General features: G+C 57.0%; 90 protein-coding genes, 1 tRNA gene, 1 pseudogene and 1 riboswitch. Of the genes and pseudogenes, 44 read left to right on the top strand and 48 right to left on the bottom strand.

The features are described from left to right. Positions 1-86 precede the first annotated feature (86 nt). A complete protein-coding gene (locus F3I21_RS17570; protein WP_150059431.1) occupies positions 87-869 on the bottom strand; it encodes an SDR family oxidoreductase in 783 nt (260 codons plus the stop codon). A 136-nt stretch (positions 870-1,005) separates the two neighbouring features. Here F3I21_RS17570 and F3I21_RS17565 point away from each other — a divergent pair, with 136 nt between their 5' ends. The 3 genes from F3I21_RS17565 to F3I21_RS17555 all read left to right on the top strand — a co-directional run bounded on the left by F3I21_RS17565 (position 1,006) and on the right by F3I21_RS17555 (position 2,955). Further along, positions 1,006-1,593, top strand: a complete 588-nt coding sequence (locus F3I21_RS17565; protein WP_150059430.1) for a TetR/AcrR family transcriptional regulator — start codon at positions 1,006-1,008, stop codon at positions 1,591-1,593. Further along, positions 1,590-2,105 (top strand): G/U mismatch-specific DNA glycosylase, encoded by a 516-nt coding sequence (mug, locus tag F3I21_RS17560; protein ID WP_150059429.1) that lies wholly within the window; start codon positions 1,590-1,592, stop codon positions 2,103-2,105. Before F3I21_RS17565 ends, mug begins: the two co-directional genes overlap by 4 nt. 88 nt (positions 2,106-2,193) lie before the next feature. Further along, positions 2,194-2,955: a substrate-binding domain-containing protein gene (locus tag F3I21_RS17555; RefSeq protein ID WP_190286108.1), complete on the top strand. Its 762-nt coding sequence runs from the start codon at positions 2,194-2,196 to the stop codon at positions 2,953-2,955. A gap of 48 nt (positions 2,956-3,003) precedes the next feature. Here F3I21_RS17555 and rpoD read toward each other — a convergent pair whose 3' ends face one another. The 3 genes from rpoD to rpsU all read right to left on the bottom strand — a co-directional run bounded on the left by rpoD (position 3,004) and on the right by rpsU (position 7,307). Further along, the gene (gene rpoD / locus F3I21_RS17550) at positions 3,004-4,848 is read right to left on the bottom strand and encodes an RNA polymerase sigma factor RpoD (protein ID WP_058759769.1); all 1,845 of its coding nucleotides are present in this window, start codon (positions 4,846-4,848) and stop codon (positions 3,004-3,006) included. Positions 4,849-5,226: 378 nt separating this feature from the next. Beyond that, a complete protein-coding gene (gene dnaG / locus F3I21_RS17545; protein WP_021509629.1) occupies positions 5,227-6,972 on the bottom strand; it encodes a DNA primase in 1,746 nt (581 codons plus the stop codon). Positions 6,973-7,091: 119 nt separating this feature from the next. Further along, a complete protein-coding gene (rpsU, locus tag F3I21_RS17540) occupies positions 7,092-7,307 on the bottom strand; it encodes a 30S ribosomal protein S21 (RefSeq protein WP_001144069.1) in 216 nt (71 codons plus the stop codon). 281 nt (positions 7,308-7,588) lie between these two features. Here rpsU and tsaD point away from each other — a divergent pair, with 281 nt between their 5' ends. Beyond that, positions 7,589-8,602, top strand: coding sequence for a tRNA (adenosine(37)-N6)-threonylcarbamoyltransferase complex transferase subunit TsaD (tsaD, locus tag F3I21_RS17535; RefSeq protein WP_031280133.1), 1,014 nt, complete (start codon positions 7,589-7,591; stop codon positions 8,600-8,602). A 30-nt stretch (positions 8,603-8,632) separates the two neighbouring features. Here tsaD and plsY read toward each other — a convergent pair whose 3' ends face one another. Next, on the bottom strand, positions 8,633-9,232 hold the full coding sequence (plsY, locus tag F3I21_RS17530; RefSeq protein ID WP_021509626.1) for a glycerol-3-phosphate 1-O-acyltransferase PlsY: 600 nt from the start codon (positions 9,230-9,232) through the stop codon (positions 8,633-8,635). Between the two features lie 107 nt (positions 9,233-9,339). On the opposite strand from plsY, the gene folB reads away from it, so the two are divergent. Both folB and bacA read left to right on the top strand, forming a co-directional pair. Beyond that, a complete protein-coding gene (gene folB / locus F3I21_RS17525; protein WP_150059427.1) occupies positions 9,340-9,699 on the top strand; it encodes a bifunctional dihydroneopterin aldolase/7,8-dihydroneopterin epimerase in 360 nt (119 codons plus the stop codon). Between the two features lie 191 nt (positions 9,700-9,890). Continuing rightward, positions 9,891-10,709, top strand: a complete 819-nt coding sequence (gene bacA / locus F3I21_RS17515) for an undecaprenyl-diphosphate phosphatase (protein WP_031280132.1) — start codon at positions 9,891-9,893, stop codon at positions 10,707-10,709. Between the two features lie 18 nt (positions 10,710-10,727). Here the strand turns inward: bacA and F3I21_RS17510 are convergent, their stop codons facing one another. Together F3I21_RS17510 and F3I21_RS17505 are read right to left on the bottom strand one after the other, a co-directional pair. After that, on the bottom strand, positions 10,728-11,960 hold the full coding sequence (locus F3I21_RS17510) for a multifunctional CCA addition/repair protein (protein WP_150059426.1): 1,233 nt from the start codon (positions 11,958-11,960) through the stop codon (positions 10,728-10,730). A gap of 141 nt (positions 11,961-12,101) precedes the next feature. Next, positions 12,102-12,725 (bottom strand): TIGR04211 family SH3 domain-containing protein, encoded by a 624-nt coding sequence (locus F3I21_RS17505; RefSeq protein WP_010618709.1) that lies wholly within the window; start codon positions 12,723-12,725, stop codon positions 12,102-12,104. Positions 12,726-12,930: 205 nt separating this feature from the next. Between F3I21_RS17505 and F3I21_RS17500 the strand changes: the two genes are divergently transcribed. The 3 genes from F3I21_RS17500 to hldE all read left to right on the top strand — a co-directional run bounded on the left by F3I21_RS17500 (position 12,931) and on the right by hldE (position 18,625). Next, complete coding sequence (locus F3I21_RS17500; RefSeq protein WP_141496446.1) at positions 12,931-14,241, top strand: inorganic triphosphatase; 1,311 nt, start codon at positions 12,931-12,933, stop codon at positions 14,239-14,241. Positions 14,242-14,274: 33 nt separating this feature from the next. Next, positions 14,275-17,133, top strand: a complete 2,859-nt coding sequence (gene glnE / locus F3I21_RS17495) for a bifunctional [glutamate--ammonia ligase]-adenylyl-L-tyrosine phosphorylase/[glutamate--ammonia-ligase] adenylyltransferase (RefSeq protein WP_150059425.1) — start codon at positions 14,275-14,277, stop codon at positions 17,131-17,133. A 67-nt stretch (positions 17,134-17,200) separates the two neighbouring features. Beyond that, on the top strand, positions 17,201-18,625 hold the full coding sequence (gene hldE, locus F3I21_RS17490) for a bifunctional D-glycero-beta-D-manno-heptose-7-phosphate kinase/D-glycero-beta-D-manno-heptose 1-phosphate adenylyltransferase HldE (protein ID WP_021509620.1): 1,425 nt from the start codon (positions 17,201-17,203) through the stop codon (positions 18,623-18,625). A gap of 39 nt (positions 18,626-18,664) precedes the next feature. On the opposite strand, the gene F3I21_RS17485 is transcribed toward hldE, so the two are convergent. Continuing rightward, positions 18,665-18,970, bottom strand: coding sequence for an accessory factor UbiK family protein (locus tag F3I21_RS17485; RefSeq protein WP_010618705.1), 306 nt, complete (start codon positions 18,968-18,970; stop codon positions 18,665-18,667). Between the two features lie 171 nt (positions 18,971-19,141). Next, positions 19,142-19,290: riboswitch (FMN riboswitch) on the top strand. A gap of 108 nt (positions 19,291-19,398) precedes the next feature. Here F3I21_RS17485 and ribB point away from each other — a divergent pair. Next, entirely contained in the window at positions 19,399-20,055 is a 657-nt protein-coding gene (gene ribB, locus F3I21_RS17480; protein ID WP_010618704.1) for a 3,4-dihydroxy-2-butanone-4-phosphate synthase, read from the top strand. A 53-nt stretch (positions 20,056-20,108) separates the two neighbouring features. Here the strand turns inward: ribB and F3I21_RS17475 are convergent, their stop codons facing one another. Both F3I21_RS17475 and zupT read right to left on the bottom strand, forming a co-directional pair. Continuing rightward, positions 20,109-20,492, bottom strand: a complete 384-nt coding sequence (locus tag F3I21_RS17475; RefSeq protein ID WP_150059424.1) for a cell wall hydrolase — start codon at positions 20,490-20,492, stop codon at positions 20,109-20,111. A 143-nt stretch (positions 20,493-20,635) separates the two neighbouring features. Next, the gene (gene zupT / locus F3I21_RS17470; RefSeq protein WP_021509618.1) at positions 20,636-21,403 is read right to left on the bottom strand and encodes a zinc transporter ZupT; all 768 of its coding nucleotides are present in this window, start codon (positions 21,401-21,403) and stop codon (positions 20,636-20,638) included. Between the two features lie 210 nt (positions 21,404-21,613). Here zupT and ygiD point away from each other — a divergent pair, with 210 nt between their 5' ends. After that, on the top strand, positions 21,614-22,384 hold the full coding sequence (ygiD, locus tag F3I21_RS17465) for a 4,5-DOPA dioxygenase extradiol (RefSeq protein ID WP_370515584.1): 771 nt from the start codon (positions 21,614-21,616) through the stop codon (positions 22,382-22,384). A 35-nt stretch (positions 22,385-22,419) separates the two neighbouring features. Here the strand turns inward: ygiD and F3I21_RS17460 are convergent, their stop codons facing one another. From F3I21_RS17460 to tolC, 3 genes are all read right to left on the bottom strand, one after another. Further along, positions 22,420-23,583: a glutathionylspermidine synthase family protein gene (locus tag F3I21_RS17460; RefSeq protein ID WP_150059422.1), complete on the bottom strand. Its 1,164-nt coding sequence runs from the start codon at positions 23,581-23,583 to the stop codon at positions 22,420-22,422. Positions 23,584-23,591: 8 nt separating this feature from the next. Beyond that, on the bottom strand, positions 23,592-24,266 hold the full coding sequence (locus F3I21_RS17455) for a DUF1190 family protein (RefSeq protein WP_021509614.1): 675 nt from the start codon (positions 24,264-24,266) through the stop codon (positions 23,592-23,594). 141 nt (positions 24,267-24,407) lie between these two features. Beyond that, on the bottom strand, positions 24,408-25,880 hold the full coding sequence (gene tolC, locus F3I21_RS17450; RefSeq protein ID WP_021509613.1) for an outer membrane channel protein TolC: 1,473 nt from the start codon (positions 25,878-25,880) through the stop codon (positions 24,408-24,410). A 213-nt stretch (positions 25,881-26,093) separates the two neighbouring features. Between tolC and nudF the strand changes: the two genes are divergently transcribed. The 9 genes from nudF to F3I21_RS17400 all read left to right on the top strand — a co-directional run bounded on the left by nudF (position 26,094) and on the right by F3I21_RS17400 (position 38,384). Beyond that, entirely contained in the window at positions 26,094-26,729 is a 636-nt protein-coding gene (nudF, locus tag F3I21_RS17440) for an ADP-ribose diphosphatase (protein ID WP_021509612.1), read from the top strand. Then, the gene (locus F3I21_RS17435) at positions 26,726-27,151 is read left to right on the top strand and encodes a DUF1249 family protein (protein WP_021509611.1); all 426 of its coding nucleotides are present in this window, start codon (positions 26,726-26,728) and stop codon (positions 27,149-27,151) included. The genes nudF and F3I21_RS17435 overlap by 4 nt, the downstream gene beginning before the upstream one ends. Positions 27,152-27,215: 64 nt before the next feature. Beyond that, on the top strand, positions 27,216-28,043 hold the full coding sequence (cpdA, locus tag F3I21_RS17430; protein ID WP_031280131.1) for a 3',5'-cyclic-AMP phosphodiesterase: 828 nt from the start codon (positions 27,216-27,218) through the stop codon (positions 28,041-28,043). Positions 28,044-28,046: 3 nt separating this feature from the next. Next, on the top strand, positions 28,047-28,628 hold the full coding sequence (gene yqiA / locus F3I21_RS17425; RefSeq protein WP_058771368.1) for an esterase YqiA: 582 nt from the start codon (positions 28,047-28,049) through the stop codon (positions 28,626-28,628). A 46-nt stretch (positions 28,629-28,674) separates the two neighbouring features. Then, positions 28,675-30,570, top strand: a complete 1,896-nt coding sequence (gene parE, locus F3I21_RS17420) for a DNA topoisomerase IV subunit B (protein WP_021509608.1) — start codon at positions 28,675-28,677, stop codon at positions 30,568-30,570. 272 nt (positions 30,571-30,842) lie between these two features. Further along, a complete protein-coding gene (locus F3I21_RS17415) occupies positions 30,843-31,742 on the top strand; it encodes a LysR substrate-binding domain-containing protein (protein WP_058776526.1) in 900 nt (299 codons plus the stop codon). A gap of 258 nt (positions 31,743-32,000) precedes the next feature. Beyond that, a complete protein-coding gene (locus F3I21_RS17410) occupies positions 32,001-34,124 on the top strand; it encodes an Ig-like domain-containing protein (protein ID WP_150059421.1) in 2,124 nt (707 codons plus the stop codon). A 47-nt stretch (positions 34,125-34,171) separates the two neighbouring features. Beyond that, positions 34,172-35,050: an OmpA family protein gene (locus F3I21_RS17405; RefSeq protein WP_150059420.1), complete on the top strand. Its 879-nt coding sequence runs from the start codon at positions 34,172-34,174 to the stop codon at positions 35,048-35,050. 205 nt (positions 35,051-35,255) lie between these two features. Next, positions 35,256-38,384 (top strand): Ig-like domain-containing protein, encoded by a 3,129-nt coding sequence (locus F3I21_RS17400; protein WP_150059419.1) that lies wholly within the window; start codon positions 35,256-35,258, stop codon positions 38,382-38,384. A 71-nt stretch (positions 38,385-38,455) separates the two neighbouring features. Here F3I21_RS17400 and F3I21_RS17395 read toward each other — a convergent pair whose 3' ends face one another. After that, positions 38,456-38,764, bottom strand: coding sequence for a putative quinol monooxygenase (locus F3I21_RS17395; RefSeq protein WP_058759782.1), 309 nt, complete (start codon positions 38,762-38,764; stop codon positions 38,456-38,458). Between the two features lie 36 nt (positions 38,765-38,800). Next, the gene (locus tag F3I21_RS17390) at positions 38,801-39,382 is read right to left on the bottom strand and encodes an NAD(P)H-dependent oxidoreductase (protein ID WP_150059418.1); all 582 of its coding nucleotides are present in this window, start codon (positions 39,380-39,382) and stop codon (positions 38,801-38,803) included. Positions 39,383-39,544: 162 nt separating this feature from the next. On the opposite strand from F3I21_RS17390, the gene F3I21_RS17385 reads away from it, so the two are divergent. Further along, a complete protein-coding gene (locus F3I21_RS17385) occupies positions 39,545-40,309 on the top strand; it encodes a transporter substrate-binding domain-containing protein (RefSeq protein ID WP_150059417.1) in 765 nt (254 codons plus the stop codon). 155 nt (positions 40,310-40,464) lie between these two features. On the opposite strand, the gene F3I21_RS17380 is transcribed toward F3I21_RS17385, so the two are convergent. From F3I21_RS17380 to F3I21_RS17355, 6 genes are all read right to left on the bottom strand, one after another. Next, positions 40,465-41,328: a ketose-bisphosphate aldolase gene (locus F3I21_RS17380; RefSeq protein WP_021509600.1), complete on the bottom strand. Its 864-nt coding sequence runs from the start codon at positions 41,326-41,328 to the stop codon at positions 40,465-40,467. A gap of 100 nt (positions 41,329-41,428) precedes the next feature. Next, complete coding sequence (locus tag F3I21_RS17375) at positions 41,429-42,280, bottom strand: class II fructose-bisphosphate aldolase (protein ID WP_021509599.1); 852 nt, start codon at positions 42,278-42,280, stop codon at positions 41,429-41,431. A 9-nt stretch (positions 42,281-42,289) separates the two neighbouring features. Continuing rightward, entirely contained in the window at positions 42,290-43,381 is a 1,092-nt protein-coding gene (locus F3I21_RS17370) for a PTS fructose transporter subunit IIC (RefSeq protein ID WP_058759786.1), read from the bottom strand. Positions 43,382-43,392: 11 nt separating this feature from the next. Next, positions 43,393-43,707 carry a PTS fructose transporter subunit IIB gene (locus F3I21_RS17365; RefSeq protein WP_021313325.1) on the bottom strand — a complete coding sequence of 105 codons (315 nt, stop codon included), beginning with the start codon at positions 43,705-43,707 and terminating at the stop codon, positions 43,393-43,395. A gap of 23 nt (positions 43,708-43,730) precedes the next feature. Beyond that, positions 43,731-44,201 (bottom strand): PTS sugar transporter subunit IIA, encoded by a 471-nt coding sequence (locus tag F3I21_RS17360; protein ID WP_010618474.1) that lies wholly within the window; start codon positions 44,199-44,201, stop codon positions 43,731-43,733. Positions 44,202-44,218: 17 nt separating this feature from the next. After that, positions 44,219-45,778: a transcription antiterminator gene (locus F3I21_RS17355; RefSeq protein WP_150059416.1), complete on the bottom strand. Its 1,560-nt coding sequence runs from the start codon at positions 45,776-45,778 to the stop codon at positions 44,219-44,221. A 408-nt stretch (positions 45,779-46,186) separates the two neighbouring features. Here F3I21_RS17355 and parC point away from each other — a divergent pair, with 408 nt between their 5' ends. From parC to ftsP, 3 genes are all read left to right on the top strand, one after another. Further along, positions 46,187-48,460, top strand: a complete 2,274-nt coding sequence (gene parC / locus F3I21_RS17350) for a DNA topoisomerase IV subunit A (RefSeq protein ID WP_021509596.1) — start codon at positions 46,187-46,189, stop codon at positions 48,458-48,460. 38 nt (positions 48,461-48,498) lie between these two features. After that, positions 48,499-49,236 (top strand): 1-acylglycerol-3-phosphate O-acyltransferase, encoded by a 738-nt coding sequence (locus F3I21_RS17345; RefSeq protein ID WP_058759788.1) that lies wholly within the window; start codon positions 48,499-48,501, stop codon positions 49,234-49,236. Positions 49,237-49,467: 231 nt separating this feature from the next. Next, the gene (gene ftsP, locus F3I21_RS17340) at positions 49,468-50,895 is read left to right on the top strand and encodes a cell division protein FtsP (protein WP_031280127.1); all 1,428 of its coding nucleotides are present in this window, start codon (positions 49,468-49,470) and stop codon (positions 50,893-50,895) included. A gap of 181 nt (positions 50,896-51,076) precedes the next feature. Here the strand turns inward: ftsP and dkgA are convergent, their stop codons facing one another. Continuing rightward, positions 51,077-51,904: a 2,5-didehydrogluconate reductase DkgA gene (dkgA, locus tag F3I21_RS17335; protein WP_021509593.1), complete on the bottom strand. Its 828-nt coding sequence runs from the start codon at positions 51,902-51,904 to the stop codon at positions 51,077-51,079. A gap of 205 nt (positions 51,905-52,109) precedes the next feature. Here dkgA and F3I21_RS17330 point away from each other — a divergent pair, with 205 nt between their 5' ends. Further along, positions 52,110-53,027, top strand: coding sequence for an AraC family transcriptional regulator (locus F3I21_RS17330; RefSeq protein ID WP_058771382.1), 918 nt, complete (start codon positions 52,110-52,112; stop codon positions 53,025-53,027). Positions 53,028-53,048: 21 nt separating this feature from the next. Here F3I21_RS17330 and F3I21_RS17325 read toward each other — a convergent pair whose 3' ends face one another. Together F3I21_RS17325 and metC are read right to left on the bottom strand one after the other, a co-directional pair. Then, positions 53,049-53,708 (bottom strand): DedA family protein, encoded by a 660-nt coding sequence (locus F3I21_RS17325; RefSeq protein ID WP_021509591.1) that lies wholly within the window; start codon positions 53,706-53,708, stop codon positions 53,049-53,051. A gap of 105 nt (positions 53,709-53,813) precedes the next feature. After that, positions 53,814-55,004, bottom strand: a complete 1,191-nt coding sequence (gene metC, locus F3I21_RS17320; protein ID WP_150059415.1) for a cystathionine beta-lyase — start codon at positions 55,002-55,004, stop codon at positions 53,814-53,816. A gap of 590 nt (positions 55,005-55,594) precedes the next feature. Here metC and exbB point away from each other — a divergent pair. Together exbB and exbD are read left to right on the top strand one after the other, a co-directional pair. Continuing rightward, entirely contained in the window at positions 55,595-56,323 is a 729-nt protein-coding gene (gene exbB / locus F3I21_RS17315; RefSeq protein ID WP_031280126.1) for a tol-pal system-associated acyl-CoA thioesterase, read from the top strand. A gap of 5 nt (positions 56,324-56,328) precedes the next feature. Continuing rightward, positions 56,329-56,751 (top strand): TonB system transport protein ExbD, encoded by a 423-nt coding sequence (exbD, locus tag F3I21_RS17310; RefSeq protein ID WP_021509588.1) that lies wholly within the window; start codon positions 56,329-56,331, stop codon positions 56,749-56,751. Between the two features lie 113 nt (positions 56,752-56,864). On the opposite strand, the gene F3I21_RS17305 is transcribed toward exbD, so the two are convergent. The 4 genes from F3I21_RS17305 to F3I21_RS17290 form a co-directional block, all read right to left on the bottom strand. Continuing rightward, positions 56,865-59,198 (bottom strand): Ig-like domain-containing protein, encoded by a 2,334-nt coding sequence (locus F3I21_RS17305; protein ID WP_150059414.1) that lies wholly within the window; start codon positions 59,196-59,198, stop codon positions 56,865-56,867. 191 nt (positions 59,199-59,389) lie between these two features. Then, a complete protein-coding gene (locus tag F3I21_RS17300; protein ID WP_150059413.1) occupies positions 59,390-61,195 on the bottom strand; it encodes an Ig-like domain-containing protein in 1,806 nt (601 codons plus the stop codon). 12 nt (positions 61,196-61,207) lie between these two features. After that, the gene (locus tag F3I21_RS17295; protein ID WP_150059412.1) at positions 61,208-63,568 is read right to left on the bottom strand and encodes an Ig-like domain-containing protein; all 2,361 of its coding nucleotides are present in this window, start codon (positions 63,566-63,568) and stop codon (positions 61,208-61,210) included. A gap of 194 nt (positions 63,569-63,762) precedes the next feature. Then, the gene (locus tag F3I21_RS17290; protein WP_223815715.1) at positions 63,763-65,607 is read right to left on the bottom strand and encodes an Ig-like domain-containing protein; all 1,845 of its coding nucleotides are present in this window, start codon (positions 65,605-65,607) and stop codon (positions 63,763-63,765) included. A 400-nt stretch (positions 65,608-66,007) separates the two neighbouring features. Here F3I21_RS17290 and F3I21_RS17285 point away from each other — a divergent pair, with 400 nt between their 5' ends. Next, positions 66,008-67,330: an MFS transporter gene (locus F3I21_RS17285; RefSeq protein WP_150059411.1), complete on the top strand. Its 1,323-nt coding sequence runs from the start codon at positions 66,008-66,010 to the stop codon at positions 67,328-67,330. A gap of 877 nt (positions 67,331-68,207) precedes the next feature. Here the strand turns inward: F3I21_RS17285 and F3I21_RS17280 are convergent. From F3I21_RS17280 to F3I21_RS17260, 5 genes are read right to left on the bottom strand one after another with little or no spacing between them, the layout of a single operon-like run. Beyond that, positions 68,208-69,170, bottom strand: a complete 963-nt coding sequence (locus F3I21_RS17280; RefSeq protein WP_150059410.1) for a spore coat U domain-containing protein — start codon at positions 69,168-69,170, stop codon at positions 68,208-68,210. Continuing rightward, positions 69,167-71,599 carry a fimbria/pilus outer membrane usher protein gene (locus F3I21_RS17275; protein ID WP_150059409.1) on the bottom strand — a complete coding sequence of 811 codons (2,433 nt, stop codon included), beginning with the start codon at positions 71,597-71,599 and terminating at the stop codon, positions 69,167-69,169. Before F3I21_RS17275 ends, F3I21_RS17280 begins: the two co-directional genes overlap by 4 nt. Beyond that, complete coding sequence (locus F3I21_RS17270; RefSeq protein ID WP_370445701.1) at positions 71,599-72,297, bottom strand: molecular chaperone; 699 nt, start codon at positions 72,295-72,297, stop codon at positions 71,599-71,601. The genes F3I21_RS17275 and F3I21_RS17270 overlap by 1 nt, the downstream gene beginning before the upstream one ends. A gap of 23 nt (positions 72,298-72,320) precedes the next feature. Then, positions 72,321-72,824, bottom strand: coding sequence for a spore coat U domain-containing protein (locus F3I21_RS17265; protein WP_088518017.1), 504 nt, complete (start codon positions 72,822-72,824; stop codon positions 72,321-72,323). A gap of 22 nt (positions 72,825-72,846) precedes the next feature. Then, positions 72,847-73,416: a spore coat protein U domain-containing protein gene (locus tag F3I21_RS17260; protein WP_021509578.1), complete on the bottom strand. Its 570-nt coding sequence runs from the start codon at positions 73,414-73,416 to the stop codon at positions 72,847-72,849. Between the two features lie 547 nt (positions 73,417-73,963). Between F3I21_RS17260 and F3I21_RS17255 the strand changes: the two genes are divergently transcribed. Both F3I21_RS17255 and F3I21_RS17250 read left to right on the top strand, forming a co-directional pair. Then, the gene (locus F3I21_RS17255; protein WP_150059408.1) at positions 73,964-76,063 is read left to right on the top strand and encodes a bifunctional diguanylate cyclase/phosphodiesterase; all 2,100 of its coding nucleotides are present in this window, start codon (positions 73,964-73,966) and stop codon (positions 76,061-76,063) included. 162 nt (positions 76,064-76,225) lie between these two features. Further along, on the top strand, positions 76,226-78,316 hold the full coding sequence (locus F3I21_RS17250) for a bifunctional diguanylate cyclase/phosphodiesterase (RefSeq protein ID WP_150059407.1): 2,091 nt from the start codon (positions 76,226-76,228) through the stop codon (positions 78,314-78,316). Between the two features lie 348 nt (positions 78,317-78,664). Here F3I21_RS17250 and F3I21_RS17245 read toward each other — a convergent pair whose 3' ends face one another. Continuing rightward, positions 78,665-81,034 (bottom strand): Ig-like domain-containing protein, encoded by a 2,370-nt coding sequence (locus tag F3I21_RS17245; RefSeq protein WP_150059406.1) that lies wholly within the window; start codon positions 81,032-81,034, stop codon positions 78,665-78,667. 210 nt (positions 81,035-81,244) lie between these two features. Here F3I21_RS17245 and F3I21_RS17240 point away from each other — a divergent pair, with 210 nt between their 5' ends. After that, on the top strand, positions 81,245-82,675 hold the full coding sequence (locus F3I21_RS17240) for a PLP-dependent aminotransferase family protein (RefSeq protein ID WP_058757217.1): 1,431 nt from the start codon (positions 81,245-81,247) through the stop codon (positions 82,673-82,675). Positions 82,676-82,687: 12 nt separating this feature from the next. Here the strand turns inward: F3I21_RS17240 and F3I21_RS17235 are convergent, their stop codons facing one another. The 4 genes from F3I21_RS17235 to pepA all read right to left on the bottom strand — a co-directional run bounded on the left by F3I21_RS17235 (position 82,688) and on the right by pepA (position 88,350). Beyond that, entirely contained in the window at positions 82,688-83,194 is a 507-nt protein-coding gene (locus tag F3I21_RS17235; RefSeq protein WP_370515634.1) for a GNAT family N-acetyltransferase, read from the bottom strand. A 63-nt stretch (positions 83,195-83,257) separates the two neighbouring features. Next, a complete protein-coding gene (locus F3I21_RS17230) occupies positions 83,258-86,113 on the bottom strand; it encodes a valine--tRNA ligase (RefSeq protein ID WP_150059405.1) in 2,856 nt (951 codons plus the stop codon). 5 nt (positions 86,114-86,118) lie between these two features. Beyond that, positions 86,119-86,577, bottom strand: a complete 459-nt coding sequence (locus F3I21_RS17225; protein WP_021506718.1) for a DNA polymerase III subunit chi — start codon at positions 86,575-86,577, stop codon at positions 86,119-86,121. Between the two features lie 261 nt (positions 86,578-86,838). Further along, positions 86,839-88,350 (bottom strand): leucyl aminopeptidase, encoded by a 1,512-nt coding sequence (gene pepA / locus F3I21_RS17220; RefSeq protein ID WP_127834592.1) that lies wholly within the window; start codon positions 88,348-88,350, stop codon positions 86,839-86,841. Between the two features lie 267 nt (positions 88,351-88,617). On the opposite strand from pepA, the gene lptF reads away from it, so the two are divergent. Together lptF and lptG are read left to right on the top strand one after the other, a co-directional pair. Further along, a complete protein-coding gene (gene lptF, locus F3I21_RS17215) occupies positions 88,618-89,718 on the top strand; it encodes an LPS export ABC transporter permease LptF (RefSeq protein WP_150059404.1) in 1,101 nt (366 codons plus the stop codon). Beyond that, positions 89,718-90,794: an LPS export ABC transporter permease LptG gene (gene lptG, locus F3I21_RS17210; protein WP_021506721.1), complete on the top strand. Its 1,077-nt coding sequence runs from the start codon at positions 89,718-89,720 to the stop codon at positions 90,792-90,794. The genes lptF and lptG overlap by 1 nt, the downstream gene beginning before the upstream one ends. A gap of 115 nt (positions 90,795-90,909) precedes the next feature. Here lptG and F3I21_RS17205 read toward each other — a convergent pair whose 3' ends face one another. From F3I21_RS17205 to F3I21_RS17195, 3 genes are all read right to left on the bottom strand, one after another. Beyond that, complete coding sequence (locus F3I21_RS17205; RefSeq protein ID WP_150059403.1) at positions 90,910-92,187, bottom strand: DUF445 domain-containing protein; 1,278 nt, start codon at positions 92,185-92,187, stop codon at positions 90,910-90,912. A 23-nt stretch (positions 92,188-92,210) separates the two neighbouring features. Then, a complete protein-coding gene (locus tag F3I21_RS17200) occupies positions 92,211-93,713 on the bottom strand; it encodes a helicase HerA-like C-terminal domain-containing protein (RefSeq protein ID WP_150059402.1) in 1,503 nt (500 codons plus the stop codon). 170 nt (positions 93,714-93,883) lie between these two features. Beyond that, positions 93,884-95,458, bottom strand: a complete 1,575-nt coding sequence (locus F3I21_RS17195) for an ABC transporter substrate-binding protein (protein WP_370515633.1) — start codon at positions 95,456-95,458, stop codon at positions 93,884-93,886. Between the two features lie 525 nt (positions 95,459-95,983). Between F3I21_RS17195 and F3I21_RS17190 the strand changes: the two genes are divergently transcribed. From F3I21_RS17190 to F3I21_RS17180, 3 genes are read left to right on the top strand one after another with little or no spacing between them, the layout of a single operon-like run. After that, complete coding sequence (locus tag F3I21_RS17190) at positions 95,984-96,715, top strand: gluconate 2-dehydrogenase subunit 3 family protein (protein WP_150059401.1); 732 nt, start codon at positions 95,984-95,986, stop codon at positions 96,713-96,715. A 32-nt stretch (positions 96,716-96,747) separates the two neighbouring features. Further along, positions 96,748-98,517, top strand: a complete 1,770-nt coding sequence (locus F3I21_RS17185; protein WP_021506726.1) for a GMC family oxidoreductase — start codon at positions 96,748-96,750, stop codon at positions 98,515-98,517. 4 nt (positions 98,518-98,521) lie between these two features. Next, entirely contained in the window at positions 98,522-99,772 is a 1,251-nt protein-coding gene (locus F3I21_RS17180; protein WP_150059400.1) for a cytochrome c, read from the top strand. A 112-nt stretch (positions 99,773-99,884) separates the two neighbouring features. Here F3I21_RS17180 and F3I21_RS17175 read toward each other — a convergent pair whose 3' ends face one another. The 5 genes from F3I21_RS17175 to F3I21_RS17155 all read right to left on the bottom strand — a co-directional run bounded on the left by F3I21_RS17175 (position 99,885) and on the right by F3I21_RS17155 (position 103,040). Beyond that, the gene (locus F3I21_RS17175) at positions 99,885-100,562 is read right to left on the bottom strand and encodes a MarC family NAAT transporter (RefSeq protein ID WP_021506728.1); all 678 of its coding nucleotides are present in this window, start codon (positions 100,560-100,562) and stop codon (positions 99,885-99,887) included. Between the two features lie 212 nt (positions 100,563-100,774). Continuing rightward, positions 100,775-101,410 carry a hypothetical protein gene (locus tag F3I21_RS17170; protein ID WP_021506729.1) on the bottom strand — a complete coding sequence of 212 codons (636 nt, stop codon included), beginning with the start codon at positions 101,408-101,410 and terminating at the stop codon, positions 100,775-100,777. Between the two features lie 95 nt (positions 101,411-101,505). Continuing rightward, entirely contained in the window at positions 101,506-101,985 is a 480-nt protein-coding gene (locus F3I21_RS17165; protein ID WP_021506730.1) for a carboxymuconolactone decarboxylase family protein, read from the bottom strand. Between the two features lie 12 nt (positions 101,986-101,997). Beyond that, positions 101,998-102,603, bottom strand: a complete 606-nt coding sequence (locus F3I21_RS17160; protein ID WP_150059399.1) for an FMN-dependent NADH-azoreductase — start codon at positions 102,601-102,603, stop codon at positions 101,998-102,000. Positions 102,604-102,614: 11 nt separating this feature from the next. Then, entirely contained in the window at positions 102,615-103,040 is a 426-nt protein-coding gene (locus F3I21_RS17155; protein ID WP_150059398.1) for a GNAT family N-acetyltransferase, read from the bottom strand. A gap of 120 nt (positions 103,041-103,160) precedes the next feature. Here F3I21_RS17155 and F3I21_RS17150 point away from each other — a divergent pair, with 120 nt between their 5' ends. Then, complete coding sequence (locus F3I21_RS17150) at positions 103,161-104,540, top strand: PLP-dependent aminotransferase family protein (protein ID WP_150059397.1); 1,380 nt, start codon at positions 103,161-103,163, stop codon at positions 104,538-104,540. A gap of 107 nt (positions 104,541-104,647) precedes the next feature. Here the strand turns inward: F3I21_RS17150 and F3I21_RS17145 are convergent, their stop codons facing one another. Beyond that, positions 104,648-105,163, bottom strand: coding sequence for a DUF2501 domain-containing protein (locus F3I21_RS17145; RefSeq protein WP_150059396.1), 516 nt, complete (start codon positions 105,161-105,163; stop codon positions 104,648-104,650). Between the two features lie 249 nt (positions 105,164-105,412). On the opposite strand from F3I21_RS17145, the gene F3I21_RS17140 reads away from it, so the two are divergent. The 7 genes and pseudogenes from F3I21_RS17140 to F3I21_RS17110 all read left to right on the top strand — a co-directional run bounded on the left by F3I21_RS17140 (position 105,413) and on the right by F3I21_RS17110 (position 114,887). Next, a tRNA-Leu gene (locus F3I21_RS17140) sits at positions 105,413-105,497 on the top strand. 198 nt (positions 105,498-105,695) lie between these two features. Beyond that, positions 105,696-106,960 (top strand): annotated as a pseudogene (locus F3I21_RS17135) (tyrosine-type recombinase/integrase). Between the two features lie 168 nt (positions 106,961-107,128). Continuing rightward, positions 107,129-107,425: a hypothetical protein gene (locus F3I21_RS23440; protein ID WP_223815714.1), complete on the top strand. Its 297-nt coding sequence runs from the start codon at positions 107,129-107,131 to the stop codon at positions 107,423-107,425. Positions 107,426-107,509: 84 nt separating this feature from the next. Continuing rightward, the gene (locus F3I21_RS17125; RefSeq protein WP_150059395.1) at positions 107,510-110,482 is read left to right on the top strand and encodes a type I restriction endonuclease subunit R; all 2,973 of its coding nucleotides are present in this window, start codon (positions 107,510-107,512) and stop codon (positions 110,480-110,482) included. A gap of 25 nt (positions 110,483-110,507) precedes the next feature. Further along, positions 110,508-111,713, top strand: a complete 1,206-nt coding sequence (locus tag F3I21_RS17120; protein ID WP_190286106.1) for a restriction endonuclease subunit S — start codon at positions 110,508-110,510, stop codon at positions 111,711-111,713. Between the two features lie 388 nt (positions 111,714-112,101). Further along, positions 112,102-113,256 carry an AAA family ATPase gene (locus tag F3I21_RS17115; RefSeq protein WP_223815713.1) on the top strand — a complete coding sequence of 385 codons (1,155 nt, stop codon included), beginning with the start codon at positions 112,102-112,104 and terminating at the stop codon, positions 113,254-113,256. Next, positions 113,253-114,887 carry a type I restriction-modification system subunit M gene (locus F3I21_RS17110; RefSeq protein WP_150059393.1) on the top strand — a complete coding sequence of 545 codons (1,635 nt, stop codon included), beginning with the start codon at positions 113,253-113,255 and terminating at the stop codon, positions 114,885-114,887. The genes F3I21_RS17115 and F3I21_RS17110 overlap by 4 nt, the downstream gene beginning before the upstream one ends. A 347-nt stretch (positions 114,888-115,234) precedes the next feature. On the opposite strand, the gene F3I21_RS17105 is transcribed toward F3I21_RS17110, so the two are convergent. Continuing rightward, the coding region (locus F3I21_RS17105) for an IS3 family transposase (RefSeq protein ID WP_146068640.1) at positions 115,235-115,343 on the bottom strand (109 nt) is incomplete at its 5' end.

The following is a 115,343-nucleotide window of genomic DNA, read 5'->3' as shown; positions in this document are numbered from 1 at the left end:
CCCTGACAGATGCGCGCAATAAGCGCCCACTGCTGTCGCGTTTTTGAGACAAGGCTTGCTGCTGCCTTGTCTCAGGATGCGCAGGTTCAGCGATAGCGCGTGGCGGGCTTATTCAGCGAGATAAACGGCAGGATGGCGCCGCGCGCCTGCTCAAAGCTTTGCCACAGGCCCATATCTTCCACCGAAGGGATAGTGATCGCTTCGCCGTCATCCAGACCGCGCAGCGCGGCGGCGACTAAATCGTCTACCTCCATCACCATCTCTGCCGGCAGGTCATCCACCGAGCGCCCGGTGCGCTGAAAGATTTCGGTGCGCGTCAGGCCCGGCAGCAGCGCCTGCACGCGTACGTTGTGGCCCGCCAGCTCACGCTGCATATTCCGCGTCAGCGAGAGCACAAAAGCTTTCGTCGCATTGTAGGCCCCGTTTGCCTGTTCGTTGACCAGCGCCAGTACCGACGCCACGTTCACGATAGTGCCCGCGTTGCGGCTGCGGAAAACCTGTGCGGCCGTGTGAGAGAGCTGCGTCAGCGCCACCACGTTCAGTGTCAGCATGGTTTGTGTCTGGTCGATGCTGGCGTCGATAAACTCGCCTTCCACCGTCATGCCCGCATTGTTGATCAGAGTGGTAATACGCGTATTGTTTCGCAGCTCGCTATCAATACGCGCCAGATCCTCATGGCGCGTCAGATCCGCAGCCAGCACGCTGACTTCCACGCCGTGCGCTTCGTGCAGCGACTGCGCCAGCGCGCTCAGACGTGCAGCATCGCGCGCCACCAGAATCAGGTCGTTGCCGCGTGCGGCCAGCTGTTTAGCGTAAGTTGCGCCGATACCGCTGGAAGCGCCGGTGATTAAAGCCAGTTGGTGTGACATGGAAAAGCCCTCTGTATGATGGTCGTCATATTGGCGTGCTGATAATATGACGACCATCATATCTATCGTCAAGCTGGAATATGACGATCGTAATAATTACACTGATTGCCATTAACGATGAGCAGGGTAACAACCGATGGAAAAGCTAAGCCATAAGGCGCGCACGCGGCAGCGCATTCTGGAGGAAGCGGCGGTGGTGATGCGCGAATGCGGCACCGAAGGTATTGGCGTGGCAGCGCTGATGAAGCGCGTCGGCCTGACGCACGGTGGATTTTATGCGCACTTTGCCTCGCGTGAAGCGCTGGTCGAAGCGGTGATTAATGAGATGTTTGCCGACTCGGCGCAGCGTTTTGCCGCCGTGCTGGCGATTGAGGATCCGGCTGAACGGCTGAACCAGTGGATCGATCGCTATCTGTCGGACCAGCACTGTGGCGCGCCGGGCGAGGGCTGTCCGATACCGGCGCTGGTCAGCGAAGTGGCGCATTTACCGCCGGATGCGCGGGCGCTGTTTTCGGCGAAGCGCGAAGCGGTGCGGCGTCAGCTGGTACAGGCGCTGCAGCAGCTGGGACATGCGCAGGCGGAGAGCATCGCCAGCAGCATGCAGGCCGAAATGGTCGGTGCGCTGGCGCTGGCGCGCGCCTGCACCGATGAAGCGGAAGCGCGCCAGATGCTGGAGGTGACGCGTCAGGCAGTCAAACTGCGCGCCGGGCTGGTGACAGCATGAGCGATCACGACATCCGCGACATCATCGCACCCGATTTGCAGGTGCTGTTTTGCGGCATCAATCCGGGCAAATCCTCGGCGCATACCGGCTTTCACTTTGCGCATCCCGGCAACCGCTTCTGGAAGGTGATTCATCAGGCCGGATTTACCCGCGAACAGCTGCTGCCGGAGCAGGAACAGCGGCTGCTGGAGACCGGCTGCGGCATCACCATGCTGGTAGAGCGCCCCACCATGCTGGCCAGCGAGCTGGCGGGCGCGGAGCTGCGCGACGGCGGTGCGCGTCTGCAGGAAAAGGTGCTGCGCTTTCAGCCGCGCGCGCTGGCCGTGCTGGGTAAGGATGCGTTTCAGAAGGCGTTTCGTCAGCGCAACGTGGCATGGGGCGAGCAGCCGCAGTTGCTGGGCGAAACCCGCTTATGGGTGCTGCCCAATCCCAGCGGATTAAACCGCGCTTCGCTGGAGGAGATGGTCGCTGCTTATCGCCAGCTTCATGATTGGTTACAGAATAAGGCGTGAGCTGGCTCTGTTTCATCAGGTAATAACGTTGTTCATCGTTTTGTTTCTGGCTACACCGGATGCTCCACGCAAAAAAAGGAGCAGGGAGATGAAGCAACGCACCATGGTTCTGGCGGCACTGCTGCTGGCGGCGCAACCGGGCGTCCAGGCCGCAACGCTGAAGGTATTCAGTTCCGGCGGTATGTACCCGGTAATTGAAAGCCTGAAGCAGGATTATCAGCAGCAGAGCGGTGACAGCATTGAGCTGGAAGCGGCGCCGTCGATGGGTGACACGCCGCAGGCGATTCCTAATCGCCTCAAACGCCATGAAAGCGCCGATGTGCTGGTGATGGTGGATTACGCCATCAAGCCGCTGGAGCAGGCGAAATGGGTGGATAGCGCCAGCCATCAGGTGCTGGCGCACTCGTACATCGCCATGGCGGTGAAGCAGGGCACTACGCCGCCGGATATCAGTACCGTCGCGAAGTTCAAACAGGTACTGACCGCCGCCTCAAGCATCGCCGTGTCTGACAGCGCCAGCGGCAAATATATTCAGAGCAAGATGCTGGATAAGCTGCAGCTGGGGCCGAAAACGGCGGCGAAGATCACCGTAATTCCGGCCACGCCGGTGGGTGAGGCGGTCGCGCAGGGCAAAGCCGAGCTGGGCTTCCAGCAGAACAGCGAGCTGAAGGCGGTGAAAGGCATCACCATTGTGGGATTGATTCCGCCGGCGGCACAGCAGGATACGCTGTACGGTGCGGTAATCACGCGCAGCAGCCAGCAGCAGCAGGCCGCGGCGAAGTTCGTGAAATACCTGCAGAGCGACAAGGCGCGCAGCGTGATGCAGGAGAAAGGGCTGACGCCATACTGAAGACAATAAAAAACCCCGGCTAGCCGGGGTTTTTACTGACCAGGACGATTAATCGTCGAGGAAGCTACGCAACACTTCCGAGCGGCTCGGATGGCGCAGTTTACGCAGCGCTTTGGCTTCAATCTGACGGATACGCTCACGCGTTACGTCAAACTGTTTGCCCACCTCTTCCAGCGTGTGGTCGGTATTCATATCGATACCGAAACGCATACGCAGGACTTTGGCTTCACGCGCGGTCAGGCCAGCCAGCACATCGTGAGTGGCAGAACGCAGGCTTTCCGAAGTCGCGGAATCCAGCGGCAGCTCCAGCGTGGTGTCTTCGATAAAGTCGCCCAGATGCGAATCTTCATCATCACCAATCGGCGTCTCCATGGAGATCGGCTCTTTAGCGATTTTCAGCACCTTACGGATTTTATCTTCCGGCATCAGCATACGCTCAGCCAGCTCTTCCGGCGTTGGCTCGCGGCCCATCTCCTGCAGCATCTGGCGCGAAATACGGTTGAGTTTGTTAATGGTCTCAATCATATGTACCGGAATACGGATGGTACGCGCCTGGTCGGCGATGGAACGGGTGATAGCCTGACGGATCCACCAGGTGGCGTAAGTTGAGAACTTATAGCCACGGCGATATTCAAACTTATCCACCGCTTTCATCAGACCGATGTTGCCTTCCTGAATCAGGTCGAGGAACTGCAGGCCACGGTTGGTGTACTTCTTGGCGATGGAGATCACCAGACGCAGGTTAGCCTCAACCATCTCTTTCTTCGCACGACGCGCTTTGGCTTCGCCGATCGACATACGACGGTTGATGTCTTTCACCTGCTCAATGGTCAGGCCGGTCTCTTCTTCAATCTGCAGCAGTTTCTGCAGCGAACGCATGACGTCTTCTTCCACTTCCTGCAGTTTTTCCGACCACGGTTTGTTCATGGCCAGTGCCGCTTTGAACCAGCTCTCACTGGTTTCATTACCGGTAAACAGGGTGATGAAGTTTTTCTTCGGCATTTTGCACAGTTCAACACACAGCTTCATGATCAGGCGCTCTTGCGTGCGCACGCGCTCCATCATTTCACGCATGTTGTTCACCAGGTAGTCGAACTGCTTCGGTACCAGGCGGAACTGTTTAAACACTTCAGAGAGATTATTAATCTCGGCCACGGCGTCCGCATGGCTGCGGCCTTTGGCTTTGATCACGTTGCGCGTGGTTTCGTACTGCGTACGCAGGTCGTTAAACTTCTCGCGCGCCAGTTCCGGATCGATAGAGTTATCGTCGTCGGAGCTGTCGTCGTCGCTCTCTTCGTCTTCCTCTTCGTCGTCGTCGCGGTCTTCTTCTGACAGCTCAGAACCAACGTGGGTCGCGGTTGGCGCCAGATCTTCCTCGGCGTTCGGATCGACGAAACCGGTGATCAGGTCAGACAGGCGTGACTCGCCCGCTTCAACGCGATCGTACTGATCGAGCAGGTAGGTGATTGCTTCCGGGTATTCGGCGACAGAGCATTGCACCTGGTTGATACCGTCTTCGATACGCTTGGCGATGTCGATTTCGCCTTCGCGCGTCAGCAGTTCAACGGTACCCATTTCACGCATGTACATGCGTACCGGGTCGGTGGTACGGCCAATTTCAGATTCAACGCTGGATAATACCTGAGCGGCAGCTTCCGCGGCATCTTCGTCAGTATCGGTGCTGTTTTCATTCAGCATCAGATCATCGGCATCCGGGGCTTCTTCCACCACCTGAATACCCATATCGTTGATCATTTGGATGATGTCTTCGATCTGATCGGAGTCGACGATATCTTCCGGCAGATGGTCATTGACCTCAGCATAGGTCAGATAGCCCTGCTCCTTACCACGGGTGACAAGCAGCTTAAGCTGTGACTGCGGGTTTTGCTCCATAAGACGGTATCCACACTTCTGTTAATTAGATTGGTGTCGGTCGGCAGCGAGCCAACTATAACAGTGAAGGCGTTGTATTTTTGCCGCTGCCTTCAACGCGGCCAGGGCTTTGGCCCATCGTAAATCGGCACTTAAGCCGCTTAATATTCTGTCCGGCGCTAACTCACTTGCCATTTTCAATGCTGGCAGTGCCTGCAATCCTTACGTACGCCAGTACGCTCCGGTTGCTGCGCGCTGGCAGCCTTGAAACTGACAGCGACGTTAACGCCTCTGGTACGTATGCATTGCTTCCGGTTTCGCTTACAGCGTCCATAAACCAGAAACATCAGGCAAGAACGGTGGCGTTATCAGCCTTCATCATTCTGACCCGGTAAAATCTTATTTTTTGGCTAGTGCCTGGCTTAATGCCCAGAATTCACGGCGTTCGGCGGCGCTCAGGCCTTCAGTCCGGTCGCGCGCAATCAGTGCTTCGAGGCGCTGCTCCAGCGCAGCATCATAGATGCTTGCCAGCGAGTCCTGGAACACTTCTTCCGCTTCGTCATCTACGATCATGTGGTTCCAGGTGGCCAGTGTTTCAAGGGGCTGGCTAAATTCTGTCCCGCGATATAACTCTAGTAGCTGTCCGGTGGTCAGGCCAGGATTCTCAGTACAACGGCGGACTAACTCCACAAACAGTGGCAATCCCGCTAATTTAGACTGCTCCAGCCCGTCTAGGGCAGGCACGATGGCGGCAAATTGCGGATTCTGCACCAGCAACGCAATCAGCACGCGCATGGTGGTGCGTTTCATCGGCGGCGCCACCGGCGCGGTACCGCTTTCCGCCTGCTTCGGCATCAGCTTGTCTAACTGGTTATCGTCCAGAATGCCGAGTTTATTACCCAGCGTCTGACGCATATAAATCCGCAGCGTTTCACCCGGAATCTGGCTAATCAGCGGCAGCGCCAGCGTCGCCAGCTTGGTACGGCCGTCGCGCGTACTCAGATCCACCTGCGGCATCAGGCTGTCGAACAGAAACGTGGAGAGCGGCATGGCCTGCTCCATCCGCGCTTCGAACGCTGCTTTGCCCTCTTTACGCACCAGGGTATCCGGGTCTTCGCCGTCGGGCAAAAACATAAAGCGTAGCTGACGACCGTCATTCATGTAAGGCAATGCGGTTTCCAGCGCACGCCATGCAGCTTCACGACCGGCGCGGTCGCCGTCGTAGCAGCAGATCACGTTATCGGTCGAGCGGAACAAAAGCTGGATATGTTCCGCTGTGGTCGAGGTGCCCAGCGAGGCGACAGCATAATCAATGCCGAACTGCGCCAGCGCAACCACGTCCATATAGCCTTCCACCACCAGCAGACGCGCCGGTTGCGGATGATTTTTTTGCGCTTCATACAGGCCGTACAGCTGGCGGCCTTTATGGAAAATCGGCGTTTCCGGTGAGTTCAGGTACTTGGGCGTATCGTTGCCCAGCACGCGGCCACCAAAACCAATCACGCGTCCGCGTTTGTCGCGAATCGGAAACATCACGCGATCGCGGAAACGATCGTAGGTGCGGCCGCTGTCATTACTGACCAGCATGCCCGCTTCCATCAGCGATTCACGATCTTCTTTCTGCTGACCGAAACGCTTCAGCACGTTGTCCCAGCCGGCTGGCGCATAGCCAATGGCAAAGTGATCGATCACCTGCTGGCTCAGCCCGCGTGTGGCAAGATACTGTTGTGCTGATTTCGCCTGCGGATTGCGCAGGCTCTGCTGATAAAAGCTGTCTAAACCTTCCAGCAGCTGATACAGGCTCTGGCGCTGGTGGCGCTCCATCGGGCTCGGACCGTTGCCCGCTTCGTACGGCACTTCTAAGCCGTGCTGCGTGGCAAGTTCCTCTACGCTCTCGACGAAATCCAGACGATCGTGATTCATCAGGAAGTCGATGGCGTTGCCTTTGGCACCACAGCCAAAGCAGTAGTAGAACTGCTTCTCACCACTTACGGTGAAAGAGGGGGTTTTTTCGTTATGGAAAGGACAGCACGCGTGATAGTTCTTACCCTGCTTTTTCAGCTTAACGCGGGCATCGATAAGATCCACGATGTCCGTGCGGGCAAGTAAATCATTGATAAATACGCGTGGAATTCGTCCAGCCATAAGCCCCGGTTTTTCAGCTCATAAACGGCAACAAGCCGCGCTTCCTTTCGGAAAGCACGGCCTCTTACTTGACTCTGTCTGCGTTTAACACGCGGCGGAAGCGAACTTCCGAAAAGAAATTAGTACAGACGAGTGCGGCGTGCGTTTTCGCGAGCCAGTTTCTTGGCGTGACGCTTAACAGCAGACGCTTTAGCGCGCTTACGTTCAGTCGTTGGTTTTTCATAGAACTCACGACGACGAACTTCAGCCAGAACGCCTGCTTTCTCGCAGGAACGCTTGAAGCGACGCAGTGCTACGTCGAATGGCTCGTTTTCACGTACTTTAATTACCGGCATGTAACTCTCACCTCGATAAAATTCGGTTTTTGCTGCTGACTGCGGCGCCAGCACTTTTCAAAATGGTGCAGCATTTTACTCCAGGCGCGGCTGGCTTGTAAAGCACCATGGACAATTTAGAACCAACAGGAGCGTTTGCCTGTGCGGCTGCCGGTTTTTTCAGGCCGTGGAGTATAGCGCACTCTTTGCGCGACAGAAAAACACTTTTTCGCGTGCGGAAGGGGGCAGGCGTCAGCCGGCCTGTGCTACACTGCGCGCCGCAAGAAGAGGGTGATAAAGCTATGCGAGTTCTGGGTATTGAAACGTCCTGCGATGAAACCGGCATCGCGATTTATGACGATGCGTCCGGTCTGCTGGCGAATCAATTATATAGCCAGGTAAAATTACATGCCGATTACGGCGGCGTGGTGCCGGAACTGGCCTCGCGCGATCACGTGCGGAAAACCGTGCCGCTGATCCAGGCCGCGCTGAAACAGGCGGGCTTACAGGCCGGAGAGATTGACGCCGTGGCGTATACCGCCGGTCCCGGCCTGGTCGGTGCACTGCTGGTTGGCGCCACCATTGGCCGTGCGCTGGCGTTCGCCTGGAACGTGCCGGCGGTGCCGGTGCATCACATGGAAGGCCATCTGCTGGCGCCGATGCTGGAAGACAACCCACCGGCATTCCCGTTCGTGGCACTGCTGGTCTCCGGCGGCCACACGCAGCTGATCAGCGTCACCGGCATTGGTGAATATACGCTGCTGGGTGAATCGATTGACGATGCCGCCGGGGAAGCGTTCGATAAAACCGCCAAGCTGCTGGGGCTGGATTATCCGGGCGGTCCGATGCTGTCGCGCATGGCGCAGCAAGGCACGCCGGATCGCTTTAAGTTCCCGCGTCCGATGACCGATCGTCCGGGGCTGGACTTCAGCTTCTCCGGCCTGAAAACCTTCGCGGCGAATACCATTCGCGAACATGACGGTGACGAACAGGCGCGCGCCGATATCGCCCGCGCCTTTGAAGATGCGGTAGTAGACACGCTGATGATCAAATGCAAGCGTGCGCTGGAGCAGACCGGCTTCAAACGCCTGGTGATTGCCGGCGGCGTGAGCGCCAACCGCACGCTGCGTGAACGCATGGCAACCATGATGAGCGCGCGCGGCGGCGAGGTATTTTATGCCCGTCCGGAGTTCTGCACCGACAACGGCGCAATGATTGCCTATGCCGGCATGGTGCGGCTGAAAGGCGGCACGCGCGGTGAGCTGGGCGTCAGCGTACGGCCACGCTGGCCGCTGGCGGAATTACCGGCCATCTGATGATAAAAAACCGGCTGCGCGCCGGTTTTTTTATTTCTTCTTTTTACGCTTCCACACGCGGTTTTCCTGACCGCGCCACAGGCGCTGAATATTGTCGTGATGGCGCAGCAAAATCAGGCATGACAGCATCGACACCGGAAAGGTGAACTGCGGCTTAAACCACCAGACATAAAACGGGGCAATCAACGCGCTGACGATCGCGCCCAGCGATGAGTAGCCGCTGAGCAGCACCGTCAGCAGCCAGGTGCCGGTCATCAGGCCGGTCAGGTCCCAGCCAATCGGCGCGATGGCCCCAAACGCGGTGGCCACACCTTTGCCGCCGCGAAAGCGGAAAAACACCGGATAGATATGGCCGAGGCAGGCGGCGATGGCCGTGAGGCCAAGATACATCGGCGTGACGTGCAGCCACCAGGCGATCCATACCGGCACCATTCCCTTCGCCACGTCGAAAATCAGTACCGCGGCAGCAGCGGCTTTACCGCCAATACGTAACACGTTGGTGGCGCCTGGATTGCCAGAGCCTGCGCTGCGGGGATCGGGTAAACCAGCGAGTTTACAAACCAGGATCGCACTGGAAATCGAGCCGCAAAGATACGCGAAAATAATCATACCAAGCGCGATAGCACTCATAGCTTCGTACCGTTCCTTTTGGGTCGTTTTGTTCTCGATAAGCGTGGATAATACGCATAATCCGCCGGAAGTGGTATCCGGCTAAGCCAAAAACAGAGAGTGACATCATGGATATCGTATTTATAGAACAACTCACCGTGTTCACCACCATTGGCGTTTACGACTGGGAACAGGGCATGCAGCAGAAGCTGGTGCTCGATGTCGAAATGGCGTGGGACAACCGGCAGGCGGCGGTGAGCGACGATGTGAACCACTGTCTGAGCTACGCCGATGTCACCGAAGCGATCCTCCGTCATCTGCAGGGGCAGCGTTTTGCGCTGGTCGAACGGGTGGCAGAAGAAATCGCCGATCTGTTGATGAATCGTTTCAAAACGCCCGGAGTACGCGTGAAGGTAGGTAAACCGGGGGCTGTCGCCCAGGCGGCGAGCGTGGGCGTGAGAATTGAGCGCGGGACTATTCCTAAATAAATCCTGCGTGATTGCCATCACAATGAAACCAAACCAAATTATGGTGTGTCTCAGTGGAGGCCGCTGCGCTGATGAAGGGGAAGTGACCGAAATCCTTAAGGTTTCCTTCAGCAAGGTGCAGGCATAATTTCAGGCGGTAGCGGTGCGCGACCGCCTTTTTACTGTTTAAAACGGATAGAGGGTAAAATTTGATGGCAGACATTCATCAGCTATGGGTAGCTGCAATCCTGGGGGTTGTGGAAGGCCTGACGGAGTTCCTGCCGGTCTCATCCACAGGCCACATGATTATTGTTGGCCATTTGCTGGGGTTCGAGGGTGAGAAGGCGGAAACCTTTGAAGTGGTGATCCAGCTGGGCTCCATCCTCGCCGTAGTCGTGATGTTCTGGCGCCGGCTGTTTGGCCTGATCGGCATTCACTTCGGCCAGGAGCGCCACGAAGGCGTCGGCAGCGGAAAACTGACGCTGATTCACATTCTGCTGGGTATGGTGCCGGCGGTGGTGATTGGCCTGGTGCTGCATGACCAGATTAAAACCCTGTTTAACCCGATCAACGTGATGTACGCGCTGGTGGTGGGCGGTGTGCTGCTGCTGGCGGCGGAATATCTCAAGCCAAAGCAGCCGAAAGCGGTGGGTATCGATGACATCACCTATCGCCAGGCGTTTATGATTGGCTGCTTCCAGTGTCTGGCGCTGTGGCCGGGCTTCTCGCGTTCCGGCGCCACCATCTCCGGCGGTATGCTGATGGGCGTCAGCCGCTATGCGGCGTCCGAGTTTTCCTTCATCCTCGCGGTACCGATGATGATCGGTGCTACCGGACTCGATCTCTACAAGAGCATGGGCTTCCTGACGATGCAGGATTTCCCGATGTTTGCCGTAGGCTTTGTGACCGCCTTTATTGTCGCGCTGCTGGCGATCAAAGTATTTCTTGAGCTGATCAAACGTATCTCGTTTGTGTCGTTTGCCATCTACCGCTTTATCGTCGCGGCAGCGGTTTACGCCATCTTTATGTGATGCGCGAGGCGCGGCCGGTTACGCTGGCCGCGCCTCGATTAACCCTTCCTGCAACGCCAGCACGCGCCGACGCGTCAGCTCTTCCCGCACCGCCGCGCCTGTGAAACCGGCCTCGACCACCGCTTTGGTGGGCACCGCCTGCGCCAGCGCAAACGCGCGCCGCAGATAATCGCCCTGCGGATAAGCCATGCTCTCCAGCGTCGTGCGCCCGCGAGCGTCGGCTTCGCTGGTCAGTGCCATCTTTTCCACGCGATCGGGCTTGCGCCAGGCGTCGATGCGGTCAAACAGCGCCACCAGCGCGTCAGCCGGCTGGCGTTCAATGGTGTGCACCACATCGTGAAACTCCGTCACCACCAGGGCCAAATCGCGCACCTGGTTCGGCACGCGCAGTCGCTGGCACAGCGCTTCAACAATCGGTACACCGGCCGGGCCGTGGCCATGATGGCTCGGCCACTTCTCTGGTGGCGTCAGCGCTTTACCCACATCGTGGAACAGCGTGGCGAAACGCACGTCAAGCTGGTCGGAGAGCGCTGCGGCCATGGTCAGCGTCATCAGCGCGTGGACGCCGGTATCGATCTCCGGATGCCACTTAACGGGGGCCGGAATGCCGTACAGGTTGTCGATTTCCGGGAACAGCACCTGCAATGCATCGCAGTCGCGCAGCAGCTGGAAATAGACCTGTGGATTGCGCGTCAGCAGCGCTTTTTCCGTCTCTTTCCACACCCGCTCTGCGGTGAGGTGCGCCAGTTCGCCGCTGTGCGCCATCTCGCGCATCAGCGCCTGGGTTTCAGGTGCCACGCGGAAATTGAGGTGGGCGAAACGGGCAGCAAAACGCGCCACGCGCAGCACGCGCAGCGGATCTTCATTAAAAGCTGCCGACACGTGACGCAGGGTGCGCTGCTGCAAATCCTGCTGGCCGTGATAAGGGTCGATCAACGTGCCGTCAGCGGCCTGCGCGATGGCATTGATGGTCAGATCGCGACGCTGTAAATCCTGCTCCAGCGTCACGTCCGGCGCGAACTGGGTCACGAAGCCGGTATAACCGTTGCCGCTTTTGCGCTCGGTGCGCGCCAGCGCATACTCTTCGCGGCTTTCAGGGTGTAAAAAAACCGGAAAATCCCGGCCCACCTGCTGATAGCCCTGCGCCAGCATGCTGTCGGGCGTTGCGCCCACCACCACCCAATCTCTATCTTTTACCGGCAAACGCAGTAAGGCATCACGCACTGCGCCACCGACCAGAAACGTCTTCACTCAACCACTCCAGAGGCAATCCACTTTTGCGTGCCGCGCACGCTTGTTACGTTATTGTTGCATACTTTGGCGAAAAAGCGGGCATGCCAAAAGGGGCATCTTACGATCCCCTCCAGGCAAACCACAAATGGTGTGGCGGCTTTAATTCATCCAGCGATCGTTTTTCTTGCGGCGCGGCACCATGTGCGGCAGCAGCAGACCGAGCAGCAGACCGACGCCGAGCACGCCGCCGCCATACATAAACCACTGCATGATGATGGTGCGCTGTTTGTCATCCAGCTGAACGTTAGCGGCGCTGACCTTCTTCTGCGCCACAATCAGCTCGTTGCGCAGCTTCTGATTCTCTTCTTTCAGGCCGTTGATGGTGCCGTCACTGTTGGCCACCTTGTTCTGCATCTCTGACGTACGCTGATTCCAGCTGTTATCAATGTTCGCCAGTTTGTCGGTCAGCTCTTTGACCTGCTGCTCCAGCTGCGGCACACGGGTGCGCAGGCTGGGAGAGGCGCTGAGCTGCGACAGCGGAATCCAGTTAGTTTTGCCTTCTGCATCGCGGATTTGCGCGTACTGCGAGTCATTATTGGTTTGCAGCAGCGTGACTTCCTCCCCGGCATTCAGCTTGCCAACCAGGCGATACTGATCGCCAGGGCCGCTGCGTACCCAGGTGGATAATTCGTCGGAGATGTAACGTTTTTCATCGGCCGCGTGGGCCGGTGCGATGGCGCTGAAAGCCAGCAAAGAGAGGGCGGCAAGTGTGATTTTTTTCATTCGATATCGTTTTTTCATGATAGGCGTAAATTTACCGGCACAGTCTGGAGTCGCTTCGCATAAATCTGAATGAGAACTATCCTGGTCTCAATGCGGTGCGAAAAGGGTCGTAAAAGCACAAGAAAGCAGAGACAGCAGGCTTGCGGTGCATTACTCTTCGCCAGATTAAACTCGTAAGTGCCAGCAGCGTATTGAATAAAAAATTATGACCATCGAAATCGAATTAAAGTTCATTGCCACCCCGCAAGCCGCCGAAAAACTGGCGCAGACGCTTGCCGCCTGGCCACATCAGCACCACGCCGCGCGTGAGCTGACCAACATCTATTACGAAACCGATGACAACCAGCTGCGCCGCTGGGATATGGGTCTGCGGATTCGCGGCGTGGATCAGCGCTATGAAATGACGCTGAAAACCGCCGGCAAAACGCTGGGCGGTCTGCATCAGCGTCCGGAATACAACGTCGACCTCAGCGAGCCGCAGCTGGACATTGCCCGCCTGCCGGCAGAGATCTGGCCGCAGGGGACCGATGTCGCCGCGCTGCAGCCGCGTTTGCAGCCGCTGTTCAGCACCCATTTCCAGCGTGAAACCTGGCTGGTGAGCGTTGGCGACAGCGAAATTGAAGTGGCTTTCGATTGCGGCAGCGTTGCCGCAGGGGAGCTGAGCGAGCCGCTGTATGAAGTGGAGCTGGAGCTTAAGCGCGGAGCGCGCAGCGATATGCTGACCTTCGCCAGCGCGCTGATCGCTACGGACGGCCTGCGCCTCGGCAGCCTGAGCAAAGCGGCACGCGGTTATCAGCTGGCGCAGGGCAACGCGCCGCGACCATTGCGCGCGCTGCCGCTGCAGAAAATTGCCCCTAAAGCCACGGTGGAGCAGGGCATGGTTCACGCCATGAGCGCGGCGCTCGGCCACTGGCAGTACCATGAAGAAGTCTGGCTGCGCGGTAACGAAGACGCCCGGGCACGGGTAATTGAAGCGCTGGAAACGCTGCGTCAGGCGTTTTCCCTGTTTGGCACGCTGGTGCCGCGCAAGGCCAATAGCGAACTGCGTCAGAAGCTGACCCGGCTGGAAGAGCTGCTGGCGGACAGCGAGGCCAGCGCAGAAACCGTCTGCTTCTCACCGACCTCGGTCGAAGCTCAGTTAGCACTTACTCACTGGCTGGTGGAGTCGCAGTGGCAGCCGTGGCTGGACGAGAAGAACAAAAGCAAGCTACAGGGCTCGTTTAAACGCTTCAGCGACATCATGCTGGGGCGCATCGGCGCGGATCTGCGTGAAACCTTCGTCGACGTGCAGCTGTTCAATGAATTTCAGGACAAAGCTACGCGCCTGAACCGCCAGTTGCTGGCGGTGCATCTGCTGGCGGGGGCGTATCCGGCTGAAGAAGTCAGCCAGTGGCTGGCGGGCTGGCAGGAGTTGCAGCACGCCATTCGTGAAAAACAGGAGCGCGGTCTGATTCAGCTGGTCAATCTGGCGATCCGTCAACCGCCGTTCTGGCTGAATAACGGTGTGAAACGCTAAGGCTACGGCACCATCAATTATCAGGGAGGGAAGATGTCGTTACCGTTACCGACGCTGATGCAGGCGCAGCTCGCCAGCGTGGCAGAACGTCTGGGCCTGCCGCTGACGGCGATCACGCCGCAGCAGGCTGGCGCACTGACCTTTAGTGACTTTATCGTGGACAACCTGCAGCAGCATCCAGCGTGGTGGCAACAGCTACAGCAGCAACCGCCGCAGCCCGAAGAGTGGCAGCACTATGCGGCCTGGCTGGCAGCGGCATTGCAGCCGGTGGATAACGAAGCCTCCCTGATGCGCGAACTGCGCCTGTTTCGCCGCCATATGCTGGTGCGCATCGCGTGGATGCAGGCGCTTGAGCAGGCCAGCACCGGGCAGAGCCTGACGCAGCTCAGCACGCTGGCGGAAGTGCTGATTACCGCCGCGCGCGACTGGGTGTGGCAGGATTGCTGCCGCGATTTCGGCACGCCGTGCAACGCCGCCGGCGAAGCGCAGCCGATGCTGATTCTGGGTATGGGCAAGCTGGGCGGCGGTGAACTTAACTTCTCTTCCGATATTGACCTGATCTTTGCCTGGCCGGAAAACGGCGTCACCCACGGCGGCCGGCGCGAACTCGACAACGCGCAGTTCTTTACCCGCATGGGGCAGCGGCTGATTAAGGTGCTGGATCAACCCACCGTCGATGGCTTTGTTTATCGCGTGGATATGCGCCTGCGCCCGTTCGGCGACAGCGGTCCGCTGGTGCTGAGCTTTGCCGCGCTGGAGGATTACTACCAGGAGCAGGGCCGCGACTGGGAGCGCTACGCGATGGTGAAAGCGCGCCTGATGGGCGACGATGGCGGCCACTGGAGCCAGGAGCTGCAGCAGATGTTGCGCCCGTTCGTCTATCGCCGCTACATCGATTTCAGCGTGATCCAGTCGCTGCGTAACATGAAAGGCATGATTGCCCGCGAAGTACGGCGGCGCGGCCTGAAGGACAACATCAAACTCGGCGCTGGCGGCATTCGCGAAACCGAATTCATCGTTCAGGTGTTCCAGCTGATTCGAGGTGGACGTGAGCGCTCACTTCAGCTGCGTTCGCTGCTGCCCACGCTGCAGGCCATCGGTGAGCTGGCACTGTTAACGCCGGAGCAGGTTGATCATCTGCGCGCCGCCTACCTGTTTTTACGCCGGGTGGAGAATCTGCTGCAGAGCATCAACGATGAACAGACGCAGACGCTGCCGGAAAATCCGCTCGACCGCCAGCGCCTGGCCTGGGCGATGGGCATGGCGGACTGGGCGATGCTGCTGGCACAGCTGGAACAGCACATGGCCGGCGTGCGCCATATTTTCGACGAGCTGATAGGCGATGATGCGCCGGATGTCGACGATCAGCCGCAGCTGGCGGAGTTTGCCAGCCTGTGGCAGGACGCGCTGGAAGAGAGCGATTTGCTGCCGGTGGTACCGCAGCTGCAGGCGGAACAGCGCCATGCGCTGTATCGGGCGCTGAATGATTTCCGTCAGGATGTCAGTCGCCGCACCATCGGTCCGCGCGGCCGGCTGGCGCTCGATCAATTAATGCCGCGCCTGCTAAGCGAAGTGTGCGCGCGTGACGACGCCGATGTGGTGCTGGCACGCCTGACGCCGCTGCTGCTCGGCGTATTAACGCGCAGCACCTATCTCGAGTTGCTGACTGAGTACCACGGCGCGCTGCGCCATCTGATTCGCCTGTGTGGCGCTTCGCCGATGATTGCCAGCCAGCTGGCGCGCTATCCGCTGCTGCTGGATGAACTGCTTGATCCGGCCACGCTGTATCAGCCCACCGCCACCGACGCCTATCGTGACGAACTGCGCCAGTATCTGCTGCGCATTCCCACCGATGATGAAGAGCAGCAACTGGAAGCGCTGCGCCAGTTCAAGCAGGCACAGCATCTGCGTATCGCCGCCGCCGACATCGCCGGAACCCTGCCGGTGATGAAAGTGAGCGATCACTTAACGTGGCTGGCGGAAGCGATCATTGAATCGGTGGTGCAGCAGGCGTGGCAGATGATGGTGCAACGCTATGGTCGCCCTTCGCATCTCACCAGCGACAGCGAGCGCGGCTTTGCCGTGGTCGGCTACGGCAAACTGGGCGGCTGGGAACTGGGTTACAGCTCGGATCTCGATCTGGTGTTTCTGCATGACTGTCCGGACGATGCCGAAACTGACGGTGAACGCGTTATCGACGGGCGTCAGTTTTACCTGCGTCTCGCCCAGCGCGTCATGCATCTGTTCAGCACCCGCACCTCGTCCGGCATTTTGTATGAGGTGGACGCGCGCCTGCGCCCCTCTGGCGCGGCCGGCATGCTGGTCAGCACCTTTGCTGCCTTTGACGACTATCAGCGCCATGAAGCCTGGACGTGGGAACATCAGGCGCTGGTGCGCGCGCGCATCGTGTTTGGCGAACCCGCGCTGTGTGAGCGCTTCGATGCGATCCGGCGCGGTATTCTGTGCCTGCCGCGTGAAGGCGCGAAGCTGCAAACCGAAGTGCGGGAGATGCGTGAGAAAATGCGCGCGCACCTCAGTAATAAGCACAAAGGCCGCTGGGAGATTAAAACCGATGAGGGCGGTATCACCGATATTGAATTCATCGCGCAGTATCTGGTCTTAGGTTACGCCGCCAGCCAGCCGGCGCTGACGCGCTGGTCGGATAACGTGCGCATTTTCGAACTGATGGCGCGCCACGGCATCATGGCTGATGAGGAAGCGCAGGCGCTGACGCACGCTTACGTCACGCTGCGCGATGCGCTGCACCATCTGGCGCTGCAGGAACTGCCGGGTCATGTCGATCCGGCATCGTTCGCTGACGAACGCGCCGTGGTGCACGCCAGCTGGCAGCGCTGGCTGGCCGCGAGCGACGCGGATGACACGGAGCAGTGAGCCTGGCGGCTTCTATGCTATTATCCGCGCATTATTTTGACTGAACGTTGAAGTCTGGAGTCTCTGCATGAAAGTAACACTGCCCGCGTTTGGCAAGGCCGCTGTGCTGGTTGTCGGCGATGTGATGTTAGACCGCTACTGGTACGGCCCGACCAGCCGGATCTCACCGGAAGCCCCGGTGCCGGTGGTTAAAGTGGATACCATTGAAGAGCGTCCGGGCGGCGCGGCCAACGTGGCGATGAATATCGCTGCACTCGGTGCGGACTCGCGCCTTATCGGCCTGACCGGTGCAGATGACGCTGCGCGCGTGCTGCGCGAAACGCTGGCGCAGGTGAAGGTTGAGTGCGATTTCGTCGCCCTCGATAGCCATCCGACCATCACCAAACTGCGCGTGCTGTCGCGCAACCAGCAGCTGATTCGCCTCGACTTTGAAGAGGGCTTTGAGCAGGTTGATCCGCAGCCGATTCACGATCGCCTGCGTCAGTCGCTGGCACAGGCGGGCGCGCTGGTGCTGTCTGATTATGCCAAAGGCGCGCTGAGCAGCGTGCAGACCATGATTCAGCTGGCGCGTGCGGCGCAGGTGCCGGTACTGATCGACCCGAAAGGTACCGATTTTGAACGCTATCGCGGCGCGACGCTGCTGACGCCCAATCTGTCCGAGTTCGAAGCGGTGGTCGGCAAGTGCAAAAGCGAAGAGGAGATTGTCAGCCGCGGTATGCAGCTGATCGCTGATTACGATCTCTCCGCGCTGCTGGTGACGCGTTCGGAAAACGGGATGACCCTGCTGCAGCCGGGCAAAGCGCCGCTGCATCTGCCCACTCAGGCGCAGGAAGTGTATGACGTCACCGGTGCCGGCGATACGGTGATCGGCGTGCTGGCCGCAGTGCTGGCTGCCGGTGAAAGTCTGGAAGATGCCTGCTTCCTCGCCAACGCTGCGGCTGGCGTGGTGGTCGGCAAGCTCGGGACTTCAACCGTCAGTACCGTGGAGCTGGAGAATGCGATTCACGCGCGGCCGGACAGCGGCTTTGGCGTGATGACCGAAGCCGAGCTGAAAGTGGCGGTGGCGCAGGCGCGCCAGCGCGGTGAGAAAGTGGTGATGACCAACGGCGTGTTCGACATTCTGCACGCCGGCCATGTCTCTTATCTGGCCAACGCGCGCAAACTGGGCGATCGCCTGATCGTGGCGGTCAACAGCGATGCTTCCACCAAACGTCTTAAGGGCGAAACCCGCCCGGTGAACCCGCAGGAAAACCGCATGATCGTGCTGGGTGCGCTGGAAGCCGTAGACTGGGTGGTGCTGTTTGAAGAGGATACGCCACAGCGGCTGATTGCCGAAGTGCTGCCGGATCTGCTGGTGAAAGGCGGTGATTATAAGCCGGAAGATATCGCGGGCAGTAAAGAGGTGTGGGCCAACGGCGGTGACGTGCGCGTGCTCAACTTTGAAGACGGTATCTCCACCACCAACATCATCAAAACCATTCGCAATCAGTAAACACGTAGCCGGCGGGAGCGAACTCCCGCCGCGTAAACCTTACTGAGGCGTATCGATTTTGCCTGCCGGATCTGGCGTGATCACCGCCGGAGCCGGGGCCGCCGGACTTTCACTCTCCAGCTTCGCCAGACGCTGCTCCAGCGCCGCCAGTTTTTCACGCGTGCGCAGCAGCACCTGGGTCTGCACGTCAAACTCTTCACGATTAACCAGATCCATGCGGGTTAACTGCGCCTGCAATACCTGACGAATTTTCTTTTCCACATCGTCGCCAAAGTCGCGAATACCTTTTGGCATCGCTTCGTGCACCTGGCGCGCCAGTTGTTCAATTTTTTTCGTGTCGATCATGGTTGTTTCCTGGTTACGGTGGCTGATAACAGCGCGTGTTCCGACTCATCAAACATTAAGTGTAATGCCAGAAACGAAAAGGTTAAACCCGAAATCCGCAACGCATGAAGTGCAAAAGCATTTGCACTTTTGTTGATTGCCCGACCAGGTGATTGGCGCTATAGTAATTTCGCTTATTCTCAGGGCGGGGCGAAATTCCCCACCGGCGGTAAATCAGCTTCGGCTGAAAGCCCGCGAGCGCTTTCGCTTACAGTGAAAGGTCAGCAGATCCGGTGTAATTCCGGGGCCGACGGTTAAAGTCCGGATGGGAGAGGGTAACGACATCAGCCGGGCTGCGCCCGCGTCACGTTATTGCCATGTGTTTTCTACGCACTCCTAAGCTCGCCCTGGTTCTGGTAACTCATATTTTATTAATAAGGTTTTTTACCATGAATCAGACGCTTCTTTCTGAATTTGGCACGCCGGAACAGCGTGTAGAACGCGCCATCGATGCGCTGCGCAACGGGCGCGGCGTGATGGTGCTGGACGATGAAAATCGCGAAAACGAAGGCGATATGATCTTCGCTGCCGAAACCATGACCGTTGAACAGATGGCGCTGAGCATTCGTCACGGCAGCGGCATTGTCTGCCTGTGCATTAACGAAGCGCGCCGCCAGCAGCTGGATCTGCCAATGATGGTAGAGAACAACACCAGCTCTTACGGCACCGGTTTTACCGTGACTATTGAAGCGGCCAGCGGCGTGACGACCGGCGTATCGGCCTCCGACCGTATTACCACCATCCGCGCGGCGATTGCCGATGACGCTAAACCGTCCGATCTGAATCGTCCCGGCCACGTATTCCCGCTGCGCGCGCGCGACGGCGGCGTACTGGCGCGCGGCGGCCACACCGAAGCGACGCTCGATCTGGTGACGCTGGCGGGCTTCAAACCTGCGGGTGTGCTGTGCGAACTGACCAATGATGACGGCAGCATGGCGCACGCGCCGGAAGTGATTGCGTTTGCGAAGCAGCACGCCATGCCGGTGGTGACCATTGAAGACCTGGTGGCCTGGCGCCGCCAGCATGAAACCCGTCAGGCCAGCTAAGCCGACGTGAATTAAATAAGGCCGGATGTAATGCATCCGGCCTTTTTTTATGATTAACGGCTGGCGTAAAAAACGTGATTGCCTATCACCACGGTACGCTGGAAGGCGTGGCGCCACGCGGGTCTGGCGCTGTGTGCATGAAAGAAGGTCGCGCCCTTTGTCACATCCGCCAGCTTACCCTCGACATTCCGCTGGGCCAGGCGCTGCGCGCGCTGCCAGCTTTTGTCATGCTGTGGCGGATGGCGATGGGGATGTTTGTGCAGAGACGTCCAGGAGAACTGTTTGGGTGCGTACACCACCGGACAGATCTCTTTGACGTCCCAGTTAGCCCGGTTCATGGTGACAGTGCCGACGGCAATCTGTCCCTTTACCGGTTCGCCGCGCGCTTCATGATAGATATTCATCGCCAGGCATAAAATGGCTCCCTGAATTAACATAACACTCCACTGCTTTCTAAGAGTCGCGTGGAGTGTAATGAGCCCGCCGCCGGGTGTTAACAAGACCCGTCTCGACTACGCCTTAACAAGCATAAGGCATTGATAAACAGCCTTAAGCTGTTGTGAATGAGACAAATCCCGCGTCAGCCTACCCCGCTGGTTTGCAGCAACGTCAGGCTCAGGCCCATCACCGTCATGCCGCACAGCACGCCGTAGCTGGGGTTGTTATGCGGGTCGATTTCGCGCGCCAGCGGCATCAGTTCATCCACGGACAGCGCCACCATAATGCCCGCCACCGCCGCCATGATGGCCGCAATCATCACCGGTGAGACCGCCGGCCCCAGCAGCAGAAAGGCGATGATGCCACCAAGAATCTCCGCCATACCGGACAAGCAGGCCCAGAACAGCGCTTTGGCTTTCGAGCCGGTGGCGGCGTACATCGGTCCGGCCACCGCCAGCCCTTCCGGAATATTGTGGATCGCGACGGCCAGTGCGATGCCCAGCCCCAGCTCCATATCGCTGCTGGCGGTGACAAAGGTGGCAATGCCTTCGGGAAAGTTATGCAGGCTGATACCGAGCGTCAGCAGGATCGCGGTACGTTTCAGGTTGGTGGGGCGGCGATTGACCGCCATCAGATCCTGCGGATGCTGGTGCGGCAGCAGGCGATCCATGGCGAAATAACCCAGTAAGCCGAGCATGAACATGCCGTAGCCAAGCACCGGCGACATCCCTTCCGCATGCAGCGCGGCAGGCAGCATTTCCATCAGGGAAATCAGCAGCATGATGCCGGCGGCAAAGCCGAGCGCAAAGGCCAGTACGCGGTTCGACGGCTTCTGACCGAGCACGCCAAAAATCGCGCCGACGAAGGTGGCACCGCCAGCCAGGATGGTTAGCAGCAAAGGTACTGACATGATGGGCTCCTTAATGATAATGATTACCAGTTACAATATAGTTAACCCCATAAAATATCGAGTTATTTAGCGTAAAGTTATGTCGGCAAAATCTTGTTCAAATTTGCTGATAAACATCATCACGCTTATCAGCGTTTTTCCCCTGGCGAAAGCGCGTATCGTGACAGTCATTAACGCGATCCCGACGCCAGAGGATAAATAATGACCCGCATGCCCGCTCTGTTTCTCGGCCACGGCAGCCCGATGAACGTATTAGAAGACAACCGTTATACCCGCGTATGGCAGCAGCTGGGTGAAACCCTGCCGCGTCCGCGCGCTATTCTCGCCATCTCGGCGCACTGGTACACGCGCGGCACGGCGGTGACGGCGATGAGCAATCCGCGCACCATCCATGATTTTGGTGGCTTCCCGCAGGCGCTGTTCGACGTGCGCTATCCGGCGCCAGGTTCGCCTGCGCTGGCGCAGCGCGTTATCGATCTGCTGGCACCGGTGGCGGTGCAGGCCGATCAGCAGTGGGGCTTTGATCACGGCTCGTGGGGCGTGCTGGCGAAGATGTATCCACAGGCGGACATTCCGCTGATTCAGCTCAGTATTGATGGCATCCAGCCGGCGGCGTGGCATTTTGCGCTGGGACGTAAACTGGCGGCGCTGCGTGACGAAGGCGTGATGCTGGTAGCCAGCGGCAACGTGGTGCATAACCTGCGCATGATTCGCTGGCAGGGCGCGGAAAGTGCTTATCCGTGGGCGGAGAGCTTCAACCAGTTCGTGCGCGATAATCTGGGCTACGAGGGCGAGGCGGCGCAGCATCCGCTGGTGAATTATCAGCAGCATGAAGGCGCGCAGCTGGCTAACCCGACGCCGGAGCACTATCTGCCGCTGCTGTATATTCTCGGCGCGCGAGCTGAAGGTGAGGCGGTGAGCATCCCGGTGGAAGGCATGGCGATGGGTTCAATCAGTATGCTGTCAGTGCAGGTTGGCTGACACCTGTGCCGCCCGCAGACCGGGCGGCACGTGCATTACTCAATAAATGTGTGCGGATAGAAACGTGACAGATCCTGGGTGATCAGCGCACGATCCTCCCGCAGACCGATACCGGCAGGCTGATCGTCAATCAGCCAGCTGCCAATCAGCGTGTAGCTGTCGCCAAATTTCGGCAGCGGCCAGAACTGCTGGACGATCATGCCCTCTTCGCCATAGGGGCCGTCGGCGCGCGCGATTTCCTGACCGTTTTCCACGATGGTGATATTGGCACCTTCGCGGGAAAACAGCGGTTTCACCACATATTTGTCCATCTGCGGCGCGCTGGCATCGTCGGCAAACCAGGCGGGCAGCAGGTTAGGATGGTTGGGGAACATCTCCCACAGCAGCGGCAGCAGCGCTTTGTTGGAGAGAATGCTTTTCCACGCCGGCTCCAGCCAGCGCACGCCGGCATCGGCCAGCTTGGTCGAGAACATCTCGCGCAGCATGAATTCCCACGGATAGAGCTTGAACAGGTTGCTGATCACCTGATCGTGCTGATCGGTAAACTGACCTTTTTCGCCCAGCCCGATCTCATCAATGTAGAGAAATTCACTCGGCAGACCGGCTTCAGTGGCGCAATCCTGCAGATACTGTACCGTGGCGCGATCCTCTTCCGTATCGCGACAGCAGGCAAAGTGCAGCCAGTTAAAACCGTGCTGCTGGTGCAGCGTGGCGAAGCGCTCAATCAACTGCTCCTGCAGGCTGTTGAATTGATCGCTGCCCTGCGGCAGGTTGCCGGCGTTGAGCTGATCCTCCAGCCAGATCCACTGGAAAAACGCCGCTTCGTACAGCGAGGTTGGCGTATCGGCGTTGTTCTCCAGCAGCTTGATCTCGCCTGTGCCATCCCACGCCAGATCGAGGCGTGAATAGAGCGACGGCTGACGCTGCTGCCAGGATTCGCGCACAAAATCCCAGGTGTGTTTCGGAATGCAGAAACGGGTGAGCAGCGCTTCGCTGTTCACCACTTTTTCTACCGCCTGCAGGCACATCTGGTGCAGTTCAGCGGTGGCCGCTTCCAGCTGTTCAATTTGCGCCAGCGTAAACTGGTAATAAGCGTCTTCGCACCAGTAGGGTTCGCCATACATGGTGTGAAACTGAAAGCCGTACTCGGTCGCCTTTTCGCGCCAGTTCGGACGTTCGCTGATAGCAATTCGTTGCATGCGCGGGCTTAGCCTCCCAGCGAGCGGCTGCCGGTGCTGGTGGCACTGCTGCGCTGCATGGTGTTCTGTTTGGCTACCGTCTCACCAAAGCCGCCACGGGTGATGGTGGACGTAGTGGCCGGTTTTGGCGCCAGCGCGGTTTTCGGCACGTTTACCGTCCGGCCCGAGGTGGCCGCACCGTAGTTCTTACCGGAAGCATCAACAAACTGGCCGTTAGCCGGGCTATTAGGGGTTTTTGGCGAGAACAGCGGTTGCTGCGCAAAGCCGGCACCGCCGCCCATCAGACGACCCATCATGTAGCCGGCCATCAGAGGCATCCAGAAGCTGCCGCTCTGCTGCGCTTCAGCGTTGTTCGCCGTGGTACCGACGCCCGCCTGTGCCGGGGTTTGCTGACACTGGTTTTCGCCGAATTCCGCGACGCAATCTTCACGCGTGGCGTATTTTGGCGCGGTGCGCTCAGCCTCTTTCAGCGCGTTGTTGTAAGCGGTGGTGCACTGAGCGCTCTGGCCCGGATTGGCTTTCGCACAATCATCGGCGTTCTGGTACATCGAAACCGTTTCATCGCTCTGTTCGCAGCCTGCCAGCATAAACACGGCGGTGACCGCCAGTGCGACCGGCGTTAAATGGCGTGCCTGCCAGCTTTTACGGAAAGCGGCATGACGAATATTTTTTGTCCGTTTCATTATCTTCATCCTGTGCCCAAAGGTGGGGCTTAGGATAGGTGATGAGTGGTGGAAAATGAAGCGGGAAGCCGGGTGGCAAGGGGATCTTTACGTTGTTATACGTTTGAATGCGAAAGGGGCCGCAAGCGGCCCCTTGAAGGCTTAATTAGCGAAAGGATTGGCACTGTTACGTGCCGCGGCCGGACGGGCCTGAGCGGCGGCGGAAGCGGAGGTCGCTTTCGGACCGTTATCCACGCGCGCGGCCTGCTGGCTGTTTTCCGGCGCGACCACTTCTGGCGAGGTCGTCACTTCTTTGCCCAGCGTACTGTTCAGCTGCTGCAGATCCTGCTCGTTCAGCGTGCCCAGCGCATATTTGATGTTCAGCTGGTTGATCAGGTAGCTGTAACGCGCATTCGACAGCTGCTGTTTAGCGTTAAACAGCGTGGTAGTCGCGTCTAACACATCAACGATGGTACGCGTACCCACCTGATAACCGGCTTCCGAGGCATCTAATGAGCTCTGCGCTGAGATTACCGACTGTTTGTAAGCGTCGATGCTGCTGATCGAAGCGTTCACGTTATTGAACGAAGAACGGACGGTCTGAATCGCGCTACGATGCGCGCCTTCCAGCTGCTCGCTGGCGGCGACAAAGTTGTACTGCGCCTGTTTCACCTGCGAGGTCACTGAACCGCCGCTGTACAGAGGCAGTGAGAAGCTCAGGCCAACCTGGTTGGAGCCGGTGATCGAGTCGGTGGTACCGGCGCTCTGATTAGCGCGGCTGCCGCCATATTTGCTGTTCGACAGACCGGTAGAAGCGGTCAGATCCAGCGTCGGCATGTGGCCGGACTCGGCGGAGCGAATCTGCTCACGCGCCAGATCCTGGCTCAGGCGGGCAGACAGCAGGTTGAGGTTACGGCTCTCAGCCTGTTTCAGCAAATTGGACACCGCTTCCGGACGCGCCGTTTTGAAACGATCGATATTCAGTGACGCCAGCGACAGATAATCCATACCGGTGATCTGACGCAGCGATTCTACCGCGTTATCCAGGTCGTTACGCGCGGTCACTTCGTTGGCCAGCACGCTGTCGTATTGAGCACGGGCGTTCTGCACATCGGTGATGGCCACCAGACCGACGTTAAAACGCTGAGTGGTCTGATCCAGCTCGCGGTAGATCGACTGTTTCTGCGCTTCAGTGTAAGAAAGCGTATCAATGGCCTTCAGCACGTTGAAATAGGCGGTTGCGGTGTTCAGGATCAGATCCTGCTGCGCTACCTGATAAGTAACGTCCTGAATGCCGGCCGTTTTTTCCTGCAGCGTCAGCGCACGCCATTTCGACATGTCGAAAATCGTCTGCGTTAATTGCAGCGAGGCGCTGGTCGTGTTGGAATGGAGACCGCTGTTGTCGCGATAGCCGCTGTTATAGGTATAATCTGCACCCAGACCCAGCTGCGGCAGCAACGGGCTACGCGCTTCGTTAATTTTCTCAAAAGCAGCGTCGCGATCGGCGGCTGAAGCACGCAGATCCGGGTTGCTGAGGCGCGCCTGCTGGTAGACCTGCAACAGGTTTTCTGCCTGGCTGGCAAGGCTGAAACCGCCCAGGCTCAGTCCAATAAAAAGTGGGAGCAGTTTTTTCATTTGCATTCCTTGTGTTGCAGCAAATGCACAGAGAGTGTGCTGCAGGTAAGCCAAAAAATAATCGCCGATTCTACAGAGGCGGCGTCAGAGATAAGTTGGCTGAACGTGCCTTCTCCCCCTAATTTACGTAAATAATTCAGAAAGAACCACTCGGACGGAGCACAAGGGTTGGCTTTTCTTCGCTCCATCCCAATCTGCATAAGGAACCAGATGATGGCGGGTGAAAAAAAATCCCCTGTGACTTTCACAAAAAACGATGTAGAAATTATTGCACGCGATACTCGCTACGACGGTTTTTTTTCCATCGTCAGTTACCGCTTCCGCCACCGCCGTTTCAATGGCGACATGAGCGGTGAAGTGGTGCGCGAAGTTTTTGAGCGCGGACACGCTGCCGTGCTGCTACCCTATGATCCCCTGCGCGACGAAGTAGTGCTGATCGAACAGATCCGCATTCCGGCCTATGATTCCAGCGCCACGCCCTGGCTGTTGGAGATGGTGGCCGGCATTATTGAACCGGGCGAAACGCCGGAAGATGTGGTGCGTCGTGAAGCGGTCGAAGAGGCTGGCCTCAAGGTTGGCCGCGTCAAACCGATAGTGAATTACTTAGCCAGCCCCGGCGGAACCTCTGAGCGTTTGTCGGTGCTGGTGGGCGAAGTGGATGCCAGCCAGGCAGAGGGAAATCACGGGCTGGAGGAAGAGAATGAGGATATTCTTGTGCATGTGGTAAGCCGCGAACAGGCTTACCGCTGGGTGGAAGAGGGGATTATTGATAACGCGGCATCTGTCATCGCTCTGCAATGGCTGGCGTTGCACCATGAGAAACTAAGAGAAGAGTGGAAGCCAACATGAAACAGCGCTATACCCCTGATTTCCCCGAAATGATGCGTCTGTGCGAAACCAATTTCGCTCAGCTGCGCCGCCTGCTGCCGCGCAGTGACGAGGCAGGTGCGTCGGTGATGTATCAGGTGAACGGCGCCAGTTATCAGCTGACTATTGAAGAGTCGACGCGCTACACCACGCTGGTGGAGATCCGCCAGGTGGCACCCGCAGTGAGCTACTGGAGCCTGCCATCCATGTCGGTGCGGCTCTACCATGATGCGATGGTGGCTGAAGTGTGTTCCACTCAGCAGATCTATCGCTTCAAAGCGCGCTATGATTATCCTAATAAAAAATTGCATCAGCGCGATGAAAAACATCAGATTAACCAGTTCCTTGCCGACTGGTTGCGGTACTGCCTGGCGCACGGCGCGATGGCCGTGCCGGTGTGCTGATAGCGATACCCTGAATCCGCACGGGTATATAACGCAACGATAGCGTGGAGAGAAAGGAAACGCTTTGGATAGCCTGCTAACTCTTCCTGCGGCAAATGGGTCCGATATCAGGATTTTACAAATTACGGATACCCATCTTTTCGCGGGAAAACATCAATCGCTGCTTGGAGTGAATACCTGGTCGAGTTTTGATGCGGTGCTGGACGCCATCGCGGCGCAACAGCGCGATTACGATCTGATTATCGCCACCGGCGATCTCGCCCAGGATCACACCGTCGAAGCTTATCAGCATTTTGTTGCGGGCATTGCACGTCTGCCGAAGCCGTGCGTCTGGCTGCCGGGCAATCACGATTTTCAGCCGGCGATGGTGGATACGCTGGCGCAGGCCGGCATCGCTGCGGACAAGCATGTGCTGCTCGGCGAGCACTGGCAGCTGGTGCTGCTGGACAGCCAGGTTTTTGGCGTGCCGCACGGCATGCTGAGCGACTATCAGCTGGAGTGGCTGGACCGCACGCTGCGTCAGTTCCCCGATCGCTACACGCTGGTGCTGCTGCACCATCATCCGCTGGCCTCCGGCTGTACCTGGCTTGACCAGCACAGCCTGCGCAATCCGCATCAGCTGGATGCGGTGCTGCAAAACTTCCCGCTGGCGCGCCACCTGGTGTGCGGCCACATTCATCAGGAGCTGGATCTCGACTGGCACGGCCGCCGCGTACTGGCGTCGCCTTCGACCTGCGTCCAGTTCAAACCGCACTGCACCAACTTCACCATTGATACCGTAGCGCCCGGCTGGCGCTGGCTGACGCTGCAGGCGGATGGCACGCTGCACACCGAAGTGAATCGTCTGCAGAGCGATCTGTTCCGTCCGGATCTGGATTCCGAGGGCTACTAAACCATGGCGGCGCTGATTTATCTGCACGGATTCAACAGCTCACCGCAGTCGGCTAAAGCGACGCAGTTACAGCAGTGGTGTCAGGCGCAGCATCCGCACATTGAGGTGCTGGTGCCGCAGCTGCCGACTTTTCCCGCTGAGGCTGCCGCGCTGCTGGAAGAGTTGGTGATGCAGTATGCCGGTGAACCGCTCGGGCTGGTGGGGTCATCGCTCGGTGGCTATTTTGCCACCTGGCTGTCGCAGTGTTTCATGCTGCCGGCGGTGGTGGTGAATCCGGCGGTGCGGCCGTTTGAACTGCTGGTGGATTATCTGGGTGAAAACCGGAATCCCTACACCGGCCAGCAATATGTGTTAGAGTCTCGCCACATTTACGATCTGAAAGTGATGCAGATTGACCCTCTGGAAGCGCCCGATCTACTCTGGCTGCTGCAACAAACCGGCGATGAAGTGCTCGACTATCGCCAGGCGCTGGATTACTACAGCGCGTGCCGTCAGACGGTAGAAGAGGGCGGCAATCATGCCTATATCGGATTCGAACGCCATTTTGCGCAGATGATTGATTTTCTGGGACTGAATACTCCCTGATGCTGCGGGATGGGCCCATTTTCCTATTGCTAATCAGACTGTTACGATGAGCCAATCTAGCTATAATGCTGACGCCATTGAGGTTTTAACCGGCCTCGAACCGGTACGTCGCCGTCCGGGCATGTACACCGATACCACACGCCCTAACCATCTGGGCCAGGAAGTGATCGATAACAGCGTCGATGAGGCGCTGGCTGGTCACGCCAAACGCGTGGAAGTCATCCTGCACGCCGATCAGTCGCTGGAAGTGATTGATGATGGCCGTGGTATGCCCGTCGATATCCACCCGGAAGAGGGCGTGCCAGCGGTCGAACTGATTCTCTGTCGCCTGCACGCCGGCGGTAAATTCTCCAACAAAAACTACCAGTTCTCCGGCGGCCTGCACGGCGTGGGGATTTCGGTGGTGAACGCCCTGTCGAAGCGTGTGGAAGTCACGGTGCGCCGCAACGGTGAGATTTACCAGATCGCCTTCGAAAACGGCGATAAAGTGCAGGATCTGGCGGTGATTGGTACGGTAGGCAAACGTAACACCGGCACCAGCGTTCACTTCTGGCCAGACGAAAGCTTCTTTGACAGCCCGCGCTTCTCGGTCTCCCGCCTAAAGCATCTGCTGAAAGCCAAAGCGGTGCTGTGCCCGGGCGTTGAAATTGTCTTTAAAGACAAGGTGAACGATACCGAGCAAACCTGGCTGTATCAGGATGGCCTGACGGATTACCTGAGCGAAGCGGTGAACGGCCTGCCAACGCTGCCGGAAAAACCGTTTGTCGGCAGCTTTGCCGGTGATGTGGAGGCAGTCGACTGGGCGCTGCTGTGGCTGCCGGAGGGCGGCGAGCTGCTGACCGAAAGCTACGTCAACCTGATCCCGACCATGCAGGGCGGAACGCACGTTAACGGCCTGCGTCAGGGCTTGCTCGACGCGATGCGCGAATTCTGTGAATACCGCAATATTCTGCCGCGCGGCGTGAAGCTGTCGGCGGAGGATATCTGGGATCGCTGCGCCTACGTGCTGTCGGTCAAAATGCAGGATCCGCAGTTTGCCGGACAGACTAAAGAGCGTCTCTCCTCACGCCAGTGCGCGGCGTTTGTCTCGGCGGTAGTGAAAGATGCCTTCAGCCTGTGGCTCAACCAGAACGTGCAGGCCGCCGAAATGCTGGCCGAGCTGGCGATCTCCAGCGCACAGCGCCGTATGCGCGCGGCGAAAAAGGTGGTGCGTAAAAAGCTGACCAGCGGACCGGCGCTGCCGGGCAAGCTGGCCGACTGTACCGCGCAGGATCTGAATAAAACCGAACTGTTCCTGGTGGAAGGGGATTCTGCGGGCGGCTCCGCCAAGCAGGCGCGCGACCGTGAATATCAGGCGATAATGCCGCTGAAAGGCAAGATCCTCAACACCTGGGAAGTGTCGTCGGACGAAGTGCTGGCGTCGCAGGAAGTGCATGATATTTCGGTGGCGATCGGTATCGATCCGGACAGTGAAGATCTCAGCCAGCTGCGCTACGGCAAAATCTGTATCCTCGCGGATGCGGACTCCGACGGCCTGCACATTGCCACGCTGCTGTGCGCGCTGTTTGTGAGGCACTTCCGCTCGCTGGTGCAGCAGGGCCACGTCTATGTGGCGATGCCGCCGCTGTACCGCATCGACCTCGGTAAAGAGGTGTATTACGCGCTCGATGAAGACGAAAAAGAGGGCGTGCTGGAGCAGCTGAAGCGGAAAAAAGGCAAGCCGAACGTGCAGCGCTTTAAAGGTCTGGGTGAGATGAACCCGCTGCAGCTGCGCGAAACCACGCTCGATCCCAACACCCGTCGTCTGGTGCAACTGACGGTCGACGAAGAAGACGTCGAGCAGACGTTACGGATGATGGACATGCTGCTGGCGAAGAAACGCTCGGAAGACCGTCGCAACTGGCTACAGGAAAAAGGTGACCTCGCCGACCTCGAAGTGTGATGCAAACGGGACGCTGCGGCGTCCCTTTTTTATGCCTGCAAGGCGTGCCATCGCTGCCCGTCCCAATCTGTCCCATCGCCACATGTCCGTTAATGAAAACCGCGCTGTGCGCGGCACCCATATGCCGCCTGCTGCCCCGGGTCAGCGATAATCCCTGCGTTTTGCTGCATTGTGGTATCCTGCCGCTGCTGAACGTGGAGCAATCTACCTCAGCAGCCGTGAGAACGAGGCTAAGACCGGTCTCGAAGTAGCAATGCGCTGAGGTAGGAAGAGTGAAAATCACACTGGAAGAGTTACGCGCCTGGGTCGCGGTGGTGGACACCGGTTCGATTACCGCCGCCGCGGAACAGCTGGATCAAACCAGCTCCGGCATCAGCCGGGCGCTGAGCCGCCTCGAAAGCAAACTGCAAACCACGCTGCTGCACCGCACCACGCGTCGCCTGGCGCTGACCGAAGAGGGGCTGATTTTTCTCGATCACGCGCGGCAAATCCTTGCGTCGGTGGAGCAGGCCGAAGAGCATATTGCGCAGCGGCGCGACATTCCCTCCGGACGGCTGCGCGTCAACGCCAATACACCGTTTACCCTGCATGTTATCGTGCCGCTGGTTGCCGAATTTTGCGCGCGCTATCCGCAAATTCAGCTGGAGCTGAACACCGATGACATTGTCATCGACCTGCTTGAGCAGCAAACCGATATCGCTATTCGCATTGGCGAACTGCGCGACTCCACGCTGCGCGCCCGCGTGCTGGGCAGCAGCGCGATTCGCCTGCTGGCCAGTCCGGCCTATCTGGAAAAAGCCGGCGCGCCGCAGAGCGTGGAAGATCTGCTGACGCACCAGCTGCTGGGATTCAGCCAGCTGGACGCGCACAATGTCTGGCCGGTGTGGCAGCGCGAAGGCGAGTTTTTGCGCATCAAACCCACGCTTTGCGCGTCGAGCGGTGAAACCCTGCGCCAGCTGGCGCTGGCCGGCCAGGGCATTGTGCGGCTATCGGATTTTGTCAGCCGCGAGGATCGCGCCAGCGGCCGGCTGGTACAGGTGCTGGAAAATGACACGCGCGAACTGCGCCTGCCGATTCACGCAGTGTACTATCGCAACCAGTCGCTCAGTTCCCGCATCACCTGTTTTCTGGATTTTTTACGGGAAAAAATTCAGGAAAATCATCTGTTATAGTCCGGTTCTGTTTGAATAACCTTTCCTGTTATGTTCTGCCTTCACTGATAAAAACGCTTTAATTCAATCGGTTAATGATTTAGCTATCTTTCGGTCGCCCATTTAAGAATTTTTTCCTAACGGGACATTTCTTATGTCTCGGATTTATCTCTTTCCGGATTATGTCGCAACTTTGAGCCCACCCAAGGGCAGAGCCAGGGAGATTGCGGCGCTTGCCTGCAAACGCGCAGTCAAAATTAATCGACGGAAGGAAGAATCATGAACGTTTCACCCGTAAGTGTGGCGGTTATCGATAAGAAAACCATAACAAAAGCGGAAGTGCTGCGCGCCGGTAAAGATGGCAAAGCAGTGAAGATTCAGGCAATTACCAACGGTAAATATCTGCTGACGCAGAATCAGGACGGCACCGCGCCTGAAAACATCACCGTTAAACGCGTGGGGAAAAACCTGCTGGTGATGCTGGAAGGCTCAGACGCCAGCAAACCGGATCTGATTATCGAAGATTTCTTCGCTAAATCCGGCACCTTAGTGGGTAAAGCGGAAGACGGCGAAATGCACGCTTACGTCGCGACGGACGGTAATGCCGACCACGAAGCGGCCGCGCTGGCCGACGGCGAAACTACCGCGCTGGCGCTGGGTGAAGGCAGCGTTGATGATAATTCCGGTTACGCACTGGCCAGCGGCTTTGAATGGTCGCCGGCGCTGATTGCGCTCGGCGGTCTGGCGGCTATCGCGGCAGCGGCGGGTCTTGGCTATGTCGCGGCGAAACACCATTACGACAATAACGACGGCAGCCACAGCGGCAAAGGTGAAGGCGGCGGTGGCAGCGGCGGCGGCGATATCAGCAAGCCCACCATCAGCGATGTGATTGATGATATCGGCGACGTAACCGGTTCGGTAGCGAACGGCGGCCGCACCGATGACACCATGCCCACCTTCAACGGCACCGGCACGCCGGGCAACACCATTGAAATATGGGATGGTGAGACGCTGCTGGGTGAAGTGCTGGTGGATGACGAGGGTAACTGGACCTTTACGCCGGAAAAACCGCTGGCGGCAGGCAATCACAGCATCGTTACCGCCGAGCGTAACGCCGAAGGCGTGGTGGGTGAAGAGAGCGATCCGTGGGAATTCATCATCGATCTGACGGCGCCAGCCAAAAGCACCATTGGCAGCGTGATGGACGATATGCAGGATCCGCCGGTGCTGATCGAAAAAGGTGGCGTGACGAAAGACAATACGCCGACGCTGACCGGTAAAGCTGAAGCGGGCTCGACGGTAGAAATCTGGAACGATGGCGTGAAGCTGGGCACCGCCAGGGTAGACGCCGAAGGCAACTGGACCTTTACGGCTCCGGCACTGCAGGATGGGCGACACGAGCTGAGCATCGTGGTGGTCGATCAGGTGGGTAATAAATCACTGCCATCCGATCCGTTCATCGTTGATGTGGACACCGTGGCGCCGGAAAATCCGGGCATCGGCGTGATTAAAGACAGCGAAGGTAATCCGCTGGAAGACGGTTCCACCACAAAAGATCTGCGTCCGACGCTGGAAGGCAGCGGCAACGACGGCGATATCGTGGTGATTATCGACAACGGCAAGCCCATTGGTTCGGTGATTGTGGAAGACGGCAAGTGGACCTTCACGCCAGAAAACAATCTGCAACCGGGTGAGCACGAGCTGGAGATCGTAGTGCGCGATCCGGCCGGTAACGAATCGCCGGCCTCTGACAAGGTCACGATTGGGTTTGAAGGCGACACGCAAGTGCCGGTCGATCCTGAACCTGTCGATGGCCTGCCCGATCCGGACGTTCCGGTTTCCGGCGTGATTGAGCATATCTTTAAAGACAATAACGACGCCGGCGTGCGTACGCCAATCGAAAACGGCGGCGCGATGAACGATCCGAGCATCATCGTGGCCGGTAAGGGCGTGCCGGGCGAGCTGGTTACCATCTACATTGTCGGTCTGGAGAACAGCTACAGCTTCACTACCACGATTGGGGCTGACGGCAAATGGGAGCTGACGACGACGGATCTGGCAGACGATATCTATCAGCTACGCGGCGTGTTCTCCAGCGATGGCGAAGTGACCGGCAAAACGGACATTTATGAAGTGGAAGTCGACACCATTCCACCGCCGCCGCCAGAAATTAATGCGCTTGAGCTGGCCGGTCTCGATCTTTCGGCTCTGCTTTCGCTGGACAATCATGAACTGTTCAATGAGGCCGACGAGCAGCAGCAGCCGATTAATGCGGAATTAGTGCAGCTTAATAACGATGCGTTTAATGACTGGAATAATCAGGAAAGCCAGAGTGGTGTAATGGCTGAAAATAATTCCCAATCAGATGCGCTGTTCTTACAGAACGAAATCGAACAATTCTAATTTATCTGGAGCATACAGGTGCAATTTATTGCACCTGTGAAACTTAAATGAAAATTGCAAAAAAATTACTTTTAGCTTCACTGGTGTGTGCGCCAGTATTAACGACTTTTTCAACCCAGGCGCAAAATTCATTTGGTGCCGCATGGCGCAGTTTATCGCCAGTATCGGCAGAGCAGGCGAGGGTGGTTTATTATCGTCCGGCTTCATTAACCGGAGAAAAACCGGCGAATATTTATGTCGACGGTGAATTTCAGACGTCATTACTGGCCGGTGGCTATACGGTGTTTTGTGTCGCGCCGGGCACGCATTCGCTGGGCAGTTATGTCAACGATGCGCCAGATTATCAGGGTAAACGCGCGCAATCGTGGAGTGATAAACTGGCTGCCGGTAAAACCTACTACATTCGCGCTAACCTCGATGACAGCGGTCGTCCGCTGGTGGTCAGCCAGCAGCAGGCGCAGCAGGAATTGCTGAGCACCAAACGGCAGGCTCATCTGCTGTCGCGCGCCTCGTCGGTAAAGCGCTGTCAGGAAGGAACGACTGAAGCTTATGATAACTATGCATTTTCATCTGACCTGCTGTTCCGCTTTGGCAGCGCCAACAGCAACGACATCTCCGCACAGGGGCGCGAAGCACTCAGCAGTTTTGCCGGCATGCTGAAAAAGGAAAATGCCGCTCAACGCCACATCATCGTCACCGGCTTTACCGATCCTATTGGTAGCGACAGCAGTAATATGGCGCTCGGCCAGCGTCGCGCCGAGGCGGTGAAAGCACTGCTGATCGCCCAGGGAATGAAGGCGGCCAATATCACCGCGCAAAGCATGGGGGAATCTCAGGTTAATACTAACTGTTCAGGCAACCTGCAGGAGCAGAAAGCATGCTATGCCAGCGAGCGCCGGGTTATTATCAGCGTTGAAAATAAGTGATCTGATTTAATTATTTTAGTAGCACATTCTCACATCTCATATTGATGAGGTGTGAGGCACTGTGCCTCGATAAAGTTATTAATGGTTCATATAACTTAATCAATTAAGACGTTTCTCGTATTGTCTGCAGACATAAAAAGCGAAATTAAACCTGTATTCGGCTGGAAATCCCGAAACATTATTTAACGTAAAAGGAATGCACATCATGGCTAATATTCAAGGTAAATTAGAGAACGCCCGCGTTATCTCGACCAAAGATCAGTTTTATCAATGGATCGATAAGGAAGTAAAAAATGCCAACGGCGGCAAGCTGGAGATCACAATCGATGGTACAGCGCACATTGTTGATATCAGCGAGGACGGCAAATGGTCATTCGACCCGAAAACCAGCTGGTTAGACGGCACCCATGTCATTCAGCTGGTATCAATTGATAAAGCGACTAACCCGAGTAATCCGACTATCTTCATTCTTGATATGGATACTACGCCTCCGGCGAAACCGGAAATCTGGCGCGTGATTGATGACGCTGCGGCGGAAGATCGCTACCTGACGCCGGGTGACGCCACCAGCGATAAAACGCCGGCGCTGTCCGGTGTGGCCGAGCCTGGCACGATTGTTACCCTGTACGATAACGGTAAAGAGATCGGTTCGGTGGTAGCAGACAAAATGGGTGCATGGAGCATCACGCCGGAGCTGGCAGACGGCGAGCACAAACTGACCGTGATGGCGAAAGATAAGGTTGGCCATGAAAGCCCGATTTCTGATGCTTTCAACCTGACAATTGCCGACGGTGTAGTCACTCAGGCAGTGAACGAAGCGGTATCTGAAACGCCGGCAGAAGCAGCCATCGTGGATGCGGCTAATTCTGCGGGTGAACCGGTCAGAACCATCAACACAAAAGTAATTACGATCAGCGGTGGAAACGCGGAACCCAATGCATTAGTACAGATTGTTATTGATGAAACAGTTTACACTACCCGCGCTGATGCCAGTGGCAAATGGCAGTTTGAGTCGCCGGAGCTGAAAGAGGGTTTGCACGTCGCGGGCATTCGTTATCTGGACCGTGCGGGCAACTGGGGATCATCAACTCCGCGTATTTACAATATCGACACTTCTGCACCGGAAGCACCGCAGATTATGCGCGTGATTGATAATGAAGGCAGCGCGGATACCTATCTGACGCCGGGCAACTATACCAATGACAAAACCCCAACCCTGTACGGTGTTGCTCAGCCGGACAGCCTGGTTAAAATCTACGATATTTACTCCAAAGCGATTGGCAGCGTGAAAGCCGGTGCCGATGGCCGCTGGAGCTTCACGCCGGAACTGACCACCGACGGCACCCACGTGTTCAGCGCCAGCTACACCGATCGCTTCGGCGTCGAGAGCCCGCGCTCTGACAACTTCGCGCTGACGCTGGATACCAAAGTGCCGGACGCGCCATCACTGAATGAGGTGTTCGATGACGAAGGCCGCGTTACCGGTCCGCTGAAGTCAGGTGACATTACCGATGACAAAACTCCAACCCTGTCGGGCAGGGGAGATGCGGGCGTGATCGTGCGCGTGTGGGACGGCGATAAACTGATCGGTTCAACCGTGGTGGACTCACGCGGTGAATGGAAACTGGAGGTTGAGCTGGGTGAGGGCGAGCACTCGCTGGTTGTGGATTCCATCAGCAAAGGCGGCACCGTCTCTGAGAAAACCGATCCGTTCAGACTGGTTGTCGACAGCAACATTCTGCCGGCCCCGGTGGTGGATGAGATGGTCGCTAACAACGGTGATGAAGAGCGCGTACTGCAGCCAGGCGATTCCACCAACGACACCACGCCAGTGCTGCGCGGTGAAGGCAACAATGGCGACGTCATTTCCGTGATCGTTGATGGCGAGCCGGTGGCAAGCGCAATTGTTAGAGATGGCAAGTGGGAAATTGAATTGCCAGAACTGGCAGAGGGTTCGCATGATATTGAACTGATCGCCAAAGATCCGTCCACCGGCAAAGAGTCACCGACCTCTGATCCAATCAACGTGATTATCGATATTACGCCACCGGATCAGCCAAAACCACCGACGATCATCGATAACGAAGGTGATAAAAACGGTCCGGTTGAGCCAGGTCAGCCCATTGATGACAACCGTCCTGGCTTCGGCGGCGACGGCGGCAACCCGGGCGACAAAGTGGAAGTCATTATCGAAGACGGTACCGGTAATAAAGTGGTGATCGGCACCGGCATTGTCGGCGAAGACGGCAAGTGGGAAGTGAAACCGGAGAACCCAATCGATGACGGTAACTATCAGGTTATCATCGGGATCACCGATCCGGCTGGCAACGAATCGCAGCCCTCCGATCCTATCGATCTGATCATCGACACCAAAAAGCCAGGCTCGATGGAAGGCTCATACGTACTGGAGGATAACGTCGGTCCTATTCAGGGTAACATCGAAAATGGCATGGTTACCGATGATAAACAGCCAACCCTGAAGGGTACCTCACCAGATCTGTCGCAGGTGATCATTTACATCGACGATCTGGAGCCGATTGTAGTTGACGTTATTGACGGCAAGTGGAGCTATGAGCTGCCAGAACTGGGCGAGGGCAACCATAAAGTTGAAGTTCAGCCGGTGAGCCAGTCCGGTGTGAAAGGCGACAAAGAAGCCGCCATCAACTTTGACGTGGATACCACCAAGCCGGAGCCAGTTGAAGGTGGCGCTAAGGCTAACTTCGAAGGCGTATTCGCGGATAAAACCGGCATTGAAATCCCGGTGCGTCCGGACACCAACGATGACACCCTGATTTTCAAAGGTAAGGGGTCAGAAAACGGTTCTATCGTGATGATTTGGGCCGACGAAGCGCGTGAGAATCTGATCGGCTCTACCGTGGTGCAAAACGGCGTGTGGCGCTATGAGTCTGACAAACTGGCAGAAGGCGATTATGCCTTTAACGTCACGATACGCGATGCGGCCGGTAACGAGCTGGTCATTGACCATACCGTTAAAACCAACGTTGACGTCACCCCGCCGCCGCCGCCGCCAGAGATCGACTTCTTCTCTGTGGCTGGTATGACAGATGTAGAAGGACTGATGAGCATGTCGCTCAACGACATCATGGCGCAGGGCCAGGACTCTCTGTTCATCGACAACGGCAAGTCTCAGCTGGTGGTGAATGCCAAGCAGGGCGAGGCGCTGACGCTGGAAGACATCCTGCCAGCCGGTGAAGATGCCAGCTCCTGGCAGCAGGCCACCGGTACCGTCACCGTCGGTGGCAACGAGTACAACGTCTACAGCAACGGTGATGCGGAACTGCTGGTGCAGAACCTGCACAACGAACAGCACTGATCGTTGATTAGCCGCTAAACAAAAGCCCCGGTCGCAAAACCGGGGCTTTTTTTATGCACGCAGCGGAAAAATCAGGCGGTCGGTTCCAGCACCAGAATTTTCACGTCCACCACGTCATCTTTGATGGTGGCGCGATGCGCATCCATGTGCGGCATCTGCTGATGCTGCTCCAGATGGCGCAGCGATTCCCACTGCTCGAGCATAAAGATCGAGTCTGGCGAGTTCTGCTTCCACGGCACCTGCGCCTGGTGATCGACCAGCGCATCGTACTGATGGCAACCCTCTTCTTCCAGCACGACAGGGATCAGTTTATTAATCGCCTCCAGCACCTCCTGACGGCGGCCCGGCTTAACGCAAATTTCTGCAACCACAGTTAACATAACGCTTCCTTCTGTTTTTTCCCGGTGTGCTTACAGTTAAGCAAAGATCTGGCTGAGATGAGTCCGATAACGTGCGATATCGCGCGGCACGTCCGGCTGTTTAATCACGTCGTTACAGATAAAGGTCGGCAGACTTTCCATACCGAGGAACTGATTGGCTTTATGGAAGTGCAGGTACAGGCCGTCCACGCCGACGCCTTCAAAGAACTGGTCGGGATCGGTAAAGGCTTCCAGCGGGGCGTTCCAGGTCAGCGACAGCATGTATTTTTTGCCCTGAATCAGGCCGCCGGAACCGTACTTTTTGCCGGCATCGCTGCGCGAACGGCCATCGCTGGCGTACAGCGCGCCGTGGCCCAGAGTAAACACCTCATCGATGTACTTTTTCACCGTCCACGGCTCGCCCATCCACCAGCCCGGCATCTGATAAATCACCACGTCGCTGTCGAGGTATTTCTGCACTTCGTCTGCCACGTTGTAGTCGCTATCGGCAACGGTCACCTGAACCTCATGGCCCAGATCGCGCAACTGGCTGGCCGCCACTTCGGTCAGGGTATGGTTCAGTTCGCCTTTGGAATGGGCAAAGGTCTTGCCGCCGTCGATAATCAAAATCTTGCTCATGGATAATTCGCTCCGTTTCTCATAGATGCCGCCCACTCTACGCGCGCGCGCGGGGCAAAAAAATGCGTGATTGATCACAAGACTTTTGCTCTCAAAGCAATAATGCCGTTACTTATGCAACAATCCGCACGCAAACCAACATCCACTTAAAAAGAACACACCATGAAAACTGTGATACTGAGTGCTTTACTTCTGGTGGCCGGCGCGGCTCAGGCGCAATCCCACCTTGATGACATTCGCCAGAGCAAAACCCTGAAGGTCTGCACCACCGGCGATTACAAGCCTTACACCTTTTTGCGCAGCGACGGCCAGTACGAAGGGCTGGACATCAGCATGGCGCAGTCGCTGGCCGCCAGCCTCGGCGCAAAAGTAGAGTGGGTGCCAACCACGTGGAAAACCCTGAGCGAAGATTTTGTGGCGAAACAGTGTGATATCGCGCTGGGCGGCGTCTCCGTGACGCTTAAACGTCAGCAGATCGCCTGGTTCGCACAGCCGCTGGGCGTCGATGGCAAAATTCCGCTGGTGCGCTGCGCGGATAAAGCGAAGTACCAGACGGTTGAGCAGATCAACCAACCGCAGGTGCGGGTAATCGAGCCGGCTGGCGGCACCAACGAAGCATTTGTGCACCGTCATCTGCCGCAGGCCAGCCTGCAACTGGCGGAGAACACCGGCATTTTCCAGCAGCTGGTGGATAACAAAGCCGACGTAATGATTACCGATGCTTCCGAAGCGCTGTTCCAGCAGCAGCACTATCCGTCGCTGTGTGCCATCAATCCGCAACAGCCGATGCAATATGGCGAGAAGGCTTACATGATCCCGCGTGATGATATGAGCTGGAAGCTTTATGTCGATCAGTGGCTGCACCTCAGCACTGCCACCGACGAATATGCGCAGATCGCCAGACAGTGGCTGGGGGTGGTGAAGTAATCGTTTCGCGACAGGCGTTACCGTCCCGTAGCGGCGCAATTTATTGCGCAATCAGCAGCAGTGCGGCGGGTGAATACGTATGATAAATCGCGCCGCTACGGCATGGGCAACTGACATCCCGCACTTCCGTAGCGGCCCTATTTATTGTTTTGGAATCAACGATACAACCCGGCTTTACCCAGCCCGCCAAACAGATTCATCTTGTAGCGAATCACCGCTTTCGCGGCGGCGATGGCGTCCGGATAAATCACATTCGGATCCCACCAGCTCTCCCGCGCGAGGATCTCGCGCAGTCTGGCGAAATAGGCGAACTTCATGTCGCTGGAGATATTAATCTTGCCCACGCCCAGCGTCACCGCCTCGGCAATCTCCGCGTCCGGGTTGGCCGAACCGCCGTGCAGCACCAGCGGAATATCTACGCGCTGCGAGATATCCTTCAGAATGTGCATCTGCAGCTCCGGTTTCATATCTTTGGGATAGATACCGTGCGCGGTGCCAATCGCTACTGCCAGCGTATCGACGCCGGTGCGCTGCACAAAATCCTCCGCCTGCGCCGGTTCGGTGTAGATCACCTTACTCACGCCACCTTCCACCGTAGTGCCGGTATCGCCGATGGTGCCGAGTTCGCCTTCCACCGACACGCCCACCGCGTGCGCCAGCTTCACCACCTCTTTGGTCAGCGCCACGTTCTCTTCGTACGGCAGCAGCGAGCCGTCAATCATTACCGAGGTAAAGCCGCACTGAATAGCGCGCAGCACCTGCGCAATTGAAGCGCCGTGATCGAGGTGAATAGTAAACGGCACGCGGCTTTTTAAGGTGCGTTCGCGCACGTAGCCAAAAAATTCATCGGTGACAAATTCCAGTTCGCTCGGATGGATAGAAATAATGGCGGGCGTATTGGTGGCTTCGGCTTCTTCCACCACGGCCCGGATAAAGCAGCTGTCAGCGACGTTAAATGCGCCGATGGCGAAGCGATGTTCACGGGTCGGGGCCAGCATCTCTTTCATTGAAATCAACATGTTTATGTTTCCTTAGCGTGAGTTTTACCAGAGCCGGCGCACGCGCCGACCCGATGAGGGATAAAAAGAAACAGTTGGAAATTGCGCCGCGATCGGGGCGTCAGTAGCGGTTTGCCGACCCTGACCAGCTCAGATATTCAATAACCACTTCGCGACAGGCGGACTCCATCAGCGCCAGCACATCGGCCAGCTCGGCCTGCGGATGCTGGCGCAGCGCCTGCTGCACTGCGTGCTTACCGGCGTCGAACACCGCAGCGCCGACATTGATTTTGGCGACGCCACAGGCGCTGACGCGGCGTATATCCTCGGCCGGGGTGCCCGAGCCGCCGTGCAGTGCCAGCGGCCGCGTCGTCACCGCGTGCAGCTGCTGCAGCCGTTCGAAGTCGATCTTCGGCTTTACGCCCGGCGGATAAAGCCCGTGCGCGGTACCGACCGAAATCGCCAGCAGATCGATGCCGGTCTGCTCAATAAACGGCAGCACGTCTTCTACCCGGGTCATCTTCACGGCGGCATCGGCCAGTTCATATGTGGGCGCATCGGCGATATGCCCCAGTTCGCCTTCAACGCACACGCCAGCGGTATGCGCCATCTTCACTACCGCTGCGGTCTGACGAATATTGTCCGCCAGCGGTTCGGCCGATGCGTCAATCATCAGACCGGTAAAGCCGGCGCGAAACGCCTGACCAATCAGCGGGAAGGCTTTGCCGTGGTCGAGCGCCAGCGCCACCGGCACCGCAGCCTGAGCCGCCAGCGCCTGTACCAGCGGCGCCGCCACCGCTGGCGGAAAATGCGCGCTGTGTCCCTGATACACATTGAGGATCAGTGGCGCGCGCTGCTGTTCCGCCGCCTGAATCGCCGCGCGGGCGGTTTCGAGGTTGAAGCAATTGATCGCCAGCACCGCGTACTTGTGCTGGTAGGCGTCCTGAATCAGGTCATTCATCATGGCAAACATGCGGGCTCCTTATTCCAGAGTGAATTTGATCTCTTCATCGCGGACGCCGGGTGCTTCCACGTCATCGAACTCTTCATCCTGCTGCGTGACCGGTTTTTTCATCACCGACAGCATCACGCCGCACACCACGGTGCCAATGCCGAGCGCCAGGCAGAACAGCCACGGTTTGGTGAACAGCGGCACCACGAACATGCCACCGTGCGGCACCGGCGCTTCCACGCCCCACACCATAATCAGTCCGCCGGCCAGCGCTGAGGCCACCACGCAGCTGGCCACTACGCGCAGCAGGTCGCGTGCCGCAATCGGAATCACACCTTCGGTAATCATGCAGATGCCCATCGGGAAGGCGGCTTTCAGCGCCTCTTTCTCTGCTTTGGTGTATTTGTGGCGCGTCAGCAGATAAGAGAGGGTGATGCCGAACGGCGGAATGATGGAGCCGACAAATTTCACCGCTTCCGGACCGTAAATGCCGTCGACCAGCATGCCGTCGGCGAACAGCGACATGGTCTTATTGATCGGCCCGCCAAAGTCGAAGGTGGCCATCGCGCCGAGGATGGCGCCCATCACGAACTTTGAGCCGCCCTGCATGGACTCCAGCAGATGAATCAGCGTCTTTTGCAGCCAGACGATCGGCTGGCCGATAAAGGTCATCATCAGCAGCCCGGCGATAATGGTGCTGAGCAGCGGCAGCACCATGATCGGCATCAGCCCCTGCATCGACTGCGGCAGCCTGATCACCCGGCGCAGCAGCAGCACGGTATAGCCGACGAGGAAACCGCCCAGAATGCCGCCGATAAAGCCGGTGCCGATCTGGCCGCAGATAAAGCCGACGATCAGGCCAGGCGCAAAGCCGGGACGATCGGCAATGGAGTAGGCGATGGCGGCGCTGATCAGCGGCACAATCAGCCCCATGCCCCAGCCGCCGATCTGGTTCAGCATCCACGCAATGCTGCCGGTCTGCTTGCCGACGTCCGGCCCGCCAATCACCTGGCCGAGCGCAATGCAGATGCCGGCGGCGACGATCAGCGGGATCATCCATGAGATGCCGGTGAGCAGATGGCCTTTGATCTCCTGGCCGTACTGACGTTTGTGATCGCTCATGATCAATCTCCTCAGGCGCGCGCCAGTGAATCCGCCACTTTTTCGAGGAATTTCACCGGTGACTTGATCACCACTTCGGTTTTCACTCGCACGATGGGTTTGCCCTGAAAGCGCTCTTCGCCGTTGATCTTGACGTCAACCGCGAGGATCACCACGTCAGCGGCGTCGATCTGCTCACGCGTCAGCGGCGTTTCAGTGCCGATGGTGCCCTGGGTTTCAACGTGGATGGTGTGGCCCAGCGCGTGAGCCCCCTTAATCAGTTTTTCGCGCGCAATGTAGGTATGCGCGATGCCTGCGGTGCAGGCCGCTACACAGACGATATTCATGTGGCACCTCAAGGTGTTGGGTGTTAACAGAGGTCGGTTTCGGCGTACTGACTAAACAGCCGGATGATATTGCCGGGGTCATTCTCCGCCAGCAGTCGGGCTATCACCTCATCATCGGCCAGCGCGCTGGCCACCTGCGACAACAGGCGAATATGGGTGGTATTCTGATCTTCCAGCCGCACGGCGAACAGGATGATGCAGCGCACCTGGCTGCCATCCAGCGTTTCCCACGGAATGTCCTGCTGGGTGCGGCCGATGGCGAGCGTGGTTTGTTTGACCGCCGACGATTTGCCGTGCGGAATCGCGATATGGTTTTCGAAGCCGGTCGAGCCTTCCGCTTCACGCAGCCAGACATCGGCAATAAACGCGGCGCGATCGCTGATGGCGCCGTCACTCACCAGCAGATCGGTGAGTTCGTTGATCGCCTCTTCTTTACTGGTGGCGCTAAGCGCCAGGTTAACGCGGCGCGGCGTCAGAATGCGGGAAATGTCCATGGTTGCTCCTCATTCAATCAGTGTGCGGCCAACGCGCAGGGCGTGCCGTTGGGCAGCTGGCTGCCAATCATGGCGTCAGTGACCCGCCGGATATCGTCATCATTAAAAAAAGCGCTGACATACACGGCCGGAATGGCACCGGCGTCGAGGTGGATGGTGGTGATCACCAAATCCACCGCGTGGTGCTGACAAAACGCCGCCTGATTGCTGGCTGACACCACGCCAGCAATTTCCCAGTCCGGAAAGGCCCGTAAAATGCGGCTCTTGAGCAGGTGTGAGGTGCCCACGCCGCTGGAGCACACCACCAGGATGCGTTTGTGGGCGATCTGCCGCTCCAGTGCCGCCTGGAAATGGACGCACAGATAACCAATTTCATCCTCAGCCACCGGCGACAGGGCGAAGGTGCGCGCGGTCAGCTGCATTGCCTGCTGGGTCAGAGAAAATATCTCTTTCATTTCCTGTTTAATATCATCCAGCAGCGGATTGCGAATATGAATGTGATATTTAAGCCGATTTAATAATGGCTTTATATGCACCAGTAAACCGTCAAATAATAAACGGTCCTGAGATAAATCCTGCTGAATAAACGCCGAGAAACGATCAATTAATTCGCAGGTTATTTTAACCGACTCGGCAGTGGAAAATTGATTATGCAGCGTCACCTGATCGCCACGCTCTTCCACCACAATGCCGGAGGAGACGATATATTGATAAATAAAACCGACTTCATCGGCCGGCAACGCACAGCCGATGCGCTGCTCAATGCGCACTACCATCTGCCGGGCAATGGTGAGAATCGACTGATCCAGATCGTGCGCGGTGGTGAGAATGTCCAGCGCCAGCGCGTTGCCCTGCGCCATGCGGTGCATCATGATCAGGATGTGCGTGCACAGATTGAGATACCAGGCATCGCCCAGCGGATAACTCAGCTGCTGCTCCATCTGTTGCAGCAGCGCCTGCACAAAGGCCACATCCTCTTCGCCAAAATAGTGCACCAGCGCCTGCTGGCTGCCGGGATCGAGCCGCGGCAGCAGCGGCGTACCGGCGACCTGTTGCTGCATCACATCGTTGATCAGCGACACCATCGCCTGACGCAGCGCCTGCTCATGGCCCTCTATATGCGTACCGCCCGGGCCGCGTTGCAGCGTTAATCCCAGCGGCTGCAGCCACTCTTCAATCACTTTCAGGTCATTCACAATCGAGGCGTGGCTGATAAAGTAGCGCTCGGACAGCTTGCTGATTGACGTAGCACGCGGCGCATCGCTCAGGAGCTGGGAGGCGATTTTTATCCGCCGGCTGTTATGACTGAGCGCGTCGCCGGCCTCGTCGCCGTTCAGCTGCTGCTCCAGCTGCAAACGCTGCTGCATATCCTCAACCCGCAGCCGCACACCGCGGCCAGGAGTTTTCTCCAGCGTCAGCGCCCAGTTGCTGAGCCAGCTCTCCAGCCACTGCAGGTCGCGCTGAATGGTCTTTCCGGAGACACCGAGCTGTAACGCCAGCTGACCAATCGGCTGCGGCGCCGCCTGTTGCAACAGCAATTTCACTAACCGGTGTTGTCGCGAAGTCAGTATTTGCATTCGGTCACCCTTTATTTTGGTAAAACCTAATGGGATTTTTCCTTGTGGCATTTATTTCATTGCCAGCAAGCCGTCGCGAAAAAGGTGTGTCGTATGGAGTATGAATTTAGGAAAGGATGGCGGCAGCAACAATACTAAATGTTGTCCCGTCAGGCGGACAGCATTAATACACCGCGATGACGGGAAATTAAATGCGAGTCTGCTCACACAATAATGCGCTAAATAAGTGTGATGATGCTCCCAATCCTTTTTATTTTTCCAACCGGCGTCACGTTATTTAAGGCCGGGAGATTCTTTCTGCCCTCAACGGCTTCCCTGTGACTAAATCCCACGAATAAGGTACTATCCTCGCCAAATGACCGCCGGATGACCCGCCGTTGCGGGCCACGAAGTGAGGATGCCAGCTTAATGAGTGAAATGACACAGGATGGCGCAGAGCGTCTTGCCCTGCACAAGTTTACTGAAAACGCGTACCTGAACTACTCCATGTACGTGATCATGGACCGTGCGCTGCCGTACATCGGTGACGGTCTCAAGCCGGTGCAGCGCCGCATTGTTTATGCCATGTCCGAGCTGGGGCTTAACGCCAGCGCAAAATTCAAGAAATCGGCGCGTACCGTGGGTGACGTGCTGGGTAAATACCATCCGCACGGCGACAGCGCCTGCTATGAAGCCATGGTGCTGATGGCGCAGCCGTTCTCCTACCGTTATCCGCTGGTGGATGGTCAGGGCAACTGGGGTGCGCCGGACGATCCGAAATCCTTTGCGGCGATGCGTTACACCGAATCGCGCCTGTCGAAATATGCCGAAGTGCTGCTCAGCGAGCTGGGGCAGGGCACGGTGGATTACATCCCGAACTTCGACGGCACGCTGCAGGAGCCGAAAATGCTGCCGGCGCGCCTGCCGAACATCCTGCTCAACGGCACCACCGGCATCGCCGTGGGTATGGCGACCGACATTCCGCCGCACAACCTGCGCGAAGTGGCCGAAGCCGCCGTGCGCCTGATCGACAAGCCCAACACCACGCTGGATGAGCTGCTGGAGATCGTGCAGGGGCCGGACTTCCCGACCGAAGCTGAGATCATCACGCCGCGCGACGAGATCCGCAAGATCTACCAGAACGGCCGTGGTTCAATCCGCCAGCGTGCGGTGTGGAAAAAAGAGGATGGCGAGGTGGTGATCACCGCGCTGCCGCATCAGGTGTCGGGTGCGCGCGTGCTGGAGCAGATCGCCAGCCAGATGCGCAATAAAAAGCTGCCGATGGTGGAGGATCTGCGCGATGAATCGGATCATGAAAACCCGACGCGGCTGGTGATTGTGCCGCGCTCCAATCGGGTGGATCTCGATCAGGTAATGAACCACCTGTTTGCCACCACCGATCTGGAGAAGAGCTACCGCGTTAACCTCAACATGATCGGGCTGGATAACCGTCCGGCGGTGAAAAACCTGCTGGAGATCCTCTCGGAATGGCTGGTGTACCGCCGCGATACCGTGACGCGCCGTCTCAATCATCGTCTGGAACGCGTGCTGCGTCGTTTGCATATCCTTGAAGGTTTGCTGGTAGCGTTCCTCAATATTGATGAGGTGATTCACATCATCCGCAGCGAGGATGAGCCGAAGCCAGTGCTGATGTCGCGCTTTGACATCAGCGAAACCCAGGCCGAAGCGATTCTGGAACTGAAACTGCGCCATCTCGCCAAACTGGAAGAGATGAAGATTCGCGGTGAACAGGCCGAGCTGGAAAAAGAGCGCGATCAGCTGCAGGCGATCCTCGCCTCTGATCGCAAAATGAGTAACCTGCTGAAGAAAGAACTGCTGGCGGATAGCCAGACCTACGGCGACGACCGCCGTTCACCGCTGCACGAACGTGAAGAAGCGAAAGCGCTGAGCGAGAATGAGCTGGTGAGCGCTGAGCCGGTCACCATTGTGCTGTCGCAGATGGGCTGGGTGCGCAGCGCCAAAGGTCACGATATCGATCCGGCAGGATTAAGCTACAAAGCCGGCGACAGCTACCGTGCCGCCGCGCGCGGCAAGAGCAACCAGCCGGTGGCGTTTATTGACTCCACCGGCCGCAGCTATACGCTGGATCCGACCTCGCTGCCGTCGGCGCGCGGGCAGGGCGAGCCGCTCACCGGCAAGCTGACGCCACCGCCGGGCGCGGTGATTGAGCAGGTGCTGATGGAAGCGGACGATCAGAAGCTGCTGATGGCCTCCGATGCCGGCTACGGTTTCATCTGTACCTTTGCCGATCTGGTGTCGCGCAACCGCGCCGGTAAAGCGCTGCTGACGCTGCCGGAAAACGCCAAAGTGATGACGCCGCTGGCGGTGCACTCTGGCGACGACATGCTGCTGGCCATCACCCAGGCGGGGCGGATGCTGATGTTCCCGGTGGCCGATCTGCCGCAGATGTCGAAAGGCAAGGGCAACAAGATTATCTCGATTCCGTCGGCGGACGCCGCCGCGGGCGTGGACAAGCTGCAGTGGCTGCTGATTCTGCCGCCGGGCAGTTCCATCACTATCTATGTCGGCAAGCGTAAGCTGATCATGCGTGATGAAGATCTGCAGAAAGTGCGTGCTGAGCGCGGCCGTCGCGGTAGCGTATCGCGCGGACTGCAGCGGATCGATAGCGTGGAAGTGAATGCGCCAGCGCGGCCAAAAAGTGACGCGAATAGCGAAGAGTAAGACTGAAAAGGCGAAGGACTGCCACATTTGAGGAAGCTATGTTACTAATTTTACGCACGTTGATCGTTGTGATTTATTCGATTCTGGTTTGTGTGTTTGGCAGCATCTGGTGTCTGTTTTCACCGCGTAATCCGCGCCACGTGGCGACCTTTGGTCACATGTTTGGTCGTCTGTCGACGGTGTTTGGCGTCAAAGTCGAACTGCGTAAACCGGCGGATGCCGAAAGCTACGGCAACGCGATTTACATCGCTAACCATCAGAACAACTACGACATGATCACCGCTGCCAATATCGTACAGCCGACCACGGTCACGGTGGGCAAGAAAAGCCTGCTGTGGATCCCGTTCTTCGGCCAGCTCTACTGGCTGACCGGTAACCTGCTGATTGACCGCGATAACCGCGCCAAAGCGCACGGCACCATCGGCGAGCTGGTGGCGCAGTTTAAAAAGAAGAAAATTTCCTTCTGGATGTTCCCGGAAGGGACGCGCAGCCGCGGACGCGGTCTGCTGCCGTTCAAGACCGGTGCCTTCCATGCGGCGGTGGCGGCGGGCGTGCCGATCATTCCGGTGGTGGTCTCTAACACCCACGGCAAAATCAAACTGAATCGCTGGAACAATGGCTTAGTGATCGTGGAAATGCTGCCGCCAGTGGATACCACGCAGTTTGAAACCACGTCGGTACGTAAACTGGCGACCCACTGCCGTGAATTAATGTCTGCTAAGCTGGAAGAGTTGAACGCTGAAGTCGCCGAACGCGAAAAAAACGGTAAAATCTAGCCGGCAAAAAATGGCTCACCCGCAGCGCGTGCTATGACTCGATCTGTCGGGTGCATTGATTTGTTGCGGATCCCGCCATTTGTAGGGTGCGCATTCATGCGCACCGGGTCCCGGATGCGCATTGACCTAACCCGGACACACAGCCGCGCCTTTCGGGCGCTTCACAACACGATTAAAAATAACAACATGGACACGGCGTCTTCACGCCACGCTCAAAAGGTCTGAAGTTTTATGTCTTGCAGCAGACGTCAGTTTATTCAGCTTTCTGCCGGTATGGCGCTGGCTTCCAGCGTTATGCCTTACGCCGCCCGCGCCGCCGCGCCACTGGGCGATGTGCCTTTGCCGGTGCCGCCGCTGATCGAATCACGCCGCGGTCAGCCGCTGTTCCTCACGCTGCAGCGCAGCCACTGGTCCTTTAACGGCAACAGCAACAAAGTGCCGGTATGGGGCATTAACGGCCTGTACCTTGGCCCGACGGTGCGCGTTTACAGCGGCGACGATGTCAAACTGATCTACAGCAACCGCCTCAATGAACCGGTGGCGATGACCGTCAGCGGTTTGCAGGTGCCGGGCGCGTTGATGGGCGGTGCGCCGCGCATGATGTCCGCCGGCGTAGACTGGGCGCCGGTGCTGCCGATTCGTCAGGGCGCAGCCACGCTGTGGTATCACGCCAACACGCCGAATCGCATGGCACCGCACGTCTATAACGGCCTGGCAGGCATGTGGCTGATTGAAGATGACATCAGCAAAGCGCTGCCGCTGCCGAAGCATTACGGCGTCGATGATTTCCCGCTGATTATTCAGGACAAGCGCCTCGATAACTTTGCCACGCCGGTTTATAACCCACCGTCGGACGGCGGGTTTCTCGGCGATACGCTGCTGGTTAACGGCGTGCAAAACCCGTATGTCGAAGTGTCGCGCGGCTGGGTGCGTTTGCGCCTGCTGAATGCGGCCAACGCGCGCCGTTTCGATCTCAGCTTTAGCGATAACCGGCCGTTTACGGTGATCGCCAGCGATCAGGGCTTCCTGCCGGCGCCGGTAGCGGTGCAGACGCTGTCGCTCGCGCCGGGTGAACGTCGCGAAGTGCTGGTGGATATGTCGCAGGGCGATGAAGTGTCGATCACCGCAGGCACGGCGGCAGGCATTATGGATCGTCTGCGCGGGCTGTTTGAGCCGTCATCGATTCTGACCAATACGCTGGTGCTGACGCTGCGCCCGACCGGCCTGCTGCCGCTGGTGACCGACAACCTGCCGATGCGCCTGCTGGCGGATCAGATTCTTGATGGCGTGGCGGTGCGCACGCGCGAATTTCGCCTCGGCGATGGCACACCGGGCATTAACGGTGTGCTGTGGGACATGAATCGCATCGATACGACGGTGCAGCAGGGCACCTTTGAGCGCTGGATCATTCACGCCGACCGACCGCAGTCGCTGCATATTCAGGGCGTGATGTTCCTGATTAAGAGCGTCAACGGCGCGCAGTCCATGGGAGAGGATCGCGGCTGGAAAGATACGGTCTGGGTGGATGGCGATGTCGAACTGCTGGTGAGTTTCCCGCAGAGTTCGTCAGAGCATTTCCCGTTTGTCTATTACAGCCAGACGCTGGAACTCGCCGATCGCGGCACGGCAGGACAGATGGTGGTGAATCCGGTCGGGTGAGGTGCGTGGTTCCCCTCACCCTAACCCTCTCCCGCTGGCGGGAGAGGGGACCGTTTTGTGCCGTATTACACACTGGTATACCGCTTCAGAGTCGCGCGGACACCTCCCTCTCCCGCGTGCGGGAGAGGGCCGGGGTGAGGGGGCAAACCGCACCCTTCACCCATGGCATCCTTCAACCACGTCACCCATTAAACTCTTCCGGATCCGGTCCCAGCCGCTTGCCTTTATCCAGCTTCGCGATCTCGCTCACTTCTGACTTATCCAGCCGGAAATCAAAAACCTGGAAGTTCTCCTGAATGCGTGCCGGCGTTACCGACTTCGGAATCACCACCAGGCCGCTGTCCAGATGCCAGCGAATCACAATCTGCGCTGGCGTCTTGCTGTACTTCTTCGCCAGCTCGCGAATGATCTCCTGATCAAACACGCCTTCACCGCCCTGCGCCAGCGGGCTCCACGACTCGGTCTGAATCTGATGCAGTGCATTCCACGCATGCAGCGTGCGCTGCTGCAGCATCGGATGCAGTTCAATCTGATTCACCACCGGCGACACGCCGGTTTCATCAATCAGCCGCTTGAGGTGCGCTTCATGGAAGTTACACACGCCGATGCTTTTCGCCAGGCCCTGCTGTTGCAGTTCTACCATTTTCTTCCACGCATCGACGTAGTGGTCTTTCTGCGGGCACGGCCAGTGCATCAGATACAGATCCACCTGCTCCAGCTGCAGCTTCTTTAGGCTGGTCTCCATCGCCTGTTCAACATTCTGCTGGTCATCATTCCACAGTTTGGTGGTGATAAAGATTTCATCGCGCGCTACGTCGGTTTCCTGCAGCGCCTGGCCAATCGCCTCTTCATTTTTATACGCGGCGGCGGTATCGATGGAGCGATAGCCGACCTTCAGCGCTTCCAGCACCGCATTGCGCGCTTCATCAATGCTGGCCTGCCAGACGCCAAGGCCGAGTTGCGGCATCATGTTGCCGTCGTGCAGTTTAATCCGGGGTTGCTCTGCCATAGTGACTCCTTATCGGTTGCAGTGACTTACCGTAGAAACGATGTGCTTAAGTCTAGTCAACAAACCTGACCTGAGGATCATTGTGGCAACCGAACGGCACTTTCGCCCGGTGCAATCCTGCAAAAATCTTGCCTGATTCTCCAGCCATCTGGAGCTTTATGCAGCAATGCGGCACACTGCGTTTTTTGCTGCCCGAGAGAGTGCCATGCCGAACGATGCCCTTTGCCGCCAGCTGGCGCAGCGCGTGATCACGCTGATGCGCGAGCCACAAAAGCCGCTGTGTGCGGTGGAAAACGTACGGTTGATCTACGCTGAGGAACCGCTGCCGCGCACGCCGATGTTGTATCCGGCGGGCATCGTGATCCTGTTTCAGGGACACAAAACCGGCTACCTCGGCAGCACGGTGTTTCGCTACGACGCCACCAAATATCTGATGCTCACGGTCACGCTGCCGGTGGAGTGCGAAACCGACGCCACGCCGCAGCAGCCGCTGGCCGGCATGAGTCTCACCGTGGATCCGGCCAGTTTGCAGGATCTGCTGTTAAGCATTGGCGATGACGAGCAGTTTCAGCCGCAGCCGCAAACCTCCGGCATTCACTCTGCGTTCCTGAGCGAGGAGATGCTGTGCGCCGCGGAACGGCTGCTGGATGTGATGGATAAACCGCGTGACGCCCGCGTGCTCGGCCCGCAGCTGGTGCGTGAAATCATCTATTACGTACTGACCGGGCCGATTGGCGGCGCGCTGCTGTCACTGGTCAATCGCCAGACGCAGTTCAGCCAGGTGGCCCGGGCGCTGCGCCGCATCGAGAACCACTTTGCCGAAAGCCTGAGCGTGGAAATGCTGGCGGCGGAGGTCAACATGAGCGTCTCGGCGTTTCACCATAACTTTAAGGCGGTGACCCAGACCTCGCCGCTGCAGTATCTCAAGCGTTACCGGCTGCATCAGGCACGGTTAATGATGCTGCAGGATGGGCTGAAGGCCAGCGCCGCCGCCGTGCGCGTCGGCTATGAAAGCCCGTCACAGTTTTCGCGGGAGTTTAAACGGTACTTTGGCGTGACGCCGGGAGAAGAGGCGAGCCGTGCGCGTCAGACCGGGGCGCTGCAGCCGTTTGACGCCGCCTGAAACGGCGGCGCTTTACAGAGGTCAGGCTTTCTGGCGACGCTTTTTCCAGATCACCACAATGCTGCCGCCGAGGCCGAGAAACAGCAGCACAATAGGCAGCACCATCAGGATCGCCATCACCTGATCTTCGTGGCGCTTGATAAACGGCACCTGGCTGATGCCGTAGCCCATCGCCACTACAATCCCGACCCACAGCGCGCCGCTCAGCCAGTTGAAGAACTGAAAACGCCCGTTCTGCAAACCCGAAATGCCCGCCATGGTGGGCAGCAGCGTGCGCACGAAGGCCAGAAAGCGGCCAACCAGCAGTGCCATCAGGCCGTGGCGATTGAACAGGTGCCAGGCGCGCTGATGGTACTGCGCTGGCAAATGCATCAGCCAGCTTTTGACGATTTTAGTATTACCAAGCCAGCGCCCCTGCAGATAGCTCAGCCAGCAGCCGAGGCTGGCGGCGGTGGTCAGAATCACCATGGTCGGCACAAAATCCATCACGCCTTTGGCGATCATCGCCCCTGCCAGCAGCAGCAGGCTGTCGCCGGGCAGGAACGAGGCAGGCAGCAAACCGTTTTCCAGGAACAGCGTCAGAAACATCACGCCGTAGACAATCCACACCACATCCGGATTGGCCAGCGCGGCAAAATCCTGATGCCACAGCGCCTGGACAATCTCATGTAAAACACCCATCAGCTATCCCATCGAGTCACAAGGCTTGTATTTTAACCGTCCGGGACGGCGTAATCGTTGATCTCCGCTACGCCGCACCGGATGGTTTAAGTTTGGTTTATCTTTTTACGCATGCAGGCGGGCAAAGCCGGCTTTCAGGTCATCCAGCAGATCGTCAACGTGCTCGAGACCGATATGCAGACGCACCAGCGTGCCGTCAAAATCCACGCCGCCCGCCGGACGAATTGCCGCCAGCTCTTCCGGCTGGTTCGCCAGAATCAGCGATTCAAAGCCGCCCCACGAGTAGGCCATACTGAAATGGTGGAAGCGATCGAGATAATTTGCCAGCTGCGCCGGGGTGAGTTTTTCATGCAGGATGAATGAGAACAGCCCGCTGCTGCCGCTGAAGTCGCGCCGCCAGAACTCGTGGCCTTTGCACTGCGCCAGCGCCGGATGGTTGACGCGCGCCACTTCCGGCTGCGCCGCCAGCCACTCGGCCACGCGCAGGCCGCTCTCTTCGTGCTGACGCAGACGCGTAGCCAGCGTGCGCAGGCCGCGGCTGGCCATGTACGCGGTGTCTGCATCCACCATCTGGCCCATCAGGTAGGAGTTTTCGCGCAGCTGCGCCCAGCAGCGTTCGTTGGCGACCGCAGTGCCGATCATCGCATCGCTGTGGCCGATGATGTATTTAGTGCCGGCCTGGATAGAAATGTCGATACCATGCTCCAGCGCGTTAAACAGCACGCCCGCCGCCCAGGTATTATCAATCATGATCACCGCGTCTGGTGCTTTGGCGCGCACCGCCGCGACAATCGCCGGAATATCCTGCACTTCCATGGTGATGGAAGCCGGTGATTCGAGGAACACCACGCGGGTATTCGGCTGCACCAGCTCGCCGATTTCACTGCCGATGCAGTGATCGAACCAGGTGGTGGTGACGTCAAGCTTCGCGAGAATTTTGGTGCAGAAATCCTGGGTGGGTTCGTACACCGCGCCGCTGACCAGAATGTGATCGCCGCTGGTGACAAACGCGAGGATGGCATTGGCGACAGCGGCCGCACCGCACGGATAGAGCACGCAGCCGGCGCCGCCTTCCAGTTCGGTCATCGCATCCTGGAAGGAAAAATGGGTGAGGGTGCCGCGCCGGCCATAAAACAGTTCACCGCTGGCGCGTCCGGCGGTGGCGCGTTGTTTGTCCGCGACGGAGTCAAAAACCAGTGAGGATGCGCGCTGAATGACGCTGTTAACCGAGCCCTGAGTGTAACGTTTGCTGCGTCCCGCGGTGACAAGCCGGGTATCAATTTTTTTCGTTGCCATCACTGCCTTTCCTGACACGTCTCACAAAGCATCCAACTTACCACGAATCGCGGCGCGGGGTTGAGCCCGTTTGCCGAATATCAGAGTGACGCCAGCACAATCGCGGAAAGAGACTGGTTGTGGCTTTTATTACGTGGCGGAAAAGCAAAGCGCAATAAATTGCGCCGCTACGACCCGTGCGGGATGTTCGTCCGCGCCAGTTGCTCCAGTCCGCAAACCGCACTAAACCGTAGCGGCGCGATTTATCGCGCAACTGTGCCTGTTACTCCCTTCCGCAAACCGCAACCAACCGTAGCGACGCGATTTATCGCGCAACCGTGCCTGTTGCTCTATTCCGCAAGTCGCACCCAACCGTAGCGGCGCGATTCATCGCGCAACCGTGCCTGTTGCTCCCTTCCGCAAACCGCACCCAACCGTAGCGGCGCGATTTATCGCGCTAAACATTGCGCCGTATCAATTCAGCGGGTTACAGCTTTGTAAATAGTAATGAGAACCACTATCACTTCGGTCGGTTTTTTTGCTATGATCCGCGCTTCAATCGTGAACGGTGCAACAGAAGTCGGAGACGCAGCGTGGTAGCCAGTGACTTGATGCAAACGGACCTCTCCGTTTGGGGCATGTATCAGCATGCCGATATCGTGGTAAAAATTGTGATGATCGGCCTGTTGCTGGCCTCGGTCGTTACCTGGGCGATTTTCTTTGGCAAATATGCAGAGCTGAGCGGGGCGAAACGTCGCCTGAAGCGTGAACAGCTGGCGCTGGGCGAAGCGCGCTCATTGAATGACGCGTATCGCGCGGCCGAAAACTTCAAAGCCAACAGCCACAGTGCCGTGCTGCTCGCCGACACGCGTAACGAACTGGAACTCTCCGCCGGCAGCGAAGACCTTGACGGCATCAAAGAGCGAACCAGCTTCCGCCTTGAGCGTCGCGTCGCGGGGTTCAGCCGCCACGCCGGTCGCGGTAACGGCTTCCTCGCCACCATCGGTTCCGTCGCGCCGTTTATCGGTCTGTTCGGCACCGTGTGGGGCATCATGAACAGCTTTATCGGTATCGCGAAAACCCAGACCACCAATCTCGCGGTGGTGGCACCGGGCATCGCGGAAGCGCTGCTGGCGACGGCGATTGGCCTGGTGGCGGCAATTCCGGCGGTGGTGATCTATAACGTCTTCGCCCGCATGATTGCCAGCTACAAAGCTTCGCTCGGCGACGTGGCGGCGCAGGTGCTGCTGCTGCAGAGCCGCGATCTGGACCTCGGCAACGTCGATACTGCAAAAGAAGTTAACCGTCCGGCGGCGGCCCAGAAACTGCGCGTAGGATAAGTATTATGGCGATGCGTTTAAACGATGATGCGGTCGGCGATGGCGAAATGCACGAAATCAACGTGACGCCGTTTATCGACGTTATGCTGGTGCTGCTGATCATCTTCATGGTCGCCGCGCCGCTCGCCACGGTGGATGTGCGCGTCAATCTGCCTGCTTCCACCAGCGCGCCACAGCCGCGTCCGGAGAAGCCGGTTTATCTGTCGATCAAAGCCGATAAACAGATCTACATTGGTAACGATGCGGTGACCAAAGAGACGCTGGTGAACGCGCTCACCGCGCAAACCGAAGGCAACAAAGAGACCACCATCTTCTTCCAGGCGGATAAGTCAGTGGATTATGAAACGCTGATGTCGGTGATGGATCAGCTGCGTGAAGCGGGTTATCTGAAGATTGGTTTGATGGGCATGGAGACGGTGAAGAAATAGTTTCACCGGCGTAAACCCAGCCAGCTTATCTGTAAGGTCGTCAATTATGACGACCTTTTTTATTGCGGCGGCCGGAGCAGGCCGCCATGTCAGGATGCGGTGCCGAACCGCGGTTAAACCAGATTCACCGTTACGCCGTCCTGTACCAGCAGTTCCGCGTCGCCGTGGCTGAACACGTGATACTGGTTCCCGGCGATGGTCACGGTGCCGGTTTGCTCGGTCCATCCCTCCTGCTCGCTGCCTTCAGGCAGGATATCTTCCAGGCGTACGGTGTCGCCCTGATTGCCGTTGACCATCAGCTGGGTTTTGCCGTCGTCGATGAAGAGATCTTTGGTTCCTTTTGAGAACACTTCTTCAGCAGTTATATTTTCTAAGGCACTAAACATATCGGCATCTAATGTGGAAATTTCATTCACAGATAAATCAGTGGATTTGATCACATTATCCTTTATACCCCAATCGAAATTGTCTAACGAAAAAATGTCATAGTATGATTTACCATAAGAGTCAGTATAAAAACTATTGGATGCCGATACTTTACTTATTAATTCTCCTTCCGGGGCAATAAACTCATAAGCATGATAGCCATATTTTTTATCAACTACAATTGACCCTATACGCTCATTTTTTTCATTGTAAAAAGATACTGTGTTATATTGACTGTATCCAAAAGAAGCATCAAACTTAAAGTAGTTTGATTTCTCAATATAAAAATGAACGGCCGATTGTTTGTTAGTGGCAAAGTTAGAGTTATGAAAATCATTACCGATCGTTAATTTATCCTTTTGATAGGCGAGCCCATACTGATGGTATACTTTGATGCCAGATGCTAAAGTGACTGTGTTACCTGGTATAAGTATAAATGCTCCATTACTAAAATCTTCGCGACTGCTGGTAAAGTCGGTTTCTCTGACGTTTATTTCAAATGTACTCTGTGCTTTTTCGTTTGTATAAGCATTGAAAGTCCAGTTCCCATAATTAAGTCTTGGCGGGGAAAATGTCCATTCTCCATATATATTAGCAGTCACTGAGGCGATGTTTTTACTGCTGTTTCCAAGATAGTATTCTATATAGACAGTGCTGTTGGCTTCGGCATGGCCTTGTAGCTCGGGAGTTGTATCGTCAGTTATACTACCAGATGCTAATTTTCCTTGTGTTTTACCCACATTATCCAGGGCGAAATCAATAGTTGGAGCAAGATTATTATCAATCACATTGAGTTTGAACTTGGGTGTGAATGCGCCACTATTACCACTTTTTGCCCGGAACTCCCAGTTACCATTACCTAATTCGATAGGTAGTGTAAATTCCCAGTTACCATCAGCACCAACCTGAACTGAATAACCTGGAATCCAGGGGGCTCCAGCTTTGCCATATTCAATATAAACAATACTGTTTGCTTCGGCGCGCCCATGTAACGTAGGTGTGCGGTCATCTGTCCGGGCGGAATTCCCTAACATGCCAGTGGCAAGACCATAATTATCCCAGGCGTAAGCAATCGTGGTCTCGCTTGCAGGCACCAAATCAATATTAAGGGTGAATTCGTTACTCCACTCGTCGCCGGCATTTGCTCTGAATTGCCAGTTGCCTTCGGTTAGCGCCGGATTCGGTGTCCAGCTCCAGCTGGTGCCGTTCATTACTGCATTACCGCCATCTACCCATTCACCCTGAGCATTCCGGTACTGAATCCGCACTACGCTGCCTGCTGGCGCGCTGCCGCGCAGTTCTGGCGTGGTATCATCGGTGATACCATCGCTCTTCAATGAGCCGGTCACGTTGCCGACGTTATCAACGGCATCAATGATTTTCGCCACGCCGCCCGGATCGACCGGTACTTCGCCGTCTTTACCTATAATAATTGTGAACTCATCCGACGGCTCACCCTCGCGCACCTTGTCCGCAAAGGTTTCACTCGCCACCAGCGTCAAATCATGCTGACCGTCGGTGAGGTCAATCTCCGGCTCGATCTTCCACATCCCGGTATGTTCATCCGCCTTCGCGCTGCCGATAACCGTATCGCCTTCCTTCAGATAAACAATCACGCCTTTCTCCGCGATGCCGGTCAGGGTCGGACGGCGGTCGTCGGTCATCTTGCCAGAATCGAAGCTGCCGGTGATGTCACCCTGATCGTCATACATGTTCAGCAGCGTCGGTGCTGCCGGCGGCGTGGTATCAACAATCAGCGTACGCAGCGTTGGCGCGCTCGGGTTGCCGGCCTTATCAACCGACTGGAAAGACATGTTGTAGTAACCATCCTCCAGCGGCGTGGATGGCGTCCAGCTCCAGTAGCCGTCGGCGGGATTGATATCAACCGTAAAGGTCTCTTTGCCGACGGTAATCAGCATGGTACCGCCCTTACCAATTTCAGACCTTGCGTAGCCAAAAAACGTGGGGGTATTGGTGTCGCGCTCGAGGTATTTCGCCTCTTCGTAATTGAACAGTTCCATGGAAAATATTCCTGTGTTGGTCGTCGGTTTATTGCAGCGAGGGCCGCCGCGCCTTGTTATAGAGAGCGCATTTTGTAATAGATGACGTAACACGCCGTATCAGACACGTCCCGAAGGGAGAAAAGTCCGAGCAGAGAAAAAGCAGGGGAAAGGGCAGGATGATGCCGTGCTGCGTGCACGGCATCGGAGGATTACACCAGCTCGATTTTCACGCCGTCCTGCACCAGCAACTCGGCGTCGCCGTGGCTGAACACGTGATACTGGCTGCCAGCGATGGTCACGGTGCCGGTTTGCTGCGTCCAGCCGCTGACCGCTTCGCCTTCCGGCAGGATGTCGCTGAGCTGCACGCTGTCGCCGGCCTGGCCGCTGACGCGCAGCTGGGTTTTGCCGTCGTCAATGAACAGGCCCTGCTGACCGGCTTCCACCACGTCGCTGAGCGTCAGACCGAGCGGGGCGAGCGCGTTGATTTCCACCTCGCCCGGCGGCGTGGTGTCCACGACGATGCTGTACGCCGGCAGGCCAGCGTCGTAAGCGCCGTAGCTCACGCTGAGGCTGTGCGAGTCGTCGCTGAGCGCCGGCGTGATAAAGCGCCAGTTGCCGTCTGCGCCGACCTGCACGCTGCCGATCAGCGTGCTGCCGTCATAGACGTTGAGCACGCTGTTAGCTTCGGCGACGCCGCTCAGCTCCGGCTGGCGGTCGTTAGTGATGCCGCCGTTGCTGATTTCGCCGATATACAGCGCCACGTCGTCGTACACGCTGAGGATCTCCGGCTTGTGCTGGCCGCCCGGCATCAGGACCAGCTCGAAGGTATCGCTCCACTGGCTGTCGCCCTGCGCCTGCGCGGCAAACGACCAGACGCCGTACTCCAGCGCCGGCGGCGTGAAGCTCCAGTTGCTGTCCGCGCCTACGGTCACCACTACGGAATGGGTGAACTCGCCGGCAATGCCGTAGCGCACCACCACGTTGCTGTTGGCTTCGCCGCGCCCGCTCAGGGTTGGCGTGGTGTCATCGGTGAGCGCACCACTCAGCAGAGTGCCGGTGACCGGGCCGAAATCGTCGGTGGCGTGGGTCAGCGTGGCGTGCAGCGCGTCGCTGCCGGCGAAGGCGATGTCGAGCGTAAAGCTGTCGCTCCAGCTGCCTTCCTGACCGGCGCGGAACTCCCAGCTGCCGGCCTCCAGCTCAGCCGGTGGCGTCCAGCTCCAGCGGGTACCGTCCATCTGCGCCGCGCCGCCGTCAACCCATTCACCGCTGGCGTTACGGTACTGCACAAAAACCGTGCTGCCCGCCGGGGCGCTGCCGTGCAGCTGCGGCGTGGCATCGTCGGTGAGCGCGCCGCTCAGCAGCGAGCCGGTGACCGGACCGGCGTCATCCACCGCGTGGGAAATCACCGTGGCGGCAGAACCGTCGCGGCCAATCAGCAGCTCAAACGGCGCAGACGGTTCGCCCTCGCGCAGCTTGCCGTTGAAGGTTTCGACCGCTACCAGTGTCAGCTGATGGGTGCCGTCGCTCAGATCGGCGTCCGGCTCCAGCGTCCAGATACCGGTGATGGCGTCGGCCTGCGCGCTGCCGATCACCGTATCGCCCTCTTTCAGGTACACCACAGTGCCTTTTTCGGCGACGCCGGTCAGGGTAGGGCGACGTTCATCGGTCATGCGCCCGGCGTCGAAGCTGCCGGTGATGTCGCCCTGGTCATCGTACATATTGAGCAGGCGCGGCGCGTCCGGCGCCGTGTAGTCGACCACCTGAATGAACTGGGTGGGATTACCGATGTTGCCGGCCGCGTCGATCATGCGCACCGACACGATGTGCTCGCCTGGCGTCCAGTCGGCGGGCGGCGTCCAGCTCCAGCGGCCATCCGGGCCCACCTTGACGGTATACGGCTCGTTGCCGTCAATAGCGATTTCCGCGAAGCCGTTGCGCGCCTGCGCTGCAGTTCCGCCGTAGCCGCGGCGCGGATCGTCGGTGTAGCGGTAGGATGCATTAAGAATCTGATTCATGATGGATCTCCCTTACACCAGCTCGGTTTTCACGCCGTCCTGCACCAGCAGCTCAGCGTCGCCGTTGCTCCAGACGTGGTACTGGGTGCCGGCGATGGTCACGGTGCCAGCCTGCTCAGCCCAGCCATTTTGCTCGCTGCCTTCAGGCAGGATGTCTTCGAGGCGCACGGTGTCGCCGTGGTTGCCGTTGACCATCAGCTGGGTTTTGCCGTCGTCGATGAAGAGGTCTTTTTGGCCATTATCGAGAATATCTTCAATAGATATAACCTCTAAGACGTTAATATTTTCAACATTGAGTTGATGTGACGATTCATCGAAAATTTTATTTGAAGGAACATCGACTCCCCACGCAATATCATCAATATACAATAGATCCCAATACGGCTTGGCATCTTTTATATATTGACCGTTTTCAACGATTACTTTATGGATAAGTTCGTTTTCAGGTGCAGTAAATGTATGGTCGACTAGGCCTTTATTGCTACCATTGAAACTTTTGATAACCTCCTGTTCAATTAGTTTTCCATCCTTATCAAAATATGATACTTTAACTTCAGAATTTCTTTGAGTGTTAAACAAGAATTTGAAATATTTCGACTGTTCTACGAGAAATTCAATTTTTGAATATACACAGTCGTACCCCACAGGGTTGAACTTCCCTATGAATAATCTTCTATCGAGATTGCTTTCATTTTCTTCCCAATAAGTGTTGCGGACAGCTCCATCTAGGGTGTTAATTGTTAGGCCGGAATCCAAAGTTATAGATTGATGTTTTATTAAATTAAACAATCCACGTTCAGAAAATATTTCTTTCGACGATATAAAGTCACTTTCTTTGATTGTTAAATTAAAAATGCTTTTTTTCGAATTTATAGAGTAGGCTTCAAACTTCCAGTCACCATAAGATAAAGATGGTGGGGTTAAAGACCAATCTCCGGAAAGGGTTGCTGTAACTGAATATAGAAAACTCTCAGAACCGTTGGTGTATTCAATATAAACCACACTATTTGATTCGGCCTTTCCCTTTATTTCGGGAGTGGTGTCATCAGTAACATCGCCAGAAGATTTATTACCCTGGCGTGGCCCAGTATTATCTATGGCTGCTTCAATCGTTGGAGTGAAAGAATCAGGAGCAACGATTTGCAGGCTGAAGATTTGCCCATTAACATTTCGTGTTGGTGTGCTGCTTGCCTGGAATTCATAACTCGCAACAGGCAGGCGATCAGTATTATATTCCCAGTGGCCATCGGCACCTGTCATAACGGTATCAAGGTAATCCCAATCCCCTAAAATGTTACGATAAAAAAGATATACTGTACTATTAGATTCCGCCCGTCCATGTAATGTAGGGATGCGGTCATCAGTGATAGCACCATTACCTAACATGCCTGTCAATTTACCAGAATCATCCCATGCATGAGTAATTTCTGTCAGCAGGGTGGGGTTGGAATCTATTTTTAGTTTAAACTCATCACTCCAGCCGAAACCAGCATTTGCTCGAAACTCCCAATTGCCTGCTTGTAACGCAGGATTCGGTGTCCAGGTCCAGGTATCTCCTTCAATGCTAGCTTTGCCACCATCAATCCATTGTCCATTGTTATTACGGTACTGAATTAAGACATCATGGCCTTCTGATGAGGAACCATAAAGTTTTGGTGAGGTTTCATCGGTAATGCCACCACTTTTTAATAATCCGGTATTCTCTCCGACGTAATCAATTGCATGTCTAATTTCTACATTGACACCCGGTTTTGGCTGATTGTCGCCATCCTTGCCAATCACGATAATAAACTCATCCGAGGGCTTACCCTCGCGCAGCTTATCCGCAAAGGTTTCAGCCGCCACCAGCGTCAGGTTGTGGCGCCCATCCGCCAGATCCACCGTCGGTTCCAGCGTCCACAGGCCGGTTTTCTCGTCGGCTTTGGCGCTGCCAATAACGGTGTTGCCCTCTTTCAGGTACACCACGGTGCCTTTTTCGGCGATGCCGGTCAGGGTCGGGCGGCGGTCGTCGGTCATTTTGCCCGCATCGAAGCTGCCGGTGATGGCGCCCTGATCGTCATACAGGTTAAGCAGGGTTGGTGCGACCGGCGGCATGGTGTCAATGATCAGCGTGCGCTGCGTCGGCGTACTGACGTTACCGGCGGTGTCGATGGTCATAAAGGAGATGCTGTATTCACCATCGGCCAGCGCTTCCGGTGGCGTCCACTTCCAGCTGCCGTCCTGCGGGTTGATATCGACAAAGAAATTCCTGTCGCCGAGGGTAATCATTACCTGGCCGCCTTTACCCGCTTCTGACTTGATTTCACCGAGAAAGGTTGGGGTGTTGGTGTCGCGCTCGAGGTACTTCACCTCTTTAAAATCAAACAGATCCATGGAGGTTATTCCTGTATTTTACGTTGGGTCCATTGCAGCGAGGGCCGCTGCGCCTTGTTATAAAGGGCGCATTTTGTAATAGATGACGTAAAACGCTGTATGAGACCTGTCCCGAAGGGAGAAAAGTCCGAGCAGGTGAAAAATCGGGGAAAGAGGGCAGGATGATGCCGTGCTGCGCGCACGGCATCGGGGGGTTACACCAGTTGCAATTGCACGCCGTCCTGCACCAGCAGTTCGGCGTCGCCATGGCTCCAGACGTGATATTGCGTACCGGCGATGGTCAGCGTGCCGGTCTGCTGCGTCCAGCCGTCGACCGCTTCACCTGCCGGCAGAATATCCTGCAGCTGCACGCTGTCGCCCGGCTTGCCGTTCACCAGCAGCTGGGTGCTGTCATCCTTAACGAACAGGCCTTTGCCACCTTCGCTCAGCAGCTGGTGCAGCGTCAGCGCATCCGGCTGGGCTTCATCCTGCGCCAGCTGATCGAACGCGGCGTCCGGGCTGACGTCGAGCACGAATTTGCTGCTCCAGTTGCTCTTCATCTCGCCGGTTGAGGCGCGCGCCTGATATTCCCACACGCCAGGCTGATGCAGATACGGCGAGGTAAAGCTCCACTTGCCGTCGGCATCGACCAGCACGCTGCCGGCGTGGCGCAGACCTTCGCCCTGCACGCCATACTCGATCTCAATCACCTGACCCGGCGTGCCGCTGCCGTGCAGCGTTGGCGTGGTGTCATCGGTTGAGTCGTGCTGATAAACCGGCCCCTGCAGCGGGCCCGCGTTGTCCCAGGCGTAGTCGATGGTCGGTTCCAGCGGCGCGCCGGGGATCACCAGCAGCTCGAATTTATCGCTCCACGCGCTGGCTTTGCCATCGGCCACGCCGCGCGAGCGGAAACCCCATTCGCCAAAGTAGGTCAGTTCGAAGCCGGCGAACTGCCAGTTGCCCTGCGCATCGACTATCACGCTGCCCGCGCTGTGCCAGCCGCTGTTACTCAGGTTGTACTCAATTTCAACGATGCTGCCCGGCGCACCGCGACCTTCCAGCACCGGCGTTTTATCGTCAGTGGTGCCGCGATGGTACACCAGGCCGGTATGGGCGCCGGTATCGTCACGCGCAAAGTCGATAGCCGGACGCAGATTCTCCAGCGCCGACATATTAAGGCTGAAATCCGGGCGGTAGTCGTCTTTGCTGTTCTCGTAAGAAGCATAGAAGGTGTAGATGCCGTCACCGCTGATCATCGCGCGCGACTGAATCACCCAGTCGCCGTTGGCATCGGTTTTAACGCTGCCTTTATAGCCGATTCCGCCGTGATCGTTCTGCGCGAACAGATAAACGATGCTGTTCGGCTCCGCGCGGCCCACGATCAGCGGCGAGAAGTCGTCGGTGGTGGAACCGCTGGCGAGCTGGCCCTGCACGGTGCCGACATCGTCAATGGCGTAGCTGATGGTTGGCGGCACCGGTCCGCTGTCAACCACAGTGATGTCGAAGTGGTCAGAAGGTTCGCTGACGCGACCAAACTCGTCGGTGGCGGTGACGGTTAGCTGATGCCCGCCCGCGCCCAGCAGCGGCTTCAGCGACCATTCGCCGCTTTTACTGGCCACGGTGCTGCCAATCAGCCTGCCGTGATCGTACAGCCGCACCATGCTGCCCGGCAGCGCATAGCCCTGCACTTTGGGTGTGGTGTCATCAATGGTGTGTCCGCGTCCGACCGGGCCGGTTTCACTGCCGACGTCGTCAAACAGCGCGGTGATCGCCGGTTTGTCCGGCACCGAGAGCGCGACGTCAACAGAGAACGGATGCGGTTCGCTGTTGTCGCCGATGCGCGCCACCATGTCGTGGCTGCCTTCGCTCAGTGAGAACGGCGGCTGAAATGACCAGCTGCCGTCTGCGGCAATCGGCGTGCTGTAGCGGTGATCGTTGATAATGAATTCAATGATTTCACCGGCCTGCGCCGGCAGGCTGCCGCTCAGCAGCGGATAAGGTGTGCCCACTCGCAAGGTATTAATGGATGAAAAGGGGTCAAAGCTGAGAGGTGTTAGCATAAGTATTCTCCACCAAAATCATCAACGGCGTGATTACCGTTGCCTGCCCAGCTTAACGGGGGAGGGGATAGCGCCATGTACCAGAATCGTCTCGTTTCTAAGACTGATCTTAATAAGTTATGCTAATGAAAAAGGCATTAAAAAGAGCAGGATAAAGCTCATGACATGGCTTGCTTAGGCCTGATGGTGCTGAAGTTATGTCACCGGAAAGGTCGATAGTCTGTCCCGCGCCAGCCAGCGCAAAAGCCCAGAATTATTAACTTTCCTCATAAGCTGATTGGTGCGTCTTGTTAATCATTTGTTACCTTTGTTTGTGCTTTTGTAAAGTGCAATGGTGAACAGGATCACATCTATTCACGCGCCGGCAGGCTAAAACAGGAGAAAAACCAGGAAGGACGATATGAGCTCAAGTCACACTTTACAAAAGTCATCGCAGGGCGGTGCCAAAACCATCTTTAGCGTTACCAGCGGTAACTTTCTTGAGATGTACGATTTTATGGTGTTTGGCTACTACGCCACCGCCATTGCAAAAACCTTTTTCCCGGGCGACGATCCGTTTGCTTCGCTGATGCTGACGTTGATGACCTTTGGCGCCGGCTTCCTGATGCGTCCGCTCGGGGCGATTATACTGGGGGCCTACATTGACCATCACGGCCGGCGCAAAGGGCTGCTGCTGACGCTCGGCCTGATGGCGCTCGGTACGCTGACTATCGCGCTGGTGCCAGGCTACGCCACGCTGGGCGCGGCGGCACCGATTCTGATTCTGCTGGGCCGCCTGCTGCAGGGCTTCTCGGCGGGCGTGGAGCTGGGTGGCGTTTCGGTTTATCTGTCTGAAGTGGCCCCCAAAGGCCGCAAAGGCTTTTACGTCAGCTGGCAGTCGGGCAGCCAGCAGGTAGCGGTGATCTTCGCCGCGCTGCTGGGGCTGGGGCTTAATCATCTGCTGGCGAAGGACGCGGTGACCGAATGGGGCTGGCGTATTCCGTTTGTGGTCGGCTGTCTGATTGTGCCGTTCCTGTTCTGGATTCGCCGCATGCTCGAAGAGACCGAAGCCTTCAGTCAGCGCAAATCACACCCGTCGATGGGCCAGATTGTGCGTTCCGTGGGACAAAACTGGGCGCTGGTGCTGGCCGGCATGCTGATGGTGGTCACCACCACGGTGATGTTCTACATGATCACCGCGTTTACCCCGACCTTTGGTAAAACCGTGCTGATGATGAGTGACAAACAGAGCTTCCTCGTGACGCTGTTTGTTGGCATCTCTAACCTGTTCTGGCTGCCGGTGATGGGCGCGCTGTCGGACCGCGTTGGGCGGCGACCGCTGCTGATTACCTTTACCGTGTTGATGATCCTGACGACCTGGCCGGTGCTGCACGGGCTGGTGGGATCGCCGACCTTTGCGCACCTGGTGGAAGCGGAGCTGTGGTTATCGTTCCTGTACGCCAGCTATAACGGCGCGATGGTGGTGTATCTGGCGGAGATCATGCCCGCTGAAGTGCGTGCTTCGGGCTTTTCGCTGGCCTACAGCCTGGCGACCGCGCTGTTTGGTGGTTTTACGCCGGCGATTTCGAGCTATCTGATTCATGCTACAGGCGATAAAGCGATGCCGGGCGTCTGGCTGTCGTTTGCCGCGGTGTGCGGTCTGGTGGGCACGCTGCTGATCGGCCGCATGGTTAAACAGTACCAGGCACGGCACAGCGCAACAGTAGTGGGCGCGTCGCTGTAGTTAGAGTGCGCGCGCTGGACTCACCCTGCGTTTCTCTCACTGGCCCTCACCCTGACCCTCTCCCGCACGCGGGAGAGGGAACCGTTCGGTGCGGTTTCGCAGACCTGCGATTCACCTCAACATCCGCGCGATCGGCTCCTTCTCCTGCCAGTGGGAGAAGGCGGGGGATGAGGGGGCCAGCGAGCTCCTGCTCTGCCTGCTGGCCCTCACCCTGACCCTCTCCCGCACGCGGGAGAGGGAACCGCTCGGTGCGGTTTCGCAGACCTGCACTTTACCTCAACATCCACTTGGTCGGCCCCTTCTCCCGCCAGCGGGAGAAGGCGGGGGATGAGGGTGCCAGCCAGCACCCGTCTGCGCGCTGGCCCTCACCCTGACCCTCTCCCGCACGCGGGAGAGGGAACCGCTCAGGGCGGTTTCGCAAACCTGCACTTCACCTCAACACTCGCTCGATCGGCCCCTTCTCCCGCGTGCGGGAGAGGGAACCGCTCAGTGCGGTTTTGCAGACCTGCACTTCACCTCAACGCCCGCGCGATCAGCCCCTTCTCCCGCTGGCGGGAGAAGGCGGGGGATGAGGGTGCCAGCCAGCTCCTGCTCTGCCTGCTGGCCCTCACCCTAACCCTCTCCCGCACGCGGGAGAGGGAACCGTTCAGTGCGGTTTTGCAAACCTGCACTTCACCTCAACGCCCGCGCGATCAGCCCCTTCTCCCGCTGGCGGGAGAAGGCGGGGGATGAGGGTGCCAGCGAGCTCCTGCTCTGCCTGCAGGCCCTCACCCTAACCCTCTCCCGCATGCGGGAGAGGGAACCGCTCGGTGCGGTTTCGCAGACCTGTGCTTCACCTCAACGCCCGCGCGATCGGCCCACTCCTGACCCCACCCCGCTAAAACGCCACATCCACCACCACGCTATCGCTGTAATTCCCCGCTGCGGGCGTATTTTGCGTAGTCATGATCTGCGCCGTATAGGTAAAGTTGCGCGTCACGGTATCCGCGTTGAGCGATGTCGAGGTCGCGCTGCTCCAGCGGTCGCTGCCGCTCGGGCCCCAGCGATTGGTGGTGGTGGTGCCTTTATAAATATCGTACGCCAGCCGGTTGGTGCCGCTCGCCATCTGGCGCGTGGTGCCGCTGAAATAGCTGCCGTTGCTCAGTCCCACCGTATACGTGCTGCCCTTTGAACACACCACGTTAATCGTCTGCTGCACGGTAGAAAAACTACCGACCAGCGGCGCACTGCCGAAGCTGACGTTCGGTGCCGTAATCGTGGTGCAGTCGTTGGTGATCACCATATTCACGGTGATCGGCATCGCCGTCCCGCTGCTGCTCTGCACCGTGCCGACGCACACGCCGGCCACGTTCAACCCGGCGCACACGTTATAACTCACCGTCAGCGTGATGGTGGTGGTGTAACTGCCGGCGGCAATCACCTGGCCAGGCACGGTGCGGAAATAGAGTGGAATGACAAAATTGAGGCTGTTGCCGAGCGCCAGCAGCGCGGAAGAGTTCCAGCGATAGCTGCCGCCCTGGCGCAGTTCGGTGGCACAGGCGCTGTCGATGCACAGCTGAATCGGCACGTTATCGGTGCCGCTGGCAGACGCCTTCATGGTGGCGCGCGTGCCGCTCAGGTAGTTGGCGGTGGTAAACGCATAGGCGACGTAATCGCTGCCCAGCAGGTTGAGCGTGCCGGTGCCGCAGTTAACGTTGGTGTTACTGGAGGTATTGACCGCCGTCGACTGCACGTAAAACGTGGTTTGCGTGCCAAAGCTGGCGCTGGGGGCCGAAAGCGAACAGAGCGCGTAGCTGCTGGCCGGCAGCAGCCACAGCAGCAAGAACAGAAATTTCCTCATGGCGAGATCCCTGACTGTGAGTTGTTGGCGGCATTCACTGCCGTACCGGGCGCGGCAGGCGGCAGCGGGCAGGTGAGTGGACCGTAAGTCTGCAGCGCTTTAGGCTGACCCTCAGCGATAGCCAGTGTGGTCTCGCACTGACGACCGTCCGGCGTCACCACGCGCATCGGGTTGCTGGCGCTGAGATCTTCCATCCACACGAGGCCATCCCAGCCGACATATTCGGTGGCGCGATCGCGGCGCAATACCTGGCTGGAGACCGGCAGCGGCTGGCCGTCGCTGTCGTGCAGGATCACGCTGGCGGCGCGCAGACGCTCCACCGGGAAATTCAGCAGATAGCCACTTTTGCGCTTCACCGCGAAACGCTGCTCCACTTTGGGCGCGGTCATGTCAGCCGGCAGATCGAGGGTATCGATATCGTACTTCGCGCCGTAGTAGCTGCTGATGGACGGCACCAGCAAATAGCCGGCGTCATCGGTGCGGCCCATCGCCTGGTTCTCGTAGCGCACCGTCACGTCCGGATAGCGGGTTTTCACCACCACAAAGGCATCGTTGATGTTGTTGGCGGCGAACACATGGTTGTCCATCAGCACCAGCGAGCCGGTGAAATCGGCCCACTGCGTGGTGTTGTCATCGTCGCCGTAAAAGCCAGCGGAAGTATCAATCTTGTTGTTGCGATAGCGCAGGCTGCCCTGACGATAATCGCCGCTGTCGCCGCCCTGATGCGCCCATGACGCATCGTAAGCAAAACCGCCGTCGCTCGGCATGGCGCGCGACACGTACAGGCGCTGATTGCTTTGTCCCTGCTGATCGCGCTCGACGCTGATCGATGCGCTGCTCTGTTCGCCAAACGGAATCACCAGCGAAATCGCGCCGCTCCAGTCGCCCTGCTGCTGGTCGCGGCTGGCGGAGATGTACAGGCTGCTGTTGCCCCACAGGTTTTTACTCCACGATAAATTCCACAGGCGGGTGCGATCGCCGCTGCCGCCGGCGATGTCCAGATACGCCAGACCGAGGCTGCCGTACTGGTTGAGCGACAGGCTGGCGGTGTACTGCGCGCTGCGTCTGGCGAGCGAATAGCTGGTATTGGCGCTGTCGCCGCGGCTGCCGACCAGCGCCAGGTTGCCGAAATCCGCGCTGCGCAGCGTGTGCTGGGTGCCGAGGCTGAACCAGTTGTTGTTGTACTGGTAACCCCAGCTGTACTGGGTGCCGGGCCTGCCGTCCAGCTGGCTCTGCGCCAGCGCGGCGTTGATGACGCCCAGGCTGCCCAGCTTCACCAGCGCGCCGGCACCGCCCATCGCCACGTCACTGCTGCCTTCGGCGTGCGATTCCAGCGTCAGCCAGTCGCGCAGGCCGTAGCGATAGGATCCGCTGGCCGCCGCCGCGCCGTAATCAAAGTTTTTGATGCCGTAGTTTTCGCGAATTGCCCCGGCGGAGAAGGCGTAATCGGACAGGCCGGTTTTCAGCAGGCTGCTGGAGACGTAGAACGGCAGCGTCGTCGTCACCTGACGACCGACCGCGTCGGTGGTGGTGATCACCGCATCGCCCGCCCCGTTCACGAATGGCACATTGGTCAGCGACCACGGCCCCGGCTGCACGTTGGCCTGCGCGCTGCGGTAACCATTGATAAACAGATCGACTGACGACGGCACCGCCGCCTGGCCGCTAAAGGCCGGCAGCGGGTAAGTGACCAGATCCGGTCGCACGCTGAAGTCACGCGCGATCTGCACGCCGCCAAGGCGCACGCTGTTGCTCCAGCCCAGCGCATCCGTAATCAAATCCCCGGCGCGCCAGCTCAGCGCGGCATTCTCGTTCTCGTTGCTGTACCAGGTGTCGTAGCGAATGTAACCCTGCTGCTGGCCGCGGGTGTCGCCCGCAAGCTGCTGAATATAGACACCGTTAGTGGAGAACTGGCCGGCCGGGCCGAACAGGCGCAGCTCATTCCAGCTGGAGAGGCGCGAACCGGCGTTGTCGGTGCGCGTGGCGTAAAGGTCGTAGTTGAGCAGCGCGCCGTTGCTGGCCTGGCCGGGATAGCGCGGGCCATTTTGCGGCTGACCGAGCGTCTGCTCTGGCAGCCAGGCGGGCGGTACCGTCAGCAGCAGGCGCTGGCGGCGTTCATCGTATTCCACTTTGACCTCCCCCAACTGACCGGGAGCGACCTGTTCGCCAGCCAGCTTCGCCGCCGGAATGCCGGCACGCTGCAGATCGCCGCTGCGCAGCCAGAACTCACCGTCGCGCCGCTCGACCGGCACAATCTCGCCCCGTTCGCGCTGGTTCACCACCAGTTCCAGCATGTATTGCTGGCCGCTGGCGCTGTGGCTGACGGCAGGCGGCGGTGGCAGCTCAGAGAAAGTCTCTGCGCTGCTCAGCGGGGAAAAGCACAGCACGCTGGTCACCGCCAGCGCGCAGGGAGGCGGCGTCAGCTTCATCAGCGCGCGGCAGCGCTGCGCCAGTGAGTTTTATTCACCTCGGCCGCGAGTTCACCGCTCACCGGGCTGTTCAGCGGCCAGCGGTGGCTGCTGTTAGCCAGCACATAGCCAAACAGGCCGTTGCCGAGCGCGCGACCGCCGACGGTGACGTTGCTCAGGCGCGCGTGGCCGTTGCCGCGATTGGTCAGCTCCAGCCAGCGTTTGCCGTCGCGGCTGACCTGACGCCAGCTGAGATCGGCTTTGGCGCTGTCGCGCGTCAGGCCATCGCCATAGACAAACAGCGGCACCGAGTAGCGCATCTGAAACGTCAGCCCGGCCTGATTCTCGCCCGGCGAGCGCGGCGTCGGGATCTCATCCAGCACCACGCGATAGGCTTGCTCCACGCCGGCGGGCGGCGCGCTCTGGCGAATCAGACGCACCAGCTGCTTCTGCCCCGGTTCCAGCCGCACCATCGGCGGGCTGGCGACCACCTGCTGCTGCGTTTGATACTGTTCCTGGCCGTCAATCTGCTGCCAGTTGAAGATGCGCACCTGCATGATGGTGGTGGCGTTACCGCGATTCTCCAGCCACAGTTCACTGGCTTTTTCCTGCGGATTGATGGCGGGATCGATCGGCCAGATCATCAGCGAGTTGGCCGCGAAGCTGGCGGGCGACAGGGCCAGAAGAAACCACAGAAGCAGGGCGCGCAGGCTCATCATCTTTCATCCTTTTTATGCTGCCGTCACCAGCTCAGGGTGACGGTTAACGTATCGGTATAAGTCCCGGCGCGCGTCGGGCCGGGCAGGGTTAACAGGCCATAAATCGGCAGCACGATGTTATTGGCGTTGCTGTAACTCAGCGCCACCGGCGAGTTAACCGGAATCGCCGTGGTGTGCGCTGCGTTGGTGTACAGGCTGTAGGCCACGGTATCGGTGTTACTGGTGTGTTTGAGATTGCGGCTGCTGGTGTAATTGCTGCCGCCATTGATGCTCATGCTGAGGGCGGTACCCGGCGTGCAGGCGAGGGTGAGGGTGGTGCTTTGCACGTAACTGGCGCTGACGCTGCTGCTCGCCACGCCCGACTGGGTGCCAAAATTCAGCGTGCCAAACACGCCGGTATTGGTACCGGAAATCACGCAGCCTGCCACCACTGACGCAGAGACCTGGAAGGTGGCCGTCGGCAAACCCCAGGCCGGGACGCTCCCTATCAGCAGGGCCAGGCTGCCAGCGCGCAGCAGCCAGACCATCCTTCTTAACCCACCGCTGGCGTCAGTAGTTCACCGCCACGTTAATAGTATCGGTGTAGGTACCGGCCGGAATCAGTGGGTTAAAGCCGCCGCCGACTACCCGACCGTAAATGGCATAGTTGGTGCCGAGCGTCGGATCGGTGGTGCCGCTGGCGGCAATGTTGGTGTTGTTGGCGATGGCGGTGGTAAACGCGGCGTCGCTGTACAGCGTGTAAGCAATGCCCTGCGTATTGTTGGAGCCGAGGATCAGGTAACGCGGCTGGCCGCTCACCGTACCGTAAATGGTGGCCGGTGCCGGATTACTGCTGGTGACCTGCACATTGAAGGTTTGACCGGTGGTGCAGCGGACAAAAATGCCGTTCCCGGATGCACCCACCAGGGTGGCGTTTAAGGTATCAAAGGTTGCAGCGCTGCTACCAAAGTTCAGTGTACCGAAGTTAACCCCGCTGGTGGCGGACTGACCGTTCACCAGACAGCCGGTGGTGAGCGTCAATGTGGCATTGATGGTTCCCGTTGTGGTGGCAGCAAAAACCGTTGCAGGGGCGAGCGCGGCGCTCAGGCTGGTAGCCAAAAGAAAAAGCTTGAGTTTCATAATCAATCCTTACTGATTATCCAAGGTCAGTGCTTTTTCGCCTGGTGATTTATTAATGAAACGAACCCGTAAATAACAAGACGCCGCGATCGGCAAACGAACTTAATGCCCTGCCACCTAAGAAAATTCTTAAAGGCTGAGTTAGTGATTTATATCAGTTTTATTTACTATAGAACACCCTTTTGCCGCTTGTACAACGCACCGGAGAATTTTCGCTAATCAATTCTCCCTTTTCGCCGATAACGCAGTCATAACAAGGGCTGTCGGCCCGTTAAAAAAACCAAACGGCGAGTGTTTTCCCCCTCTACCGCGACTTCAGGTTCAATGCTATGTTCATGCATTAATCAGATATCATTACTTTTCCCGGCCGCGACAGACGATGAGAATAAAAAATAGCCGTGTAATACCTCCAGTTATTTATGGACCTGTTTTTGTGTCGCCACAGCGCGGGTGGTCATTAGCTATCTCTCATTGATGTTTTCACTTTTTCTGTTGTTAATTGACGATACCGCACCTGCGCCGCCGCGGGTTGAGTTGAGGAGCGCACATGTTGCTGGTTACCTGGGATAGCGTTCTGGTTGCCGTTTCGCTGATTGTGGCATTTATCGCGGCGTTTACGGCGCTGGATACCGCCGGGCGCGTCGCCGTGTCGCGCGGCCTGCTGGCGAAACTGTGGCTGGTGGCCGGCGGTACGGCGATGGGCATTGGCATCTGGGCGATGCACTTCATTGGCATGCTGGCGATGATGATGCCGATGACCATGCGCTATGACATTCCGCTCACCGCCTTCTCGCTGCTGCTGGCAATTCTCACCAGCATCTTCGCCTTTGCGCAGGGCCTGCAGGGCAGCCATCTGACGCGCCGCCGGCTGCTGCGCGGCACGGTGATCCTCGGCAGCGGCGTGGTTGCCATGCACTATCTCGGCATGCTGGCGCTGCTGATCGAACCCGCCATTCACTGGGATTTGCGCCTGGTGGCGTTGTCGGTACTGATTGCCTACGGCGCATCCGGTGCCGCGCTGTGGCTGGCATTCCATCTGCGCCATGGCGAGAGCCTGCTGCTGATGCGCGCCTGTGCGGCGCTGGCGATGGGGGTGGCGATTGCCGGCATGCACTACACCGGCATGGCGGCCGCGCAGTTCAGCGCGCCCGGCAGCATGCAGCACCACGGCATGGGGCAGGAGGGGCTGGCGGTGTGGGTAACCATCATCACGCTCACCATTCTCGGTCTGACGCTGCTGATCTCTATGCTGGACGCCCAGCTGCGCGCGGCGCGTCTTGCCGCCCGGCTGCGGCGCGCCAACAGCGAGCTGCGCCAGCTGGCGCTGCACGATAATCTCACTGCACTGCCCAATCGCGTCATGCTGGACCAGCAGCTCAGCACGCAAATCAAACACGCGACGCTGTATGACCAGCCCTTTGCCCTGATGTTTATGGATCTCGACGGCTTCAAAGCGGTGAACGATACCTGGGGGCATCACGTCGGCGATCGTTTGCTGGTCGCCGTGGCCGAACGGCTGCGCACCCAGCTGGATGCGGATATTTTGCTGGCGCGCCTCGGCGGCGATGAGTTTGTCATGCTGTGTCCGCAGTACGCGGCAACCCAGGCTGAAGCGCTGGCGCAGCGGCTGGTGCACAGCATTGATGCACCGTTTGAGCTGGATCGCTACTCGCTGCGCGTCTCGCTCAGCATCGGCATTGTGATCTTCCCGCAGCATGGCCGCAACCCGCAGGAGATGATGTTCAACGCTGACTCGGCCATGTACCACACCAAGCACAGCGGGCGTAACGGCTGGAGCCTGTTTGAACCGGTGATGAGCGCGGTGGCGCAGCATCAGCTGGCGCTGGCCAACGATTTATGGAACGCGCTGGAGTGCCAGGAGATGCGCCTGTTCTACCAGCCGAAGTTTCGCGCGGGCGGGACCATTCTGATGGGTTTTGAGGCGTTACTGCGCTGGCAGCATCCGCGCCGCGGCTTGCTGATGCCGGATATGTTTCTGGCGCGCGCCGAGAAAACCGGCCAGATTGTGGCGCTCGGCAACTGGGTGATCAACGAAGCCTGCCGCCAGCTGCGACAGTGGCAGGATGAGGGCAACCGCGACTGGAGCGTCTCGGTTAACCTGTCCGCACTGCAGTTTCATCAGCGCGATCTGATCGACACGCTGCGCCAGACGCTGCAGCGCTACCAGCTGCCGGAAGGCGCGCTGATGCTGGAAATCACGGAAAACATCGCCATGCGCGATCCGCAGTTCAGCCAGCAGCGCATCGCCGAACTACAGCGGCTTGGCATCAAAGTGGCCATCGACAACTTTGGCATTGGCTACGCCAATCTGCTGCATCTCAAGCATCTTGAGGCCAGCGAACTAAAGATTGATCGCGCCTTCATTAACAGCCTGCGTGCCGACAGCGAGGATGCAACCGTGGTGACCGCCATGCTGACGCTGGCGCAAAGCCTTAACCTGCGCATGGTGGCGGAGGGCGTGGAGACCGAAGAGCAGCAGCGCCTGCTGACCGGTCTCGGCTTTGACACGCTGCAGGGGTATCTGCTGGGCAAACCAACGCCGGCGGAGCGCATCGGCGAATTCACTGCATCAACGCAGATTGCGCCGCACTTTCCTGATAACGTGCTGCCGCTCACCGGCGCCTGACCAGCAATTTTTGTTCTCCTTCACATCGGAAGCTTTCATCGTTCAGTGACTCATATCGGCAGCCGGTCTGCCGATAATTTCAATTATAAAACCAACATTTTCTTTTTCATTTCAACAACACCACAGCTGACTTAACACAGCTTTTTTATATGGGAAATCACTATGTTAGTGACTTCGTACGATGCGTTTACCGTTATCGTTTCGATACTGGTAGCGATGCTGGCCTCGTTTACCGCGCTGGATATGGCGGGGCGCGTCGCTTCCTCCACCGGCCGGGTGGCGCTGGTCTGGCTGCTGGGCGGCGGTTTCGCCATGGGCGTTGGCATCTGGGCCATGCACTTTATCGGCATGCTGTCGATGAGCCTGGATATGGTGATGAGCTACGATCCGCTGCTTACCGCCGCCTCAATGGTGGTGGCGGTTCTCGCCTCCATCTTTGCCCTGTGGCTGGTGTGCTCGTCCGGCGACTTGCCGTGGCGACGGCTGCTGGGCGGCGCGCTGGTACTGGGTTCCGGCGTGGTGGCGATGCACTACACCGGCATGGCGGCGCTGATGTTTGAGCCGGGCATCAGCTGGAACTGGGGCTGGATTGCGGTTTCGGTGCTGATTGCGCTGGTGGCTTCCGGTGCCGCGCTGTGGCTGGCGTTCAACCTGCGCGAAGGACATGGCCGCGTTACGCTACTGCGCGTCGGGGCGGCCGTGGTGATGGGCTGCGCCATTGCCGGCATGCACTATACCGGCATGGCGGCGGCGAACTTCCCGATGCACAGTCACGCCACGCATCACGGCGTGAACAGCGACTGGCTGGCGATGCTGGTCACGGTGGTGACGCTGGCGATTCTCGGCATTACGCTGTTGGTTTCGATGCTCGACGCGCGTATGCAGGCGCGCACCTCGATCCTCGCGCGCTCGCTGGCAGAGGCCAACCGCGAGCTGGCGCAGCTGGCGCTGCACGATAACCTGACGCGACTGCCGAACCGCATCCTGCTGGAAGATCGCCTCGAGCAGGCGATCAACAAGGCCAACCGCGAGCGCTCGCAGTTTGCGCTGATGTTTATGGATCTCGACAGTTTCAAAGCGGTCAACGATGCCTTTGGTCACCACGTCGGCGATAACCTGCTGATTGCGGTAACCGAACGCATGACCGACCAGATGAAAGGGCATTACACGCTGGCGCGACTGGGCGGTGATGAGTTCGTGCTGCTGATTGAGATCGGCGATCCCAACGATGCGGCGGCGGTGGCGGATGCGCTGGTAAAAGCCGTGGATCGCCCGTTTAGCGTGTCACGCTACGAGCTGATGGTGTCGCTGAGTATCGGCATCGCCGTTTATCCCGGTGACGGCAAGGACGAGCGCGAGCTGATGTTTAACGCCGACGCCGCGATGTATCACACCAAGAACAACGGCCGCAACGGCTACAACTTCTTCCAGCCGTCCATGAACACGCTGGCGCAGTCGCAGCTGCAACTTAATAATGACCTGTGGCAGGCGCTGGATAGCAACGAACTGCGTCTGTTCTATCAGCCTAAGTACTGCGCGCCGAGCGGGCCGATCATTGGCTTCGAAGCGCTGCTGCGCTGGCAGCACCCGACGCGCGGCCTGCTGACGCCGGACAAGTTTTTACCGATCGCCGAGAAGACCGGCATGATCATTAATATCGGCAACTGGGTGATCAACGAGGCCTGTCGCCAGCTGCACATCTGGCACCAGCAGGGCCATCCGCACTGGTCGGTGGCGGTGAACCTCTCTGCCTTGCAGTTTGAGCAGTGCAACCTGGTCGACACCGTGACGCAGGCGCTGGAACAGCACCAGATCCCGGCGGAGCTGCTGACGCTGGAGGTCACCGAAACCACGGCGATGCGCGATCCGGAAGAGAGCGTGCGCATCCTCACCGAGCTGACCAGCATGGGGGTAAAAGCCTCGATTGATGACTTCGGCACCGGCTACTCCAGCCTGCTGTATCTCAAGCGCTTACCGGCCAGCGAGCTGAAAATCGACCGCGCCTTTGTTAACGAGCTGCAGGCGAAATCGGAAGACGCCACCATCGTCTCCGCCATCGTCGCGCTGGCGCAGTCGCTGGATCTCAAAGTGGTGGCCGAAGGCGTCGAAACCCAGGATCAGCAGGCGTTCCTCACCGGGCTCGGCTGCGACACCCTGCAGGGTTTCCTGCTGGGCAAACCGCTACCGCCAGAGCGCATCAGCGAGCTACCGGACTTTGTTAAGGACAAACCCGCGGCGCTGATGGCGGAGTAGGGGCTGGTTTCTGCCGCCTGGAGCTCCTCTCTTCCGCGTGCGCGCGGTATGTCTTTTCTCTCTCTCCCACGTGCACGCTGTGTGTCTTTTCACCCTCTCCCGCGAGCACGCTGTGTGTCTCTTCTCCCTCTCCCACGTGCACGCTGTGTGTCTTTTCTCCCTCTCCCGCGTGCGCGCTGTATGTCTTTTCTCCTTCTCCCGTGTGCACGCTGTATGTCTTTTCTCCCTCTCCCGCGAGCGGGAGAGGGCCGGGGTGAGGGCCAGACCGCAACTAACCCAACAAAAAAAGCCGCAGCATCCCTGCTACGGCTTTTACCTCAAGCTCACCTAAAAAGGAGGAGAAAAAACTCACACCAGCTCGACTTTCACCCCTTCCTGCACCAGCAGTTCAGCATCATTACCGTTGTGGGAATAGACTTCATACTGCACGCCAGCGATGGTGACGGTGCCGGTTTGTTGGGTCCAGTTCGTAAGCAATTGTTCATCTGGAAGAATATCTTCGAGATGCACAGTGGATCCTTTATCACCATGCACCACTATTTGCGAGTGATCATCATCAATAAAGAGATTTTTCATTCCCTTATTTAATATATCTTCAACACTTAAATTTACCTTTTTGTCATAATTATCGATAAGAATTTCCGATGAATGACAAAGCGAACTGACAACTACATCGCTTTGAATATGTCCGCTTTCGTCATTATTAATGTTGGATTCATTTATAGAGTTATTTTTGTAATCTAAAGCGGTGTATTTAATATTGTCAATATCCAGTCCCGAACCCTCATTTTTTATTATTATTTCAACATGATCGATAATTTTTCCATCTGGTGCAGTATAACTGGTTGTTTTCCATGGACGATCTTGGGTATGTGTCGTAGTATAAATGACATTGTTATATTGATCATAAACCTTGATGGTCGCTGGATTCGATGAGTACTCAATTCCTAACAGATCTACGGAAAATGACTTGGCATAATAGTCAAAAACAATGTCAATCGTTGCTGAAACATTCGTTCCAGCCGGACCCGCGTACAGGTGTCGAGAACTATGTGTGTCAGCAATCACTAACGAATTTGGATTGCTCATGTTAGAAAACTTAATCACTGCTCCGTCAATCTGTAGTCCTGATGGAGATACTTTCCCTAAGGGTATTGAAGCGAATGTTTCTGAAAATGTTTTTCCTGTAATATCTGCCTGAATATTGAGATTGAATAGTGAAGATTCTTCACCTGATTCACTCGTTCTGGCTATAAATTGCCATTTGCCACGATGCAAATCTTCTTCAGGAATAAATGACCAGTTGCCTGCGTGATCTGTTTTAACTGAGTGGCTTGTATTCCAGTTGCCATCCTGAGAACGATATTCGACGTATACCACTGAGTTGGCTTCAGCCACACCTCTAATTTCTGGTGTCGGATCGTCAGTTGTCGCGCCGGATTTTAACGCGCCGGTTAATTTACCAAAGTTATCAAACGCACTGGTGATCTGTGGTGTTAAACCCGTATCACTGGCTATCGTCAATGCAAAATCACTGTTGCTGTTGTGCGCCTTAGCATTATCACTGGCCGAGAACTGATAGCTTCCCGGTGAGATACGGTCGGTTTCATACACCCAACTGCCATCCGCGCCAGCCTGCACGCTGCCCAGGACTTCCCAGTCGCTCAACGCGTTACGGAAGTGAATATAGACAATGCTGTTAGCCTCAGCGCGACCGTTCAGTGTTGGCGTACGGTCATCGGTGATTGCGCCACTGTGTAACAGACCGGTATTGATGCCAAAATCATCCCACGCATGCGTGATTGCGAGTTCGCTCTCCGGCGTCAAATCGATCTCCAGTGTGAACTCGTCGGTCCAGCCGCTGCCGGCGTAAGCGCGGAACTCCCATTTGCCTTCACCCAGCGCCTGATCCGGTGTCCAGCTCCACTGGGTGCCGATCAGCGTAGCGTAACCGCCGTCAACCCACTGGCCGTTCACGTCCCGGTACTGAATCAGCACGTGGCTGCCGGCTGGCGCAGTACCGTGCAGCGTTGGCGTGGTGTCATCGGTCAGCGCGCCGTCCAGCAGCTTGCCCTGTGCGGCACCGGCGTCATCCTGCGCGTGGGTGATTTCCACCTTGCCGGGAACCGGGACTACAGAGTCATCGGCAACGGTCAGCGTAAATACCTCCGATGCCTGACTGACGTAGCCACGGCCATCGGTGGCGGTGACATACAGTGAATGCTCACCGTCAGCCAGCGTCGGGGTAATTTCCCAGTAGCCGTTGCTGCTGGCTTTAACGCTGCCAATCAGCTGGTTCTGCGCATTGTACAGGCGCACAATGCTGTCCGGCTCGGCCACGCCTTTCAGGGTCGGCGTACGGTCATCCGTCTGCTGGCCGGAACTGACCAGGCCGGTTTTATCGCCGAAATCATCCCCGGCACCAATAATCAGCGGCTGGTCCGGCGCGGTAAGGTCAACGTTAACGATTAATAGCGATGGAGCACCAATATTTCCGGCGCGATCGATGGTGCGCACGGAGAGGTTATGCGGGCCTTCAGCCAGCGGAAACGGCGGCTGCCAGCTCCAGCTGCCGTCAGCGGCGATGGAGACGGTATAGACGGTGCTGTCCATCACAATTTCCATGATACCGCCGGCTTCGGCTGGTGAGGAGCCGCTAAAGGTGCGCTGCGGATCGGTGGTCCAGAGTTGTCTTGCGTTGGTGAGTGCTGTGCTCATGAGGTTTTCCTGTTAAGTAATAATCAGTGTCCTGGTGGATCTGGCCGCATCAAACGGCAGGTGGCGATTATTAGTGGATCGGATAATTCTCCCAACGAGAAAGGTCTTGAAGGAAAACTGGCGGCGCGCGGGAAAAGAACACGGATTTTTAGCCGCAGCAATGGCTGGCAGGCTATACTGGCGCGCACGCAGGTCGCAGGGAATGGAGCCATGGCCAAATACCAGCAGCTGGTAGATCAGCTACGTACGCAAATCGAAGCACGCATCTGGCCGCCGGGTGAAAAGCTGCCGTCGCTGCGCCAGCAGGCGGAGCAGAGCGGGTTAAGCCTGATGACGGTGATGCACGCTTACGAGGTGCTGGAGAGCCAGGGCTGGATTGTGTCGAAGCCGCAGTCGGGCTACTACGTGGCACCGCGCGCGGCGGAGAGCCGTCCGCGTTTGCCGACCCAGGCAATCGCTAAAACCGACCAGGCCGATACCAACAGCTTCGTGTTTGATGTGCTGCAGGCGACGCGCGATCCGGCCATCATGCCGTTTGGTTCTGCCTTCCCCGATCCGGAACTGTTTCCCCAGCGCCAGCTGATGCGCTCGCTGGTGAAGGTCTCGCACAATCTTAAACCCACCGATGCCCTGAATAATCTGCCGCCCGGTAATGAAGCGCTGCGAAAAATCCTCGCCCAGCGTTATGCGCAGCAGGGCATTACGCTGTCGCCGGATGACATCGTCATTACTAACGGTGCGATGGAAGCGCTTAACCTCAGTCTGCAGGCGGTGACCGAACCGGGCGACTGGGTGGTGATTGAGAACCCTTCCTTCTATGGCGCGTTGCAGGCGATTGAACGGCTTAAGCTGAACGCGATTGCTATCGCCAGCGATGTGGAGCAGGGCATCGATCTGGATGAGCTGGAGCAGGCGCTGCAGCGCTGGCCGGTGAAAGCCTGCTGGCTGATGACCAACCGGCAGAATCCGCTCGGCTTTACCCTCAGCGCCGAGCGCAAACAGCAGCTGGTGGCGCTGCTGACGCGTTATCAGGTGGCGATGATAGAGGACGACGTCTACAGCGACCTGTATCACGGCCACGATAAGCCGTTGCCGGCCAGAGCGTTCGACCGCGAGGGTTACGTGCTGCACTGCGGCAGCTTTTCGAAAAATCTGGTGGCGGGATTTCGCGTGGGCTGGGTCGCGGCGGGGCGCTATGCGCAGCGCGTGCAGCGTATTCAGATGATGAGTACGCTCTCGACCAGCGCGCCGATGCAGCTGGCGCTGGCGGATTTTCTTAGCACCCGCAGCTACGATACGCATCTGAAAAAGCTGCGACAGACGCTGGCGAAGCGCAAACAGCTGGCACAGCAGGCGCTGCGCCGCGTGCTGCCCGCCGAGGCGCACATCAGCGATACGCCCGGTGGCTACTTTTTGTGGATTACCTTGCCGGAGCAGATTAACGCCACGCAGCTGTATCATCTGGCGCTGCAGCAGGGCATCAGTATTGCGCCGGGCCAGCTGTTTTCCAGCAGCGAGAGTTTCAGCCACTGCTTCCGCTTCAACACCGCCTGGCCATGGGATGCACGCGCCGAGGCGGCGGTGGAGACGCTGGGAGCGTTAATTGGTCAGCTGGCGCAGGGCGTTGCGGTAGAGAAGTGAGTGGTTTTTCCCTCACAACACCCGCAGCATTCTCACTTCGCAATCCACGTGGCCGGTACAGCCCATCGCATCCGCAATCTGTTCAAAGCCCAGCGACTGATAGAGCTTAATGGCGCGCGTCAGGCTGCCGGTGGTCTCCAGGTAGCAGCGCCGGAACCCGTGCTGGCGGGCAAAATCCATCGCGCGCAGCGCCAGTTCGCGCGCTAACCCCAGTCCGCGCACCGACGGCAGGAAATACATCTTCTGCAACTCACAGATATCCGGTGCGCTGCAGGCCAGCGGTGCCACGCCGCCGCCACCGACCACCTGACCTTCATGCTCCACGATCCAGTAAGCGCTGTCCGCGGCACTGTACAGCTCAAATAACCGATCGAGCTGCGGGTCGGACACGGTATAACCTTTATCCGCCGTCAGGCCGAACTCGGCGGAGACATCGCGGATCACCTGGGCAATCCGCGGATTATCGGCGGCGACAATCGGGCGCACCTGCAGGTTAAGTGGCGTGGCGGTGGTCATCATAATCTTCCGATAGAAAAAAGCCGGGCAGTGCCCGGCTTCGATTAAGCGTCAGGACTGAAGCGCTTACAATGCCGCAATCACGCCCTGCTGTTCAATCAGTTTTGCTTTTGATTGCTCCAGCTCGGCTACGCGCTCGCGCTCTTTCGCCACCACCGCTTCCGGTGCGCGCGATACAAAGCCTTCGTTAGCCAGTTTGGTCTGAATCTTCTCGATCTCGACATCCAGCTTCACCAGCTCTTTTGCCAGACGCTCCAGCTCGGCTTCCTTGTTGACCAGATCTGCCATCGGGATCAGCAGCTCTGCGCCATCAACAATCTTGGTCACCGAGACCGGACCTTTCTCGCCGGCTGGCAGAATGGTCAGGCTCTCCAGACGCGCCAGGCGCGACAGGAAGTTGCGGTTCTCTTCAACACGACGCTGCGCCGCCGGCGAGCAGTCGCGCAGCAGCACGTCGAGCGGCTTGCTCGGCGCGATGTTCATTTCGGCACGGATATTACGCACCGCCACAATTGCCTGCTTCATCCACTCGATATCGGCCTTCGCTTCCGCGTCTTCCTTCGCCGCGTCATACTGCGGGAACGGCTGCAGCATGATGGTATCGTGGTCGATGTTCTTCAGCACTTTTACGCGCTGCCAGATGGTCTCGGTAATGAACGGGATGATTGGATGCGCCAGGCGCAGCAACGCTTCCAGCACCGTCACCAGCGTGTTGCGCGTGCCGCGCAGCTCCGCTTCGCTGCCGCTGTTCATCACCGGCTTGGTCAGCTCCAGATACCAGTCACAGAACTGGTTCCAGGTGAAGTCGTACAAAATGTTGGCAGCGATATCAAAGCGATAGCTATCCAGCGCTTCACGGTACGCTTTCACGGTGCTGTTGAATTCCGTCAGAATCCAGCGATCCGCCAGCGACAGCTTCAGCTCGCCGCCGTTCTGGCCGCAATCCTGATCTTCGGTGTTCATCAGCACGAAGCGGCTGGCGTTCCACAGCTTGTTACAGAAGTTGCGGTAGCCTTCCAGTCGCTTCATATCCCAGTTGATGTCACGACCGGTGGACGCCAGCGCGGCGAGGGTGAAGCGCAGCGCATCGGTGCCGGAAGGCACGATACCGTCCGGGAACTGCTTCTCGGTGCGTTTGCGAATCTTCTCGGCCAGCTGCGGCTGCATCATGTTGCCGGTGCGTTTCTCCAGCAGATCTTCCAGCGAAATGCCGTCCACCATATCCAGCGGATCGATGACGTTGCCTTTCGACTTAGACATCTTCTGGCCTTCTTCATCGCGGATCAAACCGGTCATGTAGACGGTTTTAAACGGAACCTGCGGCTTGCCGTTTTCATCTTTGATGAAGTGCATGGTCAGCATGATCATGCGCGCAATCCAGAAGAAGATGATGTCGAAGCCGCTCACCAGCACGCTGGTAGGATGGAAGGTGCGCAGCGCTTCGGTATTCTCCGGCCAGCCCAGCGTAGAGAATGTCCACAGGCCGGAAGAGAACCAGGTATCAAGCACGTCGTCATCCTGGCGCAGCGTCACGTCGGCGGTCAGATTGTTTTCCTGGCGCACTTCTTCTTCGCTGCGGCCGACATAGACGTTACCGTTGTTGTCGTACCAGGCCGGAATGCGGTGGCCCCACCACAGCTGACGCGAGATGCACCAGTCCTGGATGTCGCGCATCCACGAGAAGTACATGTTTTCATACTGCTTCGGCACAAACTGAATGTCGCCGTTTTCTACCGCTTCCACCGCGACTTTCGCCAGCGGGGCCGTGCGCACGTACCACTGATCGGTCAGCATCGGCTCGATCACCACGCCGCCGCGGTCGCCGTAGGGCACCGTCAGATCGTGTGGTTTGATTTCGTCGAGCAGGCCGAGCTCGTCAACGGCGGCGACAATCGCTTTACGCGCGGCAAAACGCTCCATCTTCTGGAACTGCGGCGGAATTTCATCGGAACAGGCATCGCTGACTTCACCGTTGGTGTCGAACACTTCCGCACGCTCGCGGATATCGCCATCAAAGGTCAGGATGTTGATCATCGGCAGCTTGTGACGACGGCCCACTTCGTAGTCGTTGAAGTCGTGCGCCGGGGTGATCTTCACGCAGCCGGTACCTTTCTCCATATCGGCGTGTTCGTCGCCGACGATCGGAATACGACGGTTCACCAGCGGCAGGATCACCTCTTTGCCGATCAGATCTTTATAACGTGGATCTTCCGGGTTGACCGCCACGCCGGTATCGCCCAGCAGGGTTTCCGGACGGGTGGTGGCCACCACCAGGTAATCTTTGCCTTCGGCGGTTTTCACGCCGTCAGCCAGCGGATAGCGAATGTGCCACATTGAGCCTTTGCTCTCGCGGTTTTCCACTTCGAGATCAGAGATCGCCGTGCGCAGTTTCGGGTCCCAGTTCACCAGGCGCTTGCCACGGTAAATCAGGTTTTCTTTGTACAGACGGACGAAGACTTCTTTCACCGCGTTGGACAGGCCTTCATCCATGGTGAAGCGCTCGCGCTCCCAGTCAACCGAGTTGCCGAGGCGACGCATCTGGCGGGTGATGGTGCCGCCGGATTCAGCCTTCCACTGCCAGATTTTTTCGATGAAGGCGTCACGACCGTAATCCTGACGCGTTTTGCCCTCTTCAGCGGCGATCTTGCGCTCAACCACCATCTGCGTGGCGATACCGGCGTGGTCCGTACCTGCCTGCCACAGGGTGTTTTTACCCTGCATGCGCTGGTAGCGGATCATGGTATCCATGATGGTTTGCTGGAAGGCGTGACCCATATGCAAGCTACCGGTGACGTTCGGCGGCGGGATCATGATGCAAAAGCTTTCCTGGCTGGTATCGCCATTCGGTTTGAAGTAGCCCTGCTGTTCCCAGTGCTCGTAGAGCGGCTGCTCGATATCTTGCGGGTTATATGTCTTTTCCATATCTGCTATGTCGTTTGCGGCGGGGGTGGCGTCGCCGTATTCAATTGGAAACCAACGCTGCGATACGCTTTATAGCGGTCGCGCGCCAGTTGTTTCAGGGATTCTTCATAAGGTACGAAGTCTATCACTTCATGGAAACCGGTAGCAAAATCTGCAAACTGTGGCAGCAGGCTGATCAGCAGATCGCGCGGCGCACTGCCGCGTCGCTGCGGCCAGGCCAGCTCAACCGGCGCGCCGTAGCGCGGGCCTTCGCCGGCCAGGTTGTGCGGCACAAAGGCGTTGGCCGGACGCTGCCACAGCGCTTCATCCAGCCGATTGGCCTGCTGTTCATCTTCGCAGGCAATCAGGATGCGCTTACCGTCTCGCCAGCGGCTGGCGGCCAAATCGCACACCAGCGCTTCGATGGCGCTTAAGCCGTCGCTGGCGCTTTCAGACTCCATCACGAAGAAGGTGGCGTTTTTCATGGCAGGTTATTTCCATCAATGACAGTGGGGCGCATTGTGCGACAGTAAGATTGCGGCGTCCAATAATAAGGTCGCCATTAATGGCGACCCTGTAAACCGTGCGGCTGATAATCAGGTCGCCGTGAACGGCGACCCTACACCGTAGGGTGCGCAGTGATACGTATCATTACACCCGTAGGGTGCGCATTCATGCGCACCGTTCCAATGGCCGCACGGTATTTAACGCATTCATGAGCACCGTCGCAGCATTCGCCCTGGCTCTTAATCGTCGCCGTTCAGGCCAGCGCGGTTCAGCAGGAACTGCGACAGCAGCGGTACCGGACGTCCGGTCGCGCCCTTGGCTTTACCGGAGCGCCAGGCGGTACCAGCGATATCCAGGTGCGCCCAGTTAAACTTACGCGCAAAGCGTGCCAGGAAGCAGGCGGCGGTAATTGCGCCGCCCGGACGGCCACCGATGTTGGCCATATCGGCAAAGTTAGATTCCAGCTGCTCCTGATACTCGTCGGCCATCGGCAGACGCCACGCGCGGTCGCCCGACTGCTCTGATGCGCTAATCAGCTCGTGCGCCAGCGGATTGTGGTTCGACATCAACCCGCTGACGTGATGGCCCAGCGCAATCACGCAGGCGCCGGTCAGGGTGGCGACGTCAATCACCACTTCCGGATCGAAGCGCTCAACGTAGGTCAGCGCATCGCACAGCACCAGGCGGCCCTCGGCATCGGTATTCAGCACTTCAACCGTCTGGCCGGACATGGTGGTCAGCACGTCGCCCGGACGCATCGCGCGCCCGTCCGGCATGTTCTCACAGCCCACCAGCACGCCGACCACGTTCAGCGGCAGATTCAGCTCCGCCACCATGCGCATCACGCCGTACACCGACGCCGCGCCGCACATGTCATATTTCATCTCATCCATCGCCTCGGCAGGCTTGATGGAGATGCCACCGGAGTCAAAGGTCAGCCCTTTACCTACCAGCACGATAGGGCGCGCATCGGCGTCGCTGCTGCCTTTGTACTCAATCACCGACATCAGCGACTCATTGTGCGAACCGGCACCGACCGCCAGATAGGCGTTCATGCCCAGCTCTTTCATCTGCTGTTCGCCAATCACGCGGGTGGTGACGTTTTTGCTGTACGCATCGGCCAGCTGACGTGCCTGCGACGCCAGATACGCGGCGTTACAAATATTCGGCGGCATATTGCTCAGGTCTTTCGCCGCTTTGACGCCGGCGGCAACGGCCAGACCGTGCTGAATAGCGCGCTCACCGCTGGTCAGCTCACGGCGGGTCGGCACGTTGAACACCAGCTTGCGCAGCGGACGGCGCGGCTCAACTTTGTTGCTTTTCAGCTGGTCGAAGTTGTACAGCGTCTCTTTAGAGGTTTCTACCGCCTGGCGCACTTTCCAGTAGGTATTGCGCCCTTTAACGTGCAGTTCGGTCAGAAAGCACACCGCTTCCATCGAACCGGTATCGTTCAGGGTATTGATGGTTTTCTGAATCACCTGTTTGTACTGGCGCTCATCCAGCTCGCGCTCTTTACCACAGCCGATCAGCAGGATACGTTCGGACAGGATATTTGGCACATGGTGCAGCAGCAGCGTCTGGCCCACTTTGCCCTCCAGCTCACCGCGGCGCAGCAGCGCGCTGATGTAGCCATCGCTGATCTTATCCAGCTGCTCGGCAATCGGTGACAGACGACGCGGTTCGAAAACGCCAACCACAATGCAGGCGCTGCGCTGTTTTTCCGGGCTACCGCTTTTTACACTGAACTCCATGCACTCTCCTGAATCTTAAAGACAACGGCCTTAGCTGTCGTTAGAATGTAGCGCGTTCGTAACCCATTAATTTGTTGCGACGCCATGACAATTTAACGCCGGCGGCCATAATGAGTGGGGTGACAATGTGTTGTTTTTTCACCACCCTAACGCGTTCGTCATACTATTTTAGCTACCATGACGGCCATTGATGAAGAAAAATGGCTGATAAGCGTTGAAACTAGCGATTTTCCTGCAAAAAGACAAGTTTTCACAGGCGTACTAAGCGTGATCATCATTAGATATCTGGTTCGGGAAACGCTCAAAAGCCAGCTGGCTATCCTGTTCATCCTGCTACTTATCTTCTTTTGCCAGAAGTTAGTCAGGATTTTGGGTGCGGCGGTGGATGGCGAAATCCCAACAAATCTGGTTCTGACATTGTTAGGACTTGGCGTGCCTGAAATGGCACAACTTATCCTGCCCCTAAGCTTGTTTCTGGCGATTTTAATGACCCTTGGGCGGCTGTACACCGAAAGTGAAATTACGGTGATGCACGCCTGCGGGCTGGGTAAAGGCGTCCTGATTAAAGCGGCGATGATCCTGATGCTGTTCACCTCGCTGGTGGCGGCGGTCAACGTGATCTGGCTTGGCCCGTGGTCCTCGCGCTATCAGGATGAAGTGACACAAAATGCCAAAGCCAACCCGGGAGCGGCGGCGCTGGCGGCGGGGCAGTTCCAGACCTCCAGCGACGGCAATACCGTGCTGTTCGTCGAAGACGTGAAAGGCAACAAGTTCGGCAGCGTGTTCCTGGCGCAGCTGCGACCGAAGGGCAATGCACGGCCATCGGTGGTGCTGGCCGACAGCGGTCACATGGAGCAGCACAAAGATGGCTCGCAGACGGTGACGCTGGATAAAGGCACGCGCTTCGAAGGCACGGCATTGCTGCGTGACTTCCGCATAACCGACTTCGTCAATTATCAGGCGCTGGTGGGATACAAAGAGGCGGTGCTCGATCCTAACGATGCCGATCAGGCCGATATCAGCACGCTGATAAAAACCAAAACGCCGCAGTTCCAGGCGGAGCTGCACTGGCGTCTGACGCTGGTGTTCGCTGTGCTGGTGATGGCGCTGATGGTGGTGCCGCTCAGCGTGGTTAACCCGCGGCAGGGCCGCGTGCTGTCGATGCTGCCGGCAATGCTGCTCTACCTGATCTTCTTCCTGCTGCAGAGCTCACTGCGCTCCAACGCGGCGAAAGGCCGGTTTGATCCGGCGATCTGGATGTGGGTGGTCAACCTGGCGTATCTGGCGCTGGCGGTGGCGCTCAACGTATGGGATACCGTGCCGATGCGCCGTTTCCGCGCGCGCTTTAGCCGTGGAGGATCCATGTGATGTTTAAGGTCCTTGACCGCTATATCGGCAAAACTATCTTCAACACCATCATGATGACGTTGTTCATGCTGGTGTCGCTGTCGGGCATCATTAAGTTCGTCGATCAGCTGCGTAAAACCGGGCAGGGCGCGTATACCGCGCTGGATGCCGGTTACTACACGCTGCTCAGCGTGCCGAAAGATATCGAGATCTTCTTCCCGATGGCGGCGCTGCTGGGCGCGCTGCTGGGGCTGGGCACGCTGGCGCAGCGCAGCGAACTGGTGGTGATGCAGGCCTCCGGCTTTACCCGTCTGCAGGTGGCGCTGGCGGTAATGAAAACCGCGATTCCGCTGGTGCTGCTGACCATGGCAGTGGGCGAGTTTGTCGCCCCGCAGGGCGAGCAGATGGCGCGTAACTACCGGGCGCAGCAGCTGTACGGCGGCTCGCTGGTCTCGACGCAAAACGGCCTGTGGGCGAAAGACGGCAACGACTTTATCTACATTGAGCGCATTAAAGGCGACAACGAGATCGACGGCGTCAGTATCTATCGCTTCACCGACCAGCGACGTCTGCTGAGCGTGCGCTATGCCGCCACCGCGGTCTGGAATAAAGATCGCAAACTGTGGGAGCTGTCGCAGGTGGATGAGTCGGACCTGAAAGATCCGAAGCAGATTACCGGTTCACAGAGCCTGAGCGGCGAATGGAAAACCAATCTGACGCCAGACAAGCTGGGCGTGGTGGCGCTGGACCCGGACGCGCTGTCGATCAGCGGTCTGTATAACTACAGTAAATATCTCAAACAGAGCGGCCAGGAATCCGGGCGCTATCTGCTGAATATGTGGGGCAAAATCTTCCAGCCGCTGTCGGTGGCGGTGATGATGCTGATGGCGCTGTCGTTTATCTTTGGTCCGCTGAGAAGCGTATCGATGGGCGTGCGCGTGGTCACCGGCATCAGCTTTGGCTTCCTGTTCTACGTGCTGGATCAGATCTTCGGGCCACTGAGTCTGGTGTACGGTTTACCGCCGGTGCTGGGCGCGATTCTGCCGAGCGGCGCATTCTTTGCCATCAGTTTGTATCTGTTGCTGAAGCGGCGGTAATAATGGTTGCAGGGGCGCGATTCAGGGCGCCCCTGTCATTCCCGCACCGTTACCGTAGGGTCGCCATTCATGGCGACCTTTTTTATTCATGGTAACCAGGTCGATGCCCGCACCGTTAGCGCAACGTCTGCACCCAGCCCGGCAGCTGCGACAGCAAAAACAGCACCAGACCAATGGTACCGCCCACCAGCGTGCCGTTGATGCGGATAAACTGCAAATCACGGCCAATGTTCAGCTCAATCTGTTGCGACATCTCGCGCGCATCCCAGCTCTTCACCGTATCGCTGATGTGACGGGTGAGAAACGCCGCAAACTCCGGCGCGACGCTGCGCGCAGCGTCTTCCAGATGCTGATTCATTGAGGTACGCAGTGCTTCATCGGCAGCCAGCGTTTCGCCCAGCCACAGCGCCGCCAGCCGCACCCGCTCCTGCACGCGCGAATCATCACTGTTGAGGTCGCTCTTCAGCCAGCGGCGCAGGTCCTGCCACAGCTCGCTGATATAACGGTTAAACGACTCATCCTCTTTCAGCCAGTGTTTGATGGTCTCAGCGCGTTCAGCCATCTCCGGATCGCTTTTCAGTCGATCTATCAGGCGCTGTACCGCGCGGTTAAAACCGAGGCGGAATTCGTGGCCCTGGTCGCGCGCCACTTCATCCAGAATCGAATCCACCGCATTGGCGACCAGCTCGGCGCTGTGTTCGCCCAGCCATTCGGTTGGCAGCACTTTGGCTTTGATCGGATGTTCGCGTTTCAGCCAGCGCACAATCTGCAGCGCGATAAACTCGCGCGTGCCGGGTTTGTGCAGCAGACGCAGCAGCTGTTGCACTGCAGCGTCCAGCAGTTCCTGATGGCGATTGTTTTTGGTCAGGCTGTCCAGCAGCAGCGCGCTGGACTGGGTCAGATCGACCTTATCCAGCGCGCGATGCACCGCGCGGCGCAAAAAGCGCTGAATACGCTGATCGTCAGTAAGATCGAGGAAACCGCGCATCACCTGCAGCAGATGGCGACCAATGCGATCGGCGTTGCCCGGCGTATTGAGCCACTGCGCCAGCAGCTGTGACGGATCGTGGCAGCGAATCAGTGCCAGCAGCGAATCGGTATCGAGAAACTTCTCCTGCACGAAGCGGCCAAGATTCTCGCCGATGCGATCTTTGTTGCGTGGAATGATTGCCGTATGGCGCGAGATAAACGGCACCGGCACGCGACGAAACAGCGCCACCACCGCAAACCAGTCGGCCAGCGCACCGACCATCGCCGCTTCGGCAATAGCCTTCAGCCCCAGCACCCAGAACGTGGGCGGCAGAAACAGCGTCACGACAAAGGTCGCCGCGGCAATCAGCAGCAGCGACAGGGCCAGACGCTTGCTCCGTTTTAATTGTTGATATTTATCCATACCACGATCATAGCAGAGGGCGATTAACGGCGGCGTCCACCGAGCAGACTGCCCAGCACGCCGCGGATGATCTGATTGGTCACCTGGCGCGCCGCGCTTTTCGCCACGCTCTGCACTACGCCGTCGCGCTTGCCGCCGCGCGGCCCGGTGCTGCCGAACAGAATCTCTTTCAGCCCACCCAGAATGCCGTCATCCACCGCCACGCTATTGCCTTTGCTGGGCGGCGCATCGGCCTGCTGCGGCGCGGCCTGTACGCCTCGCTGCAACATTTCGAACGCCGATTCGCGATCGACGGCACTGTCGTATTTGCCGTACAGCGGCGAATGGTTGATCAGGCTGTTGCGTTCATCAGGAGTGGCCGGCCCCATGCGCGAGCCCGGCGCGATCACCATGGCGCGCTGCACCATCGACGGGCTGCCTTTCTCATCGAGGAAAGAGATCAGCGCCTCGCCGGTGCCCAGCGCCTGAATCGCCTCCACGGTATTAAACGCCGGGTTGGCGCGCATCGTTTCGGCGGCGCTTTTCACCGCTTTCTGGTCTTTCGGCGTGAAGGCACGCAGCGCATGCTGCACGCGGTTACCCAGCTGACCCAGCACATTATCCGGAATGTCCGCCGGATTCTGCGTAACAAAGTACACGCCAAGGCCTTTCGAGCGAATCAGGCGAATCACCTGTTCCACTTTCTCCAGCAGCACCGGCGGCGCGTCGTTAAACAGCAGATGCGCTTCGTCAAAGAAGAACACCATCTTTGGTTTGTCAAGATCGCCGGCTTCCGGCAGCTGTTCATACAGTTCCGCCAGCAGCCACAGCAGGCTGGTGGCGTAGAGTTTCGGCTGCTGATAAAGCTTTTCCGCTGCCAGGATATTGATGAAGCCTTTGCCGTCAGCGTCGCAGCGCATCCAGTCACGGATATCCAGCATTGGCTCGCCAAAGAAGTGTTCGGCACCTTGCTGCTCCAGCGCCAGCAGGCCGCGCTGAATGGCGCCCACCGAGGCGCTGCTGATATTGCCGTACTGCGTCTGAAACGCTTTGGCGTTATCACCGATGTATTGCGTCATGGCGCGCAAATCTTTGAAGTCCAGCAGCAGCAGGCCCTGATCGTCGGCAATACGGAAGATAATTTGCAGCACGCCGGACTGCACCTCGTTGAGGCTGAGCAGTCGCGCCAGCAGCAGCGGGCCGAGATCGGACACCGTTGCGCGCACCGGATGGCCCTGCTGGCCGAAAATATCCCACAGCATCACCGGATTTTTCTGCGCCTGCCAGTCGGTGACGCCAATCTTCGCCAGCCGCGCCAGCAGCTTTTCCGAGCCATCGCCCGCGGCCGCAATGCCGGAAAGATCGCCTTTGACATCGGCCATAAACACCGGCACGCCGATGGCGGAGAAGGATTCCGCCAGCTTTTGCAGCGTCACGGTTTTACCGGTGCCGGTCGCGCCGGTTATCAGTCCGTGACGGTTAGCCATGGCGGGCAGCAGATGCAGTTGAAGGTCAGGCGTCTGGGCGATCAGCAGTGGGGTAGTCATGATGTTTGCGCTCTCCGGCATTGCGTAATGACTCAAAGAATAGCAAGCGGTGCGCGGGAGAGAGAGGGATATTTGGGTGAAAAATAAGGGGAGTTCCGGTTGCTGCCCACGCGATCGGCCCTTCTCCCGCAGGCGGGAGAAGGCTGGAATGAGGAGCAGCGCGCAGCTACCTACCTCTTCTCTACCGCATCGAAAAACAGCAGGCTCACGCCGATGCCCTGCTGCACGTGGCTGACATTATTGCGCACCGCCACCTGCTGCGCGCCCTGCAGCATTACCACAAACGGCGAATCCTGCTGTACGCGCTGTTGCAGCGCGGTATACAGCGCGCGGCGCTGGCTGGCGTCGCTCTCACCGGCTGCGGTGCGCGTCTGCGCGCTCAGTTCGGGAATTTCCCAGCCGACGCGCCACGCCAGCGTTTTAGAACCGCCCGGCACGTTATAGGCAAAGGCGCTGGCGTTGGTATTCGGATCCACATAGTCGGCGCCCCAGTAAATAAAGATCGACTGGAAATCACGGCCGCGCATTTTGCCCCACAGTTCCGATTCCGCCACCGGCTGCAGCTCAATCTGCACGTCGGCTTTGGCAAAGCTGGCCTGCAGCGCCTGCGCCACGTCGATGTACGGCGGCTGATTGATCACCGTCAGCGAGAATTTGCTGCCGGGCCTGATACCGCCCTGTGCCAGGATCGCTTTAGCTTTGGCCACATCATAATGGAACGGCTGATTCTCCAGCGCGCCATCAAAGCCCTGCGGCAGGAAGCTCTGGTGAATACGGTACTGGCCTTTCAGCAGATCGCGTGAAATGGCGTTGTAATCCACCAGCCAGCGCGCCGCCTGCCACAGCGCCGGATTACCCAGCGCCGGCTGCGCTTTGTTTTGCGTATTAAATGCCAGGTAATAGACCAGGCTCGACGGGAAGGCCTCAATGCGCAGCTGCTGGTCGTTTTTCAGCGCATCGATCTGGTCCGGGCCCAGCTGGTACGCCACATCGACATCGCCCTGCTGAATCAGCAGGCGGCGCGCACCGGCATCGGCCACGCCTTTTAGCAGGATGCGTTTCAGCTGCGGCTGCGGGCTGGCGTGCGGATTTGCGCTCAGCACCAGCGCCTGCTGCGGCACATATTGCTGGATGCTGAATGCGCCGCTGCCCGCGGAGTGAGTGTGCAGCCAGCCGTTGCCGCTGTCGTTGGCGGTAATGTGCTGCTGCACGGTTTTGCTGTCCACCACCGAGGCCACCGGCGCGGTCAGCAGGCGCAGCGCCAGGTCCTGACCAATCTGCGCCGGCCACTGAATCTCCAGCTGATGATCGTTCACCGCCCGCAGCTGGCTGGCGATGTTGTCCGCCGTCCAGCCAAACTCAGCGAGAATAAACGACGGGGCTTTATTGAGCTGCACCGCGCGCGTCAGCGAAAACACCACGTCCTGCGCGGTCACCGGGTTACCGCTAACGAAATGCGCATCCGGTTTCAGATTGAACACCAGGCTGTGCGGCGTGCTGCCGGGCTGCCATGAGGTGGCGAGCAGCGGCGCGAGTTTTTGTGGCGCATCGCGATCGGCCTCTACCAGAGTCTGATAAATATTGCGCTGCACGCTGTTACTGACGGTCTCAAAACTTTCTGCCGGGTCGAAGCTGATAATGCCGTCGAGCGGCACGGCCACCACCAGCGTGTCTTTTGGCGTGGCGGCCTGCAGGGCAAAGGCGCTGCTGAATAAGGTGAAGAACAATAAGAGTGCTCGCATCATGATTATCCTGAGTAATTGATGCGACGACTTTATCGCTGTCGTGCTGCAGGCTAAATGCCGGTTTGTTCTGAGCTGTGCCGGAAATAACAATTAATACCGGCAATTAACTAATCGGATATTTTGTGCGCGCGCTGTCATATTCAGGAAATAAACCGCTCAGACGTTGCGCATTGAGCCAATAAGCGGTTATTGATAAGAATAAGCTCTGGTATGGAAGTATGATTTTTTCTGATTAATTAAGCTGAGCGACTATTTCTCGCGCCGATGTGTTTCAGTCATTTGCCCAGTCTCTGGCTCTAATCTCCTGGCATTTGTACGGTTAAAAGCGCAATTCCCGCTGCGAAAGCGCGTCCACAGCGTATGGCAACTTTTCGTAAGGTTGATGGTTTCTCATCAAAACACATTTCTAATTTAATGCTTACATCCTGAAATATTTGTATCCATAAGATTGCCAGCTTGTTTGCCGATTTATAAATCTATTAACAAAAATAATTCCCTTTCTTAGCAAGTGAGAGTCGTCGCGCCATGCTTTTAGAAAAACCGACCACCAGACGTAAGTTTTTACTTGGGTCGTTGCTGGCTTTGCCATTAAGCGACCTGGTTTTAAAAGGACTGACTGCAGCCCAGGCTGCGGAAATGGCAGCACCGGACCTTGCCGACTATAAACCGATCTTTTTTAGCGCTGAGGAGTGGCAATTTATTCTGGCCGCGACCGATCGCCTGATCCCCGCCGGTGGCAACGGCAAAGCGCCGGGTGCGCTGGAAACCAACGTGCCGATCTTCATTGACCAGCAGCTGCACAGCCCGGAGTTCGGCGCAGAGATCTACCTGCAGGGGCCGTTTGATGTGCACGCGCCCGCCACCATGGGCTATCAGATCCCGTTCACGCCGCAGCAGATATATCGCACCGGCATCAAACTGGTGGAGCAGTGGACGCAGAGCACCTACCACAAAGCGTTCTCTCAGCTGACGCTGGTTGAGAAAGACGCGGTGCTGACCAAAGTGAATAAAAACGACGGTATCGACTTCGCCGCGCTGGGCGAACCGAACCTGAAAGCTTCGCAGTTCTTCAGCCAGCTGCTTTCCGATACCAAACACGGCTACCTCGCTGACCCGATGTACGGCGGCAACAAAGGCATGAAAGCCTGGATCGCCATCGGCTTCCCGGGGGCACGCGCCAGCTTCACCGAATGGGTGAAGCAGCACAACGTGCCGTATCCGCTCGGACCGGTCAGCCTGATGGGCGAACGCGCCTGAATCCCCGTATTTGGTATGTGAGACAGAAAAACATGGCACAGATTACAAAGAAAGAAGTCGACGTCGTGGTGTGCGGCCTCGGCTGGGCCGGCTCGCTGATGAGTATTGAACTGGCAATGGCCGGACTGGACGTGCGCGCCCTTGAGCGCGGCGGCGAGCGCGACTACCCGGATTTCGCTTACCCGAAACCGGCCGATGAGTACGCCTATAACGTGCGCAACAAAGTGTTCGCCACGCCAAAAGAAGTGGCGGTCACCGTGCGTTACAACATGGACCAGACGGCGCTGCCAACCCGCAAATGGGGCGCATTTGCCCCGGGTACCGGCGTCGGCGGCGCGGGCATGCACTGGACGGCGGTACTGATTCGCCCCACGCCCACCGATATCAAACTGAAAACCTACGTCGATCAGGCCTATAAGCCCGGCATCCTGCAGGATGACATGCGCGTGATGGACTTCCCGTTCACCTGGGATGAGATCGAGCCGTATTTCTACAAGTTTGAGCTGATTTGCGGCCAGTCGGGCACCACCGGCAACCTGCGCGGGCAAATTCTGGAAGGCGGCGATCCGTTTGAAGGCCCGCGTTCTGAGCCGTATCCGCTGCCGGCGCTGGACGATACGCTAAACAACGTGATGTTCAAAGAGGCGGCGAAGAAGCTGGGCTATCATCCGTTCCCGAACCCGTCAGCCTGCGTCTCGCGCGCGTGGAAAAACCCGTACGGCAACCAGATCGCTCCCTGCAACTACTGCGGCTACTGCTCGAAATATCCGTGCCTGAACTACTCAAAAGCCTCACCGCAGACGGCGGTGATGGACGCGCTGAAGCGCATGCCGAACTTCTCCTATGAAGTGCACGCGGAAGTGTACAAAGTGGTGCTGCACGACGACGGCAAAACCGCGAAGGGCGTACTCTATTTTGACGCTGACGGCAACGAAGTGTTCCAGCCGGCGAAGATTGTGGTGCTCTCCAGCTTCCAGCTGTACAACGTGCGCCTGATGCTGCTGTCCGGCATCGGCAAGCCCTACAACCCGATCACCGAAGAGGGCGTCGTCGGGCGTAACTATGCGTTTCTGTCCAACGGCGGCGCCACGCTGTTCTTCAAAGACAAAAACTTCAACGCCTTCGCCACCGCTGGCGCGACCGGTCAGATGTTTAATGACATCTCGCCTGGCAACTTCGACGGTCCGGGACTCGGCTTCCTCGGCGGCGCCAAAATCCACAGTTCACAGGCGACCGGTACGCCGATTGGCACCGCGCTGCCGAAAGGCACACCGAGCTGGGGCATGGGGTACAAAGAGGGGCTGGAGCAGTGGTACAACCATTCGATGAAGATCAGTATTACCACCACCTGCCAGTCGTACCGCGATATCTATCTGGATCTGGATCCGCACTACACCGACCATCGCGGTCAGCCGCTGCTGCGCATGACCTTTAACTGGAAACAGAACGAGCTCAAGCTGCAGCAGCACCTGAAAGGCATCGTTGGCGATATCGCCAAAGAGCTGAATCCGGACAGCATGAGCATGAGCTTCCTGCCGATGGGCGCTGATTTTGACCTGACCAAATACGTCTCTACCCACAACGTGGGCGGCGCGGTGATGGGCGACAACCCGAAAACCTCGGCGCTGAACAAGTACCTGCAAAGCTGGGATGTGCACAACGTATTTGTGCCGGGCGGTAACGCCTTCCCGCAGAACTTCCAGGCGAACCCGACCGACACCATCGGCGCGATTACCCTGATGGCGGCGCAGGCTATTAAAGAGCACTATTTGCAGAATCCCGGCCCACTGGTACAGGCATAAGCACATGAAATTAAAATCATTGTTAATCGCTCACGCGGTGCTGCTGGGCAGCTGTGCGGTGCAGGCGCAGGCAGCAGATGACGCATCACTGATTAAAAAAGGCGAGTATCTGGCGCGCCTTGGCGACTGTATGGCGTGCCATACCGTAGCCGGCAAAGCGGATTACGCTGGCGGGCTGGCGATTGAGTCGAACCTCGGCACCATTTACTCCACCAACATCACGCCGGATAAACAGCACGGCATCGGCAACTACAGCGAGCAGCAGTTCTCGGACGCGGTGCGCAAAGGCGTGCTGCCGGACGGCTCGCGCCTTTACCCGGCGATGCCGTACCCGGATTACGCCAAAATCAGCGATGAAGACCTGCACGCGCTGTACGTCTACTTCATGCAGGGCGTGAAGCCAGATAGCGCGCAGCCGCCGGAAACCAAGCTGAGCTTCCCGTTCAGCCAGCGCTGGGGCATGCGTTTCTGGAACTGGGCGTTTACCTCAGATAAGCCGTTCCAGCCGATTGGCGGCGCGTCAGCGCAGGTTAATCGCGGTGCTTACATCGTGGAAAGCCTCGGCCACTGCGGTAGCTGCCACACGCCGCGCGGCCTCGGCATGAACGAGAAGGCGCTGGACAGCAGCGACGATCGCTTCCTCGCCGGCGGCAGCCTGAATAACTGGGAGGTGCCGTCGCTGCGCGGTGTGCCACGCTGGAGCGAGCAGGAGATTGTCGATTATCTGCAAACCGGACGTAACGATAAAGCCGCGGTGGGCGGCGAGATGACGTCCGTGGTGGAGCACTCCAGCTCGCACATGACGGATGCCGATCTGCATGCGATTGCCGCTTACCTGAAGTTCCTCGGCGGCAATCCGCCGCTGCAGGCGTACGACGTGCAGGCGCAGCAGAAGACCGAGGCGAAGCTGACGGCGGCGAAGAATCTGAGCGAAGGCGAGCGTTTGTATCTCGACAACTGCGGTGCCTGTCACTTTGTCACCGGCAAAGGCGCACCGGGGATCTTCCCGGAGCTGGATCAGGCCACTATCGTCAATGCGCAGGATCCCAGCGGCTTGATTCACACCATTCTGGCCGGTGCGCAGCAGCCCTCAACGGAGAAAGCGCCGTCGACGCTGGCCATGCCGCCGTTTGCGTATCGTCTGACCGATGATGAAGTGGCGCAGCTGGCCACCTTTATTCGTCAGGGCTGGAGCAACCACGCGCCGGCAGTGACGAAAGAACAGGTGGCGGATGTGCGGAAAACGCTGCACTAAAACGTAGCGGCGCGATCTGGCGCGCTGTCCTGATGGCAATGCCCGGCGTCGCGAGATGGCGGGCATTGCGCGATGAATCGCGCCGCTACCGTAGGGTGCGATTTTTTATTGTTTAATGAAACGTGTGCGCCACTTCCAGCACGCCGTTGATGACAAACTGCACGCCCATACACACCAGTAAAAACCCCATCAGGCGCGAAATCGCTTCGATGCCGCCTTTGCCGACCAGCTTCATGATGGCGCCGGAGCTGCGCAGCGAAATCCATAAAATCACCGCCACCGCCAGGAACGTCAGCACCGGCGCGATGGCCACCACCCACGCTGGGAAATCGACGCCGGCTTTCACCGTCGAGGCCGAACTGATGATCATCGCGATGGTGCCCGGTCCGGCGGTGCTCGGCATTGCCAGCGGCACAAAGGCGATATTCACCGTTTCGCGCGGATCGTCGCTGGCGTCGAGTTCGTCCAGCTTGTGTTTGGCCTCAACCGAATGCCCGACCGGTTTGGCGGGGAACAGCATGCGAAAGCCGATAAAGGCGACAATCAGCCCGCCGGCCATGCGCAGGCCGGGAATGGAGATACCAAAGGTGTGCAGCACCGCGTTCCCGGCATACCAGGCGACCATCATAATCAGGAACACGTAGATCGACGCCTGCAGCGCCTGGCGATTGCGTTCCTGAAAGTTCATGTCACCCGCGAGGCCGAGAAACAGCGCTACGGTGGTTAACGGGTTAGCAAGCGGCAAAATCACCACCAGGCCGAGCCCGATGGCTTTGAACAGTTCCAGCATGATTTATTCCCTGGTTAATATCAGGCGCGCAGCTTCCAGCGCAACGGTCGCCATGAATGGCGACCCTACAGTATCCTGTGCACCGATTTTTTCGTAGGGTGCGCATTTATGCGCGCAGCTGCCAGCGCAACGGTCGCCATGAATGGCGACCCTACAGTACCCTGTACACCGGTTTTTTCGTAGGGTGCGCATTTATGCGCACCTGGACAGCATCAATGCTTCGGCGTTTCCATCGCTTCCAGCAGCTCGGGGAAAAAATCTTCCAGCAGATCCGGCGTCATCAGCTCGGGGTAATGAATCAAATGCTCGCGAATGCGTTCATTCACGTCTGGCAACAGGCGCTGGGCGGCGTCGCTGGCGCTGATTTTCTTCTGCTTCATCAGGCGCAGCACGTTATCCGGCAGGTTATCCTCATCTTCCTCGCTCTCTACGCCTTCCAGATCGTCCAGCTCATCCAGCAACTCCATCAGCGCTTCAATCTGCGGCGTGCGTGACTGATACTCTGCCGGCTTCTCATTCTCCAGATAGCGCAGCAGCGCGCGCACCGGCGAGCCGTCCGGCGTGGCGGGCGGTTCACTGGCGAACCAGCTAAGCAGCGCATGCTGGCTCACCTGATGTACGTGATAACCGTTGTCCACCAGCTCATCGGCGAGGATATCGGCGGTGTCGTGCTCAATCAGGCAAATGTGGGTGCGACCCGGCGTGAACTGCTCCAGCCACTGATAAATCTCCTCAATCACGCTGTCGGCGTAATGAAACGTCTGGCTGAGGTAGCTGTCATCCGGCTGGTGAACGCAGATGCGAATCAGGTCGGGATCGAAGTAAATCGCAATGTTGATGCCTTTCATGCGCGGTGTCCTGTGTGGTGCAAAACCTCACTATAGCGTCAGGGCGCGCAGAAAAACATGCTATCGCCAGCAGCCGCAGCCACTGGCGATAAAAATTACCGCAAATCAGCACGATCCAGCCCGTAAGCGCTGTCGAGCGCGCCGGGTGCCATCTGCGACAGGATCATCAGCCGGTTCCAGGTATTGATCACCGCGATCTTAAAGGTCAGCTCGCTGATCTCCACCTCGGAGAAGTGCGCGCGCAGCTCACCGTACAGCGCCTCGTCAACGCCGTGCTCGCCAATGCGCGTCAGCGCTTCGGTCAGGGCAAAGGCGGTTTTCTCGCGCGCGCTGAACAGCGGCGATTCGCGCCAGATCGCCACATGGTGCAGCCGCAGCTCATGCTCGCCGTCAATCGCCGCCTGCTTGATGTGCATGTCAAGGCAGAACGCGCAGTGGTTGAGCTGCGAGGCGCGGATATCCACCAGATGCCTGAGCGACTTCTCCAGCGACGCGCTGGCGACGCTATTCGACAAATCCGACATCGCTTTGGCCAGCGCCGGGGTGGTTTTGAAATGGTTAACGCGTTGAGTCATGATTTTCCTCCGTCAGAACAGACGTTCAATGGTTTCGAGTGCTTCGGGTAACGCGCGGGCACGGCTGAGCGGGTCGTGCGTGCCGTCGACGCGGATAAACTGCACATCGCTGATGCCGATGTACGCCAGCGCCGCGCGCACGTACGGCGTGAACTGGTCATCCTGCATAAAGGGCCCGTGGGCAAACACGCTGCCGCTGGCCATCACGCAGTAAACTTTTTTGCCGCTCACCAGCCCGACTTTGGTGCCTTCGGGGGTAAAGGCGAAGGTGCGGCCGGCGCGGGTAATATGATCGAACCAGGCTTTCAGCACCGACGGCAGCCCGAGGCTCCACATCGGCGATGAGATAACCAGGGTGTCGCAGGCAAACAGCTGATCCACCAGCCGTTCCGAGGTGCGAATGGCGTTACGCTGCGCTTCATCACGCGCCTCCGGTGGGGTAAAAAAAGCCCTGATGGTGAAAGCATCGAGATGCGGCAGCGGCTGTTGCGCCAGATCCAGCACCGTCTCGTGCAGATCGTGATGGCGGCTGCGCAGCTTTTCGATCAGACGCGCTGAGGCGATGCGCGACGCCGATCCCGCCAGATCCGGGCTGACTTTAATGTGCAGCACATTCATGCAGTGGTTCCTCATACGATAGAGCGATAAAAATGCAGGCCGAGCGCCTGATAGCCGCAGCGCTGATAAAACGCCTGCGCCCGGGTGTTACTGATTGCGGTATCCAGCACCATGCGGCTGCAGCCGTACTCACGCGCCAGCACCGCTAAGCCGTCGAGCAGCGCGGCGCCGAAGCCCTGACCGCGCAGCGCGGGATCGCTCACCAGGTCATCGACGTAGCAGAAGCTGCCATGGATAAAATTCTCCAGCAGGCGATAACCGGCCAGCACCGTCGGCTGTCCCTGATGTTCGATACCAGCGAGGCGATAACCCTGCGCCTGCTGACGCTGCGCCTGGGCGATAAACTGCGCCTCATCCGCCAGCCGCCCGCGCAGTGCACGCATCAGCGGGTAGCAGCGCGCGAGTTGTTCTGCGGTGGCGTAATGCACAATCTTCATGGCTGTCATCCGTATTGCGGGGGGAATGCCTGCATCTTAAACTGCTATGTCTGAGCGAACAGGGCCATTACGCGTAAAAACAGGTAGGACATAGCGCCGTGGCTGAGGAAGGAGTGACGCGTGGGTTACAAAGAGATTTACCAGCGTTTCCGGCAGCAGATTATTGCCGGACAGCTCCGGCCGGGCGATCGCGTACCGGCGATCCGCGTGCTGGCGGGCGAACTGCAGGTGGCGCGTAAAACGGTGGAGGCCGCCTATGAGATCCTCATCGGTGAAGGCTATTTTGTCAGCCAGGGCGCGAAGGGTACGCGCGTTAATCCACAGCTGAAGCTGGCGAGCGCAGCCACGCCACCGCGCGCACCGGCGACGACGCCCGCGCTGCTGCCGGTGACCGAGGGCAAAGGCGAGCTGCGGCTCGGCATCCCGGCGCTGGACGAGTTTCCGCACAAAAAGTGGCGGCTGATGTCGGCGAAAGCGGCGCGCAGCCTGCGGCCGGACGAGATGATGATACCGCCGGTGATGGGATATGCGCCGCTGCGGGCGGCCATCGCCAGCTACCTGAACATTTCACGCGGCCTCAACTGCCAGCCGGAGCAGATCTTTATCACCAGCGGCTACCGCGCCAACCTGCGGCTGATTCTGGCGGTGCTGGCGCAGCCGGGCGACAAAGTGCTGTTTGAAGATCCCGGCTACTTCTTCGGCCAGCAGCTGCTGAAGCGCATCGCACCCAACCTGCACTATGTGCCGGTGGATGGGCAGGGCGTCGACGTGGAGTATCTGCTGCGCTATCACGCCGACGCACGCTTTGCGGTGGTGACGCCGACGCACCAGAGCCCGCTGGCGGTCAGCCTGTCGCTGCCGCGCAAACATCAGCTGCTGACATGGGCGCAGCAGCATGACAGCTGGATTATTGAGGATGATTACGACGGCGAATTTCACTACACGCGTAAGGTGATTCCGGCGCTGAAAAGCCTGGATGTGCACGACCGGGTGATCTACACCGGCACCTTCAGCAAAACCATGATGCCGGCGATGCGCATCGGCTATCTGGTGATGCCGCAGCACACGCTGGCGCAGTTCGGCGAGCTGGGCGAGATTCTGGAAACCGGCCTGCCGCTGCTGCCACAGAAGATCCTCGCGCAGTTCCTCAGCGAAGGACATTTTTATCGCCATATCAAAAAGATGCGCATCCTGTATCAGCAGCGCCGCCGCATGATGCTGGAGGCCATCGAAGCCAGCTTTCCGGGGCTGTTTACCTTTGAGCTGACCGACGGCGGTATGCACATCGTGGCGTTTCTGCGGCGCGGCACCCAGGACGTGGCGCTGGCGACGCTGTGGGCGCAGCAGGCGCTATACGTGCGGCCGCTGTCGGGCTGGTACGCGCAGACGCAAAAGCGCTATGGCCTGGTGATTGGCTACACCAATATTCAGTCGTTTGAACAGGCGAGGACGCTGCTGGCGCGCGTGGCGAATGAGACGCGGACATTGCTGGCGGTATAGCGGCAGCGTGGGGAGAAGAGGGCGCGGGGGACAGCCCGCGCCGGCTGGCATAAGGTGAGTGGCGATTCAGACGGCAGGAAGGCGGCCCCTGAACCCGCGCGAAGGAATCACATGCCGATGTATTTTTTGCCCTGCTTAAGCACCACATCGCAGGCTTTGGTTTTCAGCTTCTCACCCATTGGCGAGTTGCTCAGGCTCTGCAGATTCAGCTGCTGACCGTTGCCGGTGTTCAGCAGGCCCTGCAGCCCCTGCTGGTAATCGGTTTTCTGCTGCTGCGCAGTGGTGCTGCTCAGGCCCAGCTTGCTCAGCACCTGATCCTTCACCGACTTCACGTTGTTATCCACCACGTTGTGCTGCACGCAATACTCCATCACGCCGGCGGCATTGGTCATGCTGTTGGCGCTCACCGCTTTATCGCCGCCGTTCAGCAGGCCGCTGAGCGAAGAGAGCGACAGTCCGCCGTTCTGCGTATTGCTGGTGGTGGTGTTGCCGCTGTTCTGCTGCGACAGCTGCGATGCGGCGCTGCTCAGCTGATCCTGCCAGCTCGCCGCCGATGCGCTACCGGCCACCAGTGCCGCCGCGATACCCCATCCCCAAACTAACCGTTGTGTTGCTTTTTTCATCTCAACCTCGTTGTGCTTATACGTCTGACTGCGTCAGTTGTGGTTAAGAGGCATGTGGCGGCAGAAAGTTCCGGAGAAGTGGCCGCCGCGCGCGAGTTTGGGAGTGTTCCGGAGGCGACTGCCGGGGTTTTGCGCAGCGTTTTTGGCAGCGCTGCTTTTTTCGACGCTTAGCGCACATCCCCATCGATTCCGGTTGCGCCGCAAGCGCGTAACGGTATAATCGCCCACGTTTTCCGCATCCTCTTCAGTGCCGAAGTGGCGAAATCGGTAGACGCAGTTGATTCAAAATCAACCGTAGAAATACGTGCCGGTTCGAGTCCGGCCTTCGGCACCATCGGAACATCAATAGACGTCAACGGACGTCTTTTTTTGTGCCTGAAATCCAATATCCGCAAGGCTTTCCTCGCTTTTTCACTCAACCTAAGTCAACCTGATTCAATCTACATCAACTTACTGATGCGGGTACAGCTGCGGGTATATCGCGGTTCGATAATGTTTGTACCCACACAGAACCCTTGAAAGGATACTCATCATGGCTCTGAGTGATGTGAAGGTTCGTTCGACAAAGCCTGAAGCAAAAGCCTACAAACTGACTGACGGCGATGGCATGGTTTTGCTGGTTCACCCCAACGGCTAAAAAACTGGCGGCTTCGTTATCGTTTTGGCGGTAAGGAGAAGATGCTGGCGCTTGGGAAATACCCTGAAGTGTCGCTGGCGGATGCCCGGGCACGCCGGGATGAAGCCCGTAAGCTGCTAGCTAATGGAGTCGATCCCAGTGAGAATAAGAAAGCCGTTAAGGTAGAGCAGGAGCAAGAGGCGATAACGTTTGAAGTGGTTGCCAGAGACTGGCATGCCAGCAATCAGAAGTGGTCTGAGTCGCACAGTGCTCGTGTGTTAAAAAGTTTGGAAGATAATCTCTTTGCTGCCATTGGTAAGCGGAACATTGCAGAACTGAAAACGCGAGACCTACTTGTACCCATCAAAGCTGTCGAGTCATCCGGACGACTCGAAATCGCTGCCCGTTTACAGCAGCGAACTACCGCAATTATGCGCTTTGCCGTTCAGAGCGGCTTAATCGATTACAACCCCGCGCAAGAGATTGCCGGTGCAGTTGCTACGGCGAAAAGACAGCATCGTGCTGCTCTCGAACTCAATCGCATTCCTGAACTACTTCATCGTATCGATCACTACTCCGGCAGGCCGTTAACCCGGTTGGCCGTTGAACTCACCTTGTTGGTTTTCATCCGTTCAAGCGAGCTGCGTTTTGCCCGCTGGTCAGAAGTAGATTTTGAAACGGCTATGTGGACGATTCCTGGTGAGCGTGAACTGCTGGAAGGCGTTAAACACTCTCAGCGTGGATCCAAGATGAAGACTCCACATCTTGTTCCTTTATCGCAGCAGGCTCTGGCTATTTTGGAAAAGATCAAAAGCATGAATGGGAACCGTGACCTGATCTTCGTAGGAGATCACGATCCGCGTAAACCCATGAGTGAGAACACGGTGAACAAGGCTCTACGATTGATGGGCTATGACACGAAAACGGAAATTTGTGGGCATGGATTCAGGACTATGGCGTGTAGTTCACTTATTGAATCAGGATTGTGGTCGAGGGATGCGGTGGAGAGGCAGATGAGCCATCAGGAGCGTAGCTCTGTTCGGGCAGCTTACATCCATAAGGCGGAGCATTTGGGAGAGAGGAGGCTGATGCTGCAGTGGTGGGCGGATTACTTAGATGCGAATAGGGTAAAGGAGGTTAGTCCATTTGATTTTGCTAAAATTAGTAACCCTTTGAAATAATTTACAACCTTATTTAGTTGAGTGTGTAGTGGTCATTATCTGCATTTGGATTGAAGATGAGCAGTGCTGCTAATTACTTTTTGTTAGTCATCATTTAGTAAACTCCCCAGCTTACGGCAGGTCTCTTTGGTTTGATCGTAAGCTGGTGTGTAATGAACTGAAATTATTATGTATTATATTCATGGCAATTGTTTATTTAGTCAAAATGAACTCATGGAGTACAGTAGCATTGCAATGCAAAATGCATTACATTTACAGGCTCTAGCATTGAGGGTTCCGCCTATGACTCGCCTTAAAGACGAAACACTTTGTATACGCACATCTGCCGATATTAAACAACTCCTTCGCTTGGCTGCTGATCGTGAACGCCGCTCTGTCGCTTCATTGATTGAGATTTTGATTGTGAATTATGCGAAGGCGCACGGACTAACGCCGGAGCAATCTAAAAATAAAACTGCCGAATAGCTCACTTTTAAATGCCTCATTCAACGAAAACTGCAGCTTAGTCAAGCACAAAAGAAAAGTGATATTGAGGGGAGGAACTCACTAATGAGTACGACTGAAAACCAAATTGAACTAGACCTTCTTGCCAGGCTGGCTGATTTAAAATATACACTTCGACCTGACATTCGTGATCGTGCTTCCCTCGAAAAAAACTTCCGGGCGAAGTTCGAAGCTCTTAATAGGGTGCATCTGACCGATAATGAGTTTCAGCGTTTGCTTGATACCATTATTACCCCTGATGTATACAGTGCCGCTCAGAAACTACGTAATATTAGTAGCTTCGAGCGAGATGATGGAACTCCACTTAACTACAGCCTAGTTAACATTCGAGACTGGTGTAAGAACGATTTTGAGGTCGTGAACCAGTTGCGTATCAACACTGAAAACAGCCATCACCGCTATGATGTTATGCTTCTTATAAACGGCATACCAGCGGTGCAGATCGAGCTTAAAACACTGTCCGTTAGCCCACGCCGTGCTATGCAGCAAATCGTGGATTACAAAACCGATCCTGGCAATGGTTACGGAAAGACACTGCTGTGTTTCATACAGCTCTTCATCGTCAGCAACCGTACTGATACTTGGTACTTCGCTAACAATAATGCGCGACATTTTAGCTTTAATGCCGATGAACGCTTTCTGCCAGTCTACCAGTTTGCCAGCGAAGATAACAAAAAGATTACCCTGCTAGAGAGCTTCGCCGATAAGTTCTTAGCCAAATGTACGCTGGGACAAATGATCAGCCGTTATATGGTTTTGGTTGCTAGCGAACAGAAACTTTTGATGATGCGCCCGTACCAGATCTACGCGGTTAAAGCTATCGTCGAGTGCATTCATCAAAATTGCGGAAATGGCTACATCTGGCATACCACAGGTTCAGGTAAGACGCTGACTTCGTTCAAAGCATCCACTTTGCTCAAGGATAATCCAGACATCGAAAAATGCCTTTTTGTAGTGGATCGTAAAGACTTGGATCGCCAAACCCGTGAAGAGTTTAACCGCTTTCAGGAAGGCTGTGTAGAAGAGAATACTAACACGGAAACACTGGTGCGCCGACTTTTGTCCGACGACTATTCTGATAAAGTTATTGTCACGACTATCCAGAAGTTGGGTCTGGCGCTGGATGGCACAAATAAACGTAACTACAAAGAGCGTTTGGAGCCGTTGCGAGACGCTCGTATAGCGTTCATCTTCGATGAATGCCACAGATCGCAATTTGGGGAAAATCATAAAGCTATAAAAGAATTCTTCCCCAACGCCCAGCTTTTTGGCTTCACAGGGACGCCCATCTTTGAGTCGAATGCTAGCTACCAGCAAATCGAAGGCCAGCAAGCCAGCCTACGTACCACTAAAGACTTATTTGATCGGTGTTTGCACCAGTACACCATCACTCATGCTATTGAAGATCGCAATGTTCTACGCTTTCACATAGACTATTTCAAACCCGAAGGAAAGAATCCACCTAAGCCCGGCGAAGGGATAGCTAAATCTAAGGTTATCGAAACCATTCTTTCCAAGCACGATTCTGCTACCAACCGACGCAAATTTAACGCTGTTCTGGCGACAGCCAGCATCAACGACGCCATCGAATATTTTGAGTTATTTTCCAGTATTCAGATACAAAATGCGGAAAAAGATGCTGAATTCCGACCATTGAACATAGCATGCGTGTTTTCCCCACCGTCTGAAGGTAACAAAGACGTTCAGCAGATACAGGAAGATCTGCCTCAGGAGAAAGAAGATAACCAGCAAGATCCTGAAGGTAAGAAAGCTGCACTTACCCGTATCATTGCCGATTACAATGCCCGTTTCGGGACCAATCATCGCATAAGCGAATTTGATTCTTACTATCAAGACGTGCAAAAGCGCATCAAGGATCAGCAGTATCCCAATACAGACTTATCTGCCGCGCAAAAAATTGACATCATCATCGTAGTGGACATGTTGCTTACAGGATTTGACTCCAAATATCTTAATACATTATACGTGGACAAAAATCTCAAACACCATGGCTTAATTCAAGCATTCTCTCGAACTAACCGTGTACTCAACGATACCAAGCCATACGGCAACATTCTCGATTTTCGTCAGCAACAGAAATCGGTAGAAGGTGCCATTGCGCTCTTTTCTGGTGAGAAAATCGATAACCCGCGTGAGATCTGGCTGGTAGATGACGCGCCTAAAGTGATTGGTAATCTGCAAAATGCCACGCAAAAGCTGGCCGAGTTTATGCAGTCACAGGGACTGGCTAATGCGCCGGAAGAAGTAGCCAACCTTAAAGGGGATGCTGCCAGAGCGCAATTCGTAAACCTTTTCAAGGATATTCAGAGACTCAAAACTCAGCTTGACCAATATACCGATCTTTCTGAAGAGCAGAAGCAGCAGATTGAAAACATTGTACCGCCAGATCAATTGCAAGGATTCAAGAGCGTGTATCTAGAAACTGCCAAACGATTGAAGGAACAACAGGACAAAGACCATACGCCGCCAGAAGTGCAACAACTCGATTTTGAATTTGTACTCTTTGCCTCTGCGATTATTGATTACGATTTTATCATGGGCCTTATTGCTAATCTGACTCAGCAGAAGCCAGGCAAGCTTACACTGAACCGTGAAGAACTCATTGGTCTGATCCAGTCTGATGCCAATTTTATCGACGAGCGTGAAGATATTACTGAGTACATTCGTAGCCTGCCGGTAAATGAAGCATTTACCGAAAAACAGATTCGTTCGGGTTTTGAACACTTCAAGGCAGAGAGGGAGGCTAAAGAACTCAATGACATCGCCGCCCGGCACGAACTTGCATCCGATGCTTTACTGATTTTTGTTAATGAAATTTTGCGCCGCCGTATCTTCGATGGCGAACGTCTTTCCGAATTAATGGCTCCGCTGAATCTAGGCTGGAAAGCACGCACGCAGAAAGAACTAGCTCTGATGGATGAACTGGCACCGTTGTTACACAAACTGGCCCAGGGGCGTGAGATCGCGGGCTTATCAGCCTATGAAGATAGGAAATAATGAGATTACCTTGGGAGCAAGCTGTATGAGTAGCAATGAAAAAAAAACGTTGGTGCCGCGATTGCGGTTTCCTAAATTTCGAAAAGATCCGGAATGGGAAAAGGATAAGCTGGAGAAACTTGTTACAACAATTAGTCCACCTGCGAAACTGCAGTCGACCAGTTATCGTACGCAAGGTAAATTCCCCATAATTGATCAATCTCAGGGACTTATTTGTGGCTGGACTGATGATGAAAGTTCTGTAATCACTGAGCCATTACCGCTCATCGTATTTGGTGACCATACCTGCGTCCTAAAGTTTGTTAACGAACCTTTTGCACAAGGCGCTGATGGTATAAAAATACTTAAAGCAAAACCAACTGTCTCTTCTAAATACTTGTTCTATTCTCTCAGCCATCGCCCGTTGGAGATGGAGGACTACAAGCGTCATTTTTCGACCCTAAAAGAGCGGGTAGTCGTTTTCCCAGACATTGAGTCAGGAGAACAACAAAAAATCGCCGATTCTCTGTCTTCGTTAGATGAATATCTCAATGCAGAAGTGCAGAAACTAGATGCGTTAAAGAAATATAAAAAGGGCCTAATGCATAAGCTTTTTCCTCGCGAGGGTGAAACTGTGCCACGGCTACGTTTTCCGGAGTTTCAGGATATGGGAGAATGGAAGGATAAATCGATTGGTGATTTCGGTGAAATTATTACCGGTAGTACCCCTAGTACGGCCCATGCAGAGTTCTACGGAGGTGATATCATGTTTGTCTCCCCTGCCGATATTTCTGATCTGGGATGGGTTTGCGAAACCAAGACTACTTTGAGTGCTTTGGGGTTTGAAAAAACTCGTCCGGTCAAAGCGAACAGTGTTTTGTTTGTGTGTATTGGATCAACCATCGGGAAAGTTGCTCAAAATGTACGGGACTGCGCAACGAATCAACAGATAAACTCTGTAGTTTCAAATAGTGAACATTCAGGCGGATTCGTCTATTACATTCTTAGCTTGAACGCAAAACGCATCGCCAAACTAGCAGGCATTCAGGCCGTTCCTATCATCAACAAAACCCAGTTTTCAGCAATTAAATTGCTTGTTCCAGAATTTCCAGAGCAAGAGCGTATCGCCAAGTGTTTGTCTTCCCTTGATGAGCTCATAACTGCCCAAGATCAGAAAATCAATGCTCTGAAAACCTACAAAAGGGGCCTGATGCAGCAATTGTTCCCGGTGCTAGACGAGATTCCCGCATGACTTGGCAGACTTCTTACCAGTCAGAGCAAGACTGCATTTTCAGACAGGAGCATTGCGCGCAGGAAGATAATACGTTCGATGATTTCCTACAAGAGCCAGTGGCTGCTTGTCCGAATGATACGAGAGGTCATAACGCGTTGACCGAACATCTGCGTGGGATTAGTCTTACCGGCCTGGGACTGGATGCATTGGAAAAAGTCCCGATAGCTGAGGCACTGGAAACCCGTGATTGGACCCTCGATGAAGCGTTGATCGAAGCCATGCAATTACGCGGGAGGATTAGCTACCTGCTATTTGCCAACGTCTGGATAAGTTGCCGGAGCAAATTTGGGGTGAGGCCTTAGGTAGATGTCTACCGTAAGGCTTGGATGATTATGGATGGGGAACAATGATGAGGCAGAATACTCCGCCTGTATTTCCTGAGCTTGCCGCGCTGGCAGTCCATTTACGCGGTGAACTGGAAACTAAAAAGGTCATCTTACTTTATGCTTATAATGGCACAGGTAAGACGCGATTATCCATGGCTTTCAAGAACATCGGTAAGCAGGAGGAGGCTCGTGATACGCTGTATTTCAATGCCTTTACCGAAGATCTATTTCACTGGAACAACGATTTAGAAGGCGATGAAGACCGACGTTTGCTGCTCAACAAGGAATCAATGTTTTTCCAAGGGCTATTTGATCTTGAAATGGATAACCGTATCCGCCCACTGCTGCGGCGTTATGCAGATTTCGATTTTCGTATCGATTCACAAGGTGAAGAGTGGACTGTGCGTTTCTCACGCATAGTAGTTGTTAAGGAAGAAAATGGCGAAGGCGAAAAAACGGAAATAATTGAAAACATCAAGGTATCGCGCGGCGAGGAAAACATCTTTATCTGGTGTTTTTTCATGGCTGTGATTGAACTCGCGATGGATTCAGAAATCGAGGCTTACCAGTGGGTAAAGTACCTCTACATCGACGACCCCATTTCGTCGCTGGATGAACACAACGCCATTGCTGTCGCCAATCACCTGGCGCAGCTGCTGAAACGGCAGGACAACAAACTAAAAACAGTTATTTCGACGCACCACACCTTGTTTTTCAATGTGTTATGTAATGAGTTGGGTAAAGCTCGTCGGTACGTTGTCAACAAGCATACGACCAGCGGCGGCTTTCTGCTGCGGCCCGAGGAAGGCGACACTCCTTTCTTCCACCACGTTGCAGCTTTAGTTGAACTCTATCAAGCCGTGCAGGAAGATCGCTTATTCACTCATCACTTCAACATGCTTCGCACGATACTTGAGAAGACAGCGAGCTTTCACGGGCACAGGAACTTCTCGGCCTGTATCAAGCAGGGGGATGACGACCCAGACGGTATTCTCCATGCACGCCTGATAAACATCCTGAGTCATGGAAATTATTCGTTGTATGAACCACAGCTAATGCTCGATGAGAACAAGGCTTATTTCAAAAAAATTCTGAACAATTTCCTTAGTAGTTATCCCTTTAATCCCAATTTATTCCCTCAGGTCACTGAGGTGGAAATAGCAGGTACACCATGACCGAATTCGAAAAACAAAAACTGGGTAAGACCCTATGGTCTATCGCTGATCAACTGCGAGGTGCAATGAATGCGGACGATTTCCGTGATTACATGCTTGCCTTCCTGTTCCTGCGGTATTTGTCAGATAATTATGAAACTGCGGCACAAAAAGAGTTGGGACCAGACTATCCTAAACAGAATGAGGGTGAACGACTCCTACCACTGACTCTGTGGTATGAACAAAATGAGCAGGATGTTCCTGAGTTTGAAAAATTGATGCGCCGTAAAGTGCATTATGTAATCGAACCTCAGTATCTCTGGGGCAGTATTGCTGAGATGGCGCGAACCCAAGATGTGAAACTGCTTAATACATTACAAGCAGGTTTCAAGTACATTGAGGAAGAGTCCTTCGCCAGTGTTTTCCGGGGCTTGTTTTCGGAAATCAATCTTGCCTCAGAAAAACTTGGCAAAACATACAGTGACAGAAATGACCGTCTTTGTAAGATAATAAAAGAGCTTGCTGAGGGGCTGAAACAGTTTTCGACAGACAGCGATACATTAGGTGATGCTTACGAATATCTGATTGGTCAATTTGCAGCAGGCTCCGGCAAAAAAGCCGGGGAGTTCTACACGCCACAGCGTATTTCCGACATTCTATCAGCCATCGTCACTCTGGACAGCCAAGAGCCAGCTATGGGAAAACGCTCACACCTAGATAGTGTTTTCGACTTTGCCTGCGGTTCAGGCTCGCTGCTTCTCAACGTGCGTCGCCTGATGGGCCCACACGGAATCGGCAAAATTTTCGGACAAGAGAAGAATATCACCACCTACAATCTCGCACGCATGAACATGCTTTTGCATGGAGTGAAAGATTCTGAGTTTGATATTTTCCACGGTGATACACTGCTCAACGATTGGGATATGCTACGGGAAACTAACCCGGCCAAGATACCCCGGTTTGATGCTGTGGTAGCTAATCCGCCATTCAGCTATCGGTGGGAACCGACAGAGATATTAGCCGATGACGTACGCTTTAAAAATCACGGTCTGGCACCTAAATCTGCTGCCGATTTTGCTTTCCTTCTGCATGGCTTCCATTTTTTAAAAGAAGATGGCGTAATGGCGATTATTCTTCCTCATGGCGTACTAACCCGAGGGGGCGCTGAAGCTCGCATCCGAACGAAGCTATTAAAGGATGGTCATATCGATACAGTAATTGGTCTACCTGCGAACCTGTTCTTTTCTACGGGTATCCCAGTATGTATTCTGGTACTGAAAAAATGCAAAAAGGCAGACGATGTATTGTTCATCAATGCTGCTGAATACTTCGATAAAGGTAAGCGGCAAAACCAGCTGCTTAGGGCAGACGAAATGCCTGACGGTGAAATCGGGCATATAGAAAAGATTATTAATACATATCAGTTCCGTAAGGAAGAACCGCGCTACGCACGTCGTGTTAGCATGGAAGAGATCGAGAAGAAAGAGTTTAATCTGAACATTTCACGTTATGTGAGTACGGCTGAGGCTGAAGAAGAAATCGACCTTGCGTTAGAACATGATAAGCTGGTTTATCTTGATAGCCAGATCAAATTAGCAACCAGAAAACATAACGAATTTCTCAAAGAGTTAGGGTTACCTCTTTTACCATAACTCCCACCGAGTGATTTTTATCAAAATACAATGTCCTTCCCTTACAGGGGAAGGACATTTCATCTTTCCATAAACGTCCCTTTTCATCAAAGGGAGGCAGAGATTGGCCTGCCCCAGTTTTCTTATTTAATAGCCCGACAATTCACATGCTTAAAAGTAATATCCAGTAAATTTTATAAAATCGGTACACTCCTACCTGCTAATCGACTAAATTTCCCGCCAGCGAATAAATCTCCTTATATGTGGAAGTGTTGCGTTTTATCCAGTCATTAATGCGTAATGCCAATTCTTCTGCGCTGCCAGCCCTAGATTTACTGGTTATCTCTCCTTGAATCGCCACGGATAATCTAGACACTTTCGAGCCGTTGATAATATTTGTTTTCGTATTCAGTTGGTGGCATCTGATCGCTCGAGCCATGCCGACGCTTACTGTTATAAAACATTTCGATGTAATCA

It is taken from the genome of Pantoea sp. B_9, assembly GCF_008632015.1.
Lineage (GTDB): Bacteria > Pseudomonadota > Gammaproteobacteria > Enterobacterales > Enterobacteriaceae > Pantoea > Pantoea dispersa.
This window is presented reverse-complemented; position numbering and strand designations above follow the sequence as displayed.

What these genes read in the sequence shown, in the direction of transcription:
- F3I21_RS17570 (WP_150059431.1), bottom strand. Translation starts at nt 869, where the DNA reads ATGTCACACCAACTGGCTTTAATCACCGGCGCTTCCAGCGGTATCGGC.
- F3I21_RS17565 (WP_150059430.1), top strand. Translation starts at nt 1,006, where the DNA reads ATGGAAAAGCTAAGCCATAAGGCGCGCACGCGGCAGCGCATTCTGGAG.
- mug (WP_150059429.1), top strand. Translation starts at nt 1,590, where the DNA reads ATGAGCGATCACGACATCCGCGACATCATCGCACCCGATTTGCAGGTG.
- F3I21_RS17555 (WP_190286108.1), top strand. Translation starts at nt 2,194, where the DNA reads ATGAAGCAACGCACCATGGTTCTGGCGGCACTGCTGCTGGCGGCGCAA.
- rpoD (WP_058759769.1), bottom strand. Translation starts at nt 4,848, where the DNA reads ATGGAGCAAAACCCGCAGTCACAGCTTAAGCTGCTTGTCACCCGTGGT.
- dnaG (WP_021509629.1), bottom strand. Translation starts at nt 6,972, where the DNA reads ATGGCTGGACGAATTCCACGCGTATTTATCAATGATTTACTTGCCCGC.
- rpsU (WP_001144069.1), bottom strand. Translation starts at nt 7,307, where the DNA reads ATGCCGGTAATTAAAGTACGTGAAAACGAGCCATTCGACGTAGCACTG.
- tsaD (WP_031280133.1), top strand. Translation starts at nt 7,589, where the DNA reads ATGCGAGTTCTGGGTATTGAAACGTCCTGCGATGAAACCGGCATCGCG.
- plsY (WP_021509626.1), bottom strand. Translation starts at nt 9,232, where the DNA reads ATGAGTGCTATCGCGCTTGGTATGATTATTTTCGCGTATCTTTGCGGC.
- folB (WP_150059427.1), top strand. Translation starts at nt 9,340, where the DNA reads ATGGATATCGTATTTATAGAACAACTCACCGTGTTCACCACCATTGGC.
- bacA (WP_031280132.1), top strand. Translation starts at nt 9,891, where the DNA reads ATGGCAGACATTCATCAGCTATGGGTAGCTGCAATCCTGGGGGTTGTG.
- F3I21_RS17505 (WP_010618709.1), bottom strand. Translation starts at nt 12,725, where the DNA reads ATGAAAAAAATCACACTTGCCGCCCTCTCTTTGCTGGCTTTCAGCGCC.
- F3I21_RS17500 (WP_141496446.1), top strand. Translation starts at nt 12,931, where the DNA reads ATGACCATCGAAATCGAATTAAAGTTCATTGCCACCCCGCAAGCCGCC.
- glnE (WP_150059425.1), top strand. Translation starts at nt 14,275, where the DNA reads ATGTCGTTACCGTTACCGACGCTGATGCAGGCGCAGCTCGCCAGCGTG.
- hldE (WP_021509620.1), top strand. Translation starts at nt 17,201, where the DNA reads ATGAAAGTAACACTGCCCGCGTTTGGCAAGGCCGCTGTGCTGGTTGTC.
- F3I21_RS17485 (WP_010618705.1), bottom strand. Translation starts at nt 18,970, where the DNA reads ATGATCGACACGAAAAAAATTGAACAACTGGCGCGCCAGGTGCACGAA.
- ribB (WP_010618704.1), top strand. Translation starts at nt 19,399, where the DNA reads ATGAATCAGACGCTTCTTTCTGAATTTGGCACGCCGGAACAGCGTGTA.
- F3I21_RS17475 (WP_150059424.1), bottom strand. Translation starts at nt 20,492, where the DNA reads ATGTTAATTCAGGGAGCCATTTTATGCCTGGCGATGAATATCTATCAT.
- zupT (WP_021509618.1), bottom strand. Translation starts at nt 21,403, where the DNA reads ATGTCAGTACCTTTGCTGCTAACCATCCTGGCTGGCGGTGCCACCTTC.
- ygiD (WP_370515584.1), top strand. Translation starts at nt 21,614, where the DNA reads ATGCCCGCTCTGTTTCTCGGCCACGGCAGCCCGATGAACGTATTAGAA.
- F3I21_RS17460 (WP_150059422.1), bottom strand. Translation starts at nt 23,583, where the DNA reads ATGCAACGAATTGCTATCAGCGAACGTCCGAACTGGCGCGAAAAGGCG.
- F3I21_RS17455 (WP_021509614.1), bottom strand. Translation starts at nt 24,266, where the DNA reads ATGAAACGGACAAAAAATATTCGTCATGCCGCTTTCCGTAAAAGCTGG.
- tolC (WP_021509613.1), bottom strand. Translation starts at nt 25,880, where the DNA reads ATGAAAAAACTGCTCCCACTTTTTATTGGACTGAGCCTGGGCGGTTTC.
- nudF (WP_021509612.1), top strand. Translation starts at nt 26,094, where the DNA reads ATGGCGGGTGAAAAAAAATCCCCTGTGACTTTCACAAAAAACGATGTA.
- F3I21_RS17435 (WP_021509611.1), top strand. Translation starts at nt 26,726, where the DNA reads ATGAAACAGCGCTATACCCCTGATTTCCCCGAAATGATGCGTCTGTGC.
- yqiA (WP_058771368.1), top strand. Translation starts at nt 28,047, where the DNA reads ATGGCGGCGCTGATTTATCTGCACGGATTCAACAGCTCACCGCAGTCG.
- parE (WP_021509608.1), top strand. Translation starts at nt 28,675, where the DNA reads ATGAGCCAATCTAGCTATAATGCTGACGCCATTGAGGTTTTAACCGGC.
- F3I21_RS17410 (WP_150059421.1), top strand. Translation starts at nt 32,001, where the DNA reads ATGAACGTTTCACCCGTAAGTGTGGCGGTTATCGATAAGAAAACCATA.
- F3I21_RS17405 (WP_150059420.1), top strand. Translation starts at nt 34,172, where the DNA reads ATGAAAATTGCAAAAAAATTACTTTTAGCTTCACTGGTGTGTGCGCCA.
- F3I21_RS17400 (WP_150059419.1), top strand. Translation starts at nt 35,256, where the DNA reads ATGGCTAATATTCAAGGTAAATTAGAGAACGCCCGCGTTATCTCGACC.
- F3I21_RS17395 (WP_058759782.1), bottom strand. Translation starts at nt 38,764, where the DNA reads ATGTTAACTGTGGTTGCAGAAATTTGCGTTAAGCCGGGCCGCCGTCAG.
- F3I21_RS17390 (WP_150059418.1), bottom strand. Translation starts at nt 39,382, where the DNA reads ATGAGCAAGATTTTGATTATCGACGGCGGCAAGACCTTTGCCCATTCC.
- F3I21_RS17385 (WP_150059417.1), top strand. Translation starts at nt 39,545, where the DNA reads ATGAAAACTGTGATACTGAGTGCTTTACTTCTGGTGGCCGGCGCGGCT.
- F3I21_RS17380 (WP_021509600.1), bottom strand. Translation starts at nt 41,328, where the DNA reads ATGTTGATTTCAATGAAAGAGATGCTGGCCCCGACCCGTGAACATCGC.
- F3I21_RS17375 (WP_021509599.1), bottom strand. Translation starts at nt 42,280, where the DNA reads ATGTTTGCCATGATGAATGACCTGATTCAGGACGCCTACCAGCACAAG.
- F3I21_RS17370 (WP_058759786.1), bottom strand. Translation starts at nt 43,381, where the DNA reads ATGAGCGATCACAAACGTCAGTACGGCCAGGAGATCAAAGGCCATCTG.
- F3I21_RS17365 (WP_021313325.1), bottom strand. Translation starts at nt 43,707, where the DNA reads ATGAATATCGTCTGTGTAGCGGCCTGCACCGCAGGCATCGCGCATACC.
- F3I21_RS17360 (WP_010618474.1), bottom strand. Translation starts at nt 44,201, where the DNA reads ATGGACATTTCCCGCATTCTGACGCCGCGCCGCGTTAACCTGGCGCTT.
- F3I21_RS17355 (WP_150059416.1), bottom strand. Translation starts at nt 45,778, where the DNA reads ATGCAAATACTGACTTCGCGACAACACCGGTTAGTGAAATTGCTGTTG.
- parC (WP_021509596.1), top strand. Translation starts at nt 46,187, where the DNA reads ATGAGTGAAATGACACAGGATGGCGCAGAGCGTCTTGCCCTGCACAAG.
- F3I21_RS17345 (WP_058759788.1), top strand. Translation starts at nt 48,499, where the DNA reads ATGTTACTAATTTTACGCACGTTGATCGTTGTGATTTATTCGATTCTG.
- ftsP (WP_031280127.1), top strand. Translation starts at nt 49,468, where the DNA reads ATGTCTTGCAGCAGACGTCAGTTTATTCAGCTTTCTGCCGGTATGGCG.
- dkgA (WP_021509593.1), bottom strand. Translation starts at nt 51,904, where the DNA reads ATGGCAGAGCAACCCCGGATTAAACTGCACGACGGCAACATGATGCCG.
- F3I21_RS17330 (WP_058771382.1), top strand. Translation starts at nt 52,110, where the DNA reads ATGCCGAACGATGCCCTTTGCCGCCAGCTGGCGCAGCGCGTGATCACG.
- F3I21_RS17325 (WP_021509591.1), bottom strand. Translation starts at nt 53,708, where the DNA reads ATGGGTGTTTTACATGAGATTGTCCAGGCGCTGTGGCATCAGGATTTT.
- metC (WP_150059415.1), bottom strand. Translation starts at nt 55,004, where the DNA reads ATGGCAACGAAAAAAATTGATACCCGGCTTGTCACCGCGGGACGCAGC.
- exbB (WP_031280126.1), top strand. Translation starts at nt 55,595, where the DNA reads ATGCAAACGGACCTCTCCGTTTGGGGCATGTATCAGCATGCCGATATC.
- exbD (WP_021509588.1), top strand. Translation starts at nt 56,329, where the DNA reads ATGGCGATGCGTTTAAACGATGATGCGGTCGGCGATGGCGAAATGCAC.
- F3I21_RS17305 (WP_150059414.1), bottom strand. Translation starts at nt 59,198, where the DNA reads ATGGAACTGTTCAATTACGAAGAGGCGAAATACCTCGAGCGCGACACC.
- F3I21_RS17300 (WP_150059413.1), bottom strand. Translation starts at nt 61,195, where the DNA reads ATGAATCAGATTCTTAATGCATCCTACCGCTACACCGACGATCCGCGC.
- F3I21_RS17295 (WP_150059412.1), bottom strand. Translation starts at nt 63,568, where the DNA reads ATGGATCTGTTTGATTTTAAAGAGGTGAAGTACCTCGAGCGCGACACC.
- F3I21_RS17290 (WP_223815715.1), bottom strand. Translation starts at nt 65,607, where the DNA reads ATGCTAACACCTCTCAGCTTTGACCCCTTTTCATCCATTAATACCTTG.
- F3I21_RS17285 (WP_150059411.1), top strand. Translation starts at nt 66,008, where the DNA reads ATGAGCTCAAGTCACACTTTACAAAAGTCATCGCAGGGCGGTGCCAAA.
- F3I21_RS17280 (WP_150059410.1), bottom strand. Translation starts at nt 69,170, where the DNA reads ATGAGGAAATTTCTGTTCTTGCTGCTGTGGCTGCTGCCGGCCAGCAGC.
- F3I21_RS17275 (WP_150059409.1), bottom strand. Translation starts at nt 71,599, where the DNA reads ATGAAGCTGACGCCGCCTCCCTGCGCGCTGGCGGTGACCAGCGTGCTG.
- F3I21_RS17270 (WP_370445701.1), bottom strand. Translation starts at nt 72,297, where the DNA reads ATGATGAGCCTGCGCGCCCTGCTTCTGTGGTTTCTTCTGGCCCTGTCG.
- F3I21_RS17265 (WP_088518017.1), bottom strand. Translation starts at nt 72,824, where the DNA reads ATGGTCTGGCTGCTGCGCGCTGGCAGCCTGGCCCTGCTGATAGGGAGC.
- F3I21_RS17260 (WP_021509578.1), bottom strand. Translation starts at nt 73,416, where the DNA reads ATGAAACTCAAGCTTTTTCTTTTGGCTACCAGCCTGAGCGCCGCGCTC.
- F3I21_RS17255 (WP_150059408.1), top strand. Translation starts at nt 73,964, where the DNA reads ATGTTGCTGGTTACCTGGGATAGCGTTCTGGTTGCCGTTTCGCTGATT.
- F3I21_RS17250 (WP_150059407.1), top strand. Translation starts at nt 76,226, where the DNA reads ATGTTAGTGACTTCGTACGATGCGTTTACCGTTATCGTTTCGATACTG.
- F3I21_RS17245 (WP_150059406.1), bottom strand. Translation starts at nt 81,034, where the DNA reads ATGAGCACAGCACTCACCAACGCAAGACAACTCTGGACCACCGATCCG.
- F3I21_RS17240 (WP_058757217.1), top strand. Translation starts at nt 81,245, where the DNA reads ATGGCCAAATACCAGCAGCTGGTAGATCAGCTACGTACGCAAATCGAA.
- F3I21_RS17235 (WP_370515634.1), bottom strand. Translation starts at nt 83,194, where the DNA reads ATGATGACCACCGCCACGCCACTTAACCTGCAGGTGCGCCCGATTGTC.
- F3I21_RS17230 (WP_150059405.1), bottom strand. Translation starts at nt 86,113, where the DNA reads ATGGAAAAGACATATAACCCGCAAGATATCGAGCAGCCGCTCTACGAG.
- F3I21_RS17225 (WP_021506718.1), bottom strand. Translation starts at nt 86,577, where the DNA reads ATGAAAAACGCCACCTTCTTCGTGATGGAGTCTGAAAGCGCCAGCGAC.
- pepA (WP_127834592.1), bottom strand. Translation starts at nt 88,350, where the DNA reads ATGGAGTTCAGTGTAAAAAGCGGTAGCCCGGAAAAACAGCGCAGCGCC.
- lptG (WP_021506721.1), top strand. Translation starts at nt 89,718, where the DNA reads ATGTTTAAGGTCCTTGACCGCTATATCGGCAAAACTATCTTCAACACC.
- F3I21_RS17205 (WP_150059403.1), bottom strand. Translation starts at nt 92,187, where the DNA reads ATGGATAAATATCAACAATTAAAACGGAGCAAGCGTCTGGCCCTGTCG.
- F3I21_RS17200 (WP_150059402.1), bottom strand. Translation starts at nt 93,713, where the DNA reads ATGACTACCCCACTGCTGATCGCCCAGACGCCTGACCTTCAACTGCAT.
- F3I21_RS17195 (WP_370515633.1), bottom strand. Translation starts at nt 95,458, where the DNA reads ATGATGCGAGCACTCTTATTGTTCTTCACCTTATTCAGCAGCGCCTTT.
- F3I21_RS17190 (WP_150059401.1), top strand. Translation starts at nt 95,984, where the DNA reads ATGCTTTTAGAAAAACCGACCACCAGACGTAAGTTTTTACTTGGGTCG.
- F3I21_RS17185 (WP_021506726.1), top strand. Translation starts at nt 96,748, where the DNA reads ATGGCACAGATTACAAAGAAAGAAGTCGACGTCGTGGTGTGCGGCCTC.
- F3I21_RS17180 (WP_150059400.1), top strand. Translation starts at nt 98,522, where the DNA reads ATGAAATTAAAATCATTGTTAATCGCTCACGCGGTGCTGCTGGGCAGC.
- F3I21_RS17175 (WP_021506728.1), bottom strand. Translation starts at nt 100,562, where the DNA reads ATGCTGGAACTGTTCAAAGCCATCGGGCTCGGCCTGGTGGTGATTTTG.
- F3I21_RS17170 (WP_021506729.1), bottom strand. Translation starts at nt 101,410, where the DNA reads ATGAAAGGCATCAACATTGCGATTTACTTCGATCCCGACCTGATTCGC.
- F3I21_RS17165 (WP_021506730.1), bottom strand. Translation starts at nt 101,985, where the DNA reads ATGACTCAACGCGTTAACCATTTCAAAACCACCCCGGCGCTGGCCAAA.
- F3I21_RS17160 (WP_150059399.1), bottom strand. Translation starts at nt 102,603, where the DNA reads ATGAATGTGCTGCACATTAAAGTCAGCCCGGATCTGGCGGGATCGGCG.
- F3I21_RS17155 (WP_150059398.1), bottom strand. Translation starts at nt 103,040, where the DNA reads ATGAAGATTGTGCATTACGCCACCGCAGAACAACTCGCGCGCTGCTAC.
- F3I21_RS17145 (WP_150059396.1), bottom strand. Translation starts at nt 105,163, where the DNA reads ATGAAAAAAGCAACACAACGGTTAGTTTGGGGATGGGGTATCGCGGCG.
- F3I21_RS23440 (WP_223815714.1), top strand. Translation starts at nt 107,129, where the DNA reads ATGTATTATATTCATGGCAATTGTTTATTTAGTCAAAATGAACTCATG.
- F3I21_RS17125 (WP_150059395.1), top strand. Translation starts at nt 107,510, where the DNA reads ATGAGTACGACTGAAAACCAAATTGAACTAGACCTTCTTGCCAGGCTG.
- F3I21_RS17120 (WP_190286106.1), top strand. Translation starts at nt 110,508, where the DNA reads ATGAGTAGCAATGAAAAAAAAACGTTGGTGCCGCGATTGCGGTTTCCT.
- F3I21_RS17115 (WP_223815713.1), top strand. Translation starts at nt 112,102, where the DNA reads ATGATGAGGCAGAATACTCCGCCTGTATTTCCTGAGCTTGCCGCGCTG.
- F3I21_RS17110 (WP_150059393.1), top strand. Translation starts at nt 113,253, where the DNA reads ATGACCGAATTCGAAAAACAAAAACTGGGTAAGACCCTATGGTCTATC.